This is a genomic window from Mycolicibacterium diernhoferi, from assembly GCF_019456655.1.
Taxonomy (GTDB): Bacteria; Actinomycetota; Actinomycetes; order Mycobacteriales; family Mycobacteriaceae; genus Mycobacterium; species Mycobacterium diernhoferi.
Window position 1 is genome coordinate 2,628,469 of sequence record NZ_CP080332.1, and the last position, 111,143, is coordinate 2,739,611.

Below are 111,143 nucleotides of genomic sequence, written 5' to 3' on the forward strand. Positions count from 1 at the left end.
GCACCTGCCAGCCGGGTTGTTCCTTCACGTAATTGCAGTGTTCGCAGCATCCCCGGCCGTTGCGGGCGCTGGTGGGACCCTGGCGGGTGTGCGGTCGGGCGTGGTCGATGTGGCGGATCGAGGCGTCGCAGTACGGGGTGCGACAGGTCCGGTCGCGTAGCCGGATGAACCGGGCCAGCCCGCGCGGGAACGCCCGGGAACGGGACTCCATCGCGATCAGTGCCCCGCTGTCCGGCGCGGCGTACAGCCGGCGCAGCGCGACCCGGCCCTGCTCGTCGATGGCGTCGCTGATCATCTGGCGGGCCACCTCGGCGGGGACGGGCCCGTAATCCTCGACGGTCGCGGCGGCGTCGGCACCGGCGAGTAGTGCTTCGTCGGAGAGGACCACGTTGACGGTCACTGGTACGGGCACGTCCGCCGGCCGGCCGGTCACCCGCTCGACCAAGGTGTCGGCCATCGTCTGCCCACGGGAACGGCCGTCGGGATTGATGTCGGCTTCGCGCTTCAGGCTCGCGTAGACCGAGACGCCCTGGGCCATCGGAAGCAGTGCGGTCACATAGGTCATGGACTCGGGTGCGGGACGGATGGACACGGTGCGATCCTGGGGCGCCTTCACCGCACGATCGACCACCGCCTGCGGATCCAGTTCGTAGGCAATGGACTTGGCGTCCGCGGCGATCCGTTTGTTCCCGAGGCCGTCGAGTGCGGCCGGATCGGCACAGAGCCGGTGATCCAAGCGGCGACGGTCTTCGACGGTCAGGCAGGCCGATTCGCGGACGATGATGGTGGCGCGCCACTCGGAGAGGACCCCGGCTTCCAGTGCGGCCAGGGTGTGCGGCATATCCTTGACCAGCGCCTTGGCGAAACCCAGGTGCTGATCACCCTTGGATGGCGAATCCCGGCGCGCCAGAGCGACTTCGGAGGCCATGCCGCGTCCGCGCCGGGCGGCCGGCACTCCGGACTCGGCCTCGATCTGCCGCCGGACGGCATCCCATTCGGCGGTCGCAAGGGCCTGTTGGGCGGCGGCGGCCGCCTTCTGCCGTTCGAGCTCGGCGATGCGATCCCGCAGCACCGCTTCGCGGGCGTGCAGGCCATCAGCCGTAGTATCGAACATGTGTTCGATACTACCTGAGATCGAGCCGGCTGGAAAGGGGTTGGCGACCGGCGCTACACGGCGCGGTGGAACATGGCGAAAAGCCTTTCCTCCCAATCCGTCCCGGATCTCCCGGTGCGGGCACGCTCGGCGATGTAGGCGCCGACGATGGCGTCGATCAGCGTCTCGGGATCGAGATCCGGCCGGATGTCGGAGTCGCTCTGCAGCTCTTCGATCACCGTCACGAGTGCCGCCCGTTGCACCACGAGCACCTCCCGGAACAGGGAGTTGAATTCCGGGTCCTCCTCGGTGAGTAGGGAGGCGAATCCGCCGAAGCCGATCCCGTCGCCGACCGCGGCGACCGCCTGGTTGATCACCCAGCGCAACCGCTCGGCCGTTTGCGTGCGCGGCGGGGCCGGCGTCGCTGCGACCAGTCGGGACAGTGCCGCTCGCAGCATGTCCCGGCGATCGCGGTGGCGGCGGTAGATCGTCGTCTTCGCGATCCCGGACTGCGCCTGCACGGCCTGCACGGTGACCGAACGCGGGCCGCTGGTGCGCAGGAGTTGGAGGGCGGATTCGGCGATGCGGTCCTCGACATTCGTTGCCGTTGTCAATCGTCTACCCCTCGCGTGTGATGCGCGCGACTGCGCCCCGGTCCATGGTGAGCTACAGTGTACGTATCGATACGCTGCGCGTAGCGTAGCGGCGTGGGGAAGGAGTCGAAGATGAAGAAGATGTCCGGTGGAACAGTCGTCTACCTCGGCTATGTGCTGATTCTGTTGGGGTTCGTGTCGCTGGGGGCGACCGTCGCCGCGCTGGCTTTCGGTAGCCCCTCCCTGGCGCTGGCCGCCGGTATCGCGCTCATCGTCGCGCTCGGCGCGGGCGTCGCCGTGATCCGGCGGGGCCTGCGGATCAAGGGGGGCATCTGGGCGAAGCCCGAGGCGGACGACCGCGTCGAGAGCTATCTGGCGACCTACCGCACGACTGCCGATGCCGTGGGCGATGAGCCTGCCGATGTCGTGAAGGTCCGCCGCGCGGCGTGACGTAGTGTCAATCCCCGGTGTGCCGGGAAGTCTGGTCGGCAACTGCTGAACGCCGACCAGAGGAGCCCGATGAACCGACCCCGCCTACTCTCGCTGGGCTCCTGGCCGGAGACGCGCCGGGTCACCGCGATCCTCCGCAAGGAGACCGTCGGCGGTGTCATCCTGCTGATCGCCGCCGCGGCGGCGATCGTCTGGGCCAATTCGCCGTGGGCCGACAGCTATTTCGCACTGCGGGATTTCACGATCGGCGGCGAACCGTTCGGCCTGCATCTGAGCCTCAGCATCGGGCACTGGGCCTCCGATGGCCTGCTCGCGGTGTTCTTCTTCGTGGTCGGCCTGGAGCTCAAACGGGAGTTCGTGGCCGGTGACCTGCGTGATCCCGGCCGGGCCGCGCTACCGATCGCCGCCGCGGTCGGAGGCATGGTGGTGCCGGCACTGATCTTCGTCGCGGTGGCCACCCGAGAGGGCGGCGACGCCGTACACGGCTGGGCGATCCCGACGGCCACCGATATCGCGTTCGCGGTGGCCGTGCTCGCGGTGATCTCCACGCATCTGCCCTCCGCACTGCGGATGTTCCTGCTCACCCTGGCGGTGGTGGACGATCTGCTGGCCATCACCGTCATCGCGATCTTCTACACCGACTCGCTCAACATCACCGCGCTGGCGCTGGCCGCGATCCCGCTGGTGATCTTCGCCGTCTGCGTGCAGCGCGGTGTGCAGGCCTGGTGGGTCCTGATCCCGCTGTCGATGGCGACCTGGGTACTCATGCACGAGTCCGGGGTGCATGCGACGGTCGCCGGCGTGTTGCTCGGCTTCATGGTTCCGGTGCGCAGAAAGGCGCAAAAGAAGGCTCGTGAGATCGAGGCCGGGATGGCCGAATACTTCGAGCACCGGTCGCGGCCCATCTCGGCGGGTGTCGCGATCCCGGTGTTCGCGTTCTTCGCCGCCGGGGTCAGCCTGGGCGGCTTCGGCGGGCTGGCCGGAGCGCTGGGGCATCCGATCACCCTGGGCATCGTGCTCGGACTGGTGCTGGGCAAACCGCTGGGGATCTTCCTCACCACCTGGACGCTGTCGAAGGTGACGCGGGCCGAACTGGACTCCTCGTTGCGCTGGGTGGACGTGCTCGGCGTCTCGATGCTGGCCGGCATCGGGTTCACCGTTTCGCTGCTGATCGGTGACCTCGCCTACAGCGACGCGGCCCGTGAGGAATTCGTCAAGGTCGGTGTCCTGACCGGTTCCGTGGTGGCCGCGACGCTGGCATCGGTGCTGTTGGCCACCAGAAACGCGGCATATCGCCGGATTCACGAAAACGAGACCGCGGACCAAGATCACGATGGTGTGCCCGACATCTACCAGGCTCGACAGGACTGATGGGTGTTACGTGGGTAAACTAACGGGATGCTTAAACAGATCCGCGGTCCCGCAGATCTGCAGCACCTGTCCCAGTCGCAGCTCGAAGAGTTGGCCGCTGAAATCCGTGAATTCCTCATTCACAAGGTTGCTGCAACCGGGGGACATCTGGGCCCGAATCTCGGCGTCGTCGAACTGACTCTGGCGCTGCACCGGGTTTTCGACTCGCCGCACGATCCGATCATCTTCGACACCGGACATCAGTCCTACGTGCACAAGATCCTGACCGGACGCGCCGCGGATTTCGACCAGCTGCGCATGAAGGACGGGCTGTCGGGCTACCCGGCGCGTGCCGAGAGCGACCACGACTGGGTCGAGTCCAGCCATGCCAGCACCGCGCTGTCCTATGCCGACGGCCTGGCCAAGGCCTTCGAACTGTCCGGCCACCGCAACCGGCACGTGGTCGCCGTGGTCGGCGACGGCGCGCTCACCGGCGGTATGTGCTGGGAGGCGCTCAACAACATCGCCGGCTCCAACCGGCCGGTCGTCATCGTGGTCAACGACAACGGCCGCAGTTATGCGCCGACGATCGGCGGGTTGGCCGATCACCTGGCCGCACTGCAGCTGCAGCCGGGCTACGAGAAGCTCCTGGAAAAGGGCCGTGATGTGGTGCGCGGTGTGCCCGTCATCGGCGAGATCTGCTACCAGTGCATGCACAGTGTCAAGGCCGGCCTCAAGGACGCCCTGCAGCCGCAGGCCATGTTCACCGATCTGGGCCTTAAGTACGTCGGCCCGATCGACGGTCATGATGAGCACGCCGTCGAGGCGGCCCTGCGGCACGCCCGTGGCTTCAACGCCCCGGTGATCGTCCACGTCGTCACCCGCAAGGGGATGGGCTACGCACCCGCCGAGGCCGACGAGGCCGAGCAGATGCACGCCTGCGGCGTCATCGACCCGCTCACCGGGCTGGCGACTTCGGAGTCCGCCCCCGGTTGGACCGGCACCTTCTCCGACGAGCTGATCAAGATCGCCACCCGCCGGCGCGACGTCGTCGCGATCACCGCGGCGATGCCGGGCCCGACCGGTCTGGCGGCGTTCGGCCAGCAGTTCCCGGATCGGCTCTTCGATGTCGGCATCGCCGAGCAGCATGCGATGACGTCGGCGGCCGGGCTGGCGATGGGTGGCATGCACCCGGTGGTCGCCATCTACTCGACGTTCCTCAACCGTGCGTTCGACCAGATGATGATGGACGTCGCCCTGCACCAGTTGCCGGTGACGATCGTGCTCGACCGCGCCGGTGTCACCGGTCCCGACGGCGCCAGCCATCACGGCGTCTGGGACCTGTCGATCCTGGGCGTCGTGCCCGGTATGCGGGTCGCCGCCCCGCGCGACGCCTCCCGGCTGCGTGAGGAGTTGGGCGAGGCGCTGGAGGTCAAGGACGGCCCGACGGCCATCAGGTTCCCGAAGGGTGCTGTCGGGGAGGATATTCCGGCGATCGAGCGTCGCAACGGGGTGGACATCCTGGCGAAGCCGGGGCCCGAGGCCTCCGAGGACGTCCTGCTGATCGCGGTCGGTTCGTTCGCACAGATGGGGCTGGACGTCGCGCAACGCCTGCAGCAGCACGGCATCGGTGTGACGGTCGTCGATCCGCGCTGGGTGTTGCCGGTGCCCGAGGCGCTGCACGCGCTGGCGTCCGCGCACAAGCTCGTCGTCACGCTGGAGGACAACGGCGTGCACGGCGGTATCGGATCCTCGGTGTCGGCCGCGTTGCGGGCCGCCGAGATCGATGTGCCGTGCCGTGATGTCGGTGTGCCGCAGGAGTTCCAGACCTATGCCTCGCGGGGCGAGGTGCTCACCGAGGTCGGATTGACCGATCGGCACATCTCCCGGCAGATCACCGGCTGGGTGTCGGCGCTGGCCTCCCCGATCGGCGATCAGGTCGGCCACCCGGTCGACTAGCTGGAATGCGAATCAGTCCGCCGATACCTGTTCTGCGGATGTTCGATGTCGGGCGCACGCTCGACTTCTATTGCGGCTACCTCGGTTTCGGCAAAGACTGGGAGCATCGGTTCGAGCCGGGGTTTCCGTTGTACGTGCAGGTGAGTCGGTCGGAGGCGACGATCCACCTCTCGGAGCACTACGGCGACGGCAGCCCCAACACGGTGCTGTGGATTCCGGTCGACGACGTCGACGCACTGCACGCCGAGCTGAGCGCGCAGCAGCACGGGTACTCGAATCCGGGTATCGAGCACGACGGCCCGGGCGGACGGTGCATGACGGTCATCGATCCCTCCGGCAATCACCTGCGGTTCAATCAGCCGGACTGATCCTCGGGGGGCTTCGGGGTCAGTGCCTCCGTCAGCACCGGCACGGTCAACTCGCGCTGCCAGGGCCGGGCCTTGGCAGCCGCCAGGAATTCGTCGACCGCCGAACGCACATCGGGCGTCGGCTGCCAGTCCCAGCACAGCCGGCGCACGGTGTCCGGCGTCAACAGATTCTCCGTGGGCACCGAAACCCGTTCGGACAAGGCCGACAGAGCGGTGCGCACAGCCTCCAGTCGTTCGGCGGCCTCGGGCTTGCGGCGAGACCACCGGGCGGGCGGCGGCGGGCCGTTCAACGGTTCCGATCCGGACGGCGGATTCGGATCCTGACGCGCCCGGGCCAACGCGTCCAGCCAGGCCTGAGCGCCGCGGCGCTGCCTGCTGCCGCCGAACACCGGTAGCGCGGTGAGCTTTTCGATCGTATCGGGATCTGCGGTGGCGGCATTGATGATCGCGGCGTCCGGAAGGATCCGGCCCGGTGCGATATCGCGACGCTGCGCGATCTGGTCGCGGGTGGTCCAGAGCTCGCGCACCGCGGCCAGCGCCCGCGGATCACGAACCTTGTGGATGCCTGAGGTGCGACGCCACTTGTCCCGACGGGTGACGGTCGGCTCCGACGTGCGCAGGAACTCGAATTCCTGTGCCGCCCAATCGGTCTTGCCCTGCTCCTCGAGGACGGCGGCGAGCGCCTCCCGGAGCTCCAGCAGCACCTCGACATCGAGCGCGGCGTAGTTCAGCCAGTCGGCCGGCAGCGGACGTTTGGACCAGTCGGCGGCGCCGTGCCCCTTCACCAGGCCCAGCCCCAACAGCCGGCGCACCATCTCGGCGAGATTGACCCGATCGAATCCGGCCAACCGGGCACCCAGTTCGGTGTCATACAGGCGCGGCGGGGTCATCCCCAGTTCGGCCAGGCAGGGCAGATCCTGGTCGGCGGCATGGAGCACCCACTCGTCGGCGCTGAGCACCTCGGCCAGCGGCGCCATCACCTTCAGCGGATCACCACCATGGTTCACCGGATCGATCAGCACCGTCCCGGCACCCGCGCGGCGGATCTGCACCAGGTAGGCGCGGTTGGAGTAGCGGAAGCCCGAGGCGCGCTCGGCGTCGATCGCAAACGGCCCGGACCCGCCGGCCAACAGCTCGGCCGCCCGGGCGATGTCGCTGGGGTAGAAGGCGACCGGTGGCACACCATCGGCAGGCGCCAGCAGGGGAGTCGGTTCCGGTTCGGGTGGGGTTCCGGATTCTTCGGGTTCGGTCATGTCAGGCGCGGGTGCGGGAACCCAGCGTGGTGACACCGGTGGGCGGGAGTCCGGCGGCGTGCTCGAGCACCTCGCAGAACGCCTGAACATGGGGACCCAACTCCAGGTCGGTCGCCGTCCATGAGGCGCGCAGTTCCAGCTGATGGGCACGGGGCGGGCCGGAGATGTCGCCGTAGCGCACCGACGTGGTGGCGGTGACGGTGCCGCCCAGGGCGGTGACGGCGTCCCCGTGCTGGGCCAGGGCCTCCTGCAGCCAGCTCCAGGCCACCTCGGGCAGCAGCGGGTCGACGGCCTCACTGGAGTCCAGGTCGGCCTGGATGTAGGCGACCAGGCGCATCGTTCCGTCCCAGGCCTCGGCGCCCTCGGGATCGTGCAGCAGGATCAGCCGGCCGAATGCGTCGCCCTCGGACCGTTCCGGCACGGCGGCGGCGTCCGGGTGGCGGACTTCGGCACCCAGCGCGTAGCTGAAGGGTGCCAGCCGCTGCGGCGGACGGATCGGCCCCAGCTCGATCTCCGGCCGAACAGTGGCGGCATTCATGGCAGCAACCGCAGTGCGGAACTGAGCCGGTTCGGCGGACGTCACAAATCTGGACGGTAGTCCGAAGTCGTCTCCGCCGTGCGCAGGCGCGCCGATCATCGGACACATGGCACGATGGGGCCCGATGAACACCCGTCGTGACCTGCCCGAGTCGCCGTATCTCGCCGCCGCCGCCGGCCGCACCCCGAACCGCACCCCGGTGTGGTTCATGCGCCAGGCTGGACGGTCGCTGCCCGAGTACCGCGTGCTGCGCGCCAACCACAAGATGCTGGAAGCCTGCTTCGACCCGGAGCTGGTCTGCGAGATCACCCTGCAGCCGGTGCGCAGGCACGGTGTCGACGCAGCCATTCTGTTCTCCGACATCGTGGTCCCGCTGAAGGCGGCCGGCGTCGCGCTGGACATCGTTCCCGACGTCGGGCCGGTCATCGAGCACCCGATCCGGTCCCGGTCCGATGTCGGCAGCCTGCCGCGGTTGGAACGCAGTCAGGTCGCCCCCGTCACCGACGCGGTGTCGCTGCTGGTGGCAGCCCTGGGCGAGGTCCCGCTGATCGGCTTCGCCGGCGCGCCGTTCACCCTGGCGTCCTACCTGGTGGAGGGCGGTCCCAGCCGTAACCACGAGAAGACCAAGGCGATGATGTTCGCCGAGACCGAGACCTGGCACGCGCTGATGACCGCGCTGACGGATCTGACCATCGACTTCCTGGAAGCGCAGCTCGACGCCGGCGTCGACGCCATCCAGTTGTTCGACTCGTGGGCCGGCACGCTGTCGCTGGCCGACTACCGCAGTCATGTGCTGCCGCACAGCTCGCGGATCTTCGCCGCACTCGCCGACCGGGGCGTGCCGATGACCCACTTCGGGGTCGGCACCGCCGAACTGCTCGGCGCGATGGCCGAGGCCGGCGCCACCATGGTCGGCGTGGACTGGCGCACCTCGTTGACGGCGGCCGCCGGCCGGGTGCCCGCAGGCATCGCGCTGCAGGGCAATCTCGACCCGGTCGTGCTGCTGGCGGGCTGGCCGGTGGTCGAGCGCGCGGCCCGCGCCGTCGTCGAGGACGGTCGCGCCGCCATCGCCGCGGGAGCCTCCGGCCATGTCTTCAACCTCGGACACGGTGTGCTGCCGGCCACCGATCCCGGGGTGGTGACCGATCTGGTGAGCCTGGTGCACTCATTGTGAGTTCCACCTACTGCGTTGTCGGGGGAGGCATTTCGGGCCTCACCGCGGCCTACCGGCTGCGCGTCGCGGCCGGGCCGGACGCCTCGATCACGCTGTTCGACCCCGCCGACCGGCTCGGCGGGGTACTGCGGACCGAGACGGTCGGCGGGATGTCGATGGACGTGGGCGCCGAGGCGTTCATCACCCGCCGCCCCGAGGTACCCGCGCTGCTGGCCGAACTCGGGCTCACCGGTCGGCAGGTTGCCAGCGCCGGAGCCCGGCCGCTGATCTACAGCCAGGGCAGGCTGCATCCGCTGCCCACCGGCACCCTGCAGGGCATCCCGGCGCACGCCGAGTCGGTCGCCGGGCTGGTGGACCCGCAGACGGTGGCCCAGATCGCCGACGAGGACCGGCGTGACTTCAGCTGGCGCCCCGGCGCGGACCCGTCGGTCGCCGACCTGGTCGGGGACCGGTTCGGTGCGCAGGTGGTGACCCGGTCGGTGGAACCGCTACTGACCGGGGTGTACGCCGGGTCGGCGGCCACCATCGGGGTGCGCTCGGCGCTGCCCGGGCTGGCGGCCGCGTTGGACCGCGGCGCGCGCAGCCTCACCGAAGCGGTGCGCAACGCGCTGCCGCCCCCACAGCCAGGCCCGGTCTTCGGTGCGCTGGACGGCGGCTACACCGTCCTGATCGAGGAACTGGCCCGGCGCGCGGGGATGCGCTGGGCGCAGGTCGGGATCAACGAGATGGTGCGCTCGGCGCACGGCTGGGAGCTCATCGACGACGAGGGTGAGCACTGGACCGCCGACGCGGTGGTGCTCGCCGTCCCGGCGCCGCGGCTGGCCCCGCTGGTCGAACCCGTCGCCCCGCGCAGTGCCGCGGCGGCCCGGCGTATCGGTGTGGCCTCCACGGCCCTGGTGGCACTCGCGCTGCCCGGCGGCACGCCGCTGCCGGACCAGTCCGGGGTGCTGGTCGCCACCGGAGAGCCGTTGCACACCAAGGCGATAACCCTGACCTCCCGCAAGTGGGGACGACGCGGCAACGTGGAGCTGGTGCGGTTGTCCTACGGGCGGTTCGGCGACAATCTGGCCCGCAGCATCGGGGATGACGAGCTGTTGAACTGGTCGCTGGAAGACCTGCAGAACGTGTTCGGCATCGCCGCCGACCCGGTGGACCACCGGGTGCAGCGCTGGATCGACGCGATGCCCCAGTACGGCCCCGGACACGGCGAGCTGGTCGCCGAACTGAGGGCCGGGCTGCCGCCAACCCTGGCCGTTGCAGGCGGCTACCTGGACGGGATCGGAGTCCCCGCCTGTGTGGGATCCGCCACCAGGGCGGCCGCGAAACTGACGACCTCCGGCGTGGCACGATAGGACTGACGCGCACGCAAGGAGCAAGAAGACATGGCCAAGCTCGACTACGACAAGCTCAACTCGATGACCAGGTACATGATGATCTCGGTCTTCGCGGTTCAGCCCGAGGCTCTCGACGCGGACCGGTCCGCGGTCATCGATGAGACCGCGACTTTCCTCAAACAGCAGGAGGACAACGGCGTCGTCGTCCGCGGCCTCTACGACGTCGCCGGCTTCCGTGCCGACGCCGACTTCATGATCTGGACACACGCCGAGCGGGTCGAGGACCTGCAGGCGACCTATTCGGCCTTCCGCCGGACCACGCTCGGCCTGGCCAGCGATCCGGTGTGGAGCGTGGTGGCGCTGCACCGGCCCGCAGAGTTCAACAAGAGCCACGTCCCCGCGTTCATCGCCGGCGAAGATCCGGGCGACTACGTGTGCGTGTATCCCTTTGTCCGGTCCCTGGATTGGTACCTGCTGCCCGACGACGAGCGCCGCAAGATGCTGGTCGATCACGGGATGGCCGGCCGCGAGTACCCGGACGTGCGGGCCAATACGGTGCCGGCGTTCGCGCTCGGTGACTACGAGTGGATCCTGGCGTTCGAGGGTCCGGATCTGGGTCGCATCGTCGAACTGATGTGGAAGTTGCGCTACACCGAGGCCCGCCGGCATGTCCGTGAGGAGACCCCCTTCTTCACCGGGCCCCGGGTCGGCGTCGAGCAGTTGCTGGCCAAGCTGCCCTAAAAGTCCCGCCAGAACCGACAACCGGTGCCGGAGGGTTTGCTAGCGTCTCAGGATGCCGAGAGTCGGCCGAGTGGGCACGGTGGTCACGGCTGCGATCCTGGCATTCTGCGTCTGGCTGCTCGGCGGATGGGGTTCGCAGGCGACCCGGATCGCCGTCGAGGACATCGGTTTCGTCGTTCTCGCACTGTTCGTCACCGGGTGCTGCGGCCACGCCGCGTGGCGGCAGCACGGCCGGCAGCGCACGGTGTGGATCTGGGTCACCATCGGCATGGTCGGCTACACGGCCGGATCGGTGATCTGGGCCTATCACGAATGGTGGCGCGGCGAGAATCCGTTCCCGACCACGGCCGACGCCGGCTATCTGATCCTGCCGGTCGCGGTCTGCGTCGCTTTGCTGCTGATGCCGGTCGGGACCTCGGGCTACACCCACACCCGGTTGGCGCTCGACGGGTTCATCGTGGCCGTCGCGTTCTTCCAGATCGGCTGGTGGACGCTGCTGGACCCGTTGCTCGACTCCGGTGGGGCCGGCAGGTTCGCGATCGGGGTCGCGCTGGCCTACCCGGTACTCGACCTCGGCGTGCTGACGGTGGCCCTGCTGGTGCTGGGGCGCGTCCAGCCCGCGCAGCATCGACCGCTGGCTCTGCTGGTCTGCGGCATGACGCTGATGGCGGTGGCCGATTGCGTGTTCGTGTACTCGAACATGCTGGATGACTTCACTGTCGTGAAGTACGGCAGTGTGGCCTGGGCGTCCGGGCTGCTGCTGATCGCATTCGCGGCGCTGAGTTCCGACGTGTCCCTGGATGATCACGCCGATGCTGAGCGGGAGATCTCCCCATTCGACATGTGGCTGCCGTATGTGCCGATCGTGCTGGCGATGGCCGCGGCGCTGGTGCGTTTCGCCGCCGCCCCCGAGCTGGCGCCCGCGCTCATCGCATCGGTGTTGCTGATCGTGCTGGTGCTGTTGCGTCAGTTCATCGTGGTGGGGGAGAACCGCCGCCTGCTCGTCGCCGTCGAGGCGCAGGCCATGACCGATCCGCTGACCGGCCTGGCCAACCGGGCCCTGTTCCAGGACAGGCTGGCGCACGCCATGGTGCTGCACCGGCGCGACCAACAGACGGTGTCGGTGCTGTCCCTGGATCTCGACGACTTCAAGCTCGTCAACGACGGTCTGGGCCATCCGGCCGGCGACCGGCTGTTGGTCCAGGCGGCCGAACGGATCCTGGGCTGTGCACGGTCCAGCGACACGGTCGCACGGCTCGGCGGCGACGAGTTCGTGGTGTTGATGGAGGGCGACCCCGACGAGTCGCGGGAGGTCATCCACGCGGTGTTGCGGGCCTTCGATGAACCGTTCCACGTCGATGGGCACGATCTGCTGCTCAGACCCAGCGCCGGCCTGGCGGTCGCCGCCGCAGAGGACTCGGAGCAGTCTCCAGAACGGCTGCTCAAGCAGGCCGATGTGGCGATGTACTCGGCGAAGCGGTCCCGGTCGCGTGGGTTGCACACCTACAGCCCGGGCGATATGCCGGACGTGGACGAGCGCGGCGGCGGCCACACCGCCCCGAATGCCGCGGTGCACGACAGCGCCGTGGCCTACCAATTGCTCGGCGAGTTGCGCCAGGCCATCGACAACCGGGCACTGACGCTGGCCTACCAGCCGAAGTTCGATCTGCACGACGACTCGATCACCGGCGTGGAGGCCCTGGTGCGCTGGCCGCACCCCGATCGGGGACTGTTGGGGCCGGATCAGTTCCTGCAGTTGGTCCGCGATCACGGACTGATGCGGCCGATCAACGAACTGGTACTCACCCAGGCGCTCAACCAGATCGCGCAGTGGCGGGATCTGGGTCTGGAGGTGGCGGTGGCGGTCAACGTGTTCGCGCCTTCGCTGAGTGACCTGACGTTGCCGGCGGGGGTCGAGCAGGAACTGAGCAGGTGTGGTCTGCCGTGCGAGCTCCTGACCGTGGAGATCACCGAGGATCTGCTGCTGGGCAACCACGAACACACCCACGCGGTGATCGACCGGCTGCGCGAGCGCGGGGTCCGGGTGGCGATCGACGACTTCGGCAGCGGCTATTCGGCGCTGTCCTACCTACGGGAACTGCACGTCGATGAGCTGAAGCTGGACCGCGGGTTCGTCACCGCGGTGCTGGATGACCGGCGCGCGGCGGCGATCGTCCGTGCCGTCATCGACCTGGCCCGTGAACTCGGCCTGACCACCGTTGCCGAGGGGGTGGAGAACGTCGAAACCGCAACGCTGCTAAAGGATTACGGCTGCCAGGTGGCGCAGGGCTATCTCTACAGCCCGCCGCTGTCGCCGGCGGACATGCTCAGTCTGCTGAGGTCGCGCCGGCCGGCACCAGGCGCAACGATATCGAGTTGATGCAGTAGCGCTGATCGGTGGGCGTCGGGTAGCCCTCGCCCTCGAAGACGTGGCCGAGGTGGCTGTGGCAGTTGGCGCAGATGACCTCGACACGGCTCATGCCCAGCGAATCGTCGCGTCGCAGGATCACCGCATCCGAATCGGCCGGGTCGTAGAAAGACGGCCAGCCGCAGTGGGATTCGAACTTCTCGGTGCTGCGGAACAGCTCGGACCCGCAGGCCCGGCATTCGTAGACCCCGGCGGTCTTGGTGTCGGTGTACTCGCCGGTGAACGGCCGCTCGGTGCCGGCCCGGCGCAGCACCTGGTACTCGGCGGGATTGAGCTTCTCGCGCCACTGATCGTCGGTCAGCTCAAGCTTGGGACCCGGGATTGTCATGATTCAACGCTAGCGCGCCGACGCTCATCCGTCATCCATGGCGGATCGATACCGGAATCCAGCCGGCCCTCGGACTTGGCATCCAGGTAGCGGAAGTACAGCACGCAGAACACCACGATCAACAGCAGCGACCAGCCGTAGGTGATCTTCATGTACTCCAGGAAGCGCCCGGTGGTCGGCCAGTGCACCAGCAGCCAGCGGTCCATCGTCATAAACCCGTAGACCGCCAGCCAGGCCGGCCAGTTGTGCAACACCGAGTTCCGCAGCACCACCGTCATCAGGAACGGGAACAGCATCGTCGAGTAGTAGCCCTGGCCCAGCGAGAGCACCAGGAACGAGGCGGTCAGCAGCACACCCGAGGAGGTCAGCAGCCAGAACCGCGGGTCGCGCTCGCGGTAGTACTTGTAGAGCAGGTAGAGGCTGCCGGCCGCCAGCAGCAGGAAGACGATGCGCAGCGACAGGATGAGCCACATCGGCAGGCCGTAGTAGATCCCGTTGCCCAGGATCGAGGAGTTGAAGTAGTCGCGGGTCTCCAGGATGTAGGGGACCGTGCGGTACACGAAGTTCATCGGGTCCGAAACCAAAGGCCACGCGGCGACGTTGAACACCAGCGGCACACCGAAAGCGGTGACCAGCGTGTAGAACTGGCGATTGAGCACCGGCAGCAACAACAGCGGCGCCAGCGACGGTTTGACCACCAGCGTCAGCCCGATGGCCGCGCCGGCCAACAGTTCGGCGTTTCGTCCGCCCTTGAGCAGGTACCGGAAGAACAGCACCGCACCCAGCAGCATGCAGCCGTTGATGTTGGTGAACACCAGTGTGTTGGTGACGGATTCGGTGCAGAACATGGCCAGCACCAGCGCCGGAGCGGCCACCGAGGACAACGTGTAATCGAAAATCCGCAGCAGCAGGTATGCCGCGATGAGGAAGGCCAGCACGTTGAACGTGATGTACCAGTAGCGCGCCGCGTCGACCGGCAGGTACCCGAACGGGGCCAGCAGCAGGGTGCCGCCGGGTGGGTACAGGTAGTGCGGGTCGACGTGGTCGAAGTTCTCGTTGTAGATGTCCCAGCCCAGTTTGAAATTGATCACCGCGCGGTAGACCGGGCCGAAATCGTCGGTGATGTAGCCATTGGTGCCCAGCACATAGCTGCGGTGGATCACCGACATGATGGCGAACGGCCACAGGATGGACCGCAGAATCGTTGCGGTGCTGGGCGGTGTGGTGCTGGGGCGGAATGCGTTCAGCACACCGGAGGGCAGGAACGACACCAGCGCACCGTACACCGCAGCCGTCGGTGGCCCGCTCAGGCGGGGCAGAACGTGTCGGTCTCGGGCAGTTTGCCGCTCTCCAGGTAACCCAGAACCGGTGGCAGTGCACACGGCGAGTAGATGCTGGCGCCGTGGCCGATGCCCTGCCAGATCACCCGCTTGCTGTTGGCGCCGGCGTTGATGATGGTGGCGGCCACCGCGGCCACCCCTTCGTTACCGACGATGGGGTCGTTCTGCACGCCGAGCAGCATCACCGGGATCTTGAGGTCCTTGGGATCCTGCGGCGCGGTGCCGCTGGGCCAGCTCAGGCAGTTGACCATCCGCAGCGCACCCACGGTGCCGAACTGCGGGTACAGCCGGTCCCAGGCGACGACGAGTTCACGCACCCGGTCCGGGGTGGGGCGGTTCAGGGCATCGCTGCACCCGTTGACGAACTGGCCGTCGGTCTGGCGGGTCCGCTCGGCCCGGGCGATCAACTCGGACATCGCGCCGGTGTCGCCGGCGCGGGCGGAGGCGATCGCGCCGGCCAGCGCGTTGGAGGCCGTCACCCGGTCGCCGCGCGGGAAGGCCAGCGCGGTGGTGATGGCGTCGGCGACCGCGGCCACCGAGGCGCCGTTGGGGCCGTCGCCGTTGCGGGCCGCGGTCAGCAGCGCGTCCACGGCGGCCTTGGGGTCGGGGCCCAGCGGGCAGTTGGTGGCCGCGCACTGCGCGGTGAAGGCATCGAGCGCGGCCTGCTGTCCCTTGACCTTCTGTTCGGTGGCGGACTCCGCGCCGACGGCCAGCGGCAGCGGGGAGTCCAGCACCAGCCGGGACACCTTGTCCGGATGGGAACCGGCGTAGGCCAGCGCCACTTGGGCGCCGTTGCCGATTCCCCACAGCGCGAGTGTCGGCACGTCCCAGGTGCTGCGCAGGCGTTCGATGTCCTCGGCGGCGTGGGCGTTGTCGTAGGCCGAGTCGCCCGGGGCGATGGTGTCGGTGCACGTGGTGGTCGCGGTCTGCACGACCGCGCCGAGCTTGGCCACCGGGTCGTCACCGGGCTCGAACTGGGTCTGGTCGATCATCTCCTGCCGGTCGAACAGGTCGCGGCAGTCGATGTCCTCGGACATCCCGGTGCCGCGGCGGTCCACCGCGACGATGGGATTCGTCTTGAGGATGTCGGCACCGGCGCGGGACAGCCATACCGGCAGTTGTGCCGAGGACGGCAGATCTGTTCCGGTGGTCATCACCACCGGTCCGGCGCCGGCCGGGGTGTCCGCCGAGGTGGCCCGCACCACGCCGATGGTGATGGAGCCGTTGGCGCCCTTGATCGAATCCAGGTCGGCGTCATACGTCGCGCAGTCCAGGGTGATGCCGGACGGCACGGGCACCGCGGCGTCGGCGGACACCCGCCCGGTGCAGTCCTGCCAGGACAGGTCGTTCTTGGGGGCCTCCACCGCCGGCGGCCCGTCGGCGACGCTGGTTTCCGGTGGCGCGCCCTGTGGTCCGGCGCCGGCGTCGGTGGCGAACCGCGGGTTGGCGGCCAGCAGTGGGGCGCACGAGGTCAGCAGCAGCGTGACCGACGACAAGGCCAGCGTCTGGCCCCAACGAACTCGCATGCCGACCACACTAGCGATCAACCGCGCTGTTCTCGGCGGCTGTAGCGCGTGTACAGGTAGCCGTCGTCGTCGCTGAGCACGTGGCGGCGCTGTAGGCGGGTGATCAGCTCGGGGTGTCCGTCGGAGATCCGGGTGGATCCGCCGCCGACGACGGTGGGTGCGATCGTCAGGCACAGGTCGTCGAGCAGGTCCGCGGCGATGAACGCGCCGAGCAGACTGGGGCCGCCCTCGGTGAGCACCCGGGTCAGGTCCAGATCCGCCAGCGTGCGCAACAGCACGGTCAGATCGACGCTGCCGCTGTCGGCGGCCGAGCAGTCGTACACCTCCGCGAGGCCGGCGAACCGGGCCCGCGCATCGGCGATGGTGTCGTGGACGGTCAGCAGCAGCGGCGGCACCTCGGTCTGGGTGAACACCGGTAGGTCGTGATCGAGATCCCCCGAGCGGGTGACGATGGCGATCGGCGGTACCTCGCCCTGCCCGCGGCCGTGCCGGCGCTGGCGCTGGGCCACGCCGAGTTGGGCACCGGAGTAGGTCTCGACGCGCACTGTGCCGGCACCGACCACCACCACATCGGCCAGCTCCCGCAGCAGCCGGAACACGGCCCGATCCCCGGGGCCGCCCAGGGCGCCGGAGCGACCCTCGGTGGAGGCGGCGCCGTCGAGGCTGCTGATGAAATTGGCCCGCACCCAGCAGGTGCCCAGGTCTTCCGGGTAGGCGTAGAGCTGCTCGAGCTCGCCGTCACCGGCGACGGAGACCGGTCCGAGTGCTGTGAGTTCCGTCCCAGCGGCGCTATCCGGCATGGGGATCATTGCAGCACGTCGATAGGGTGCACGACATGCAAAGTGCGGGTGAGGTCGCGGGTCTGACGGATCGGCACCCCAGAGTTACCCCCGAGCGGCTGGTCGCCCAGCTGGTGCCGCCGCCCACGTTCGCCGACGTCAGCTTCGACAGCTACCGGCCCGATCCGGCCGAGCCGTCTCAGGCTGCGGCCGTGGGGCACTGCCGGCGGTTCTGCGAGCAGGCCGCCGAGCGTCGAGCCGGGAAGAAGAAGCTGTTCGGTAAGCGCGAGGTACTGCCCGGGGTGGGTATCTACCTTGACGGCGGGTTCGGCGTCGGCAAGACCCACCTGCTCGCGTCGACGTACTACACGCTCTCGGGCGGGGAGGCCAAGACCGCGTTCGCGACGTTCGGTGAGCTGACCCAGTTGGCCGGCGTGTTCGGGTTCACCGAGTGCATCGATCTGCTGGCCGACTACACGGTGCTGTGCATCGACGAATTCGAGCTCGACGATCCGGGCAACACCACGTTGATCTCCCGGCTGCTCTCGGCGCTGGTGGAGCGCGGGGTGTCCATCGCGGCCACCTCGAACACGCTGCCCGAGCAGCTCGGTGAGGGCCGCTTCGCCGCGCAGGATTTCATGCGCGAGATCCACACGCTGTCCGCGATCTTCACGACCATCCGGATCGAGGGCCCGGACTACCGGCACCGCGGGTTGCCGCCGGCGCCCGAGCCGTTGACCGACGAGCAGGTCCGCGCCGCGGCCGCCGCGAAACCCGGTGCCACCCTGGACGACTTCGACGCGCTGTGCGCGCACTTGGCGACCATGCACCCGTCGCGCTATCACGCGCTGATCGACGATGTCACCGAGGTGTTCATCACCGGGGTGCACCCGATCGACGACCAGAGCGTGGCGCTGCGGCTGGTCGCCCTGACCGACCGGCTGTATGACGCGGGCATCCCGGTGCTGGCCTCGGGCGCCAAGCTGGACACCATCTTCAGCGATGAGATGGTCGCCGGCGGGTTCCGCAAGAAGTACCTGCGGGCCACCTCCCGGTTGCTGGCCCTGACGGCGGCCGCGCAGAGCAACTAGCGGGCGCGGACCATCACGTAGTCGTTCTCGATCCCGGCGCCGAGCCGGAAGGTCTTGGTGCCGTTGATCCGGAACCCGAACTTGGTGTAGAAGCGTTGCGCGCGTTCGTTTTCCTGGTTCACGCCCAGCCACACGCAGGCCGCGCCGGACTGCGCGCCGCGTTCCAGAGCCTCGGTCATCAGCGCTGCGGATACCCCGGTGCCGTGCACATCGGGCAGCGCGTACATCTTGGAGATTTCCAGGGCCGGGCGCAGTGGTACCGCCTGCTGCACATCCGCGTCATCGGGCACACCGTGAATCAGCATGGCGTAGCCCAGGATTCGGTCGTCGTCGCGGGCCACCAGGACGATCCGGTCCGGGTCGGCGAGGTAGCCGGCGAACTTGTCCGCCGAGAGGTTCTCCGCGATGAACGCGGCCGCATCGGCCGGGCTGACGCTGGGCGGGCAGGCCAGCGGGAAGGTGGCTGCGGCGACGGCGGCGAGTTCGGTCAGGTCGTCGGGGCCGGGTTCCTCGATGCGCACCCGGTCAGGGTAGCGGGGTGCCCGGTTGCCAGATGTTCCACTGCGCCAGGTGAGTTCCGGTCTGCGGGTTGAGCATCACCACGTTGGTGACCAGTGCGCGGTAGACGTCCCAGTAGACGCCGCCGGTGACCGTCGATCCGGGGGGCGCGTTGAGCAGTACCTTCTCCAACGCGTCGGGAGCGTCGGTGTGCTTGGAGGCGTACGCGTCGGCGTACGGGGTCACCCCGCTGAAGGTGGTGGCCAGGGCCAGCTTGTACGGGTTGGGCGCGGAGATGACGTGCACCGTCACATTGGCGCGCCACGGGCCGCCCTGCGCGCGCCAGCGCGGGGAGCCGTTCCAGCCCCAGCCCGGGGGGACCTCGGCGGGCAGGACGTCGTGCACGGTGACGTCGGCGACGAAGTCCCCGAACTCCACCCGCAACGTCTCACCGAGGTTGCCGATCGGGGTCACGGCTGCCGCGGCCGGTGGCGCGATGCCGATCGCCACCGCGGCCGTCAGGCTCGTCAGGAGAACCGCGAACCAGGATCGCGTCTTTGCCAATCGCATGCATCGCATGATGGCACATGGTTACCCGACCCAGGGTCCCTGTCCGCCGATCGAGTCGATACGGATCCGGGTGAGGTAGCCCTCGGGTGCGTCCTTGGGCGGAAAGTACTCGTCGGAGCCGAGCAACGCGGTGGCCAGATCCCTGAGCAGCGCGGGCGCGCCGCCCTCGACGATGCGGGCGGTGCCGGTGACCGAGAGGTACTGCCGCTGCTGCCCGGGACGGCTGGGCGCGAGGATGGTCGCGGCGACGCGCGGGTCGCGGCGGATGTTGCGCACCTTGCGATAGGTGTCGGACAGATGCGCGGAGACGAGTTCGTCGCCCTCGGGTGTGGACTGCAACGCCACCCACACCAACGTGGCGTGCGGGCTGCCGTCGGCGTTGACCGTGACCAAGGTGGCATCGGCGCCGGCGCCGATGAGTTCGCGCGCTGCCTCGTTGAGCTCCATGCGGTGTTCTACAGCGGCGGGTCCGGATTCATTCCCGCCGGATTCGCGTTCCCGGGATGGAGGCGAGCATCTCGATGAGCGAGGCGATGACGCGCGCCTTGTCGATGCCCAGACTGTGCAGGGGGCCGTTCCCGTCTTCGGACTCCAATAGTGCCAGCAGGATGTGCTCGGTGCCGATGTAGTTGTGGCCCAACCGAAGTGCCTCCCGGAAGGTCAGCTCCAGAACCTTCTTGGCCGGCCCGTTGAAGGGCACCAGGTCCAGTTCCTGCCCGGTCGAGGGCGGCAGCGTGATCGCCGCGCGGAGCTGGTCGGGTTCGGCGCCGTGGGCTCTCAGCAGCGCGACGGCCAGCGAGTCGGTGTCGCCCAACAGACCCAGGATCAGGTGTTCGGGGGCGATCTCGGCGTTACCGGCGTCCCGGGCCGCGGTCTGGGCGGCGACGACGGCGGTGCGGGCGCGTGGGGTGAACCGGGCGAAGCCCTCGTTGGGGTCGATGCCGGCGGCGTCGGCCTTGGGTACGAAGCGTTTCTGGGCGGCCTGTTTGGTGACGCCCATGCTGGTGCCGATGTCGGTCCAGGAGGCGCCGGAGCGGCGGGCCTGGTCGACGAAGTGGCCGATCAGGTGATCGGCGACCTCGCCGAGGTGCTCGGCCGCCAGGACGGCGTCGGAGAGCTGGTCCAGGGCATCGGTGTGCCCGGTCTTGATCGCGTGGATCAGGGTGTCCAGGCTGACGGACTCGGTCATGCGTCAACCGTAGGTTGACTTTATCGGTGCGTCAACCCTGGGTTGACTGCGGGTAGCCGCGCCGCACCGTTCGGTCGAGGATGCCCAGGGTCGCCCGCAGCGCGCTTTCCGGAATCACCGGGAAGATGCCCGCCGCCCGCCACTTGTCACCGATGGCCGACCAGTCGTAGAACGAGGTCACCACCGTTGCCTCGGCGGCCGGTTCCAGCCGGTAGCCGTAGACGTGGCCGATCTGCGGGTCGATGTTGCCGAGGATGGTCCAGGCGATCAGGCGGTCCTGCTCGTATTCGGTGATGTCGACCGTCACGTCGTATCGGCCCATCGGAAAGTCGTTCAGCGCTTCACGGTCCATGTGCACGACGAAGCGGTCGCCCACCTTGCGTGCCGGTTCGCCGGTGGCGGCCTGCAGCATTCCGGAGGCGTCGATGGCCACGTGTCCCTGCGGGTCGGTCAGTACCGCGAAGATGTCGGCGGCCGGGGCGGCGATGGTGCGCTGCACTTCGATGCGGTCGGTCATCGACGCGGCTCCTCAGTGGTCGGTGGGTGCGGACTTGCGCGCGATCAGATACCCCTGCGGGGTCGATTCAACACCGTCGCCCTCGGGCGCGCGGACGAGTTGGGCAATGACCGGTAGCCCCGCATTCTGCAGTAGTTCGGCGATGGTTTCGGGGTGGCGGCGGTGGAACATCAGATCGACCGACTCGCCGAACGCCTCGGTCAGGTGCCGGGGGCGGTCGCCGATCTGGAAGGCGAGCAGGGCCACGCCGCCGGGGACGAGGACCCGGTGGAATTCGGCGAACACGGCCGGCAGGACGTCGTCGGGAACGTGGATCACCGAGTACCAGGCACACAGGCCGCCGACGCCGGCGTCGGGCACATCGAGATCGGTCATCGACCCGACGGTGAAGCCGATGTCCGGGTGCAGTCGGCGGGCGTGCGCAACCATGTTCGGCGACAGGTCGATTCCCGACACGTCGGCGCCGTGCGCGCGCAGGATCGCGGTGGCCGCGCCGGTGCCGCAGCCGACGTCGATCACGCGGTGCCCGGCCGGCACCAGTTCGGTGAAGGCCCGCAGCATCGCGTGGTCAAGCGGTTTGCCGTCCAGGTGCTGCTGGAATGCCGCGACATACCCGGTGGCGGTGCGGTCGTAGCCGTCGCGGGTGCGGTCCAGAAACGAGGTTTCACACATCGCCCCCGAGGCTACTGTCGCAGGTATGCGTATCGCCGTGCTGATCATCGGAATCGTCGTCGCCCTGTTCGGGACGTTGTTCGCGCTGCAGGGGTTCGGCGCGGTCGGCGGCAGCCCGATGAGCAACACCACCACCTGGTCGGTGCTCGGCCCGATCATCGCGCTGATCGGGATCGGGATCGCCGGGTACGCGTGGCGGTTGAAGACCTAGCTTTTGACTCATCCCGGCCGCCGTGTAACGTGGCCGGGGTGAACATCCGTGTGTGCGCCGGCTATTGGCGCTTTATCGAGGCTCCGGGCGGAGCCGATAAAGCGCAGCACTAAGCGACGCATCCACCCGGAGCCCAGGCAGTGACCCTCGCGGTCGCTGCCTTTCGTCATTAAAGGGCGCCCGGGAATGTGGCTCAGGTGCCCACCACCAGGAAGGTACCTCCCATGAATCTGGCGCAAACCGCCACCGCACCTGCGACGTCGGACCGTCGGATACGCAGCTTCAGCGAGATCCCCAGCCCGCACGATGTGCTCACCGAGTTCCCGCTGGGGGCGCGCCGCGCCGAGCGGGTCGCGCGTGACCGCGACGAGATCGCCGAGATCCTGGCCGGCCGCGACGATCGGCTGTTGGTGGTCGTCGGACCGTGTTCGGTGCACGACCCGTCCGCCGCGCTGGACTACGCCAGCCGCCTGGTCAAGATCGCCGACGAGCTCGGGGACAGCCTCAAGATCGTGATGCGGGTCTACTTCGAGAAGCCGCGCACCACCATCGGCTGGAAGGGCCTGATCAACGATCCGGGCATGGACGGCACCTTCGATGTGGCGCGGGGCCTGCGCACCGCGCGGCAACTGCTGCTCGACATCATCGACATCGGCCTGCCGGTCGGCTGCGAGTTCCTCGAACCCACCAGCCCGCAGTACATCGCCGACGCCGTGGCCTGGGGTGCCATCGGCGCCCGCACCACCGAATCCCAGGTGCACCGCCAGCTGGCATCCGGACTGTCGATGCCGGTCGGCTTCAAGAACGGCACCGACGGCAATATCCAGGTCGCCGTGGACGGTGTCAAAGCCGCTGCCGCGCAGCACGTCTTCTTCGGAATGGACGATATGGGCCGCGGTGCCCTGGTGACCACCGAGGGCAACGAGGACTGCCACGTCATCCTGCGCGGCGGCACCGCCGGACCCAACTTCGACGCCGACGCCGTGCAGGTCACCGCGGACAAGCTGGTCGCCGCCGGACTGCCGGGCCGGGTCGTGATCGACTGCAGCCACGCCAATTCCGGCAAGGACCACATCCGCCAGGCCGGGGTCGCCGCCGAGGTGGCCCAACTGGTCCGCGACGGGCTGCCGGTCAGCGGGGTGATGCTGGAGAGCTTCCTGGTCGCCGGCGCCCAGGCGCCCGAAGCGCGGCCGCTCACCTACGGTCAGTCGGTCACCGACAAGTGCATGGATTGGGCGGCAACCGATCTGGTGCTGCGTGAGCTCGCCGCGCGCTGACGGGTAGGGCCACGATCAGGGGGACCCAATCTGGGCATCCCGCTGAGCTCCTGCGTGCTGGGCGGCATCACCGAGGTGTCGGCTCTGGGCCCGCGCCACTAGCATTCGGCCATGGCCAAACTCGAACTGTCCCGCGAACTGTCACTCAGCCCGCAGACAGCGTGGGATCACGCGTCGAATCTCGGTGAGCTGGGGGACTGGATGGTGATGCACGAGGGTTGGCGTAGCGACATTCCCGATGAGCTGACCGTGGGCACCACGCTGATCGGGGTGGCGGGGGCCAAGGGCATGCGTAATCGCGTCACCTGGGCGGTTCGCCGGATGGACCCGCCGCATCTGCTGGAGGTCACCGGTAAGGGCGTGGGCGGCACGAAGTACGGGATGACGCTGAAGGTGAAGCCGACCGGATCGGGTTGCACCTTCTACGTCACGCTCGAGTTGGGCGGCCCGCCGCTGTTCGGCCCGATCGGGTCGGTTGCGGCCCGCGCCGTCAAGGGCGACATCGAGCGTTCGATCGAGAGGTTCGAAACGCTGTACGCCTGATCAGCGTAGCGTTGTGGTTGTCAGCCGTCTTTTCCGCACGCGACCATATGGAGCGTGTCCTCGCTGATGTGAATATCGGCCCTCTCGCGGCCGAGATAGGAGCGTCGTCATGACGCCTCAGCAGACACGGAAAACCGATCAGGACACCACGGTGCCGGCGCATACACCGCGGCTGCGGCTGAAAGCCAAGGCCGCCCAAAGCGGATTCGTCGACGGAGCATGGTGGCCGCGCACCGATGACCTTGCCGCCGAACTGCCGGATCTACTCGCTGTGCTGTCGGTGCGTCTGGGCCGTATCGACCGCGTGTTGTACCGGCTGGGTGCCTGGGCTGCGGCGCCCCGCAAGCTCAGCACCGGGGGCCGCGTGGTGCATCTGGACGGATACCGACTTCAGCCGCTCAACACCGTTGAAGTTGTCGGCCTCGACGACAAACACAACCGGGTCACCCTTCTGGTGATTCCGCCTCACACCGAGGCCGGCGACGCGCATAGCGCCATGATGACCGCGGCCGAGGCCGGCAACGCCGCCACTGTTGACGGGCTGCTCACGATCAGTCCAGATGACCGCGACCGGCGTATCCGGGCCTCCGGTGCTGAACAACGCTGGGAAGCAGAGGGCGGAACACCGGCGCCCGTACTGACGTGAGTATCAGCGTGCCCAGGTTGGCTGCCCCGCGCCGATGCGCACGGCCGGTGCGGGTGCTGCTGGCAGAGCAGCTGGACGGCGACGTCGACGGAGTCTGGTGGCCGGTTTCGGAATCGCTGGCGGATGAACTCGTCGAACTCGTCGTGGTTTTACAGCAGCGGCTGGGTGGGATCGTCGATATCCGGCTGAACTGGTCCGAATCCGACATCCAACTCGATTTGGGGACCATGGCCGTGGGTGGTTCCCGACGGCCGGTCAGCGCCCGACTCGGCGGCCGCCCCCGCCTGGTCAAGATCATCGGCTGCGACGACAGCGCCACGCTATTGGTGGTGCCGCCCAGAACGTCGCCGGCATTGGGGGCTCTGGTGATGCGGTGCGCCGCGGCGATGCCGGTCGATGACGAATGTCGGCAGACCACGGTGTTCGATACCGCCCGCCGAGTCCTTGATGCGGCCGTCCTCGAATCGGGCCGCTGGGCTCCGGTGATGCGCGACGGCCCCGAAGCGGTTGGAAATCAACGGCTCACGCGAACCGGTGCCCGGTAGCGTGCGTTGACTCGTCGGTAGGGGACAGGAGAGGTCAGATGGTGATGCTGCGTTCTTTGTTCCGGCGCTTTCTCTCGGCGGGAGAACCGGCGGCCAGTCGCGCCGCCGAGGATCGCCGGACCACCGACGGGATTCGTCGCCGCGCCCGATTCGTGGACTGTTGCCGGGACAACCGGCTGTCACACCAACGCCGGTGCGATCGGCACCGGTGACGGTTTCCCATCGCCACGGTTCGAACATATGATCGAACAATGGGTGAGCTGCAGGGCCTGGGGCATGGCGGGCAGCCCGTGCGTGAGGTGTTCCGCCGGGTGGATCCACCGCGCGCCGTGCTCGTGGACCTGGCCGCCCTCTTTCCACGCCAGCCGCACTGTCGGTGGGGTCGCTATCACCCGTTCGGCCTGCAGATGCACAGGGTGGTCGAGGGGCAGCTGAGCTGCTGGGGGCTCTGCGAGCAGGGCGCCTGGTGGGGGCTGGTCACCTATTCGATCGTCTTTGGAGCATCCGAAAGACCTGTGACGCACTGGATTCCGGCGTGGATGCTGACGGTGCGGGAATGAGTCGTCGCGGGCCGGGCGTCGCGGGACTACTGTCCCGGCTATGACGGAGCCGTCGAACGACGAGCCGACCGGCTATCTGGCCGATGCCGGGGCGCCCACGGAACTGGCCGGTGTCGCGGATGCCGACACTCGGGCGGCTCACGCCTGGGCGTTCGATGATGAGCCAGAGCCCGGGCCAGGGCCGGCGCGACAACGGTTCACGCCCGGACTGGTCACGGCATTGGTGGTCGCCGCGGCGGTGGTGGCGATCGCCGCCGCCGCGGGCGTCGCCGTGTGGTTCCTGCGCGATGCGCCGGTGGCCGATCCGGCCCCGCGGCCCGACCTGCTCAACGGCGTGTACCGCGTCGAATATCACTGGGATCAGGCCACTTATCGAGATGTCGGCGGGACCACGAACTGGGGTGACGGAGCCGATTCCAGGCCGTCTCAGGACTGGTTGATGCTGACGTCGACGTGTACCGACCGGGATTGCATCGCGACCGGGGAGGTGTTGGGTCAGGGTGGGGTGCGGGTGCCTGGCGCCCGGCGGTTGACGTTCAAACTGACCAACGGCCTCTGGCAGGACATCGCGCCGGCGCGCGTGAAGTCGACGTGCACCTATGGCGACGGATCCATCGCCGGCGAGTCTTGGACGACCGTGACACTCGGCTTCACGCCGCGCCCGGACGGGTCGTTCACCGGTGCGCTCACCACGGTGGTGGACACCAACGAGTGTGGAGACCAGGGCAACACAGTCGTGACCCCGTTGACGGCTCGGAAGGTGGGGGAATGAAGGCCGGCCGGGGCTGAGCTGCGCTCGTTCTTGATGCCCGGGTACAACAAAGGCCCGGTCGAAACCGGGCCTCAGTGTGAAACGTGGTGCGCGATACTGGGATTGAACCAGTGACCTCTTCCGTGTCAGGGAAGCGCTCTCCCGCTGAGCTAATCGCGCCGGGGTCGAAACTTTGGAGGTGGAGACGGGAATCGAACCCGTGTGCACGGCTTTGCAGGCCGTTGCCTCACCACTCGGCCACTCCACCGTAGGGGTTGATGCCCACTGAACCTTCGAGCGGATGACGGGATTCGAACCCGCGACCCTCACCTTGGCAAGGTGATGCGCTACCAACTGCGCTACATCCGCGTGCCTCGGGTGAGATCGTCACCCGGTGCGATCAGGAACATTAGTCCACCGGTGCGACGAACTACAAATCACCTGGAACATCGGGGCCACCGAACCTAAAACCGCTGGTAAACCCGTCGTGAAAACCTCTCGCGCGATGAAGGGGCCGTGGCCAGAGTTGCGATCGGGACAGGTGATGCTTATCTCAGCGTTGTCGCATGGGCTCTCGGCGCGTCACGGGGCAACCCGCAGCACCATCCGGTAGCGGGCCCGTCCGCTGTCCATCGCCGCGTAGGCCTCCGCGGCCTGGGCCAGCGGCAGCTCCTGTATCCGCGCTCGCACGCCGGACTGCACCGCGAACTTCATGGTGTCCTCGACGTCGCGAGCGGTCCCCGACGGGTGCCCGGTGACGCTCAGGCCGGGCGTGATCAGCTGCAGCGGGCTGATCGGCAGGGGATCGGGCGTCACGCCCACCACGATCAGCTCACCGCGCGGCAGCAGTCCGCCCACGGTGTCGCCCATGGCCTGCGAGTTGGCCGCGGTCGCCAGCACCACCGACACGCCACCGAGCGCCTGCAGCGCCGCCCCGACGTCGCCGGCAGTCGAGTCGACGTAGTGGTGCGCCCCGAGATCGAGGGCGTCCTGCGCCTTGTCCGCCCCGCGGGCGATGGCCACGGTCTCGAACCCCATCGCGCGGGCGAACTGCACGCCCAGGTGTCCCAGCCCGCCGATGCCGAGCACCGCCACCCGGTCACCCGGTCACCCGGTTTGGCCTTGGTCTCGCGCAGTCCGTGGAACACCGTGACCCCCGCGCAACTCATCGGGGCGGCCTCCATGAACGACAGTTCATCGGGAATGCGGGCCAGCGCATTGGCCGGCACCGTCACCGACTCGGCGTACCCGCCCGGGTAGTGCCAGCTCGGGATCTGGCCGTTGGCGCAGTGGATGAAGTCACCCTGGTGACACGGCACGCAGCGTCCGCAGTGCCCGCCGAACCAGCCGACGGCCACCCGGTCACCGACCGCGTAATCCTGCACGCCCTCGCCGACCTCGGCGATGGTGCCGGCGATCTCGTGCCCGGGGGTCAGCGGCCAGGACAGGCCCGGGAAGGCGCCGTTGACGAAGGCGTGGTCGGTGCCGCACACCCCGCAGGCCGCCACGGCGATGCGGACGTGGTCACGGCCCGGTGGGGTGGTGTCGACCTCGGTGAGCTCCAGGGCGGCGCCGGCCGATGCGACATGGACTGCGTGATGACGTGCCATTTTCATCCTCGGGATCGATGCTCGGGTTGATGTCTCATGTGTACTCGCGCATGCGTCCGGCGGCAGCGGAGTTGGCCGAGATTGGCGCCACCGTGACCAGGCGATTCCAGCTGGCCGCCAACAGCGTGCTAGTCTTCCTCCTCGTTCCCCGGTCTCGTAGCTCAGGGGGAGAGCGTCCGCCTCACACGCGGAAGGTCACTGGTTCGATCCCAGTCGGGACCACAACAAAAGCCGCCCACCCGGGCGGTTTTTTTGTGCCCGTTACGCGCCCCTCAAACCTAAAGCCTTGAGGTATTGACGGCCTGGTCGCGGCCTGTGCCCGGTGGTGCTCAAAGCGGCCCCGGAAACCGCCCTGGACGCTCTGGTGTTCGCCGAGGCGGCCGATGAGGCGGGACTGCCGCCCACACTCCACCAGCGCCGCGATGGGGGCGAACAGTCCTGCGGTCCACCACAGCGGGTGGACGTCGCCGATGATCGCCAAAGCGTCTGAGCCCATGCTCATCTGGGCGATCAGCCGGACCAGTTCGCCGGGGTAGTGCAGCACCGCGGCACGGATCGGGGTGCGGGTCTGGAATGGCCTGCACGCCCACCGCGGTGGCGATGATGTTGATCACGAACGTGCCATGAAGGTATAGACGACGGTCTCGTTGACGGCGTCGCCGACGCCGGCCGGCCCGCCCTGCACGGTGATGCCGACGTAAGGCTGTTAACGCACTTAGCGGCCTACTCGGCCGCCCACTGCTTGGCTTGCTCCAGCTCGTCGAGGCCGAACACCGCCAACTCGCCGGGCACCATCCACCCCAGCGCGTGCATGGTGTGGTGGACCCACTCCTTGTCGGAGACCACCGCGATCCGTTTGAACGCGGAGTGATGCGCCAGCAGCGTGCCGAAGCCCATCTTCAGATCTGCGGACAGCCCGCCCGGGCCGAAGCCCTGGTAGTCCGGGGCGATGATCTCCACGATCCTGATGTCGCCGGACTGCCCGAGTTTCTCCATCGTCGGCTTGAACGCGCGGAAATCCTCACCGCTGATCCGCCCGGAGGCGCGGATGCCGGTCACGCCGGCCGGCATATCCGTCAGTACCTCGATCATCGCCAGTCTCCTTCGCGCCGGGTCAGTGCGCGGGCGTGCTGCGCTCCGGCATCGCGGCCACCAACGGGGTGTCGACCCCCACCCGGCCGACTCCGCGCGCACCGCCGGGGGAGCCCAGCGGTGCGTCGCGGCCGGGCAACACCGTCAGGAAGAACGCCGCGTTGTCGGCCAGGTGTGCCGATTCCTCCGCGGACAGATCGGTCTCGTACTCGATCGCATCCAGACGGCAGGCGATCTTGCAGGCGCCGCAATCGACGCACTCGTCCGGATTGATGTAGAGCGTGCGCCCGCCTTCGTAGATGCAGTCCGCGGGGCACTCGGCCACACAGGACTTGTCCATCACGTCAACGCAGGCCGAGGTGATCACGTAGGTCATGACCTGACCTTAGAAAACCTGCCCCCACCTGCACCGGAGTCCAAAGCCATCAGCACATGGGACTTTGGTCCCTGCGTGTCGCCTCGACAGGTGCGGCGACGGGCTGGTCATCGGAGGAACCGCTCGGAGTAGCCCCCGAATCGCGCCCGGACCGCGTCGGGATCCAGCCCGAACATCTCCGGTGAGGTGGCCACCCGGCCCAGCCGCCCACGCCGGTGTGCGGCGAGGTAGTCGGTGATCGCGCCGCGCGCGGCGTCGTCGAACGGTTCGCCGGCCAGCGCGTACAGCCGTTCGGCGGTGCCCACCTCGTCGGTCAGGAAGTCCTCGAACCGGATGTCCACCGACCGTTCGGGGCCGATGACGTGACGGTCGCGCACACACCCCTCGAGCAACTGGCCCAGCCGGTCCACCCACCGGTTGGCGATGCGGGACACATCGACGGTGTCGCGGTGCATCCGCTCGCTGTAGGCGATCATCGCGATCATCGACAGCGCCACCGGCACCGGATCGCGATGGGTGAATGCCACCACCACGCCGGGAAACACCTTGTCCAGCACCGGAAGCTGGCCCAGGTGCTGCGGGGATTTGAGCACCCAGCGCCGTCCGCCGCGCAGGAACTGCAACGCCTTGAGCTGGATGGCCAGATACTCGTACGACGGCGTCTGATCCCGGGACCAATAGAAGTCGCTCCAGCGCGGGACGTCGGCCAGCGTGTCCATCAGCATGGTGGAGAAGTCGTTGGCCAGCAGCTGGATCTCTTCGTGGGCGTGCTCGGTGGTCATCTCGTGCATCAACGCGAAATGCGGCATCAGGATGTTCATCACCTGGACGGCGACATCCATCCGCGTGATGCGCGGATCCGGCTGCAGGCCCACTTCGATGGGCAGCGGGAATGGTTCGACCGACTCCCAGTACGGCAGGCTGCGGAAGGTGGGGGCGGCGGCCAGCAGGTTGTGCAGATGTGTGGTGCCCGACCGGGGGAGACCGGCGATCACCACCGGAGCCAGTAGCTCGATGTCGTGGATCTCGGGGTGCCGCTTGAGCAGGTCGGTGAGCAGCAGCCGGTTCTTCAACCACTGCACCAGCTGGGAACCGAAGTTGACGATTCCCGGCCCGTGCATGTCGATCTCGCGCAGTCCGGCGACGTAGAGCTCGAGGCGCTCCCGGTAGTCGTCGGCCCCGAAATCGTCCAGGCCGGTATCGGCGCGGGCACGCTCGTGCAGCACGTCGGCGTCGAGCGGGAAGTCGGCGGCGACGGTGGCCATCATCTCCCGGATCGCCTGGGCCTCCGCGCTGTACCGCGGGGTGGCCAGGTCGTCGAGGTGGATGACATCGGCTGTGGTCTCGGTCACAGCACTTATGTTACTGTCAGTTTCGTAATGGCGACGGAAATTGGGCGACCCCGTAACCGGGGCATCGACGAGGCGGTGCTGCGCGCGACCGTCGAGTTGCTCGGCCAGGTCCCGTACGCCGAGTTGTCCGTCGACGCCATCGCCGCGCGAGCCGCCACCTCCAAGCCGGCCATCTACCGGCGCTGGCCGAGCAAGGCCGCGTTGGTGCACGAGGCCGTCTTCCCGCTCGACGCCACCACCGAATTGGTGTTCACCGGAACGCTTCTCGGTGACATCGCGGCGATGGTGCGGCGTACGGTCGTGGTGTTCAGCACCCCGGCCGCGCGGGCCGCGCTGCCCGGTCTGGTCGGTGAGATGGCCGCAAACCCGGCGCTGCACACCGCCCTGCTGCAGCGGTTCTCCGGCATCCTCGAGCGCGGGCTCGGCGACTATCTGGCGGCCGCGGTGCAACGCGGTGAGGTGCGCGCCGGCGTCACCGCCGCCGACCTCGCCGAATCCATCGCCGGCATCACATTTCTCGCGCTGCTCAGCCGCGGCGTACCCGATGAGGCCTGGATCGACCGCACCGCCACGCTCATCACGAAAGGAATCAGCGCATGACCCACGAATCCAGGGCGGCCTGGCGCGAATTGCTCGACACCCTGCGCGACCTGGACCGCTCATTCCTGGAGGGGGACAAGGCCGTCACCGACGACCGGCACGTCGCCGACGGCTACCGGATGCTGGCGACCACCCTCGGTGTCGCGCTGGACACCTACCTGTTCGCCGACCCGAGCCGACCGCAGTGGCTGGAGGTGAACTCACCGTGGCGCCCGGACCGGCGTTGGGGCGGGGACAATACCGACGCCATCTACTACATGTGCCCGGTCGATCCGGAGCGTCGCTACCGGATCAGCGGCAATCGCGGTGACAGCGTGTACTTCTCGGTCACCGCCTACAACGAGCCGTCGCCCGGCGCCTGGTCGGACCGGATCGTGGCATTGTTCCGTGACGACGAGCTGGACTTCGACGCCGACGGCAACTTCACCCTGGACTTCGGGCCGGTCCCGGATGCCGCGGTGCTGATGACCCGCGACTACCAGGCCGACCCGCACACCGGGAAACGCGTGACATGGCAGATCGAGGCATTGGAGGAGCCCGCACCGTTCCGGCACGGCGACGACGAGACCGCGGCGGCGCTGCGGGCGAGCGCGGCATGGCTGCGTACCATGTTCGCCATCGTGCCGCTGGCGGTCGGGGTGCGCAACGACGACGCCCACAACCTTGGCCACGAAACCAACATGGCGGCAAACGATTTCGCTGCCCCGTACCAGGTGCCGGACTTCAACTTCGGCTGGTCGGCCCGGGACGCCTGCTACTCCTACGGCAGCTTCGACCTGGCCGAGGACGAGGCGCTGGTGATCACCCACCGACCGCCGGCCTGTCGGTTCTGGAATCTGGTGGTGTGGAACCAGTTCATGGCCGTCCCCGGGGTACGGGACGCCCGCAGCTCCGTCAACGGGCACACCGCGGTGCCCAACAGCGACGGGACGGTGACGGTGGTGCTGTCCCGCGGTATGACCAAGCACCCCAATTCGCTGACCACCCTGGACTACCCGCGCGGCAACCTGGCGTTCCGCTGGTTCCTCGCCGACCAGGTACCCGAACAGCCACGGGTCCAGCTGGTCAAGATCGCCGACGCCCCGGATCGGGTGAGCTAGGGCGTAACCCGTTCGGTGGCCGCCGCCAACCCGAGATGCTCGCGCAGCGTGGTCCCGGTGTACTCGGCGCGGAACACCCCGCGCTCCTGCAGCAGTGGCACCACCTTGTCGACGAACGGGTCCAGCCCGGCCGGCGTGACGTGCGGGACCAGGATGAAGCCGTCGCTGGCATCGGCCTGCACCAGGGTGTTGATCTGCTCGGCCACCGTCGACGGCGACCCGATGAAGTTCTGGCGGCCGGTGACCTCGATGATGAGTTCACGGGTGGAGAGCTTTTCGGCTTCGGCCTTGGCGCGCCACTCGTTGGCCACCGCCACCGGATCCCGGTGCATGCGCACGCTGGCCCGGCCGCGGGCGATGGTGTTCTCCCCGACGATGGGATCCACCGTGGGCAGCGGTCCGTCCGGATCGTGGTCGGACAGGTCGCGGTTCCACAATTGTTCCAGGAACTTGATCGCGGTGGCCGGGGACACCTGGGCCAGCCGGACCTGGTGTGCGATGTCGGCGGCCTCGGCGTCGGTGTCGCCGAGCACGAAGGTCGCAGCGGGCAGGATGAGCAGCTCCTCGGGTCGGCGGCCGTACTTGTCCAACCGGCCCTTCACATCGGCGTAGAACGCCTGCCCCTCGGCCAGGGTGCCGTGCCGGGAGAAGATGGCATCGGCGGCGCGGGCGGCGAATTCGCGGCCGTGATCGGAGTCCCCGGCCTGGAAGATGACCGGGCGCCCCTGCGGGCTGCGCGGCACGTCGAGCCGCCCGCTGATGTCGAAATGCTCGTCGCGGTAGGAGAATTGGCCCGGGCTGCCGGTGGTGAGGAACTGTCCGGACTCCTTGTCGGCCACGATCTCATCGCCGGACCACGAATCGAACAGGGTGTGCGCGGCGGCCAGGAAGCTCTCGGCCCGGCTGTAGCGCTGGTCCTCGGCGAGGAACCCGCCGCGGCGGAAGTTCTCTCCGGTGAACGCATCCCAGGAGGTGACGACGTTCCAGGCGGCCCGTCCGTCGGACAGGTGATCCAGCGACGCGAACTGGCGGGCCACCTCGTAAGGTTCGTTGAAGGTGGAGTTGATGGTGCCGGTCAATCCGAGCCGCTCGGTGACCGCGGCCAGTGCGGCCAGCACCGTGAAGGTGTCCGGGCGGCCGACCACGTCCAGGTCGTAGATCCGCCCGCCTTGTTCGCGCAACCGCAGCCCCTCGGCCAGGAACAAGAAGTCGAACTTGCCGCGTTCGGCGGTCTGCGCAAAATGCACGAACGAGGCGAAATCGATGTGGCTGCCCGACGCCGGATCGCTCCAGACGGTGGTGTTGTTGACGCCGGGGAAGTGCGCGGCGAGGTGAATCTGCTTGACGGGCTTGCTCATGAGTTCACATACCGGTTGGCGGGGCGGGACAGGCCGAACAGTCCGCGCAGGGTGGATTGCTGATACTCGGTGCGGAAGACACCGCGGCGCTGCAGTTCGGGGACCAGACCGTCGGTGATCTGCGCCAGATCGTGCGGGACGGTGGCCGGCCGCAGCCGGAAGCCGTCCGCGCCGGCGGTCTGCCAGTGCGTCAGCAGGTCGGCCAGCCCGGCCGGGGTGCCGACGAAAACCTCGGCGTCACTGATGTATTCGCGGCCGAGCAGGGTGTCCAGCTGGGCGCGGTGTGCCGCAGCGGACGCCGCGGTGTCGCCGAGGAAGACCACCAGGTCGACGATGATCTGCACGCGGGGAGCCCCGGCCGGGCGCAGCGCCGCGATGGTGTCGGTGATCGTCGCGATGTCGTGCGCGCTGCGCGGGGTGATGAATCCGAGATCCGCACCGGCGGCGATCAGCCGGTAGGCCGGATCACCATGGCCCAGCGCCGCGACCAGCGGCTGGCCCTGCGGCGGACGCGGGGTGATCGACGGGCCCTTCACCGAGAACCAGCGTCCCTCGAAATCGATGTAGTGCAGCCTGTCCCGGTCGACGAACCGGCCGGTGGCCGCATCACGGATCTCGGCGTCGTCCTCCCAGCTGTCCCACAGCCGGCGCAGCACCTCGACGTAGTCGGCGGCCTCGGCCATCGGGTCGTCGGCGACGGGGCGCCCGAAATGCCCCGTCGATTCCGGGTTCGACGACACCTGCACCCGCACCCCGGCGCGCCCGGAGCTCACGAAGTCCAGTGTCGCGATGGCCTTGGACAGATGGAACGGTTCGGTGTGGGTCGTGATCGCGGTGGGGATCAGACCGATGTGCCGGGTGCGCGGCGCCACCCGGGCGGCGATCTGCACTGCGTCCAGGCGACCGCGGACCCGGTCGGTGCGGGCATCGGCACGCCACGGATGGTCGGACTGCAGCGCCAGCCCGTCCTCGATGGTGACGAAGTCCAGCAGGCCCCGTTCGGCGGTGACCGTCAGATCGGTCCAGTAGGCGGCGGTCAGCAGGTCCTCGGGCCGGGCATCGGACTGCCGCCACGAGGACGGATGCCAGCCGGCGCCGTCCAGCGCCACGCCGAGGTGAAGCTGTGTCGACACGTCCGGGGGAACAGCCACGGGATACTCCTCGTAGGGGCGACCGATCAGGTCAGGGCGGCCAGTGCCTTCTCCGGCTCGTAACCGGTGAAGCCGTCGAGGGTGCCGTTGCGCAGCCGGTTCACCCATGCGGGATCTGCCAGCAGCGCACGGCCCAGAGCGGCGATATCGAACTCGCCGGCGTCGAAGTGTGCGACCAGGCGATCGGCGGACTCGGGCTCGATCACCTGACCTGGTGTCTCGCTTCGGAACTGGGTCTGTAGCCCCACCGAACCGACTGCGATGACCGGCGATCCGGTCACCTTCTTGGTCCAGCCTGCCAAGCTCAGTTCACTGTCCGCTCCGGGGAACGCGGGCACGTAGTGCCTGCGGGTCGACGGGTGGAAGACGTCCACACCGGCAGCGACCAGCGGGGCCAGCAGATCTTTGAGCTGATCGGGATCGTCGGCGATGGACGCCGCGTAGTCGGTGCCCTTCCACTGTGAGAAGCGGAAGATGATCGGATAATCCTGGCCCACCGCAGCACGCACCGCTGCGATTACTTCGCCGGGAAAGCGAGTTCTCGCCGCCAGTGACCCGCCGTACTCGTCGGTCCTCAGATTTGTTTTCTCCCAGAGGAATTCGTCAAGAAGGTAACCGTGCGCACCGTGCAGCTCGACCGCGTCGAAGCCGAGTTCGCGCGCGGAGGCGGCGGCGTCGGCGAAGTGTTCGGCCACCTGGCCCAGCTCATCGCGTTCCAGCGCTCGGCCTTTCGGTTTGCCGAGGCCGTCGATCCCGGATGGGCTGACCGTGACCACACCGTCGGAGTCGTTGCGTTCGGCACCCTGATGCCACAGTTGCGCGGCGATCGTCGAGCCCTCCTGGTGTACCGCGTCGACGACGCGTGTCCAGCCGGCCAGCACGTCATCGCCCGCAATGGTCGGAATCGACGCCGGATAGCCCGCTGCGGGGTCGGCCAGCCTGACCCCTTCGGTGATGATGAGACCGACACCACCGGCGGCGCGCCTGCGGTAGTACTCCGCGACATCAACGCCGGGGACTCCACCGGGTGAGGCCTGACGGGTCATCGGCGCCATCGCGAAGCGGTTGGGCACCGTGAGCGAGCGAACGGTCAGCGGTCGGAAGAGGTCTTCGATGGACACGGATCAATACAACCCGAAGGCCGGTCAGAAAAATCCCGATGTCGGACAGTGGATGTACCGTTGTCACCATGTTCGAAAGTTTGTTCGAGATCAATCCTGGGGCTTCCGAGGAGGAGCTCCGGATTCTGGTCGAGCGCTGCGAACAGTTGAAGTCTCAGGCTGCGGCGGTGCAGGCCCGGGCGACCGCGTTGTGGGCCGAGAAGCGGGCCTGCGCTGAACGCGAGCGTGGAGTCTCTCGAGCGCGGCGGGGGAAGGGCTTGGTCACCGAGATCGCACTGGCCCGCCATGACGGTCCGGTCAAAGGCAACACCCATCTCGGGGTGGCCAACGCCTTGGTGCATGAGATGCCGCACACCCTGGCCGCATTGGAGTCCGGCGTGCTGTCCGAGTATCGGGCCACGCTGATCGTGCGGGAGTCGGCCTGCCTGAGCGTGAGAGACCGCCGCACGTTGGATGCAGAATTATGCGCCGAGTCGTCCCGTTTGGTCGGCTGGGGCAATAGCCGAATCGAAGCCGAAGCCAAGAAGATCACCGCCCGCCTGGACGCCGCTGCGGTGGTGGAGCGCAACAACAAAGCCGCCGCCAGTCGCTGTGTCACGACCCGTCCGGCACCCAACGGCATGGTCTATGTGACCTTCCTGATGCCACTAGCACAGGGCGTCGGCATGTACGCCGCACTCAAGCGGGAGGCCGACGTGACCGGCGACGGACGTTCCCGGGGCCAGGTGATGACCGACATCGCCTACGAACGCGTCACCGGCCGATCCGTTGCCGAACCCGTCTCCATGGCGCTGAACGTGGTGATGTCTGACATCACCCTCTTCGGAGGCGATGACTGTCCCGGCGCCATCGCCGGCTACGGGCCGGTCCCCGCGAACATCGTTCGGCACCTGCTCGACGCAGCGATCGCCGACGAGAACGCCAAGACCACCCTGCGCCGGTTATACCGGCATCCCACCAGCGGGCAGTTGGTGGCGATGGAGTCCCGGGCCCGAACTTTTCCGAAAGGCCTCGCAAACTTCATCGGGCTGCGGGACCAAACGTGTCGTACCCCGTACTGCAATGCCCCGATCCGCCATCGCGACCACGCCACACCGGACCGTGGCGGTGGAAAAACCAACGCCGACAACGGACTCGGGCTCTGCGAAGCCTGCAATTACGCCAAAGAAGCCGAAGGTTGGACGGTCACCACCAGCGACCACGACGGGGTTCACACCGCGCTGTTCGTCACACCCACCCACGCGCGGTACTACTCGATCGCCCCGCCGGCGCCGGGTTCACCCATCACCCGGCGCAGTATCACCGAAGACCAGATCAGCATCGACCTGGCCACCTTCAGGGCTGCCTAGAGAGCCGACGCCGCTTAGTGTGCCAGCAACAGGATGAGTTGCAGTTGCAGCTCGCCGCACAGGAAGCCGAGGGCGGAGCCCAGCACCACGATGATCCATTCGTCGTCCTTGAACGCCGGCCGCAGCAGATTCTCATACGACGCCGAATCCAGTTCGTCCATCTTGGAGACCATCACGTTCTCCAGGTCGAGTCGGCCGGCCGCGTACTCCTCGATGTAGGAGGAGGTCTCCGGCAGCTTCTCGATGATCGAGTTCGCGATCTGGACCTTCATCTCCTGGTACTGGCGACCGCCCAGGACGTTGATGACCCGGCCCGCGAAGCCCATCTGGTCGTCGATGGTGCGGCCGATCTCGGCCTGGATGATGTCGAAGAACTTGTCCGACATCGGGCCGGTGAGCAGGCTCTCCATGATGGCCTTCGGGGTGAAGATCTCCCGTGCCATCAGCGCGGCGTACCCGCGGATGACCTCCTTGCGGTGCGCCTGGAACACCCCCTGCCACTTGATGCCGAGGAAGATGTTCTTGCGCTCCAGCGGCCGGAAGATCATCTGCAGGGCCACCCAGTCGGTGAGGCCACCGGTGATCAGACCGAACAGCGGCAACGCCAGATGCCAACCGGTGACGCCGAAGACCAGCATCTGGACCAGGCCGATGATGAACCCGAAGTACAGGCCGGACTTGATCAGGAATTTGAACGCCGGCCGGCCGATGTCCTGGAACACCGCGTTGAGAGTGTGCTTGTCGCGGACCAGGTTGGTCACGACCATGTGCTTGATGTCGAAGATCTGGTCGACCTGCCCGCGGAACTCCTCGAACATGCCGCGCGCCGCCGTCGGGATGCGGCCCTCGACGTTGTCGATGATCAGCTTCTTCACCGGGTCGGGGGTGGCCCGCCACACCTGCGGCTGGAACGCCATCATGATGGTGTCGACGAGTTCCTCGGACGCCTCGCGCAGCGGTCCGCCGAGTTCCTTCACCAGCTCGTCCGGGTCGATCTTGTCGAACAGTTCCTCTGGCTTCAGAATGCCCGAGGTCAACGAATCGACCGCCACCGCAGCCATTTTCGGTGCCCGCTTGGGGATCTGCCCCTGCCAGCCAAGGTAGGGCTTGATGCCCTTGAACTCGACGGGATGGAACATCATCTTCAGCGCGAGGATCTTGGTGATCCAGCCGACGAAGGCCGCCCCGAACGGGATGGTGATGTACACCCACAGTGGGTAGGAGAAGGCGTTCTCCCAGAACTCGTTCACTTGGCCGCCTCCCATAGTTCTTGCCCGAGGTCACTGATGCGCACGGTGCGCCGGACGACCCGTGCCGCCCGGACGCCGCGGCGCGCGGTGGCCAGTGCGATGTTCACCACCGAGTCGGTCAGCAACATCTCGTACTCGTCGTACATGGATGTGGCCTCCGGCCCGATCCGGACCAGGCCCAGCCGGAGCATCCTGGTCAGATACAGCGGGGTGTAGCGGGGCAGGGACACTCCCGCCGACCGGCCCACCGTGGAGGCGTTCTTCAGCGCGTATGCGGACGCCCCGCCGGCTCCCGGTTCGGCGACGTGGATGACGGGGTAGGCAGACCCGTCGGACAGCGCGGCCAGAATCCGCGCCTCGTCGGGCACCAGCGATCCCAGCAGATCCAGGTACAGCGCGTCGCGGCTCCTGTCGGGACTCGAGTACATCGACCGGTCGAGCAGGGTGCGCAGCAGCTGATTCGGTGACGCTGCCTGCTCATCATCGTCTGCGGTCACCGCAGCGGGCGGGTCCAGATCGGTCAGGTGCTTGCGCATCACCCGCACCACGGCGCGCTCGGCGTCGGCCAGCAGGGGTAGCACGTCAGCGGCGAGCGGCGCCCGCTTGGCGACGCCGCCGAGAAGGGTCAACCCCCCGCCGATCAAACCCTCCAGATCCACGCGGCCCCTCGGTGTTCGGTCAGCAACTATTGCTAGCACCCTAGTGGTCGGCGGTTGCAGGCCCGCAACAATCCCCGGTAAACGACGATCTGTGCGCATTGCGCACGGCTTTTCTCACATCCGTCGGCTGATCGGCCGACAGTGATGTGGCGGCCGGATGCGATTTCAGCAACGTCATGACCGGCACCGGCAAACTGGCATTTCGTTGCCCGCGTCACAGTGGGCCGGGGCGCGCAACGACGCAGACGCTGGGCGTCATTGCCCGGCGTCTGCGCGGCTGTCGTGAATCGCCGGGCTGAACCCCTCGTGTCGGCCGGGCGTCCTGCTCGAATACCCGGCCGTTGCGGGGCACAAACGTCAGTCGAGACGTTCCCAGGTCCAGCCCGAGATGGCCGGATCGTCCTCGCCGTGCTCACGGGTGTACCGGCGGGCCGACAGTCGGGCGTCGATCATCTCCTGTCGCAGGCCCGCGACATTGCTGCCCAGCCCCGGCACCCGGTCGATGACATCGATGACCAGATGGAACCGGTCCAGGTCGTTGAGCATGACCATGTCGAAAGGTGTGGTGGTGGTGCCGCGTTCCTTGAATCCGCGGACATGCAGCTGACTGTGGTTGACATGCCGGTAGGCCAGCCGATGGATCAGCCACGGATAGCCGTGGTAGGCGAAGATGATCGGTGTGTCGGTGGTGAACAGCGCGTCGAACTCGTAATCGGTCATCCCGTGCGGATGCTCGGACTGCGGCTGCAGGCGCATGATGTCGACCACGTTGACCACCCGGACCGCCAGCCCGGGCAGCCTGCGCCGCAGGATATCCGCTGCGGCAAGGGTTTCCAGTGTCGGAATGTCCCCGGCACAGGCCAGCACCACATCGGGTGCCTGGCTGCCCTGCTCGGAGCCGGCCCATTCCCAGATACCCGCGCCCCGCGCGCAGTGCGCGATCGCCTCGTCCATGCTCAGGTAATTCAGCGCGGGCTGCTTACCGGCGACGATCACGTTGATGTACTGCCTGCTGCGCAGGCAGTGGTCGGCCACCGACAACAGACTGTTGGCGTCCGGCGGCAGGTACACCCGCACCACCTCGGGCCGCTTGTTGGCGATGTGGTCGATGAATCCGGGATCCTGGTGGGAGGCCCCGTTGTGGTCCTGGCGCCAGACATGGGATGTCAGAAGGTAATTCAGTGAGGCGATGGGGCGGCGCCAGGGCAGCTCATTGGTGGTCGCCAACCACTTCGCGTGTTGATTGGCCATCGAGTCGACGACGTGGACGAATGCCTCGTAACAGCTGAAGAACCCGTGCCGCCCGGTCAGCAGATAGCCTTCCAGCCAGCCCTGGCACAGATGCTCGGACAACACCTCCATCACCCGGCCGTCCGGGGACAGGTGCTCGTCATCCGCGGACAGTTCGGCTTCCCAGACCTTGTCGGTGGCGTCGTACACCGCCGAGAGCCGGTTGGATGCCGTCTCGTCGGGCCCCATCAGCCGGAAATTGTCGGTGTTGCGGGCGATGACATCACGCAGGAAGGTGCCCAGCACCCTGGTGGCCTCACTGATACCGACTGCCGGCTCGTCGACCTCGACGGCGTAGTCGGCGATCGGCGGCAGATCCAGTTCCCGCAGCACCAGCCCCCCATTCGCGTGCGGGTTGGCGCTCATCCGGCGATCGCCCCGGGGCGCCAGCGCCCGCAGGTCGGGACGCAACGCCCCGGCGTCGTCGAACAGTTCCTCGGGCCGGTAGCTCTCCATCCATTCCCGAAGCTGGCCGAGATGCTCGCTGTTGGTGCGGGTTTCGGACAGCGGGACCTGATGGGATCGCCAGGTTCCCTCGACCTTCTTGCCGTCCACCTCGCGCGGGCCGGTCCAGCCCTTGGGAGTGCGCAGGATGATCATCGGCCACAGCGGCCGGCCGGTCTGGCCGTCCACCCGGGCCGCCCGCTGGATCGCGCCGATCTGGTCGAACGCGTCATCGAGGGCGGTGGCCAGCAGGCGGTGCACGGTGACCGGGTCGTCACCGGCGACGGTGATCGGCACATACCCGTAGCCCCGCATCAGCGCGTCCAGCTCGTCTGCCGGAATGCGGGCCAGCACCGTCGGATTGGCGATCTTGTAACCGTTGAGATGCAGAATCGGCAGCACCGCGCCGTCGCGCACGGGATCGAGGAACTTGTTGGAATGCCAGCTGGCGGCCAGCGGGCCGGTCTCGGCCTCACCGTCCCCGATGACGGCGGCCACCACCAGGTCCGGATTGTCGAACGCGGCGCCGTAGGCGTGCACCAGCGCGTAGCCGAGTTCGCCGCCCTCATGGATGGAGCCCGGGGTCTCCGGCGCGACGTGGCTGGGGATACCACCCGGGAAGGAGAACTGGCGGAACAGCTTGCGCAGCCCCTCGGCGTCCTGACCGATCCCGGTGTACACCTCCGAGTAGGTGCCCTCCAGATAGGCGTTGGCCACCAGGCCGGGGCCGCCGTGGCCGGGACCGGTGATGTAGATGACGTCGGCATTGCGCTGCCGGATCACCCGGTTCAGATGCGTGTAGAGCAGGTTGAGCCCGGGCGTGGTGCCCCAGTGGCCCAGCAGTCGGGGTTTGACGTGCTCGGCGGTCAGCGGTCGACGCAGCAGCGGATTGTCCAGCAGATAGATCTGCCCGACCGACAGATAGTTCGCCGCCCGCCAGTATGCGTCGAGTTGGGCGACCTCGTCGTCGGAAAGCGTCACAGCTGTCGTCGATGTTTCCATGGTTACCCCTCTACCCATTATTCAAAGACTGCACCTTCACGGGCCGAACTCCCCAGATTTCGTCGCAGTATTCTTCGATCGCGCGATCGGAGGAGAATTTGCCGCTGCGGGCGGCGTTGAGGATGGACATCCGCGACCAGGCGTCGCGGTCCTGCCAGGCGGCACTCACCCGATCCTGGCACTGCACGTAGGACGCGTAGTCCGCGAGCACCAGGAACGGGTCATGGTGGATCAGGTTGTCGATCAACGGGCGGAACACCTCGGTGTCACCGTGTGAGAAGTGCCCGCCGGCAATCAGATCCAGCACCGCGCGCAGCTCCGGGTTCTCGGTGACGACGGACGCCGGGCGGTAACCGTCGCGCTTGAGCGCCTCGACCTCGTCCACGGTGAGCCCGAACAGGAAGAAGTTCTCCGCACCGGCCTCCTCGCGGATCTCCACGTTGGCGCCGTCCAGGGTGCCGATGGTCAGGGCGCCGTTCATCATGAACTTCATGTTCCCGGTGCCGGAGGCCTCCTTGCCGGCGGTCGAGATATGCTCGGAGAGGTTGGCGGCGGGGTAGATCAGGTGCGCATTCTGCACGTTGAAATTCGGCAGGAACACCACCTTCATCAGGCCGTTGACCTCGGGGTCGAAGTTGACCATCGCCCCGACCGCGGTGATCAGCTTGATGATGCGCTTGGCCAGGAAGTAGCCGGGCGCGGCCTTGCCGCCGAAGATGTAGGCCCGCGGCGCCATGTCGATCCCGGGATCGTTCTTGATCCGCAGGTACTGGGTGACGATGTTGAGTACGTTGAGGTGCTGGCGTTTGTATTCGTGGATCCGCTTGACCTGGATGTCGAACAACCAGCTCGGGTCCAGGACCACGCCGGTCTCGTCGCGCACGAAGTCGGCCAGCCGCGCCTTGTTGGCCCGCTTCACCGCTCGCCATTCCTGGCGGAACCCGTCGTCGTCGATGAACGCCTCCAGCCCGCGCAGCCGGCCGAGGTGGGTGAGCCAGCCGTCGCCGACGGTACGGTCCAGTAGCCGGCGCAGACCCGGATTGGACAGCGCCACGAACCGGCGCGGTGTCACACCGTTGGTCTTGTTCGAGAACCGTTCCGGCCACATCTCGTAGAAGTCCTTCAGCACGCTGTCCTTCAGCAGCTCCGAGTGCAGCGCGGCCACACCGTTGATCGCGTGGCTGCCGACGGTGGCCAGGTGCGCCATCCGCACGGTTTTGCCGCCGTTCTCGCCGATCAGCGACATCCGCCGGACCCGGTCCTCGTCGCCCGGGAACTTGGCCCGCACCTCGTCGAGGAAGCGGCTGTTGATCTCGTAGATGATCTCCAGGTGCCGGGGCAGGCTCTGGCCGAACATCTCCAGCGGCCACTTCTCCAGCGCTTCGGGCAGCAGGGTGTGGTTGGTGTAGCCGAAGGTGGCCACCGTGATGTCCCAGGCGTGCTCCCAGTCCAGGCGCCGTTCGTCGACCAGCAGCCGCATGAGTTCGGCGACGCCGATCGAGGGGTGAGTGTCGTTGAGCTGGATGGCGAATCGCTCGGGCAGATCGTAGACGGACAAATCGGCAAGGTCATCCAGGATGTGCAGCACATGCTGCAGCGAACAGGACACGAAGAAGAACTGCTGCAGCAACCGCAGTCTCTTGCCCGCCTCGGGTTCGTCGTTGGGGTAGAGCACCTTGGTCACGGTCTCTGAGGTGACCTCCTCCTCGACCGCCTTGTAGTAGTCGCCGGTATGGAACGCTTCCAGCGCGAAGGACTGCACGGCGCGGGCACTCCACAGGGTGAGCGTGTTGCAGGTCTTGACGCCGTAGCCCTGGATCGGGGTGTCATAGGCGACTCCCTGGATGACGCGCTGCGGGATCCAGCGCACCCGGTGCACGCCGGCGTCGTCGGCGTAGCGTTCGGTGTGTCCGCCCCACAGCACCGGGTAGTGCACGTCGGGTTTGGCGATCTCCCATGGATTTCCGTTCAGCAGCCAGTTGTCGGTCTTCTCGACCTGCCAGCCGTCGTGGATCTCCTGGTCGAAGATGCCGAACTCGTAGCGGATTCCGTAGCCGATGGCCGGCCGTTCCAGGGTGGCCAGGGAATCCAGGTAGCAGGCCGCCAGCCGGCCCAGCCCACCGTTGCCCAGGCCGGGTTCCTCCTCGCAGGCCAGCACCTCGTCGATGTCCTGTCCCAGCTCGGCCAGCGCCGCGCGGGCGGCGTCCTCGATGCCCAGGTTGAGCAGGTTGGCCCCCAGTTGCGGCCCCATCAGGAATTCCGCGGACAGATAACAGGTGACCTTGCTGCCCCGGTCCAGGGATGTCTGGGTGGAGTCAGTCCGGTTGTCCTGCATACGGTCCCGCACCGCCAGCGCCAACGCCCGGTAGTAGTGCTCGGGGCGCAGGGCCGCGGCGGGCCGGCCGACCGTGTAGCGGATGTGGTCGATGATGGCCCGGCGCAACGCGTCCGCGGACAGACCGGTGCGGGTGCGTTCGACGGCCGGGATGTTCGCAACAAGATCGGTCATGGGCGCAAGTCTGTCAGGGGTTCGCGCAGATCGCGCGCGCAGATGAGCGTCGGTCCGGTGAACGGATGTGAGACGCTGCCGGGATGCCCGGTGTCCCCGAACTCGTCGACGTCCTCCCGCAGCACCGCTTCGACGATGCGGCCCTGACCCGTTATCTGGGCGGTCACGGCATCGAAGGTCCGTTGCTGATCCGGCAGTTCCAGGGCGGTCAGAGCAACCCGACCTATCATTTACAAAGCCCGACAGGAGAATTCGTCCTGCGCAAAAAGCCGCCCGGTACGTTGCTGCCGAGGGCGCACGATGTGGGCCGGGAATACCGGGTGATGTCCGCGCTGGCCGACAGTGATGTGCCGGTGCCGCGGATGCGCACCATGTGCGAGGACGAGTCGGTGCTCGGTACGCCGTTCTTCGTCATGGATCACGTACCGGGCAGGATCTTCCCCGACCGGGTGCTGCGCGAGGGGACACCCGAGGACCGGGCCGCGGTGTACCGGGACATGGCCCGGGTGCTCGCGCGTCTGCACAAGGTGGACTGGCGGGCCGCCGGCCTCTCCGATTTCGGGCGGCCCGACGGCTACCTGGCCCGTCAGGTGGCGCTGTGGACCCGGCAGTGGGAGGCCGCCAAGGTCGAGGAATGCGCCGATATGGACCGGCTGGCCGCCTGGTTGCCCCGACATCTGCCGGCCGGGGACGAGGCGTGCATCGCCCACGGGGACTACCGGCTGGGCAACGTGCTGCTGCATCCCACCGAACCGCGCATCGTGGCGGTGCTGGACTGGGAGCTGTCCACGATCGGCCACCCACTGGCGGATCTGGGGTACGCGGCGATGACCTACCACCTGCCCGGGGAGGCCGACCCGTTGATGGGCGTGGCCGGTGAGGACCTGAGCGGCACAGGCATCCCCGACGAGGCCGAGTTCGTCGCCGAGTATTGCCGGGAAGCGGGCCGGGAGACGCCCGATGAGCTGGTCAGCTTCGTGGTGTTCTCGATGTTCCGGTTGGCGTCCATCGTGGCCGGGGTGTGGCGGCGGGGTCTGGACGGTAATGCCGCCGACGCCCGCGCGGGCACCGATCTGTTCCGGGACCGGTACCGCGGTCTGGCCGAGCGAGCCTGGGAGCTGGCCGGCGGGCTGTGAGATTCGACCATGTGGTAGTAAAGTTCTGGCCTGATGAGAATCGGATTCTCCAGAAAGGATAGGCTCCTCTCATGGATGTTCGGCTGACCAGTGAGCAGCAACAACTGCGGGACGCGGCCGCCAAGCTCGCCGATGATCTCGGCCCCGGAGCGGTGGGCGAGCTCGACGACGGCGACCGGGTGGCCCGGCTGGAGAAGACCGTCGCGGCCACCGGTTGGCGTTCCCTGCGCTCCGACGGCGCGACCGGTGTCGAGGTCGCCCTGGTCGCCGAGGAGTTCGGGCGCGGGCTGGTCGACGTGCCGTTTCTCGGCCCGGTGCTGGCCGACGATCTCGGGCACTCCGACGCCACCATCGTGACCCGCGGCATCGCCCCCGATGCCCGGGGGTTGCGCCGCGGTGTCTGGCTCGACGGTGGCAGTGTCACCGTCGCCGACCTGGGTGATGCCACCCCCGGTGTCGACCTGACGCGATGGGCCGCACCGGTATCTGGCGACGCCGCCGTGGTGGGGGAGGTGGATCCACAGCGGGCACAGGCTCTGGCGCTGGTGGTGACCGCCGCCGACATCCTGGGCGCGGCCCGTGGGGCATTCGACCTGGCCTGCGACTACGCCAAGGTGCGCGAGCAGTACGGCAAGGCCATCGGTTCCTACCAGGCCATCGCGCACATGCTCGCCGAGAGTCTGGTGCTCATCGAGGGATCGATCAGCATCCTGCGGTACGCCGCATGGGCCGTCGACGAGGAGGAGTCCGGCGTCGCGGCCGAAGCCGCCCGCGTCGCCAAGGTCTACTGCGCGAAATCCGCGCACACCATCTGTGAGACGTCCATTCAGGTGCACGGCGGTATCGGCAACACCTGGGAGTGCGCGGCGCACGTCTACCTGCGCCGGGTATTGGTGTCCACCGGCTTGTGGCCGGTGTCGTTGAAGGAGATCTCCGTTGGACTTTCGTGACTCCGAAGCCGAACTGGCGTTCCGGCAGCGGCTGCGGGCCTGGCTGGCCGAGCAGGCCCCGAACTTCCCGAAATCCACCGAGGAGTACTGGGCTCGGCAAGGGGAGTGGCACCAATCCCTGCATGCTGCAGGGTTTTTCGGAGCAACCTGGCCCAAGGAGTTCGGTGGGCTGGAACTGCCGCCGGTCTACGACGTGATCGTCGACGAGGAACTGGCCCGCGCCGGCGCCCCGCCGCGGCCCAGTCTGGGCTACCTGGTGACCGGATTGGGCCGGCACGCGAGCAAGGAACTGCAGCAGCGCTTCCTGCCCGGCATGATCGACGGCACCGAGCGCTGGTGCCAGGGCTTCTCCGAACCGGGCGCCGGCTCGGATCTCGCGTCGCTGACCACCACCGCCACCCTCGACGGCGATGAGTACGTGATCAACGGCCACAAGATCTGGACCAGCTACTCCGACGTCGCCGACTGGTGCCTGCTGCTGGCCCGCACCGACAAGGATGTGAAGCGGCACAAGGGCATTTCGGCCTTCCTGGTCAACATGCACCAGCCCGGCATCGAACAGCGCCCGCTGAAGATGATCAACGGCGTGAGCAACGAGTTCGGCCAGGTGCTGTTCGACGGCGCCCGGGTACCCGCCAGTCAGATGGTCGGCAATCCCGGGGACGGTTGGGCGCTGGCGATGACCGTCGTCGGCCACGAACGCGAGCCCTCCACCCTCGGCTACGCCGCCCGCTACGAGAAGACCGTCAACCAGCTCGCCCGCCGTGGGGAGTCCAGCGACGAACTGGCCTGGGCCACCGTGCAGGTGCAGGTCCTGCGCCAGCACGTGCGCCGACGGCTCTCCGAGCAACTGGACGGCATCTCGCACGGACCGGAGGGTTCGATCGACAAGCTGTTGATGACCTGGGTGGAACAATCCGTCGGGCATGCGGTGCTGGCCCAGACCGGGACCTCCGACCTCGACCTGTTCAACACCTATCTCTACAGCCGCTCGCAGAGCGTCATGGGCGGCACCTCGCAGATCCAGAAGAACATCATTGCCGGCCGAATCTTGAGAATGGCGGTTTGACATGTACGACATGCCCGAGGAAATCCAGGTCGAGGCCGACGGCCCACTGCGCATCATCACGCTGAACCGGCCCGAGGAACTCAACGCCGTCAACGACGATCTGCACGTCGGGCTGGCCCGGCTGTGGAACCGGCTCAGCCAGGACCGGACCGCCCGTGCAGCGGTGATCACCGGTGCGGGCAAGGCGTTTTCGGCCGGCGGCGACTTCAACTACATCCAGCAGATCAGCCAGGACGCGGACCTGCGGGCCAAGACCATCGCCGACGGCCGCGAGATCGTGATCGGGATGGCGCGCTGCCGGATCCCGGTGATCGCGGCGGTCAACGGACCCGCAGTCGGGCTGGGCTGCAGCGTGGTGGCACTCTCCGACATCGTCTACATGGCGGAGAAGGCCTTCCTGTCCGACCCGCATGTGCAGGTGGGTCTGGTCGCCGCCGACGGCGGCCCGCTGGTGTGGCCGATGCAGATGAGCATCCTGCAGGCCAAGGAGTACGCGCTCACCGGTGCGCGGATCCCGGCCGCCAAGGCAGTCGAACTCGGCCTGGCCAACCACGTCGTGGCCGACCCGCTGGCCGAGGCGATCACCGCCGCCAAGAAGATCCTCGAGCTGCCGCAGAAGGCCGTCGAATCCACCAAGCGGATCCTGAACATCCAGCTCGAGCAGCAGGTGATGATGACGCTCGATTACGCCACCACCGCAGAGGAACTCACCTTCGGCACCGACGATCTCAAGAACAACGTCGCCAAGCTGTTGCAGGGCAACAAGTAGGCGACTCAGGCCAGCCGACTGGCCGGCACATCATCGGTGCCGGCCAGGAAATCCCGCACGTGGGTGAAACCGTCCAGTCGCCACGCGCTGAAGGCCCAGATCGCGGCGATGCCCGGCAGTGGACCGAAGGCGGCCCACCAGCGGGCGTGCGCCGGCAGCACATCGGCGATCACCTGGGCGCGCGGCACACCGTCCACGGACGCCGGTAACCACTCGTTGAGCAGGATGGTCAACAGTCGCACCGTCTCGAACGGGCCGATGACCGACGCCAAAGACCAACTGGTACAGGCGATCACCAGCGCCCAGGGCCAGGCCAGCATCAGCGACTGATCGTCGACGATGTCGGCCGCACAGCGCACCGACTCGGCGATGAAGGCCAGCCCGAGCACGGCCAACAACACGCCGACCTGTGCGGCGAGCAGATCGTCGAGCACCGAATTGGCCAGCTCGTCGGTACTGCGGGTGGGCAGTCCGATCGCCAGCGAGACCAGCCCGGCCACCAGGGCCAGCAGGGTGATGTGTGAGGTCCAATCGCTGACCCGGCTGAACGACGCGCTGAGCGTGCGGATCACCAGGTGCGAGGACGCGGCCGGGCCGGTGCGGTAGAGCAGCATCACCACCAGCGCGGAGATCACCACCGACGTCAGCCAGGCCACCACCGCGGTGCAGATGATCACCAGGGCCACCGAGCCGACCAGCGGGACCAGCAGGGAGTCGGTGTCCGCGCTGCTGCGGATGACGATCAGCGGCACCACACCGACGCTGAGCACACCGATCAGCCCGACCAGCAGGGGCAGCGTGAACACGGTGATGGCGCCGGGATCCAGATCGGGGTCGCGCTGCCGGATCGCATCCACCTCGGCGGCGAGCACCGACCGGGCCCTGCACAACGAATACCGCGCGGGCACCGGCTATACCGCCTTCAGGTAGCGCCGGGTGATCAGCCGCTGGGCGAGCCCGGTGACCGGGCCGCCGAGCCTGCTCCACCACGTCGCGTGCCGGGCGAAGGCCGTCACCTCGGCATGCACGGAGCCGTCGGCCGGGTCGTAGCGCACCGCGAACAGTTCCTCACCGGACTCCGGATGTCCCGGCAGAGTGCCGTAGGCGAAGCCGCGCCGGTTGGCCTCGTCGAGCAGGTAGACCACCCGGCACGGGGCGTGCAGCCCCCAGAAGCCGACGGTCACTTCGGTTCCGGCGGCCGCGGTGTCCGCGCCGGCCCGCACCAGCACCCCCGCGCCGCGTTGCATTCCCCAATGCAGGACCGCGTCGGCGGCCTCCTGGAAACGGGCCCGGCCGTGGCCGATCACCGCGTGGGCGTGTACATGCTGATAACCCTCGGGCAGCGGGCCCCGCGTCGCGCCCACTTCCGGATAGGTGAGATCCACCCCGTCACTATGGCACTGCCGGGCCTGGTCATTCACCGACCGCGCTGCGAAACCTGTCCCGGTACGCGCGCGGGCTGACACCCAGGTGTGCGACGAACACCCGGCGCAGGGTTTCCGCGCTGCCGAAACCGGCGATATGGGCGGCGTCGGTGACGCTGTGCCCGCGGTCGAGCGCGCCGCGGGCGGCATCGATGCGCACCGATTCGACGTATCGCGCCGGGGTGGTGTCCAACTCGGCCCGGAACAACCGGGTCAGCTGCCGGGTACTCATCGAGGCCAGTGCGGCAAGGCTTTTCACGCTGTGATCGGCCGCGGGATCCGCGGCGACCGCGGTCAGCACGGCACGCAGGGTGGAGTTCGCCGGGGGATCGCTGTCCAGCAGGGTGGAGAACTGTGATTGCCCGCCCGCGCGCTTGAGATACACCACCAGCGACCGCGCCACCGTGCGCACCAGTTCGGCGCCGTGGTCCTGCTCGACCAGGGCGAGCGCGAGATCGATGCCGGCGGTCACGCCCGCCGAGGTGTAGATGTCGCCGTCGCGGACGAAGATCGCGTCCGGCTGGACCTCGATGTCGGGGTAGGCGTCGGCGAGCAGCCGCACGTGCCGCCAGTGCGTGGTGGCGCGCCGGCCCTGCAACAGCCCGGCTCGGGCCAGGATGAAGGCTCCGGTGCAGATCGAGGCGGTGCGCCGGGCCCGGCGGCGCAGCGTGGTCACCGCCTCGACCAGCGCCGGGTCGATCGGCGTGCCCACCAGCCTGTCGCCGCCGGCCACCAGCGCGGTGTCCGCGGCCTCGACCGCGTCGATCCGGTCGGTCACCGCCAGCCGGGTGCCGATCGAGGTGAGCACGTCGGCGCCGTCGACCGAGGCGTAGCGCAGCCGGTAGTCCGCCCCGAACCGGTTCGCCTCGGCGAAGACCTCCGCCGGGCCGGCCACGTCGAGCAGTTTCACACCGTCGAACACGGTGATGACGATCTCGGGCACCCTGCCATTGTGTCGCAATCTGTGGGAAAGATGGCAGATCTGCCATGAGTGCCCGAACCGGTCCCGGTCCAGACTCGAACTCAGAGGTTCGAGAACCTCACGACCACAAGGAGATCGAAATGACAAGCACCACTGACGAGATCATCGCCGGCGTCGTCGTCCCGGCCACCGGACTGGTGCGCGATGTCACCGAGTTCATCCGCGACACCGAGGACGATCTGCTCTACCACCACTCCCGGCGGGTGTACCTGTTCGGCTCACTGCACGCTCAGCGGTTGGGGCGCACCCCGGACCCCGAGTTGCTCTACACCGGTGCGATGTTCCACGACATCGGCCTGACGGCCGGCTACCGCGACTCGCAACTGCGCTTCGAGGTCGACGGCGCCAACGCGGCGCGGGACTTCCTGCTGGAGCGCGGGGTCGACGGGACCGGGGCGGGACTGGTCTGGCTGGGTATCGCCCTGCACACCACGCCGGGTGTGCCGGAGTTCCTGGCCCCGGAGGTCGCCTTCGTCACCGCCGGGGTGGAGACCGATGTGCTCGGCATCGGTCGTGAGGCGTTGTCCGCCGAGCAGATCGTCGCGGTGACCGCGGCCCATCCCCGGCCGGACTTCAAGAACCGGATCCTGCACGCGTTCACCGAGGGCAACCTGCACCGCCCGGCGAGCACCTTCGGCAACGTCAACGCCGACGTGCTGGCGCACTACGCGCCCGGCTTCGCGCGCACCGACTTCGTCGACGTGATCAGGGGTAGTAGCTGGCCGGAGTGAGTACGGCGCCGCCGTGCAATACCGTTGCTGGGGTGACGACCGGCGTAGCGCACTCAGGGGGCGGGTTCAATCCGCCGGATCCCACCGACCGTGGCGGTCCCGACTACGGGCGCTTCATCGAGGCGGTCCGGACACTGCAGGACCACGCTCGCGCCGCGGACGCCCCCGATGAGGTGATCACCGAGGCCGCCGGTCTGATCGAGAAGGTGTCGGCGTTGCTGGCCCCGTACGAGGCCGACGAATGGCACTCGCCGTCCGGTCGGCGCCTCGATCTGCCCAACCGGGGAAACATCAGTTCGGTGCCGCTGCGGGTGCACGCCACCGAGGACGGCCGGGTCGACGGGACCGTGCGCTTCCGCCGGTACCACCTGGGCCGCAACGGCGCCGTGCACGGCGGGATGCTCGGACTGTTGTTCGACTCGCTGCTGGGGTACACCACCGCCGTGCTGACCCAGAGTCCGTACCAGCGCACCGCGCACCTGGGCATCGACTACCGCAAGATCGTGCCGATCAACAAGGAACTGCAGGTCGACGCCGGTATCGATCGGATCGAGGGGCGCAAGATCAACGTGTCCGGCCGGATCCTCGACGATGGCGAGGTGCTCACCGAGGGCGATGCGCTGTTCATCCGGTTGAAGCCGGGGCAGCCGTGAGCGAGCCGGATCGCGAGGACCGTCGCATGACCTTCCGCGAGAAGGTGCAGGCGGACCGCGCGCTGACACCCGGGCAGCGCAGGCGGGCCTGGGCGCGGTGGCGCGACAAGATCCGGGACCACCCGGTGATCGACTTCGGTTACCGGATCACCGTCGGCGTCATCGGCTCGATCGTGCTGGTCGTCGGGATCATCGCCATCCCGTACCCCGGACCGGGCTGGGCGATCGTCTTCCTGGGCCTGGCCATCCTGGCCACCGAATTCCGTCTGGCGCAGGTGGCGCTGCACTGGGTGCGGGTGCGCTACGACAAGGCGATGGCCTGGTTCGCCCGCCAGCACATCGCCCTGCAGGCGCTGGGAGCGCTGTTCACCACGGCGGTGGTGCTCGGCACGCTGTGGCTGTTCGGGGCGGTCGGTCTGGCCGCGGGGTGGCTCGGTATCGATTGGCCCTGGCTGAAGAGTCCGATCGGTATCGGGTCCTAGCAGGTACGCGCCGACAACCCCGATAGCATGGGCCCGATCGTTTTATTGCCTGCACCGTAGGAGACACCCCGATGACCGCCGCAGCCAGTTCCGCCCCCGCAGCCCTGCTCAGGGTCGCTGCCGGGACCACCGCAGGGGCTGCGGTGCGCGCGGCGGGGCTACCCGAGCGCGGCGCCCCGGACGCCATCGTGGTGGTGCGCGACGCCGACGGCCGGCTGCGTGACCTGAGCTGGACCCCCGACGTCGATGCCGAGGTCGAAGCCGTCGCCGCCGACACCGAGGACGGCCGCAGCGTCATCCGGCACTCCTGCGCCCATGTGCTGGCCCAGGCCGTGCAGGAGCTGTTCCCGCAGGCCAAGCTCGGCATCGGCCCGCCGATCACCGACGGCTTCTACTACGACTTCGATGTCGCCGATCCGTTCACCCCGGAGGACCTGGCGAAGCTCGAGAAGCGGATGGCCAAGATCGTCAAGGACGGTCAGCTGTTCTCCCGCCGGGTGTACGAGTCCAAAGAGCAGGCGCGCCAAGAACTTGCCGGTGAGCCGTACAAGCTCGAACTGGTCGACGACAAGTCGGGCGACCCGGATGTGATGGAGGTCGGCGGGGACGAGCTGACCGCCTACGACAACCTGAATCCGCGCACCAAGGAGCGGATCTGGGGCGATCTGTGCCGCGGACCGCACATCCCGACCACCCGGTTCATCCCGGCATTCAAGCTGACCCGCAGCAGCGCGGCCTACTGGCGCGGCAACCAGAACAACGCCAGCCTGCAGCGGGTGTACGGCACCGCGTGGGAGTCCCAGGAGGCACTGGACCGTCACCTCGAGCTGATCGAGGAGGCGCAGCGTCGCGACCACCGCAAGCTGGGTGTGGAACTGGACCTGTTCAGCTTCCCCGACGAACTCGGATCCGGTCTGCCGGTGTTCCACCCCAAGGGCGGCATCATCCGCAAGGAACTGGAGGACTACTCGCGCGGTAAGCACGAGCAGGCCGGTTATCAGTTCGTCAACACCCCGCACATCACGAAGGAACATCTCTACATCACGTCGGGGCACCTGGAGTGGTACGCCGACGGCATGTTCCCGCCGATGCACATCGATGCCGAGTACGACGAGAACGGCGAGGTGCGCAAGCCCGGCCAGGACTACTACCTGAAGCCGATGAACTGCCCGATGCACCACCTGATCTACCGGTCCCGTGGTCGGTCTTACCGCGAACTTCCGTTGCGGCTCTTCGAATTCGGGTCGGTGTATCGGTACGAGAAGTCCGGTGTGGTGCACGGGCTGACCCGGGTGCGCGGCATGACCCAGGACGATGCGCACATCTACACCACCCGCGAGCAGATGCGCGAGGAACTCACCTCGCTGCTGCAGTTCGTGCTCGACCTGCTGTCCGACTACGGCCTCGACGACTTCTACCTGGAACTGTCCACCAAGGACCCGGAGAAGTACGTCGGCTCCGATGAGGTGTGGGAGGAGGCCACCGCGACCCTGCGCGAGGTGGCCGAGGCCTCCGGGCTGGACCTGGTGCCGGACCCGGGTGGCGCGGCCTTCTACGGTCCGAAGATCTCGGTGCAGGTCAAGGACGCGCTGGGCCGCAACTGGCAGATGTCGACGATCCAGCTCGACTTCAACATGCCGGACCGGTTCGAACTGGAGTACACCGCCGCCGATGGCACCCGTCAGCGGCCGGTGCTGATCCACCGGGCGCTGTTCGGCTCCATCGAACGGTTCTTCGGGGTGCTCACCGAGCACTACGCGGGCGCGTTCCCAGCCTGGCTGGCCCCGGTGCAGGTGGTCGGTGTGCCGGTCGCCGACGCGCACGTGCCTTACCTGGATGACGTTGCTGCGCAACTACGTTCACGTGGTGTGCGGATCGAGGTGGACCGCAGCGACGACCGGATGGCCAAGAAGATCGTCAACCACACCAACCAGAGGGTGCCGTTCATGCTGCTCGCGGGCGACAAGGACGTCGAGGCCGGAGCCGTGTCCTTCCGGTTCGGGGACCGCAGCCAGGTCAACGCGGTGCCGCGGGAGGCGGCCGTCGACGCCATCGTGGATTGGATCGCCCGCCGGGTGAACACCACTCCCACCGCGGAACTGTTCGAGTCCGGTATCGAGGGGGCAGGAGCCTGACAACGTGACCGATCGGGACTCCAGGGATGACGCCATCGTCGACCGGGGCGTCGGCGAACCCGACCACCTGCAGCGGCTGTGGACTCCGCACCGGATGAGTTATATCGCCGAGTCGCCGATGAAGAAGGGGGCGGGCTCGGCGCAGTCCAAGGAGCCGTTCACCGACATCCCGGCGATGTCGGATGAGGACGGCCTGGTGGTGGCGCGCGGCGAGCTGGTCTACGCCGTGCTGAACCTCTACCCGTACAACCCGGGCCATCTCATGGTGGTGCCCTACCGGCGGGTGTCCGAACTCGAGGACCTGACCGTCGAGGAGACCGCGGAGCTGATGGCCTTCGCCCAGCAGGCGATTCGGGTGATCAAGGCGGTGTCGCATCCGCACGGGTTCAACGTCGGCCTCAACCTGGGCACCTCGGCGGGCGGTTCGCTGGCCGAGCATCTGCACATGCACGTCGTCCCGCGCTGGGGTGGGGACGCCAACTTCATCACCATCATCGGCGGGTCCAAGGTGATCCCGCAGCTGCTCGGGGAGACCCGGAAGCTGTTGGCCGCCGAGTGGGCAAAGCAGGCGGCACAACAGGAAATCGCCCCGTGAGCAACTTCTACCTGATGACCCGCGCCGCGTACGCCAAGGTGTCGGGACCGGTGGCCAGGGCGGCGCTGCGGGCCGGCCTGACCCCGGACAGCATCACCATCCTGGGCACCGCGGGCTCGGTGGTGGCCGCCCTCACGCTGTACCCGATCGGGCAGTTGTGGTGGGGGTCGGTCGCCGTCTTCTTCTTCGTGCTCGCCGACATGCTCGACGGGGCGATGGCGCGCGAGCGTGGCGGCGGGACCCGCTTCGGCGCGGTGCTGGACGCCACCTGCGACCGGCTCGGCGACGGCGCGATCTTCTGCGGGCTGGCCTGGTGGGCCGCGTTCGGCGCGCACAACACCGCGCTGGTGGTCGCCATCCTGATCTGCCTGGTCACCTCGCAGGTGATCTCCTACATCAAGGCCCGGGCCGAGGCCAGCGGGCTGCGCGGGGACGGCGGCATCATCGAACGTCCCGAGCGGCTGGTGATCGCGCTGTCCGGGGCCGGGCTGTCCGGCGCCTTCGGGTGGGCGCTGCTGCTCGACATCGCGATGTGGGGCCTGGCGGCGGCCAGCGTGGTGACGCTGGCGCAGCGGCTGCACGCCGTGCGCACCTCGGCCGGCGCGATGGATCCGCTGCCGGCTCCAGCACCTCCGCCGGAAGGAAATCCCACGTGAGCACACCCACCTCGGGGCTGTCGAATGTCGGCGGCCTCCGTGTCCCGCTGGGCGGGCAGCTCTCGGATCTCGGTTATGCGACGGGCTGGCGGTTGGTTCGGGCGATGCCGGAGTTCGCCGCCCGCAACGTGTTCGACGCCGGGGCGCTGTATGCCGCGCGCGGCGGCGGGCCCGCGCAGCTGCGCAAGAATCTGAGCCGGGTGATCGGTGTGCCACCGGCGCAGGTGCCCGACCACCTGATCCGTGCCTCGCTGGCGTCCTACGGCCGGTACTGGCGGGAGGCGTTCCGGCTGCCCTCGATGAACCACGCCGCGGTGACGGCGTCGGTCCAGGAGGTGGTCGAGGGTGATCAGCACATCCGCGAGGCACTCGAGCAAGGCCGCGGCGCGGTGATGGCGCTGCCGCACAGCGGTAACTGGGACATCTCAGGGGTGTGGCTGGTCAACACCTTCGGGCAGTTCGCCACGGTGGCCGAGCGGCTCAAACCGGAGTCGCTGTACAACCGGTTCGTGGCGTACCGGGAGAGCCTGGGATTCGAGGTGCTGCCGCTGACCGGCGGCCCGCGTCCCCCCTCGGAGGTCCTCGTCGAGCGGTTACAGGACAACGGTCTGGTGTGTCTGATGGCCGACCGCGACCTGACCCGCTCCGGGGTGCCGGTCGACTTCTTCGGTGAGCAGACCCGGCTGCCCTCGGGCCCGGCCAAGCTGGCCGTGCAGACCGGTGGGGCCTTGATCCCGGCGCATACCTGGTTCACCGAGGACGGCTGGGGGCTGCGGCTGCACCCGCCGGTGGACACCTCCTCCGGCGACATCGGTGCGATCACCCAGGTGCTGGCCGACCACTTCGCCGCCGGGATCGCCGAGTACCCGGCGGACTGGCACATGCTGCAACCGCAGTGGATCGCCGATCTGTCCGTTGAGCGCCGCGCCCGCCTCGAAGGCAGCTAGGAGCGCCGATGCGCATCGGGATGGTGTGCCCGTACTCGTTCGATGTGCACGGCGGCGTGCAGGCACACGTACTGCAGTTGGCCGAGGTGTTCCGGGCGGACGGCCACTACGTCAGTGTGCTGGCGCCCGCGTCCCCGCATGTGACGCTGCCTGACTACGTGGTCTCCGGTGGTAAGGCCGTGCCGATCCCGTACAACGGCTCGGTCGCCCGGCTGCGCTTCGGGCCCGCCACCCATCGCAAGGTCAAGAAGTGGCTCCTCGACGGGGATTTCGATGTGCTGCACCTGCACGAGCCGAACGCGCCGAGTGTGTCCATGCTGGCGTTGATGATCGCCGAGGGGCCGATCGTGGCGACGTTTCACACCTCGACCACGAAATCGTTGACGCTGAGCGTGTTCCAGGGGATGCTGCGCCCGCTGCACGAGAAGATCGTGGGCCGCATCGCGGTGTCGGATCTGGCGCGGCGCTGGCAGATGGAGGCGCTCGGTTCGGACGCCGTGGAAATCCCCAACGGGGTGTCGGTGTCCGACTTCGCCTCGGCGCCGATGCTGGACGGGTATCCGCGTCCGGGCCGGTCGGTGCTCTTCCTCGGACGGTTCGACGAACCGCGCAAGGGGATGTCGGTGCTGCTCGGTGCGTTGCCGCGGCTGGTCGGTGAATTCCCCGACCTCGAGGTGCTGGTGGTCGGCCGTGGGGACGAGGAGGAACTGTCCGAGCACGCCGGGCAGTGCGCGGCGAACCTGCGTTTCCTCGGCGCCGTGGACGACGCCACCAAGGCCTCGGCGCTGCGCAGCGTGGACGTCTACTGCGCGCCCAACACCGGCGGGGAGAGCTTCGGCATCGTTCTGGTGGAGGCGATGGCCGCCGGTACGGCGGTGGTGGCCAGCGACCTGGACGCCTTCCGGCGCGTTCTCGAAGAGGGCGAGGCCGGCCGGCTGGTACCGGTCGACGACGCAGATGCGTTGGCCGACAGTCTGATCGAACTGCTGCGTGACGACGATGCGCGGCAGCGCTATGTCGCCGCCGCGTCCGAGGCGGTGCGCCGCTACGACTGGTCGGTGGTGGCCGGCGAGATCATGCGGGTGTACGAGACGGTCAGCGGTGTGGGTGCCAAGGTCCAGGTGAGTTCGTGAACGTCATCCTGATCGTCGTCCTGGTCCTGGTCGGCGTCGTGCTGCTGCTGACCGCCAGCTGGGCCTATCTCACCGCCAACCGGCTGGACCGGCTGCACGTGCGCTACGACCTGTCCTGGCACGCGCTCGACGCCGCGCTGGCCCGTCGTGCGGTGGTGGCGCGGGCGGTCGCCGTGGACGCGTACGGCAGCGGTCCGGAGGGCAGACGGCTGGCCGCGCTGGCCGCCGCCGCCGAACGAGCCGCTCGACCGGTCCGCGAGGGCGCCGAGAACGACCTGTCCGCGGCGTTGGAGATGGTCGACCCGGCCGCACTGCCGACCGCGCTGGTGGCCGAACTGGCCGACGCCGAGGCGCGGGTGTTGCTGGCCCGCCGCTTCCACAACGACGCCGTCCGCGACACCCTGTCGCTGCGTGAACGCCCGATGGTGCGGTTGCTGCATCTGGGCGGCACCGCGGCACTGCCCGGCTACTTCGAGATCGCCGAGCGGGCCGGCATGCCGGGCGGCCCGGTCAGCCGCCGGGTCTCGGCGCGCATCGCGCTGCTCGATGAGCAGGGCCGAATCCTGTTGTTCTGCGGTTCGGACCCGGCCGTGGCGGGCGACGGCTCCGCACCGCGCTGGTGGTTCACCGTCGGCGGTGCGGCTCAGCCGGGGGAGTCGTTGGCGCAGACCGCGGTGCGGGAACTGGCCGAGGAGACCGGGCTGGGGGTTACGGCCGAGGAGATGATCGGCCCGGTGTGGCGGCGTGAGGCGGTCATCGACTTCAACGGCTCGGTGATGCGCAGCGAGGAGTTCTTCTTCGTGCACCGCACCCGCGCTTTCGAACCCCTTACCACTGGGCATTCCGCCCTCGAACGCAGCTACATTCACGGCCATCGATGGTGCGATGCGACAATGGTCCGCGAGCTGGTCGCGACAGGTGAACCGGTCTACCCGGTACAACTCGCCGAGCTGCTGGCCGAGGCGAACCGGCTGGCCGACGGATCCGGCCGAGAACCCGGCGGTCGAGACGAGTCGCAGCCCCGCCCCATCCGGTGAGGCTACGAAATCAATCGATTTGGCAGCAGCTTTAGACTGGATCAGTAGTGGACCGGAGGAGATAGTTATGGATACCGCAGCGCAGAACGGTAGTCAGACCGGTACGGCGCGGGTGAAGCGCGGTATGGCCGAAATGCTCAAGGGCGGCGTCATCATGGATGTCGTCACCCCGGAGCAGGCCCGGATCGCCGAGGCCGCCGGTGCGGTCGCGGTGATGGCGCTGGAGCGGGTACCCGCCGACATCCGCGCCCAGGGCGGGGTGTCGCGGATGAGCGATCCGGACATGATCGAGGGCATCATCGCCGCGGTCACCATTCCGGTGATGGCCAAGGTCCGGATCGGGCATTTCGTCGAGGCGCAGATCCTGCAGTCCCTCGGGGTGGATTACATCGACGAGTCCGAGGTGCTGACCCCGGCCGACTACACCAACCACATCGACAAGTGGCGCTTCACCGTGCCGTTCGTGTGCGGTGCGACCAATCTGGGTGAGGCGCTGCGCCGGATCACCGAGGGCGCGGCGATGATTCGTTCCAAGGGTGAGGCCGGTACCGGGGACGTGTCGAACGCGACCACGCACATGCGCCAGATCGGTGGGGAGATCCGTCGGCTGACCTCGCTGAGCGAGGACGAGTTGTTCGTCGCCGCCAAGGAACTGCAGGCCCCGTACGAGTTGGTGGCCGAGGTGGCCCGGGCCGGCAAGCTGCCGGTCACGCTGTTCACCGCCGGCGGCATCGCGACCCCGGCCGATGCGGCGATGATGATGCAACTCGGCGCCGAGGGTGTGTTCGTCGGGTCGGGCATCTTCAAGTCCGGCGATCCGGCGGCGCGTGCCGCGGCGATCGTGAAGGCCACCACCTTCTACGACGATCCCGACGTGCTGGCCAAGGTGTCGCGCGGACTCGGTGAGGCGATGGTCGGCATCAACGTCGAGGACATCGCGGCACCGCACCGCCTGGCCGAACGCGGCTGGTAACTCGCCGATGAGCGCTCGCGCGAAGAGCAGACAGCCCTAGTATGGCGATCGAGGAGATCCTCGACCTCGAGCAGCTGGAGGTCAACATCTACCGCGGGCGCGTGTTCAGCCCCGAATCCGGTTTCCTGCAGCGCACTTTCGGCGGGCATGTGGCCGGGCAGTCGTTGGTGTCGGCGGTGCGCACGGTGGAACCGCAGTTCCAGGTGCACTCGCTGCACGGGTACTTCCTGCGCCCCGGCGATGCCCGGGCGCCCGCGGTGTACACCGTGGAGCGCATCCGGGACGGCGGCTCGTTCTGCACCCGCCGGGTCAGCGCCATCCAGCACGGCGAGACGATCTTCTCGATGTCGGCGTCCTTCCAGACCGACCAGAGCGGTATCGAACACCAGGACGCCATGCCGGTGGCCCCGCCGCCCGACGACCTGCCCGGATTCCGGTCCGGCGGAGCATTCGACGACGCCGGGTTCGCCCAGTTCGCCGAATGGGATGTCTGCATCGTCCCGCGCGATCAGCTGCAGCTGGTGCCCGGCAAGGCATCCCAGCAGCAGGTCTGGTTCCGGCACCGTGACCCGCTGCCCGACGATCCGGTGCTGCACATCTGCGCGCTGGCCTACCTGAGCGATCTGACGCTGCTGGGGTCGGCCTCGGTCACCCATCCCGACGAGCGCAAGCACCTGATGGTCGCCTCGCTGGATCATGCGATGTGGTTCATGCGCCCGTTCCGGGCCGACGAATGGCTGCTCTATGACCAGTCCTCGCCGTCGGCGTGCGGTGGGCGGGCGCTGTGCGAGGGCAAGCTGTACAACGCCTATGGAGAGATGGTCGCCTCGGTGATGCAGGAGGGGCTCACCCGCTACCAGCGCGACTTCACCCCGACGCCCAAGTGAGCGCCCGGGTGGGGGTGCTCGCCCTGCAGGGCGACACCCGGGAACATCTGGCGGCGCTGACCGAGGCGGGCGCGCAGGCCTGCACGGTCCGGCGGTTACATGAGTTGGAATCCGTTGACGCACTGGTCATCCCGGGTGGTGAATCGACCGCGATGAGCCACCTGCTGCGGGAATTCGACCTGCTCGAGCCGCTGCGGGCCCGGTTGCGTGACGGTATGCCCGCCTACGGGTCCTGCGCCGGGATGATCCTGCTGGCCACGGATATCCAGGACGCCGGAGTGCCCGGACGCGAGGCGCTGCCGCTGGGCGGAATCGATATGACGGTGCGCCGCAACGCCTTCGGGCGCCAGGTGGATTCCTTCGAGGAGGACCTGCAGTTCGCCGGGATCGACGGCCCGGTGCACGCGGTGTTCATCCGGGCGCCCTGGGTGGAGCGGGTCGGCCCCGAGGTGGAGGTGCTGGCCACCGCGGCCGGGCACCCGGTGGCGGTCCGGCAGGGCCGGATGCTGGCCACCTCGTTTCATCCGGAGATGACCGGGGATCGCCGGGTGCATGCGATGTTCGTCGACTCGCTGTCCTGACGTCACGCCCCGCGCGGCGAGCGCAACCCGAGTGTGCGCCGGCCCGCGGTGACCAGTTCGTCCTGCAGCCTGGCGAGGTCGTCGCCGGCCTCGGGGTAGTCCACGCCGACGGCCGCGGCGATGCCGGCCATCACGACGGCCGCCTTGACCTGTCCGGCCATGCCCGGTTCGACGCCGGCGAGTAGCGCCAGCTGGCGTTGCACGACCGCGCTCCAGTCGGGCCGGCTGCGCAGGAAGTCACCGACGCCCGGATCCCCGGTGAGCACCGGAATCAGGGTGCGCTGCGCCACGGCCAGCGCGACGAATCCGGTCAGCATGGCATCGGCCTGCGCGCGGGAGCCCCGTGCCGACTCGGCGGCGGCCACCAGCTTCTCCAGCTCGCCCATGACCGGCTCCAGGATGGCTTCGAGTAGCTCGTCGCGGGTCCGGAAGTGATGGTAGATGGCGGATTTCGTGAGCCCGAGTTCGTCGGAGATCATCTGCAGGGAGGTGCCCGCGACGCTGTGCCGGCGGAACGACTCGACGGCGGTGGCCATGAGTCGCTGCCGGGTGCTCGGGGCGGGCGCGCTCACAGCGCCACCACAGATGTAGTGCTGCTAACAGTTCTCTGCGCGCTGACCATTCGTACAGTATAGAGCTGTACGATTGGTCTGTAACTGGCTGTACGTTTGGTCAGGTTTCAGTCCAACCCGAGGAGAGCCCCTTGACCGCTGCGGACGTGCTTGACGGCGTCGACTTCTTCCAAGATCCGGCGTTGGTCGCCGATCCCTACGAGTTGTACCGACGCATGCGCTCCGTCAGTCCCGTGCTGCGCGAACCAACCCAGGGCGTCTACATCGTGACCGGCTACGAGGAGGCCCAGGCGATCCTCGGCGATCACGAGAGGTTCTCGTCCTGCACCAGCGTGACCGGACCCTTCCCGGGATTTCCGGTTCCGCTGGAGGGGCGCGACGAGGCCGAGGTGCGGGCTCTGATCGACAAGCATCGTGACGAACTGCCGTTCAGTGACCAGCTGCCGACCTTCGACCCGCCGACGCACACCGCGCACCGGGCGCTGCTGTCCCGACTGATCACCCCCAAACGCCTGAAGGAGAACGAAGAGTTCCTGTGGCGACTGGCCGACCAGGTGCTCGCGCCCTATCTGGCCCAGGGCGGCGGCGAATTCATCCGCGAGGTGGCCAACCCGGTGGCCCTGCTGGTCATCGCCGATCTGCTGGGCGTCCCGGAGGGGGACCGTGCCGAGCTCACCGAGCGACTGGTCGGGGACAGCTCGCTCGGCAGCACCGAAGGTGAGGAAATGGCGCACGCGCCACTGGAATACCTCTACCACCGCTTCGCCGAGTACATCTCGGACCGGCGTGCCAACCCGCGCGCCGACGTGCTGACCGATATGGCGGAGGCGACGTTCCCGGACGGATCGACCCCGGAGGTCATCGATGTGGTGCGGGTGGCCGCCAACCTGTTCTCGGCCGGACAGGAAACCACGGTTCGACTGCTGTCCTCGGCGCTGATGGTGCTGGCCGAGCGTCCCGACCTGCAGGACCGGTTGCGCGCCCATCCCGAGCAGATTCCCGGCTTCATCGAGGAGGCGCTGCGCTTCGAGAGCCCGATCCGCGGGGACTTCCGGCTGGCCCGGGCCACCACCGAGGTCGGTGGGGTCACCATCGGGGCCGGTGCCACGGTGATGGTGAACCTCGGTGCCGCCAACCGGGATCCGCGCCAGTTCGAGGACCCGGACACCTTCGACCTCGACCGGCCCAATGCCCGCCGGCACATCGCGTTCGGGCGCGGGATCCACAGCTGTATCGGGGCGCCGCTGGCGCGCGCGGAAGGGCGGGTCGTCATCGAGCGGCTACTCCGCGGCGCCGCTGGTATCCGCATCGACGAGCGTCGCCACGGTGCCCCCGACGCGCGCAGCTATGACTACGTACCGACCTTCATCCTGCGTGGTCTGACCGAACTGCACCTACAGGTCGACCCCGCCGGGCCCGCATCATGATCGCCACCGTCGACGACGACGCCTGCGCCGGCCACGGCGTGTGTGTCGCGCTCTGTCCCGAGGTGTTCACCCTGACCGACGACGGTTACGCGCAGGCCGTCGGCACCGAGGTGCCCGCCCAATTCCACGAGGTGGTCACCGAGGCCGCCGCCAGCTGCCCGGAACGGGCCATCCACCTGAAAGAGGAATCATGACAACCGATTTCGCCCGCAAAGACCGCACCGCCTTCGACCTGTCCGGCAAGGTGGTGGTCGTCGTCGGCGGCGGGCAGATGCCGGGCGACACCGTCGGCAACGGCCGGGCCACCGCGCTGCTGGCCGCCCGGCACGGCGCCGAGGTGGTCGCCGTCGACCTGAATCTGGCTTCCGCGCAGGAGACGGTGGATCTGATCGCCGCCGACGGTGGCAAGGCCTACGCCGTGCACGCCGATGTCTCGAAAAAGGAAGATTGCCAACGCATCTTCGACGAGGTGATGGAACGCAGCGGACGAGTGGACGGCATGGTCTACAGCGTGGCGGTGAATCCGCCGTTCGACTTCGAGAACAACTCGATGGAGACCGAGGCCTTCAACTACGGCATCAACGTCAACATGCTCGGCGCCTACTACTGCAATCTCTACGCCGCGGCCTGTATGGAGAAGAATCCGGGTCCCAGCACCGGCAGCATCGTCAACTTCTCCTCGATCGCCAGCCTGAAGAACGAGATCGGGCTGAACATCGGGATCATGCCCTACGCCCTGGGCAAGTGCGGGCTGAACTACATCACCGAACTCACCGCGGTGCAGTTCGCCGCGGCCGGGGTGCGGGCCAACACGCTGATGCTGGGCCCCATCGACTCCACGCTGGGCAACCACGATTCCCAGGAGCTGTTCGGGCACACCCCCGAAGAGGTCGACGAGGTCTACAGCGAGGTCGTCAAACTCAAGATGGGCCGGGCCAGCACCTGGGAGACGGCCTACGCCGCGCTGTACCTGCTGGCCGACGAATCGCGGTTCATGACCGGCCAGCAGATCCGCCTGGACGGGGGAGCGGCGCTGGTGCGCTGAACCCGGTCAGCGGATCGGCAGGCCGGTGATGGCGCGACTCATCACCAGGCGCTGGATCTCGCTGGTGCCCTCGAAGATGGTGAAGATCTTCGCATCGCGGTGCATCCGCTCGACCGGGTAGTCGCGGGTGTAGCCGTTGCCGCCGAGGATCTGGATGGCCTCGTCGGTGACGTAGACCGCGGTCTCGCTGGCCACCAGCTTGGCCATCGACCCCTCGGCGTTCTCGAAGGCCTTGCCGTTGCGGGCCATCCAGGCCGCCCGGTACACCAGCAGGCGGGCGGCGTCGATGCGGGCGTTCATATCGGCGAGCTTGAACGCCACCGCCTGGAAGTCGCCGATCTTGCGGCCGAACTGCTCACGCTCGCGGGCGTAGTCCAGCGCGTACTCGTAGGCGGCCCGGGCCACCCCGACCGCCATCGCGCCGACGCTGGGGCGGGTGCGCTCGAAGGTGGCCATCGCGGCCTGTCCCGCGGTCCGCTTACCCTCGCGCGCTTTGGCGATCCGCGCGTCGAACTTGTCCTTGCCGCCGACGATGAGCCGACCCGGGATGCGGACCTCGTCGAGCACCACCTCGGCGGTGTGTGAGGCCCGGATGCCGTGCTTGCGGAACTTCTGGCCCTGGCTGAACCCGGGGGTGTGGGGCGGGATGATGAAGGAGGCCTGCCCGCGGCTGCCCAGTTCCGGGTACACCGAGGCGACGACGATGTGCACCTCGGCGATACCGCCGTTGGTCGCCCAGGTCTTGGTGCCGTTCAGCACCCATTCGTCGGTGGCCTCGTCGTAGCGGGCCCGGGTCAGGATGGAACCGACATCGGAGCCGGCGCCGGGCTCCGACGAACAGAAGGCCGCGACCTTGGGGTCATCGACGGTGCCGAACATCTGCGGCAGCCATTCCCCGATCTGCTCGGGGGTGCCGCTGCCGGCCAGCGAGGCTGCCGCCAGCCCGGTGCCCAGGATGGACAGCGCGATGCCGGCGTCGCCCCAGAACAGCTCCTCGAAGACGGTGACCATGCCCAGGCCGGTCGGCTCGGCGGCCTGTTCGGCGAACATTTCCATCGAGTAGAGGCCGATCTTGGCGGCCTCGGCGATGATCGGCCAGGGGGTCTCTTCACGCTCGTCCCACTCGGCCGCGGCGGGGCGCACGACATCGGCGGCAAACTCGTGGACCCACTTTTGCACGTCGCGCAGGTCCGAGGGCAACTCCAGGGAGAAGGTCATACCGCCTATCTTACTCTGGAGTAAGTTGATCGGCCAGATGGGCGCTTTCTGCCCCCGAGCACGGTTTCGGTGCAGGGTGTACCCGTAGACTGGGCAACCGACGAATGACGGAGAAAGAGGGCGGAATCTGAATGAGCGGCCATTCCAAGTGGGCAACTACAAAGCACAAGAAGGCCGTCGTCGACGCCAAGCGCGGCAAGATGTTCGCCAAGCTCATCAAGAACATCGAGGTCGCGGCGCGTACCGGCGGTGGTGACCCGTCCGGTAACCCGACGCTGTACGACGCGATCCAGAAGGCCAAGAAGTCGTCGGTGCCCAACGACAACATCGAGCGGGCCCGTAAGCGTGGCGGTGGCGAAGAGGCCGGCGGCGCCGACTGGCAGAACATCACCTACGAGGGCTACGGGCCCAATGGCGTTGCGGTGCTTATCGAATGCCTCACCGACAACCGCAACCGCGCCGCCGGCGAGGTGCGCGTCGCGATGACCCGCAACGGCGGCAACATGGCCGACCCGGGATCGGTGGCCTACCTGTTCTCCCGCAAGGGTGTGATCACCCTGGACAAGAACGGGCTGACCGAGGACGACGTGCTGGGTGCGGTGCTGGAGGCCGGCGCCGAGGAGATCAACGACCTGGGCGAGGGCTTCGAGATCATCTGCGAGCCCACCGACCTGGTCGCGGTGCGGACCGCGCTGCAGGACGCCGGTATCGACTACGACTCGGCCGAATCCGGCTTCCAGCCGTCGGTCTCGGTGCCCGTCGACCTGGAGGGCGCCCGCAAGGTGCTCAAGCTGATCGACGCGCTGGAGGACAGCGACGACGTGCAAGAGGTCTACACCAACATCGACATCCCGGACGACGTCGCGGCCCAGCTCGACGAGGACTGATCCGGCCGGGCCCGGGCGGCCCGCCGGTAGTGCAGGGGTGACATCCCGACCTCGCGCTTGAAGGCATTGGAGAATGCGCTCTCGGCGGCGTAACCGAGCTCGTAGGCCAGTGCCCCGACCGTCATGTCCGCGTCCCGCAGGGCACGCTGCGCCAGCAGTATCCGCCAGCTGCTCAGGTACGTCATCGGTGGAACACCGGCGGCCGCGCGGAACCGCTCGGCGAACGAGGTCCTCGACATCGCCGCGATCCGCGCCAGTTCGGTCAACTGCCACGGCCTCCCGGGATCGGCGTGCATGGCGGCGGCTGCCGGTCGCAGCTGTTCGTCGGTGAGCAGCCCCAGCAGACCCGGCGGTACCGAATCGGCCCGGTCGAGGTGTGTGCGCAGCACCGCAAGCACCAGCAGTTGAGCGAGTTGCGCGACGGCGAAGTCGCTGCCGATCCGGTCTGCGGTCATCTCCCGATATATGCGCGACGCCAGGTCGTGCAGCTCGGATGCGTCGGCGGCGGTGGCACGCACGTGCAACGCCGGCGGCAGCGCGGTACGCAGCAGTTGGCGGCCCACCTCGTTGACGCCGATGTGCCCGCCCAGCATCACGTCCTGCTCGCCGTCGCCGACCCGTACCAGCGGTTCGATCGCGCTCAGTTCGAACGCGACCGGGACAGCTCCGTCCGGGACGTTCGACAGGGTCACCCGCCGGCGGTGGTTGAGGATCACGACGTCACCGGCCGTGGCGTGCACCGGGGTGACGCCGTCGGGTTGCACCCGGACTCGGCCGCGCACCACGGCGATGAACTTCAGCGGCTCGGCGATGTCGGCGCTGGTGGTCCATGCGCCGGCAGCCGCCAACCCACCCGAGACCACGCCGCGCGCCTCGACGAGGCGTAACACCGCCGAGAGGGGATCGCGGGCGAGTTCCGGACGATCACGCATGCGCTGCGGACTCATGATGATGAGAAGCCCGGCCGGCCGGACGTTATTCCGGGTATGACGAACAGACAACACCCTCTCGGTTCGGGTTTCACCGCAGCGTCGACGGCCACCGATGTACTGGCCGGCATCGACCTTGCCGGACGGCAGATCGTCGTGACCGCCGGGCACGTCGGGCTCGGGCTCGAGACCACGCGGGCACTGAGTCGGGCCGGCGCGTCGGTGGTGATCGGTGCGCGCTCGCCGGGACGCGCGGCGGCCGCGGTGGCGGATCTGCCCGGTGTCGAGGCGCGCCCGCTCGACCTCCTCGACCCGCGGTCCGTCGATGCCTTCGCCGAGGCGTACCTCGATACGGGCCGACCGCTGCATGCGTTGATCAACAACGCCGGGATCATGGGTGGGCCGCTGGTCCGCGACGGCCGCGGATATGAGGCACAGTTCGCCACCAATCATCTCGGTCACTTCCGGCTGACCGATGGACTGCTGCCCGCGTTGCGGGCGGCGTCCGGCGCGCGGGTCGTGGAAGTCTCGTCGTGGGGCCATCACCTATCGGACATCCGTTGGGGCGATCCACATTTCGAAGATGGCGCCTATGACGGCATGGTGGCCTACGGTCAGTCCAAGACGGCCAATGTGTTGTTCGCCGTCGAATTGGACCGGCGCTGGTCCAACGACGGCATCCGCGGCTACGCACTGCACCCCGGCGGCATCATCGACACCAACCTCGCACCGTCGATCACCGACGAACAGTGGCAGCTGATGGGGTTGATCGACGAGCACGGCAAAGTGGTCAACGACCCGGACCGTGACCTCAAGACCCCGATGCAGGGCGCTTCCACCAGCGTGTGGGCCGCGACCAGCCCGCTGCTCGACGGCATCGGCGGAGTGTTCCTGCAGAACAACGACATCGCGCCGCTGGAGGACATCGACGCGCCCCTGAGCATCGACTTCGGGTCGGGTCCGCTCCAGACCAGCGTGGGGGTCACCCGATATGCGGTCGACCCGGAATCCGCGCAGCGGCTGTGGGACCTCAGTGAGAAGTAGTCGACCGGCTAGAGTGCCGCGCTGATCGGGGTGTCACCGCTGATCAGCTCGAAGGTCCGGCCCGCGGTGGCGGGGGAGTCCAGCACCGCGAGCAGCACCGCGGCGACGTCGGCGCGCGGGATGGTCCCGCGCCCGGTGGATTCGGCGATCCGAACCCGCCCGGTACCGGGCTCGTCGGTCAGCCCGCCGGGCCGCACAATTGTCGTCTGCAGCCCGGCGCGGGCCCGGACGTCGGCGTCGGCCTCGGATTTGGCCCGCATGTAGACGCGGAACACCTCGTCGTAGCCGTCGTCGAGGCTGCGGTCGTCGGCCGAGAGCGCGGACACCATGACATAGCGCCGCACGCCCGCGGACTCGGCTGCGTCGGCGAGCAGGATCGCGGCATCGCGGTCCACCGTCTGCTTTCGGGCCACCCCGCTGCCCGGCCCGGCCCCGGCGGCGAACACCACCGCGTCGGCGCCGCGCACCGCCTCGGCGACCTGCTCGACCGAGCTGTGCTCCAGGTCGAGGACCACCGCCTGGGCGCCGGCGGCCTCCAGATCGCCGACCTGCGTTGGATTTCGGATCAGTCCGACCGCGGTGTCACCGCGGTCCGCCAACAGCCGCTCCAGCAGCAGCGCGATCTTGCCATGTCCACCCGCAATGACGACTCTCATCAATTCAGCCTACGGACCATCGGAGATGGGGATCTGAGCGTGTCCCTGTCGAGTTGTGTCGGCCCTGGCAGCTACGCTATCGAACACGTGTTCTTATCTGAAGGGGCTGGCGTGCGGATTATGGGAGTCGATCCCGGGTTGACGCGCTGCGGGTTGTCGGTGGTCGAAAGCGGCCGCGGGCGGCATGTCACCGCGCTCGACGTCGACGTCGTACGGACGCCGGCGGACGCTCCGCTGCAGATGCGGCTGCTGACCATCAGCGACACCGTCGAGCACTGGATGGACACTCACGTCCCGGACGTGATCGCCATCGAGCGGGTGTTCGCCAACCAGAACGCCAACACCGCGATGGGTACCGCCCAGGCGGGTGGGGTGATCGCGCTGGCCGCGGCCCGCCGCAACATCGACGTGTTCTTCCATACCCCGTCGGAGGTCAAGGCCGCGGTGACCGGGAACGGCCGGGCCGACAAGGCTCAGATCACCACCATGGTCACCAAAATCCTCGGCCTGCAACAGAAGCCGACTCCCGCGGACGCCGCAGACGCGCTCGCGCTGGCGATCTGCCACTGCTGGCGGGCCCCGATGATCGCCCGGATGGCCGAGGCCGAGGCCAAGGCCGAGGCGCAGAAGAAGCTCTACCAGGCCAAGCTGAAGGCGGCCCGCGCATGATCGCCTCGGTACGCGGCGAGATCATCGACATCGCCCTCGACCACGCCGTCGTGGAGGCCGCCGGTGTCGGCTACAAGGTGATGGCCACCCCGACGACGCTGTCCACGCTGCGGCGCGGGGAAGAGGCCCGGCTGATCACCGCGATGATCGTGCGCGAGGACTCGATGACGCTGTACGGCTTCGCCGACGGTGAATCCCGAGACCTGTTCAACACGTTGCTGGGTGTCTCGGGGGTCGGCCCGAAGATCGCGCTGGCCACGCTGGCGGTGTACGACGCCACCTCGCTGCGGCAGGCACTGGCCGACGGGGACATCACAGCCCTGACCCGGGTGCCCGGAATCGGCAAACGGGGCGCCGAGCGGATGGTGCTGGAACTGCGCGACAAGATCGGTGCGGTGGCCGGTGCCGGTGGGGTGGTCGGCGCCAGTGGGCACGCCGTGCGGATCCCCGTCGTGGAAGCGCTTGTCGGCCTGGGGTTCGCGGCCAAACAGGCCGAGGAGGCCACCGACAAGGTGCTGGCCGACGACCCGAATGCCACCACCTCCAGTGCGCTGCGGGCGGCGCTGTCCATGCTCGGTAAGAAGTAGCCATGGGTCGTTTCGAAGGCGATGAACCCGAGGATCGGGAGGTCACGCCGGCGCTGACGGTCGGCGAAGGCGACATCGATGCCAGCCTGCGGCCGCGCTCCCTGCAGGAGTTCATCGGTCAGCACCGGGTGCGTGAGCAGTTGCAACTGGTCCTCGAAGGCGCCAAGAACCGTGGCGGCACACCGGATCACATCCTGCTGTCCGGCCCGCCCGGGCTGGGCAAGACCTCGCTGGCGATGATCATCGCCGCGGAACTGAGTTCCGCGCTGCGGGTCACCTCCGGTCCGGCGCTGGAGCGGGCCGGCGATCTCGCGGCGATGCTGTCGAATCTGGTCGAGGGCGATGTGCTGTTCATCGACGAGATCCATCGCATCGCCCGGCCCGCCGAGGAGATGCTCTACCTGGCGATGGAGGACTTCCGGGTCGACGTGGTGGTCGGCAAGGGGCCCGGGGCGACGTCGATCCCGCTGGACGTCGCACCGTTCACCCTGGTGGGTGCCACCACCCGGTCCGGCGCGCTGACCGGCCCGCTGCGCGACCGGTTCGGTTTCACCGCCCACATGGACTTCTACGAACCGGCCGACCTGGAACGGGTGCTGGCGCGGTCGGCCGGGATCCTCGGCATCGAACTCGAGGCCACCGCCGGCGCGGAGGTCGCCCGCCGGTCGCGCGGCACCCCGCGGATCGCCAACCGGTTGCTGCGCCGGGTCCGCGATTACGCCGAGGTGCGCGCCGACGGTGTGATCACCCGGGACATCGCCAAGGCCGCCCTGGAGGTCTACGACGTCGACGAACTCGGGTTGGACCGGCTGGACCGCGCGGTGCTGTCCGCCCTGACCCGGAGCTTCGGCGGCGGGCCGGTGGGGGTGTCGACGCTGGCCGTCGCGGTGGGGGAGGAAGCCACCACTGTCGAAGAGGTCTGTGAACCCTTCCTGGTGCGCGCCGGGATGATCGCCCGCACGCCGCGCGGCCGGGTCGCCACACCACAGGCGTGGACGCATCTGGGCTTGCAGCCACCGGCCGGCGGGTTCGGCCAAACCGGGCTGTTTGAATAATCGATACCCCGGCTGGGTAATCCCTCGGTTATGACCGAGGAGGCCACCATGAGCGAGACACGCGAGCGACGTACCGGCGGCAGGCTGCACATGCCCCGCAGCCGCGGTGCCCTGAGTGGGCTGCTGCTGATCCTGGCCGGCGTCTGGGGTGCATTCATCCCGTTCGTCGGGCCCTACTTCGACTTCGCCTTCACCCCGGATTCGCCGTGGGCCTGGACCACGGGCCGCGGGTGGCTGGAGGTGCTACCGGGTGCGGTGACCGTCGTGGGTGGTCTGCTGCTTCTGGGGTCGCGTAACCGCGCGACGGCCATGCTGGGCGGCTGGCTGGCCGTGGTGGCCGGCGCATGGTTCGTCGTCGGGCGCGCACTGGCCGGGCCCATGGCCCTGGGGAATGCGGGCAGCCCGGTGGCCGTCACCGAGACCAAGCAGGTGATGCTGGAACTGGCGTACTTCTCCGGTCTCGGCGCGCTGATCGTCTTTCTGGGCGCTGCGGCGGTCGGACGGTTGTCGGTGCGCAGCGTCCGCGACGTCCGGCAGGCCGAAACGGTCGGCACCCGGCCGGTGGACACCGCGGAACAGCCCGTCGCGGCCACATCGGAGCCGGTGCCCATGCGAGATCAGAAAACCGAGGTCATCGGGCCCACCGCGGATGCCCAGCACCGGCGGCGTGGCTGGCGGCTCGGGCGGTTCGCACACCGCTAGACGACCTCCTCGGGTCGCTCGGCGGGCAGATCCCACGCGTGGCACACCCGGTTGCCGCCGGCGCGCTTCGCGGCGTACATCGCCTGATCGGCCGCGCAGAGCAGCTCGTCGAGCGCGTCCTGGTTCGCCGGGTGCCCGGACGCGGATGCGGTACCGACACTCGCGGTGACGGCGTACGGAAGGCTCTCGATCGCTGTGCGCACCCGGTCGGCGAGATGACGCAGCTGGTTGTCGCTCATCCGGGCGGCGATACAGAATTCCTCGCCGCCGATGCGGGCCACGACGACATCGGTGCCCGCGACCCGGCGCAGCGCCGTGGCGACCGCCGTCAGCACCCGGTCGCCGGCGGCGTGCCCCTGGGTGTCGTTGACCTGTTTGAACTCGTCGAGATCGACCATCACCACGCCGAAGGTTTCGCGACCGCGGACCGGACGCGTGGCGCGATCCCCGACGGCCCGGTGCAGCCCGCGGCGGTTGTGCAGCCCGGTCAGCGCGTCCAGATCCGAGTTCACCGCGTCGGCGCCCAACAGCTGAACCAGCACCTGCCCGACCATCGGCACGGTCAGGATGCTGACCAGAACCAGCAGCGTCTCGCTGACGGCGAGGACGGGATCGCCGTCGACGGCCGCCCGCAGGCCGCACAGCATGGTGGTGCTCACGGCGATGCCGAGCACGAGCGTCAGGAACGGGCTGGTGTGGGTGAACGCCACCAATCCGGCGATCACCACGAACACGACACAAGCGGTCAGGCCGTGCTGCGGCTGCATGGCGATCAGACAGGCGGCGGACACGCTCAGCGCCGAAAGCACCGCCAAAGCCCGGGAACTGCGCCGCGACGGCCAGCGGGTCAGCCAGACGAACGTCATGGTCCAGCACAACGCGGTTGCCGGCACGGCGACGGCGGCCTTGACGGCGAACGGGGCCGTCGCGGGGCTCCAGAGCAGCAGGATGGGCACGAATCCCAGCACCGTCACCGAGATCGCCATGATGACCTGTAGTGGCCAACGCAGATGCTGGGACTCCAGATACTCGGAGAGCCACTCGTAGCGGTCGGGCTGCTGCCACCACCGGCGGATCGTTTCCATCGCATCAGCTCGTTCGAAAGATCAGGGTCACACGGGTTGGCAACACTGTACGGGGTCAGAGGCAGTAGTAGAGGTGGCCGCCCGGCTGGGCAGCAAACTAAGGTGGCCGAAGTTCGGTTTCCGATGAAAACGGGGTGTGGCCATGTCGCTGATCGACACCGAGTTGGGCCGGTTACACGTCCAGGTTCACGGTGCCGGACCTCCGCTGGTGCTGTGGCACAGCCTGTTCCTCGATTCGCGTTCGTGGTGCGGTATGGCCGAAGAACTTGCCGCCAGCCGTTCGGTCGTCGTCATCGACGGGCCGTCGCACGGCCGCAGCGAACCGATCGCCCGGGACTTCACCTTCGGTGACTGTGTCACCGCCGCGGAACGGGTGCTCGACTCCCTCGCGCTGGCCGGGCCGGTGGACTGGGTGGGCAATGCCTGGGGTGGGCACGTCGGCATCCAGTTCGCGCTGCGACGGCCCGAACGGGTACGGACGCTGACCACGATCGGGACTCCGGCGCATGGGTTGCGAGCGGTCGAGCGCTGGACGAAGGCCTGGCCGCTGGTGCAGCTCTACAGGATCGCGGGGCCGAATTCGCTGCTGATGAAACCACTTTCGGACGCCCTCGTCGGTGCCGAAGCGCAGTCGGCGGTGCCCGAACTGGCGGCGACGGTGATGAGCGCCTTCACCGACGCCGACCGTGTGGCGATGTTCCACGCCATCAGATCGATGATGCTGAACCGACCGGACATGAGTGCCGACATGCGTCGACTCGCCGTCCCCACGCTGTTGATCGCGGGGCGCGACGACACCACCGGATGGCAACCCGCCGATGCCCACGAGGTGGCCGACACGATGACCGATGCGACCGTGACGGCCGCACCGGGCTCGGGTCACTCCTCGCCGCTGCTGCTCGCGCGCGATGCCGTCACCGCTGCGGTGCAGGAATTCACCCGCTACCCGGTGTAGACCATCACGTGCTTGATCCGGGTGTAGTCCTCGAGCCCGTACATCGACAGGTCCTTGCCGTGGCCGGAGGACTTGAAGCCGCCGTGCGGCATCTCGGCGACGAGCGGGATGTGGGTGTTGATCCACACGCAGCCGAAGTCCAGCGCATTGGACATCCGGATGGCCCGGGAGACGTCCTTGGTCCAGACCGAGGAGGCCAGCCCGTATTCGACGCCGTTGGCCCACTTCAGGGCCTGTTCCTCGCCATCGAAGGACTGGACCGTGATGACCGGCCCGAAGATCTCGTTCTGCACCATCCGGTCGTCCTGGCGCAGTCCGCCGACCACGGTGGGCTCCACGTAGAAACCCTTGTCGCCCTGCCGAGTTCCGCCGGCGGCGACGGTGGCGTGGGCGGGCACATCCTCGAAGAAGCTCAGCACCCGTTCCATCTGGTTGACGTTGTTGACCGGCGGCACCCAGGCATCCTCGTCGCCGGCGGGCCGTCCGAAGGTGGTGGTCGCGGCCTTCGCCTGCTCGGCGAGCGCGGCGGTCAGGTCTGCGACGATCGAGGCCGGGGCGAGCACCCGGGTGGCCGCGGTGCAGTCCTGCCCGGCGTTGAAGTAGCCGGCCGTCGCGATGCCCTCGGCCGCGGCGGCGATATCGGCGTCCTCGAACACGATCACCGGGGCCTTACCGCCCAGTTCCAGGTGCGTGCGCTTGAGGTTGCCGCCGGCGCTCACGGCGACCGCGCGCCCGGCGGCCACCGATCCGGTGATGGAGACCATCTCCGGGGTCGGGTGGGCCACCACCGCCGCGCCGGTGACCCGGTCCCCGGTGACGACGTTGAGCACGCCCGGCGGGAAATGCCGGCCGGCGATCTCGGCGAGCATCACGGTGCTCACCGGGGTGGTGTCGCTGGGCTTGAGGACGACGGTGTTGCCCGCCGCGATGGCCGGGCAGAACTTCCAGATCGCCATCATCATCGGGTAGTTCCACGGCGCCACCTGACCGATCACGCCGACCGGTTCGCGGCGGATCCAGGAGGTGTGGTTCTCCATGTACTCGCCGGCGGATTTACCCTCCAGCACCCGGGCCGCGCCGGCGAAGAACCGGATCTGGTCGAGCATCGGCGGGATCTCTTCGGCGGCGGTGACGTGGTTGGGCTTACCGGTGTTGCGGCCCTCGGCCTCGATCAGCGCCTGCGCATTCTTTTCCACATCATCGGCGAAGTCGAGCAGCGCCTTCTGCCGGTGCGAGGGTGTGGTGCGCTTCCAGTCCTTGAACGCGGTGGCCGCGGCGGCGTAGGCGCGGTCGACGTCGGCCTCGTTGGACACCGGTGCGGTGCCGTACTGCTCACCGGTGGACGGGTCGATCAGCGGCATGGTCGCACCGCTGTCGGAGCCGGTGAGTTCGCCGCCGATGAAGTTCTGCACTGTGGTCATGTGTTGCGGGCTCCTTATAGCTAGGCGGGAAGGTCGGCGAGGGCGGTGGCCAGGATGTCGAGCGCCTCGTTGAGCAGGTCGTCACCGATGGCCAGGGGCGGCAGGAAGCGCAGCACGTTTCCGTATGTGCCACAGGACAACACGATGACGCCGTGGGCGTGCGCCGCGGCGCACAGCGCCTTGGTCAGCTCCGCATCGGGCTCGGTGGTGCCGGGTTTGACGAGTTCGACCGCGATCATCGCGCCGCGGCCGCGGACATCGCCGATCCGGTCGTCGTCGGCCTGCATCTGGTTCAGCCGGGACATCATCAGAGTCTCGATCTGCCGGGCACGCTCGACGAGTCCGTCGGCCTCGATGGTTTCGATGGTGGCCAGCGCGGCGGCGCAGGCCACCGGGTTGCCGCCGTAGGTTCCGCCCAGCCCGGACACGTGCGGGGCGTCCATGATGTCGGCGCGCCCGGTCACCGCCGACAACGGCAGGCCGTCGGCGATGCCCTTGGCGGTGACGATCAGGTCGGGCTCGATGCCTTCGTGCTCGCAGGCGAACATGGCGCCGGTGCGGGCGAAACCGGTCTGCACCTCGTCGGCGATGAACACCACGTTGTTGTCCCGGCACCAGTCCAGCAGCGCGCGCAGGAATCCCGGAGCGGGCACGATGAACCCGCCTTCACCCTGTATCGGTTCGATGATGACGGCCGCCAGGTTGTCCGCGCCCACCTGCTTGTCGATGACGTTGATGGCCCGCTTGGCCGCCACCTCGCCGTCGGTGGCCAGTTCCTTGCCGAATTCGGCGTCGCGGAACGGATAGGACAGCGGCGCCCGGTAGATCTCCGGTGCGAACGGGCCGAAACCGTGCTTGTAGGGCATCGATTTCGCGGTCAACGCCATCGTCAGGTTGGTGCGCCCGTGATACGCGTGGTCGAAGGACACCACGGCCTGCTTGCGGGTGTAGGCGCGGGCGATCTTGACCGCGTTCTCGACTGCTTCGGAGCCGGAGTTGAACAGCGCCGACCGCTTTTCCGCACTGCCCGGCGTCAGCCGGTTGAGCTGCTCGGCCACCGCGACATAACCCTCGTAGGGCGTGACCATGAAGCAGGTGTGGGTGAAGTCGGCGGCCTGGGCGGCCACCGCCTCGACCACCTTGGGGGAGGCGTTGCCGATGGTGGTGACGGCGATACCCGAACCCAGGTCGATCAGCCGGTTGCCGTCCACGTCCTCGACGATGCCGCCCCCGGCGCGGGCGGCGTACACGGGCATGGTGGTACCCACGCCACGAGCCACCGCGTCGTTCTTGCGGCTGATCAGGGCCGATGACCTCGGTCCCGGGATGGCGGTGGCTAGATGGCGGGTCTGTTCGACGGCAGTCACGGCTGACTCCTGCTCGGGGTGTGGCACGCGCAACTCCAACCCTAATCCGCCGACAGCGAATGCGGGTGAAAACGGCAGCTGATGCGAGTCCGACCTTCGGATTACGTGGATTCCATTGAATTGTGACACGAATTCAGTTGGGAAGGGGTGGGATGGTTGAGGAGTTACACCGCGTCGCGGTCAGGTCCCGCCCGCCGGAGCGGAGCAGGGCTAATGGCACACTGGTGCCCGTACCCGCTGAACAACCGCGAAGGACCGCTGTTTCATGGATCTCGTTGTATTCCTGCCCCTGATCATCATCATGGGCGCTTTCATGTTCTTCGCGTCGCGCCGGCAGAAGAAGGCCATGCAGGCCACCATCGATCTGCACGAGTCGTTGACCGTGGGGGACCGCGTGCACACCACCTCGGGACTGCAGGCCACCGTCGCCGGCATCACCGATGACTACGTCGACCTGGAGATCGCGCCCGGCGTGGTCACCACCTGGATGAAGCTGGCGATCCGGGACCGCATCGAGGCCGCCGATGACGAGTTCGAGGACGATGACGCCGACGGCACATATGAGGAAGAGTCCGGCGCCGTCGAACTGGACAAGAACTCGACCCCCAAGACTGACGGCAACTGATTCAGTTTCAGCGCGTACCCTCCCGGTAGCGCTATCCAGTTCAGTAATCCCCGTCCCTGATCGCTTCAAGGAGACCCAAGAACCGTGGCTTCGTCTTCGGCGCCGGTCCACCCTGCCCGCTACCTGTCGCTCTTTTTGGCCCTCCTCATCGGCGTCTACCTGCTGGTCTTCCTGACCGGTGACAAGAAGGCCGAACCCAAGCTGGGCATCGACCTGCAGGGCGGCACCCGTGTCACGCTGACCGCACGCACCCCGGACGGCTCCCGTCCGACCCGGGAATCGCTGATGCAGGCCCAGGAGATCATCAGCTCCCGCGTCGACGGGCTCGGCGTGTCCGGCTCGGAAGTCATCATCGATGGCGACAACCTGGTGATCACGGTCCCCGGGGACGACGGCTCCGAGGCGCGCAGCCTCGGACAGACCGCGCGGCTCTACATCCGCCCGGTCATTCACGCCATGCCGGCGCAGGCCCTGGATCCCGAACAGGCGGCACCGGAGGGCGCGCCACCGCTGGGTGACACCGGATTGCCGGCCCTGGCACCCGCGGAGCCCGAGGCTCCCGTCCGCACCCCGGGCGGGCCGGCAGGCACCGGCGCGCCGGCCGCACCGCCGGCGCAGCCCCGGCCGTACCCGCTGGAGCCTGCCCCGTCGCCGTCGCCGTCGCCGTCACCGGCACCGGCGCCCGCGCCCGCGCCCGGCGGACAGGACGAGAAGGCCGATCTCGCCCAGCGCATCGCCGATGAGAAGCAGTTGCGCCAGAGCACCGATCAGAGCATCCAGCTGCTGGCCCTGCAGTTCCAGGCCACCCGCTGCGACGAAGACGATGTGCTCGCCGGCAACGACGATCCCAATCTGCCGTTGGTGACGTGCTCGGTCGACCACAACACCGTGTACCTGCTGGACAAGTCGATCATGAGCGGCGAGGAGATCAAGACCGCCGGGTCCGGGCTGGACCAGCAGCGCGGCGACTACGTCGTCGACGTCGAGTTCAAGAGCACCGGCTCCAAGATCTGGGCCGACTTCACCGCCGCCAACGTCGGCACCCAGACCGCGTTCACCCTCGACTCCCAGGTGGTCAGCGCCCCCGAGATCCAGGAGGCGATCCCTGGCGGACGCACCCAGATCACCGGGCAGTTCACCGACGCGACGGCCCGGGAACTGGCCAACGTGCTCAAGTACGGTTCGCTGCCGCTGTCCTTCGAGTCCTCTGAGGCCGAGACGGTCTCGGCCACCCTGGGTCTGACCTCGCTCAAGGCCGGGTTGATCGCCGGTGCCGTCGGCTTGGCGCTGGTGTTGCTCTATTCACTGCTGTACTACCGCGTGCTCGGCCTGCTGACCGCACTGTCGCTGATCCTGGCCGGTGCCATGGTGTACGCGCTGCTGGTGCTGTTGGGCAGATACATCAACTACACGCTGGACCTGGCGGGTATCGCCGGTCTGATCATCGGTATCGGCACCACCGCCGACTCGTTCGTGGTGTTCTTCGAACGCATCAAGGACGAGATCCGCGAGGGTCGCTCGTTCCGTTCGGCGGTGCCGCGCGGTTGGGCCCGTGCCCGCAAGACGATCCTGTCCGGCAACGCCGTGACCTTCCTCGCCGCCGCGGTGCTCTACTTCCTGGCGGTCGGGCAGGTCAAGGGCTTCGCCTTCACCCTGGGTCTGACCACGATCCTGGACGTGCTGGTGGTGTTCCTGGTGACCTGGCCGCTGGTGTACCTGTGCTCCAAGTCCGCGACGCTGGCCAAGCCGGCGTTCAACGGTCTCGGGGCGGTTCAGCAGATCGCCCGCGAACGGCGCACGGTGTCCACGACGGGACGGGGTTAATCAGATGTCGGCCAAGCATTCGACAGAGAGCGCCACCGTGGCGGCGCCGGCCCCGGCAGCACAGCACGGGTTCTTCGTCCGCCTCTACACCGGCACCGGTGCGTTCGAGGTCATCGGTAAGCGCAAGCTCTGGTACGGCGTCAGCGGCGCCATCGTGGCCATCTCGCTGCTCGCCATGCTGGTGCGTGGCTTCACCTTCGGCATCGACTTCGAGGGCGGCACCAAGGTCTCGATGCCGGTGGACGGCGCCAAGGGGCAGGCCACCACCGAACAGGTCGAGACCGTGTTCGGCGACGCGTTGGGCAAACCGCCGGAGACCGTGGTCATCGTGGGCAACGGCCCGTCGGCCACGGTGCAGATCCGCACCGAGACGCTGACGAACGAGCAGACCGAGAAGCTGCGTGTCGCGCTGTTCGACGCGTTCGAGCCCAAGGGCGCCGACGGCCAGCCGAGCAAGCTCGCCATCAGCGACTCGGCGGTGTCCTCGACGTGGGGCGGCCAGATCACCCAGAAGGCGCTCATCGCGCTCGTGGTGTTCCTGGTGCTCGTCTCCATCTACATCACGGTGCGTTACGAGCGGTACATGGCCATGGCGGCGCTGGCCGCGATGTTCTTCGACCTGATCGTCACCGCGGGCGTCTATGCGCTGGTCGGTTTCGAGGTCACCCCGGCCACCGTGATCGGTCTGCTCACCATCCTGGGCTTCTCCATCTACGACACCGTCATCGTGTTCGACAAGGTGGAGGAGAACACCGCGGGCTTCGAGCACACCACCCGGCGTACCTTCGCCGAGCAGGCCAACCTGGCGGTCAACCAGACCTTCATGCGTTCGATCAACACCAGCCTCATCTCGGCGCTGCCGATCATCGCGTTGATGGTGATCGCGGTGTGGCTGCTGGGCGTGGGCACGCTGCAGGACCTGGCGTTGGTGCAGTTGGTCGGCGTTCTGGTCGGTACCTACTCCTCGATCTACTTCGCCACCCCCTTGCTGGTGAGCCTGCGGGAGCGCACCGAGCTGGTGAGCAAGCACACCAAGCGGGTGCTGCGCCGCCGCGCCGCTGCCGCGGCCAAGACCGGATCGGACGCCGAACCCGACGACACCGACACCGTCGACGCCGACGAGGATGTCGCCGGCGCCGCGGCCGAGGTCCCGGTGAGCACGGCGGCACCCGCGGGTCCGGCGCCGGACAAGCCGGCGCCCGGGGCGCGCCCCATCCGGCCCAACCGACCGTCGGGCAAACGGCGGCCGTAGTGCCGAGCGTGCGAGGCGCCCGCAGCACTGCGTCCGTAGCGGCCAGCGTGTCGCTGTCGGCGGCGCTGGTCCTGGCGGGCTGCTCGGCAGGATCGGACAACGTCGTCGACTATGCGGTCGACGGCACACTGATCACCTACAACACCAACTCGGTGGCCGGTGCCGCCTCCGGCGGGCCGCAGGCCTTCGCCCGGGTGCTCACCGGGTTCACCTACCGCGGCCCGGACGGCCAGATCGTCAGCGACCGCGACTACGGCACGGTCTCGGTGGTCGGTCGCGCCCCGCTGGTGCTCGACTACGAGATCAACGCCGACGCCGTCTACTCCGACGGCAAACCGATCACCTGCGATGACATGGTGCTGACCTGGGCGGCGCAGTCCGGGCGGTTCCCGGCCTTCGACGCGGCCAGCAGCGCGGGGTACCGCGACATCGCCACCGTCGACTGCGTTCCGGGGCAGAAGAAGGCGCGGGTGTCCTTCGCGCCGGACCGCGGCGTGGTGGACTACGGCCAGCTGTTCGGGGCGACCTCGCTGATGCCGTCCCATGTGCTCGCCGACGAACTGGACCTCGGCGAGGGCGGTGTCACCGCCGCGATCCAGACCAGCGATGTGGGCAACCTGGAACGCATCGCGCGGGCCTGGAACTCCAGCTGGGAGCTGAATCCCGACACCGACACCAAGCGGCTGCCGTCCTCCGGCCCCTACAAGGTCGATTCGGTGACCGAGGACGGTGCGGTGGTCCTGGTGGCCAACGACAAGTGGTGGGGCGCCAAACCGCTGGCGTCGCGGGTGACGGTGTGGGCCCGCGGGGCCGATATCCAGGACCGGGTCAACGACGGTTCCTTCGATGTCGTGGACATCGCGACCGGGTCCTCGGGCACGCTCAACCTGCCGGCCGGTTACTCCCGTACCGATACCCCGTCGGCGGGGATCGAGCAGCTGATCTATGCCGCGCAGGGACCGATGGCCGCGCAGCCGGCCCGCCGCGCCCTGTCGCTGTGCACCCCACGGGACACCATCGCCCGCAATGCGCAGGTGCCGGTGGCCAACGCCCGGCTCAGCCCGACCGCCGAGGACGCCCTGTCGGCCGCCGAAAGCGCCGGGGAAGCGGGGCAGTTCACCGTCGCCGACGTCGACGGCGCCCGCGCGGCACTGGAGAACCGGCCGTTGACCGTCCGGATCGGCTATCAGAGCCCGAACCCCAGGCTGGCCGCCACTGTCGGGGCCATCGCCCAGGCGTGCGAGCCCGCGGGGATCACCGTGACCGAGGCGGCCGGCGAGGACGTCGGCCCGCTCAGTCTGCGCGACAACACGATCGACGTGCTGATCGCCAGCACCGGCGGTGCCCCGGGCAGCGGCTCGACCGGTTCGGCGGCGCTGGACGCCTACGATCTGCACACCGGCAACGGCAACAATCTGTCCGGCTACAGCAATGAGCGCATCGACGGCATCATCGACGCCCTCGCGGTGACCGCGGACCCCAAGGAGCTGGCCCGGTTGCTGGCGGAGAGCGGGCCGATTCTGTGGGCCGACGTCCCGACGTTGCCGCTGTACCGCCAGCAGCGCACCTTGTTGACCTCCAAGCGGGTGACCGCGGTGAGCAGTAACCCGACACGATGGGGAGCAGGATGGAACATGGACCGTTGGACACTGTCGTGATGCCGGGTCTGTCGTGAGCGCTCGCGCCGAGGCCGCCAGGCTGATCAACGCACTGACCCGGCACGTGGACGACTTCCCGATCCTCGGGGTCGGCTTCAAGGATCTGACCCCGGTGCTCGCCGACCCGCGCGGCTTGGCGGTCGTCACCGACGCGCTGGCCGAGGAGGCCGACGGTGTCGATCTGGTCGCCGGTCTGGATGCGCGGGGTTTTCTGCTCGGCGCCGCGGTGGCACTGAAGCTGGGCACCGGTGTGCTGGCCGTGCGTAAGGGCGGCAAGCTGCCGCCCCCGGTGCATGCCGTGCAGTACGAGCTGGAATACGGTTCGGCGACGCTGGAGATCCCGGCCGACGGAATTGATCTGGTCGACCGCAGCGTTCTGGTGATCGATGATGTGCTGGCGACCGGCGGCACGCTGTCCGCGGCGGCGCAGTTGCTCGGCAAGGCCGGTGCCCAGGTCGTGGGTGCGGCGGTGGTTCTGGAGCTGCTCGAGCTGAACGGCCGCGCCGCGGTACAACCACTGCAGGTCACCAGCCTGATCACCAGCTGAGGGGGATATCCTCGAAGTCCGAAGGCTAGGAGGTGGGCATGGCAGACGAATCCGGCAGTGGTCAGGTCGTCGCGTCCCCGAGCACGGGCGAGAACGCAGCGCCGGACACCTCGAAGACCAGCGCGTCGCGCCGGGTCCGGGCCAGGCTGGCCCGACGGATGACCTCCCAGCGCAGCCTGGTCAACCCGGTTCTCGAGCCGCTGGTCGCCGTGCACCGGCAGTTCCATCCGAAGGCCGATCTGGCCATCCTGCAGCGCGCCTACGATGTCGCCGAGCAGCGGCACGCCGACCAGTTGCGCCGCTCCGGGGACCCCTACATCACCCACCCACTGGCGGTGGCGAACATCCTGGCCGAGCTCGGCATGGACACCACTACGCTGGTGGCGGCGCTGCTGCACGACACCGTCGAGGACACCGGCTACTCGCTGGAGGCGCTGACCGAGGACTTCGGCAGCGAGGTCGGGCATCTGGTCGACGGCGTCACCAAGCTGGACAAGGTCGCGCTCGGCAGCGCCGCCGAGGGCGAGACCATCCGTAAGATGATCATCGCGATGGCCCGCGACCCGCGGGTGCTGGTGATCAAGGTCGCCGACCGGTTGCACAACATGCGCACCATGCGGTTCCTGCCGCCGGAGAAACAGGCCCGCAAGGCCCGCGAGACGCTGGAAGTCATTGCGCCGCTGGCGCACCGGCTCGGCATGGCGACGGTGAAATGGGAGCTGGAGGATCTGTCGTTCGCGATCCTGCACCCCAAGCGCTACGAGGAGATCGTGCGACTGGTGGCCGACCGGGCCCCGTCGCGGGACACCTACCTGGCCCGGGTGCGGGCCGAGATCGGTTCCTCGCTGGCGGCGATGAAGATCAACGCCTCGGTGGAGGGCCGGCCCAAGCATTACTGGTCGATCTATCAGAAGATGATCGTCAAGGGCCGCGACTTCGACGACATCCACGACCTGGTCGGTGTCCGGATCCTGTGCCACGACATGCGGGACTGTTACGCCGCGGTGGGCGTCGTGCATTCGTTGTGGCAGCCGATGGCGGGCCGGTTCAAGGACTACATCGCTCAGCCGCGCTACGGGGTGTACCAGTCGTTGCACACCACGGTGATCGGGCCGGAAGGCAAGCCGCTGGAGGTGCAGATCCGCACCAACGAGATGCACGACACCGCCGAGTTCGGTATCGCGGCGCACTGGCGGTACAAGGAAGCCAAGGGCCGCAACGGGCTACCGGCGGGGCACACCTCTGCCGAGATCGACGAGATGGCCTGGATGCGTCAACTCCTCGACTGGCAGCGGGAAGCCGCCGACCCCGGGGAGTTCCTGGAGTCGCTGCGTTACGACCTTGCGGTGCAGGAGATCTTCGTCTTCACGCCCAAGGGCGATGTCGTCACCCTGCCGACCGGATCCACCCCGGTGGACTTCGCCTACGCGGTGCACACCGAGGTCGGGCACCGCTGTATCGGGGCCCGGGTCAACCACCGCCTGGTGGCGCTTGAGCGCAAGCTCGAAAACGGGGACCAGGTCGAGGTTTTCACCTCGAAGGCCGCCAACGCCGGACCGTCGCGCGACTGGCAGACCTTCGTGGTATCGCCGCGCGCGAAGGCCAAGATCCGGCAGTGGTTCGCCAAGGAACGCCGCGAAGAGGCACTGGAGGCCGGCAAGGACGCCATCGTCCGGGAGGTGCGTCGCGGCGGGCTTCCGTTGCAGCGGTTGATGAACGCCGAGTCCATCACCGCACTGGCGCGTGAACTGCACTACGCCGACGTGTCCGCCCTCTACACCGCGGTCGGTGAGGGGCACACCTCGGCCCGGCACGTCGTGCAGCGGCTGCTGGCCCAACTCGGCGGGGACGAAGAGGCCGAAGACGAGATCGCCGAGCGGTCCACCCCGGCGACGATGCCGGTGCGCCAACGCACGAATGACGATGTCGGCGTGTCGGTTCCGGGTGCGGTCGGGGTGCTGACCAAGCTGGCCAAGTGCTGCACCCCGGTGCCCGGTGACGCGATCATGGGGTTCGTCACGCGCGGCGGCGGTGTCAGCGTGCACCGTACCGATTGCACGAATGCGGAGTCCCTGCAGGAACAGTCCGAACGGATCATCGAGGTGCACTGGGCGCCGTCCCCGTCGTCGGTGTTCCTGGTGGCGATCCAGGTGGAGGCGTTGGACCGGCACCGGTTGCTCTCCGATGTCACCCGGGTGCTCGCCGACGAGAAGGTGAACATCCTGTCGGCCTCGGTGACCACGTCCAACGACCGGGTCGCGATCAGCCGGTTCACCTTCGAGATGGGCGACCCGAAGCACCTCGGTCATGTGCTCAACGTGGTGCGCAACGTGGAGGGCGTGTACGACGTGTACCGGGTGACGTCCGCGGCGTAGCCGCCCGAGCCCGGGTGGGATAATTCGCCAATGCGTAAAGCGTTCCTGGTCGCCGTCGCGGCGCTTGCCCTGTCCGTCGCCGGATGCGGATCCACCATCAAGCCCGAAGGCGCCGCCCAGGCGGTCACCGATCTGGTGTCCAAGGAGACCGGGTTCACCCCGACCGACACCACCTGCCCGAGCGGGATCAAGGCCGAGATCGGTGCCGAATTCGACTGCAAGTTCACCGGTCCGGACGGCAACTACGTCGCGCACGTACGGGTGGTCAAGGTCAACGGCGAGGATCTGGACTTCTACATTCAGTCCCAGCTGGAGGGCTGAACCGCTGCCGAGCCGACCGCCCGGACGAAGTTGTCGGCGAATAGTCGCGGCACCACATGGCCGAGCAGCGACCGCACGGCCGGGCTGTCCGGGCGGGCCAGGGCGCGATGGCCTCCAGGGTGGTTGCCGCCAAACCATTTTCGTCGATCAGCGCGGCCGCCGCGTGCGTATCATCGGCTGCGGTGCGCTCCCGAACCAGGAAACCGGAGGTATTCATGACGTCCACTGAATCGACCACCTGCGCGATCGTCGGGGGCGGGCCGGCGGGAATGGTGCTGGGGCTGTTGCTGGCCCGGGCCGGGGTCGAGGTGACCGTGTTCGAGAAGCACCCGGATTTCTTCCGGGACTTCCGCGGCGACACCGTGCACCCGGTGACGTTGACCCTGCTCGAAGACCTCGGTCTGCACCCGAAGTTCGCGGCCCTGCCGCACAGCGAGATCGAGAAGGCCGAGTTCGAACTCGGGGGACGCATGGTGACCGCCGCGGATTTCCGGCGCCTCAACGTGCCCCACCCGATGCTCGCGCTGGTGCCGCAATGGGATCTGCTCAACCTGCTGGCCGAGGCGGGCAAGGAGGAACCCAGCTTCACGCTGCGGATGAACACGCCCGTCACCGGCCTGCTGCGCGAGGGGGAGGTGGTCACCGGGGTGCGCTATCAGGGCGAGGACGGGCCCGCGGAGTTGCGTGCCGACCTCACCGTGGCGTGTGACGGGCGGACCTCGACACTGCGGGCCGCGGCCGGTCTGATCCCGAAGGAGTTCCCGGTACCCTTCGACGTCGGGTGGTTCCGGCTCGATGCCGTCACGACAATCAAATACCAACTGACGCCCCGTATTTCGGATGACCTCGCGCTGGTGTTGATCCCACGCGAGGGCTACTTCCAGGCCGGTTGCTTCCTACCGAAGGGCGGCGAGGGGCAACTGCACGCACGTGGCCTGGACACCTTCCGTACCCGGGTCGCCGAACTCGTGCCGGAGGCCACGGTGGGGTCCTTGACGTCCTGGGATGCCGTCAAGGTGCTCGATGTGAAGGTGAACCGGCTGTCCACCTGGCACCGGCCCGGACTGCTGTGCATCGGCGATGCCGCGCATGCGATGTCCCCGGTCGGCGGCGTCGGGATCAACCTCGCGGTCGCCGACGCGGTGGCCGCGGCGGGCATCCTCGCGCAGCCGCTGCTGGACCGCGACATCACCGAGGCCGAGCTGGCGGCCGTGCAGAAGCGCCGGGAACTGCCGGCCGTCATCACCCAGAGCGTGCAACGCCTCGCCCATCGGGCGATGCGGCGGGTACTGCTCGGCGGCCGGGTAATGACCCCGCCGCGGTGGCTGGCCGCCGCCGCGGGGGCGCTGCTGGACCGGGTCCCGGCGCTCGCCGTGATCCCGGCCTACGCCATCGGTGTCGGTGTGCGGCCCGAGCGCGCACCGGACTTCGCGCGCCGGCCGGCCCCGGTGGTGGATCGCTAGCGGCTAGCGCACCCGCACCGATCTGATGGTGACCGGCTCGGCCGGCTCACCGTCGTCGCTGCCGTCCTGTACACCGCTGTCGGCGATCCGGTCCAGCACCCTCAGCCCGGCGGCGTCGATGGTGCCGAAAACCGTGTAGGTGGGCGGTAACCGGGAGTCCTCGTAGACCAGGAAGAACTGGCTGCCGTTGGTGCCCGGGCCGGCGTTGGCCATCGCCAGGGTGCCGCGCGGGTAGAGCACCGGACTCTTCATTGCGGGATCGGTCAGCCGGTACTGGTTGGTCGGGTACTCGTTCGGGAACTGGTAGCCCGGCCCGCCCTTGCCGGTGCCCGACGGGTCACCGCACTGCAGCACCCCGAGGTCGGAGCCGGTGCTGAGCCGGTGACATCCGGTGGCGTCGAAGAAGCCCTGCGCGGCCAGGCTGGCGAAGTTGTTCACCGTGCACGGCGCCTGCGCATTGTTCAACTCCAGCCCGATGACACCGCGGTCGGTGACGATCTCGGCGTCGATGGTCGCCGGTGTGGTGGGCACCTTGCCCATCCGGGGCGGCTTCACCGGCTTGGCGGCCTTCTCCGGGGTGCTCAGGTACTGGCAGTTGGAGCCCAGGGTGGCCGGCGGCTTGAACGTCGGCAGTTCGGGCGTCACCCCGCCGGGCTGGGCGGTGTAGCCCGGCCGGGACGGGGGCAGCTGGCGGACCTCCTCGACGATCGCGCGGGTCAGCACGAACGTGAAGATCAGCACCAGGGTGCCCAGCACGGTGAGCAGGTACCCGATGACCAGGCCGGCGATCGCCAGCCCGCGACCGTCCTCACCGGAGCGCTTGATCTGGTACAGCGAGATGTGTCCGAACACGACGCCCAGCGGCGCGATCAGGAAGGCACAGATCAGCGACGCGATGGCCAGCGGGTTGGTGGGCCTGGCCGGGGGCGGATAGCCGTAGGGGTAACCCGGCGGGTAGTACCCGTAGGGCGGGACGCTCATCGACTCAGTCCAGCTGGATCTGCTTCACCAGCACCTTGGTGGCCGGGGGACCGTCCTGGCCACCACCCTGCACACCGGCGCCGGCGATCTTGTCCAGCGTCGCCAGACCGGTGTCGTCGATGGTGCCGAACACGGTGTAGTTGGGCGGCAGCTGCGAATCCCGGTACACCAGGAAGAACTGGCTGCCGTTGGTGCCGGGGCCGGCGTTGGCCATGGCCACGGTGCCGCGCGGGTACACCACCGGCTGCTGCAGCGCCGGGTTGTCCGGCTGGTACTGGTTGGTCGGGTACTCGTTGGCGAACTGGTAGCCCGGGCCGCCGGTGCCCTTGCCGGTCGGGTCACCACACTGCAGGACCGACAGGCTCTCGCTGGTGGTGAGCCGGTGGCATTCGGTGTCGTTGAAGTAACCCTGCCCGGCCAGGCTGGCGAAGCTGTTGGTGGTGCACGGCGCCTTCGCGTTGTCCAGCATCAGACCGAGGTTGCCCTGATCGGTCTCCATGCTGACGCTGATCTCGGCCTCGTCCATCGGGATCTTGCCGGTGCGCGGCGGGTTGACCTTCTTGCTGGCCTGGCCCGCGGCCGGGTACTGGCAGTCCGAGCCGAGCCCGGCCGGCGCCACGAACTCGGGCAGCCTGCCGTCGGCGGCGGGCTGCTCCGCGCCGGGCTCGGCGCTGGTCGTGGTGGACGCCAGTGCGGTGTCCGTGGAGTCCTTCTTGGTGACGATGACCGTGGTCACCACGGCCGCGACGACCACGAGGACGCCGACGACCGAGGCGATGATCGTGATCAGACGCTGCCGCTTGGCGCGCTCGGCTCGGCGTTCCAGCTGCCGGTCGAGCTTGCGTTTGGCTGCTGCGCGTCGCTGTTCGTTGGTCGGCACCGCCGCTGTCCTCCTCAGATCTGCGCAGCATCGGCCGCGCGTTCGCGTCGGCAACGAGTGTGCCAGGCCCAACTGAGTACAAGGCGTGCGACCCGCGGGTCCAGAACCGGTCGTGGGAAACTTGACCGGTGTTGATCACCGGATTCCCGGCGGGGGTGCTGGCGTGCAACTGCTACGTGCTGGCACCACGGGCAGGGGCCGACGCCGTCATCGTCGACCCCGGGCAGTCGGCGTTCGGCCGGTTGCGGGCGCTTCTCGACGAACACCGGCTGACCCCGGCCGGGGTGCTGCTCACACACGGCCACCTCGACCACATGTGGTCGGCGCAGAAGGTGGCCGACACCTATGGCTGCCCGGTGTACATCCATCCGCAGGACCGGCTGATGCTCACCGACCCGATCAAGGGCATCGGGCCTTCTGGGGTGTGGGCGGGGCTCGGGCGCCTTGCTCTGGCTCCGTTGTTCCGGGAGCCGCGCCAGGTCGTCGAGCTGGAGCAGGACGGCCAGCTGCTGGACGTCGGCGTCCCGGTGGTCGTCGACCACACGCCGGGGCACACGCTGGGGTCGGTCTGCTTCCGGGTCCCCGGCGGGCCGGGGGCCGGTATGGCCCTCACCGGCGACACCCTGTTCAAGGGGTCGGTGGGCCGCACCGACCTGTTCGGTGGCAGCGGCCGGGATCTGATGAACTCGATCGTGACAAAACTGTTGGTGCTCGGCGACGACACCGTGGTCCTGCCGGGCCACGGTGAGAAAACCACCATCGGCGTCGAACGCCGCACCAACCCGTTCCTCGAAGGACTGACATTGTGAGTGGATACCGTGGCTGAATCCTTCAAGGCGCCCAAGGGCGTGCCGGACTACTTCCCGCCGGATTCCGCGGCGTTCGTCGCGGTGCGCGACGGCCTGCTGGGTGCGGCCCGGCGCGCGGGCTACGGCGATGTCGAACTGCCGATCTTCGAGGACACCGCGCTGTTCGCGCGTGGGGTCGGCGAGTCCACCGACGTGGTCAGCAAGGAGATGTACACCTTCGCCGACCGCGGTGAGCGTTCGGTCACGCTGCGTCCGGAGGGCACCGCCGGCGTGATGCGTGCGGTGATCGAACACGGGCTCGATCGCGGGCAGCTGCCGGTCAAGCTCTGCTATGCGGGCCCGTTCTTCCGCTACGAACGCCCGCAGGCCGGCCGCTACCGCCAGCTGCAGCAGGTCGGTGTGGAGGCCATCGGGGTGGATGACCCCGCGCTGGACGCCGAGGTGATCGCCGTCGCCGACGCCGGCTTCCGGTCGCTGGGCCTGGACGGTTTCCGGTTGGAGATCACCTCCCTCGGTGATGACACCTGCCGCCCGCAGTACCGGGAGTTGTTGCAGGAGTTCCTGTTCAAGCTCGACCTCGACGAAGAGACCCGGCGCCGCGCGGAGATCAACCCGCTGCGGGTGCTCGACGACAAGCGGCCCGCGGTGCGGGAGATGACCGCCGATGCGCCGCTGATGCTCGATCACCTCTCCGATGTGGCCAAGGCGCATTTCGACACCGTGCTGGCCCACCTGGACGCGCTCAAGGTGCCCTATGTGGTCAACCCGCGGATGGTGCGTGGGCTGGACTACTACACCAAGACGACGTTCGAATTCGTGCACGACGGCCTCGGCGCGCAGTCCGGCATCGGCGGGGGCGGTCGCTATGACGGGCTGATGAGTCAGCTCGGCGGCCAGGACCTGTCGGGCATCGGATTCGGGCTCGGCGTGGACCGCACACTGCTGGCGCTGCGGGCCGAGGGTAAGGCCGTGGGCCCGACGAACCGGGTGGACGTGTACGGCGTGCCGCTGGGGGAGTCGGCCAAGCTGGAACTGGCCAAGCTGGCAACGGCCCTGCGCGCCAACGGTGTCCGGGTGGACCTGGCCTACGGCGATCGCAGCCTGAAGGCATCGATGCGCGGCGCGGACCGGTCCGGGGCGTCGCTGGCGCTGGTGGCCGGTGACCGTGATGTGGACGCGGGCACCGTCGGCGTCAAGAACCTCGGCACCGGTGAACAGGTCGACGTCGCGATCGATGCCGTAGTCGCCGAGGTGCTGTCCCGGCTCGCCTGACCGGTCAGGAGGTGGTCTCGCCGAACACGGCGGTGGACAGCACCGCGTCCATCCCGTGGATGCGTCCGCCGAACGGGTTGCCGCGCTTGAGCACATAGGTGCCGTCGGGGGTGATGGCCACCAGTTTCGGCGCACTGGAGCCGATCTGCACCCGTCGTTCGAAGCGCACCTGTTCGAGTTGGCCGACGACCTCTCCGCCGCGGTCGCGGTAGGTGCCGTCCTTGCGGTCGAACACGGCCACCGGTACGAAGTCGCTCAGCGGTGCGGACCGGATCCGGCGCAGGGAGCGCAGTGTGTAGAGCAGTGCGGCGGCCGCGGCCAGACCGACGGCCAAGATCACCAACCCCAGCAGCAGCGGTGGGTTGTCGTCGGCGCTGCGGACCGACATCGCGATGGACACGATGCCGAACCCGCCGAACACGACGGTGAAGATCAGCAGTACGGAGGCGGTGACCTGGGTGAGCCCACTGCCGCGGTCGATCACCATGATGTGCGGTCCGTCCTCGGCGACCACCAGACCGCCCTGTTCGGCGATGACCCGTGGCTGTCCCGGTGACGTCATGACAACACTCTAGGGTCGGGGCCATGCGAGTTCTGGTTCAACGGGTGAAGTCTGCGCGGGTCGTGGTCGACGGCGAGACGGTGGGGGAGATCGGCGGGCCCGGTCAGGGGTTGTTGGCGCTGGTCGGCATCACCCACACCGACGACGCCGGGCTCGCCGCGAAGATGGCCGAAAAGCTGTGGCGGTTGCGGATTCTGGATGACGAGTTGGCCGCCGCCGACACCGGCGCACCGATCCTGGTGGTCAGTCAGTTCACCCTGTACGCAAACACCGTCAAGGGCCGGCGCCCGTCCTGGAACGCCGCCGCACCCCGTCCGGTCGCCGAACCCTTGGTCAACGCGTTCGCCGATGCACTCCGCGCGCTCGGCGCGCCGGTGGCCACCGGCGTGTTCGGGGCGGACATGGCCGTCGAACTCGTCAACGACGGGCCGGTGACGTTGATGCTGGAACTCTAGATCGCCATCGCGGCGCGTACCTCGGCCTCGGACGCCGATCCGCCGGTACCGCTGGAGGTGACCCGGCCGGCCTCCAGGATGTAGTAGCGCTGCGAGGATTCCAGCGCGAAGCCGATGTGCTGTTCGACCAGCAGCACGCCGAGATCACCGCGGGCGGTCAACGCGGTGATCGCCTCCTCGATCTCGGCCACCACCGACGGCTGGATGCCCTCGGTGGGTTCGTCGAGAATCAGGCACTTCGGGGTGGTGATCAGGGCCCGGGCGATGGCCAGCTGCTGGCGCTGACCGCCGGACAGCAGGCCGGCGCGGCGGGTCAGCAACTCCTTGAGTGCGGGGAACAGGTCGAGCTGCTCATCGATCAGCTTCTTACCGTTCTTGCGGCCGTCGGCGACCACCTGCAGGTTCTCCGCGGTGGTGAGCTGACCGAACGACTGCTGCCCCTGCGGTACATAGGCCAGGCCGCGGGCCACCCGGGCGCTCGGGCGCAGTTTGGTGATGTCCTCGCCGTCGAAAAGTACCTTGCCCGCAGTGCATTTCAGCAGTCCCACCGCGGCCCGCAACAACGTGGTCTTACCGGCGCCGTTGTGACCCATCACGGCGGCCACCCCGTCCGAGGGCACCTCGAGATCGACCCCGTGGATGACCTCGGAGCGGCCGTAACCGGTCCGGACGTCGATGAGTTCGAGCATCAGGACTCCTCTTCCATGATTCCGGCCGCCGCGGTGCCGAGGTAGACCTCCTGCACCCGGGGGTTGGCCTGCACCTCGGCCACCGATCCCTCCGCGATGACCTGGCCCCGGGCCAGCACGGTCACCGAGGTGGCGAACGCCCGCATGAAGTCCATGTCGTGTTCGACGACCACCACGGTGCGTTCACCGCCGATGCGGCGCAGCAGGCTTCCGGTCTCCTCGCGCTCTTCGTGGCTCATCCCGGCGACCGGTTCGTCGAGCAGCAGCACCTCGGCGTTCTGCACCAGCAGCATGCCGATCTCCAGCCACTGCTTCTGGCCGTGGGCCAGCACTCCGGCGGGCTTGTCGGCCAGCGCGGTCAGACCCGTTGTCTCCAGGGCCTCCTCGATCGCGGGCAGGATGCCGGAGCGGCGCCGCAGCAGGGTCCACGGGGACCGCCCGGCACCCGCCGCGATGTCCAGGTTCTGCAGCACGGTGAGTTGTTCGAACACCGTCGCGGTCTGGAACGTGCGGCCCACGCCGCGGCGGGCGATCTGATGCACCTTCTTGCCCAGCAGTTCCTGACCGGACTTGCTGACCGAACCGGTGGCCGGCACCAGGCCGGTGATCGCATCGATCACGGTGGTCTTACCGGCCCCGTTGGGGCCGATGAGGAACCGTAGATCGCCCTGGAACAGGGTCAGATCCACATTGCTGACGGCCTTGAATCCATCGAAATCGACTGTCAGTCCTCGTACTTCGAGGTACTGGGTGCTCATGCCGACGTTGCCGCCGGCCGCGGGTTCGGGGTGGGTCTCGGTCTGGAGTTCGGTCATGCGTTGGCTCCGGCCTTCTCGGATTCCGGGTCGGGGTCGGGCTGGGAGGCCGGCTCGTCGGCCTCCGGTGCGCGCTTCTTGCGGCGCCGCAGGAACACTCCCAGGCCGGCCAGGCCGGCCGGGAAGAACCCGACCACCACGATGAACAACAGGCCCTGGGCGTAGGTCCACTCCGACGGGAAGCGTTCGGAGAGCAGGGTCTGCGCCCAGGCCACACCGATCGCGCCGAGGACCGGACCGAGCAGGGTGGTGCGCCCGCCGATGGCCACCCCGATCAGGAACGCGATCGAGGGCAGAATCCCCACCTGTGACGGTGCGATGAACCCGACGATCGGGGCGAACAGCGCGCCGGCGATGCTGGCGAACAGCGCGGCCACCACGTAGGCGACCACCTTGATGTTGGCCGGGTCGTACCCCAGGAAGCGCACCCGCTCCTCACCGTCGCGCACCGCGACGAGCAGTTCCCCGTAGCGGCTCTGCATCAACTGACGCGCGACCGCCACCGATGCCAGCAGCACGGCGGCAGCGATGAAGTACAGCATCTGCTTGTTGACCGGGTCCTTGAGGGAGAACCCGAAGAACGTCCGGAAGTTGGTGAGCCCGTTGCTGCCGCCGATGCTGGTCTGGCCGATCAACAGGATGGCCAGCGCGGCGGCCAGGGCCTGCGACAGGATCGCGAAATAGGCGCCCTTGACCCGGCGCTTGAACACACCGAATCCGAGCAGCGCCGCGATGCCGGTGGGCACCACCACGATGGCCACCAACGTGACCACCGGTGAGGCGAACGGTTGCCAGTACCCGGGCAGTTCGCGGACACCGGCGATCTGCATGAAGTCCGGTACGGCCTGATCGGTCAGCGCCGCATCGGAGATCTTCAGGTGCATACCCATGATGTAGCCGCCGAGCCCGAAGAAGACGCCCTGGCCCAGCACCAGCATTCCGCCGCGGCCCCAAGCCAATCCGATGCCGACCGCGACGATGGCGAAGCACAGGAACTTGGCGAACAGACCGAGCCGGAAGTCGGACAGGACGGTGGGCGCGAGGCCGAACAGGACGACGGCGCCGACGCCGAAGCCGGCCCACGTCTGCCAGCGGCCGATGAGTTGCTTCACACCAGACTCCTTGTCCGAACCGTGAACAGGCCCTGCGGGCGTACCTGCAGGAAGAACACGATGATCACGAACAGAATCACCTTGGCCAGCGATGCCGTGGTGCTGTACTCGATGAACGAGTTCAAGAACCCGAGCCCGAGCGCGGCGATGACGGTGCCCTTGATCTGTCCGAGACCGCCGACGACCACCACCAGGAACGCGTCGATCAGATAACTCTGGCCGGTGGTGGGGCTGGTCGAGCCGATCAGCGTCAAGGCCACACCGGCGACCCCGGCCAGGCCGGAGCCGATGAAGAACGTGGTGATGTCGGTGCGCCGCGACGAAATCCCGCTGGTTTCGGCCAGATCCCGGTTCTGCACCACCGCGCGGATGCGCCGGCCCATCGGGCTGGCCTTGAGTGCGGTCGCCAGAGCTACCACCGCCACCGCGGCCAGCACCAGGATGAAGATGCGGGTCTTGGGAACCACCGCGCCGAGGATCTCCACACCACCGGAGAGCCATTCCGGCGCGACGACGTTGACCGCGGGTGCGCCGAAGATGTCGCGGGCGATCTGTTGCAGGATCAGCCCGACGCCGAAGGTGACCAACAGGGTGTCCAGCGGGCGGTCGTACATCCGCTGGATCAGCGTGACCTCCAACAGCACACCCATGGCGCCGCCGACGAGGAAACCGACCACCAGTGAGATCAGCAGGGACGCACCGGAACTCGAGATCACCTGCTGCACCACGTAGGCGGTGTAGCAGCCGGCCATGATGAACTCGCCGTGCGCCATGTTGATCACGCCCATCTGACCGAAGGTCAGCGACAGGCCGAGTGCAGCCAGCAACAGGATTGAGCCGAGGCTCAATCCCGTTGCCAGCTGTCCGATCAGGACATCCATCTGCTAGCCCGAGAGCCCTGCGGCCCACGGGTAGGACTTCAGGTACGGGTCCGGCTCGATCGGGCCGGGGGACTCCCACACCGTGTAGATCAGGCCGTCGGGCTTGATCTCACCGATCCGTGCGGTCTTGGTGATGTGGTTGTTCTCGCCGTCGATGGTGACCTTGCCCTCGGGGGCGTCGAAGCTGACGCCGCCGGCGTTGTCCTGGATGGCCTTCACGTCGAACGAGCCGGCCTTCTCGACGGTGTTCTTCCACAGGTAGACCGACACGTAGGCGGCTTCCATCGGGTCCGAGGTGGGCTTGTTCGCGCCGTAGGCCTTCTTGTACGCGGCCACGAACGCGTTGTTCACCGGGGTGTCGATGGTCTGGTAGTAGTTCCACGCGGTCAACTGATCGGTGATGTTCTGCACACCGATGCCGCCGACCTCTTCCTCGGCGATGGACACCGAGACCACCGGCATCGTCTGCGGGGTCAGGCCCACGTTCTTGTACTCGCGGAAGAACGCCACGTTGGAGTCGCCGTTGAGGGTGTTGAACACTGCGTCGGCGCCGGCGGTGCGGACCTTGTTGACGATGGTGGAGAAGTCGGTCGAGCCCAGCGGGGTGTAGTCCTCGCCCTTGATCTCGATACCGTTGGCCTCCGCATAGGCCTTGATGATGCGGTTGGCGGTCTGGGGGAAGACGTAGTCGCTACCCACCAGGTACAGCGATTTGGTGCCCTTCTCCTTCAGATAGTCCAGGGCGGGCACGATCTGCTGGTTGGTGGTGGCGCCGGTGTAGAAGATGTTCGGGCTGGACTCCAGGCCCTCGTATTGCACCGGGTAGTAGAGCAGCGAGTTGTTGCTCTCGAAGACCGGCAGCATGGCCTTGCGGCTCGACGACGTCCAGCCGCCGAAAACTGCTGCGACACAGTCACTGCTGATGAGTTTCTCGGCCTTCTCCGCGAAGACGGTGGGCTCGGACGCGCCGTCCTCGCCGATGATCTGGATCTGCTTGTCCAGCACGCCACCGGCGGCATTGATCTCCTCGACGGCGAGCTTGATGGCGTCGCGCACGGTGACTTCGGAGATGGCCATGGTGCCCGACAGGGAGTTCAGCGAGCCGACCTTGATGGTGTCACCGGAGGTGTCGACGCACGATTCGGCGGCGGCCGCCTCGGTATCGCCGGCCTTGCTGCCGCAGGCGGAGACCAGCATCGAGGCGGTGACCACGACACTCCCCGCTATCAGTACTGATCGGCTGAACATCGGTCGGGGGAGTCTCATCTGGTGCCTTTCCTTCGATTTCGGTGCATCGTCAGAACTTTCGGAACCCGAGTGGGTGTCGAATCGGCACGTTAGGACGCCTAGGTTTCTATGAAATTTCTCAATGTGACGAACAAATTAACCTGTTGCTAGCAGCGCATTCGCCGGTGATTCGGGCACGTATGGCCCGCTGTGGGCCCGGTCCGCCGCGGTGCTGACGCGGACGGTGTAACGATCCGGTAGCCTCCGGCGATGTGATGGGCATGCGAAAAGCAACGAGCAAGGTCGGGGTACGTGTTGGAGCCGCTGCGGGTGCGACGGCGCTGCTGGCCGGCGCATTGACGTTCGGTGCGGCCACTGCCAACGCCGAGCCGGAGCCGGCCGGTGAGCTGGTCCGTTACACGCTGACCTCGGGCGCTCCCTACCAGTTCCAGGTGTTCTATCTGACGGCCCAGCCGCCCAGCATGGAGGCCTACAACGACGATGCCTACGCATACGCGAAGCGCGAGACGATCACCGTCGGCCCCGGGGCGCCGTGGGTCTTCGAGACGACCTTGGCCGACCCGCAGTGGGGAATCCTCCAGGTGAGCAGCACCACCAAGGGTGGCGTCGGCGCGCCGAACGCGCATTGCGAGATCCTCGCGGGCGACCAGGTCATCGCCGCGGCGGACAACCCGTACAGCCCGGTGTGCCAGGGCACCCAGTGGTAGCCGGCGCCTGACCAGGACCGCTTGACAAAGCCTATCGAACAGTTGTTCGATAGGCGTCATGCGATGGGACGGGCAGAGTGTGCGTGCGGACGACGGCGCGCTGCCGGGTCTGGCGCGCCTCGGCCTCGTCCGCAGCGTGCGCACGCCGGAGTTCGATGGGATCACGTTCCACGAGACCCTGTGCAAATCCGCGCTGAACAAGGTGCCCAACGCAGCCATGCTGCCGTTTCGGTACACGGTGAACGGCTACCGCGGGTGTTCGCATGCCTGCCGGTATTGCTTCGCCCGGCCCACCCATGAGTATCTGGACTTCGACCCCGGCGCCGACTTCGACACCCAGGTCGTGGTGAAAACCAATGTGGCCGAGGTACTTTCCCGGGAACTGAGCCGTCGTTCGTGGACCCGGGAGACGGTGGCGCTCGGCACCAACACCGACCCGTACCAGCGCGCCGAGGGGCGCTATCGGCTGATGCCGGGCATCCTGACCGCGCTCGCCGCATCGGGGACGCCGTACTCGATCCTGACCAAGGGCACGCTGCTGCGCCGCGATCTTCCGATGATCGCCGAGGCCGCCCAGCACGGCGCCGGGGCGAGTGTGTCCATCTCGCTGGCGGTGGCCGATCCGGAGCTGCAACGCGAACTCGAACCCGGCACGCCCTCGCCGCAGGCCCGGCTGGCGCTGATCTCGGCGATCCGCGAGGCCGGCCTGGACTGCCACGTGATGGTCGCCCCGGTGTTGCCGGGGCTGACCGACTCGCCCGACCATCTCGAGGCGCTGCTGGGCCAGATCGCCGAGGCCGGGGCCACCGGCGCGACGGTGTTCGGGCTACACCTGCGCGGATCGACGCGGGGCTGGTTCATGCAGTGGCTGCAGCGCGCGCACCCCGAACTCGTCTTCCAGTACCGCAGTTTGTACCGGCGCGGAGCGTATCTGCCGCCGGAGTACCGCGCTGAGCTGCGTGCCCGGGTGGCACCGTTGCTCGCGCGGTACCGATTGACTGGGCAGCCGCCCATGGCGCGCGCCGGTGCCGTTTCCTCCGAAGTCGCGGCACCGGCGCACCCCACCTTGTTCTGAACGGATGCGCGGCGATCAACGCAGCCCGCGCAGGACCGCGGCCGCCACCGGGCTCGGGTTCGCGGCCTCCAGGTCGAGTTCGCCGGTGGGCTCCAGCGGAGGCTGCGCCATGAAACGGGGCACGGTGCCCCGGTGCGCGGTGCCGGTGTGCACGACGAACGGGTGGCACAGATAGACGTCCCCGATCCGCCCGGTGGCCGAGACGACCGGACAGTCCTGGGTGGCCGATACCGCGTTCTCGCACAGCGACATCCAGTCGGCCCCCTCGGCGCCGTACCCGGCAAGCACCGGCGGCACCGCCAGATGTGAACCCACCCGGATCGCCGTGGGCGCGTCGTCGGGTCCCACATCGGAGAACAGGAACAACAGCGACAATGCCCGGCCCCGTGACCGCAGACTCACCCGCATGCCGTCCTCGGAGTAGAACGAGGCCTCGACGTGCCAACCCGCCTCCCGCGGCGGTTCGGTGCTGGGGAAGCGCAGCGGGAAGGTGCCCAGTCCGAGCCGGGGGCGCCAGCGGCCCGGACCGACCAGTGCGTCGTACGCGTCGGTGAGGGTCTTGGTGCCGGCGGCCGCAGTGAACTCACGGGTGGACATGGCGGGGACCCGAACCAACGGCTCGGTCCAGGTCGACCGGTCGGCGGGGTCCTGGCCGATGGCGTCCCAGAGCTGTTCCTGACAGTGCAGGCCGAGATCGCGATCGAAGGCGGACTCGATCTTGAGAAAGCCCTCGTCGATGAAACGGTCCACGTCGAGCACCTCACCATCATGTTGACGGTCGCCGACCCGGGCAACCGAATATCCGCCGTGTAGCGCCGTAGCCTTGACCCCGTGACTCGACACACCGCGCGGCGGCCGGACCGGCGCACTGTCGCGACGACAGCGACGATCCTGGAGGCCGCGCAACTGCTGTTCACCGAGCGGGGATTCCATGCGGTCACCATGGACGCCATCGCGGCCGAGGCCGACGTCGCGGTCGGGTCGATCTACCACCACTTCGGCAACAAGGACAGCCTCTACCTCGCGCTTGTCGAACGCGCGCTGGAACTCAACGAGCAGGTGATGGCGCAGGCGTATGGCGGCGGCCGGACCCCGGTGCAGGAGCTGGTCGCCGCGAGCGACGCGTACTGCCGGTTCAGCCTGGAATACCCCGGTCATTTCCGGATGATCGCGCTGCGCGCGGTCGCCATGCCGCCGGGGGATCTCGCCGGTGAAGTGGAACAGCGGATCGCCGACAAGGTGGAGACTCTCGTCGGTCAGGTGGCCGATGCGCTGCGCCGCGCGCACGATGCCGGCGAGATCGACTGTCCGGATCCCGGTCGCACCTCGGTGTTCCTCTGGTCTGCCTGGAACGGGGTGCTCTCGGCGCGCTGGCGGCCGGACCGCCTGGCGCTCGACGGGGCCGAGTTGGCCCGCGTGCTCGAGATCGGCCGGGACATCGTGATGCGTGGCCTCCGGGTCGCATAATTTTCTTGTAGTAGCGTTCAATTTTGTAGTAGCGTTCAAAACATGGTGCTGGCGGCTGCGGTGCAATTGGATGCGGTGCTCGGTGACGTCGCGGCGAATCTCGCCGCCTGCGAACGGCTCGCCGACGAGGCGGGTGCTGTCGGCGCGAAAATCATTGCGCTGCCGGAGTTCTTCACCACCGGCATCGGGTTCCTCGACACGTTGGTGGACGCGGCAGTTCCGCCCGATGGCCCGGCCACCGCGCTGCTCACCGAGCTGGCCCACCGGCACGGCGCGCTGGTCGGCGGCTCGTTCCTGTGCCGCGACGACGACGGGCACATCCGCAATGCCTACCTGCTGGCCGATCCGAGCGGCATCGTCGGCCGGCACGACAAGGACCTACCCACCATGTGGGAGAACGCCTTCTATGTCGGCGGCAACGACGACGGGGTACTGACCGCAGGTACGCATCAGGTCGGCGCCGCGGTGTGCTGGGAATTGATGCGCACCCAGACGGTCCGCCGGCTCGCCGGGCGCGTCGATCTGGCCATGACCGGATCGGGGTGGTGGTCGATACCGCAATGGCATCCCCGGCGCCTCTTCGCACGGCTCGAAGCGCGCAACGCGGCGACCGCACGCCGGGCCGCCGCGGATTTCGCCCGCTACATCGGTGCGCCGGTGGCCCACGCCGCCCACTCCGGTGCGCTGGCCTGCCCGATGCCCTTGCTGCCCTTGGGCTATCGCGGCCACTTCGAGGGCGGCGCCATGATCGTCGATGCCGATGGCACGGTGATCGCCGAGCGGACCTATGCCGACGGTGAAGGCATCGTGGTGGGGGAGATCGAACTCGGCCGACGCAACCCGTCCGCTACCGCGGGCACGGGATTCTGGCTGCACCGGCGCGGTGCGCTACCCGCGGCGGTCTGGCACTACCAGCGCTGGCATGGCCGCCGCTGGTACCGGCGGAATGCGGTCCGGCCATGAGTGTGCTTGTCCGCGTAGGTCTTTTCGAACTGGCCTTCGGTGCGCTGCTCGGCTGGGCGATGGTGGGCAACCTGGCCGCACCGCAGCTGATGGAGCGGCTCGGGATCGTCAGCCCGCGTCGCATCCTGCAGGCCCACCTCGACTACGTGATGATGGGCCTCATCCTCATCGCCGTCGGGCTGGCGCTACCGGGACTGGCCACCTGGATCGCGGTGCTCGTGATCGTGGGCACGCTGCTGAACCCGACGCTGTTCCTGCCGCTGGCCTTCAACGAGAAGCTGGCGAAAACCCTTGCGTTCCAGGGCGTGAGCTTCGTGTCCTTCCTGGCCGTCAGTGTCGGGCTGGTCGCCGCGGCGTGCAGCGCGCTGTAGTTCAGCTCTTGTTGCGCTTGACCTGATTGAACGGCACCCCGCGGTCGGCAGCCGCCTCGCGGGGGAAGCCGAGCACCCGTTCACTGATCACGTTGCGCGCCATCTCCGAGCTGCCGCCGCCCAGCGAGCCGGTCTGCCGGGACAGGTAGCGCACACCGATCTCCAGCAGGCCGTCACCATCGTCGATCACACCGGCGGTCCCGGCGATGGCCAGCGCGGTGTCCACCTCCAGCTCGGTGGTCTCGGCGTGGAACAACCGGATCAGCGTGCCGGCGTTCGGCGGCAGTGACCCGTCGGCGATGGACCGGGACACATGCTCGATCAGCTGCTCCTTGACGATCCGGCGCGCGTACGCCCGTCCGGCGAGGTCCTGCACCCGCGGATCGGTGTCCTGGCCGGTGGCGATGGCCAGACCGACGTGATCCGGCGGCATCTCGCTGGCGTTCTCGGCGCCGGTGCCGCTGGCGAACTCGGATCCGCCGCCGACCGCGCGCCGCTCATGGTGCAGTTGGCGCGATGCCACCGTCCAGCCGTCGTTGACCGCGCCGACCACGGCGTCGTCACCGAGTTCGAGACCGTCGAAGAACTCCTCGCAGAACTCCTCGTTGCCGTTGACCTCCTTGATCCGGCGCATGGTGATGCCCGGGGCGGCCAGCGGCACCAGGAACATGGTGAGGCCCTCGTGCTTGGGCACGGTCCAGTCGGTGCGGGCCAGCATCAGGCCGTAGTCGGCGGCGAAGGCGCTGGTGCTCCAGGTCTTGGCGCCGTTGATGATCCACTTGTCGCCGACCTTCTCGGCCCGGGTGATCACCCCGGCCAGGTCGGATCCGCCGCTGGGCTCGGAGAGCAACTGGCACAGGATCTCATCGCCGCGGATGGCCGCCGAGATCCGCTCGCGCTTCTGCTCCTCGCTGCCCACATCCAGGATCGTCGCCCCGCAGATGGTGAACGACGGGGTGTTCAGGATCAGCGGCATCTCATAGCTGCGGCACTCGGCGTTGAACGCCTTCTGATAGGCCAGATCCAGTCCGAGACCACCGTATTCGCGCGGGAAGCAGATCCCGGCGAAACCACCCTCGTACAGTTTCTTCTGCAATTCCTTGGCGCGATCCCAGGACTGCTGCTCGGCGCGCACCATGAACGGCGGATCGTCCGGGTCGATCGGCGGCATGTTCTGCGCCAGCCAGGCCCGGGCCCGGGCGGCGAAATCGGCGACCGGCTCGTCGGTGCCGGTGGCGATGGCGGTGTCGGTCATGCGGGAACCTTCCGGCTCAGTTCGAAGATGACGCGGTGGTGGTCCTCGGGGGAGCCGAACATCGCCCGGTTGAGCGCGGCGCGGCGCAGATACAGGTGCAGATCGTGTTCCCAGGTCACCCCGATACCGCCGTGCAGCTGGACGCAGTCCTGCAGCATCACCGGGGCACGTTCTCCGACATAGGCTTTCGCGACACTGACCAGCTTGCGGGCCTCGGGGGAGCGTCGGCCGACCGCCTCGGCTGCACCGGCGGTGGTGCCTCGGGCGGCCTCGAACCACATCTTCATATCGGCGACGCGATGTTTGAGCGCCTGATAGGAGGCCAGCGGGCGACCGAAGCTGTGCCGGTCGAACAGCCACTGGTTGGTCATCGACAGCACCGCGTCGAGAATGCCGACGGTCTCGGCGCACTGCAGCACCAGCGCCACCTGGCGCTGACGCTCGATCACCTCGGGGGTCTGCTCGGCCGAGCCCAGCACGGACTCGGCGCCGACCTGGACGCCGTCGAAACGCACCCGGGCGTAACGGCGCACCATGTCCAGGGAGCGCTGCGCCTCGACGCTGACCCCGGCGGTGTCGGTCGGTACCACGAACTGGCGTACCGCACCGTCGGCCACAGCGGTCACCAGCAGGATGTCGGCCGAGTCGCCGGCCTCGACCCGGTCCTTGACTCCGTCGAGCCGGTAGCCGCTGTCGGTCGCGGTGGCGGTGAGTTGCGGGGTCAGCGGGGCCCAGGGCCGGCCCGGCTCGTAGACCGCCCAACTGGCCACCGCCTCACCGGATACCAGGGATTCGATCGTCGCTTCGTGGCCCTCCGGTGCCTCGACCAGCCCGGCCAGCGCGACGCTGACCGGGTGTAGCGGCCCGGGTGCGACGGAGCGGCCGGCCTGCTCGGCGAGCAGTGCCAGATCGGAGACGCCGTCCCCGGAGACGCTGCCGCCGCCGAGATCCTCGGGCACCAGCAGGCTGGCCCAGCCCAGCTCGGCCGCGCGCTGCCACCATCGGGCATCGAAAGAGGCACCGGTGTCGTGCATTTCGCGCACCCGGGTCAAAGGTGCTTCCTTCTCCAGGAAGGCCTGGGCGGTGGAGGCGAACAGCATCTGTTCGGGGTTGGCGGCGGCGGTCATAGTGATCTCCTGATCACGCGAAGGTCATGGCGGGTACGTCGGGTTTGTGCACGATCTGGTTGGGCACCTTGAACAGGTCGACCAGGTTGCCGCCCATCACCTTTCGCACGCCGTCGGCATCGAGTCCGTGCTGCTCCAGATCGTCGACCAGATTGATCGGATCGGCCAGACCCTCCGGGTGCGGCCAGTCCGAGCCGAAGATGATCCGGTCGATGCCGCACAGGTCGGCCATCTCCTTGAAGTTGTCCTCCCAGAACGGGGCGACGTAGACGCCCCGCTTGAACGCCTGGATCGGGTCTTCGGGGAACTCGCCGGGCATCTTGGAGTAGACATCGGCGAACTGGTGGAACAGGTAGGGCACCCAGGAGGCGCCGTTCTCCACCGACAGGATGCGCAGGTCCGGGTTGCGGGTGAGCGCACCGTGGCAGACCAGCGCGGCCATGGTGTCCTCGATGGGGCGCTTGCCCATCGCCACCATCCGGAAGGCGGTGGGCTTGAACGGCAGGTACTCGTCGGCGGGTTCCCAGTCGTTGAGGTACTGGGCGTAGCCGCTGTCGGAGGCGTGCATGCAGACGGGGATGCCCGCCTGCACGCAGGCCCGCCAGAACGGGTCGAACTCCTCCAGGCCCATCGACCGGGTGCCGCGGTAGCCGGGCACCGGGGCGGGGCGCACCAGCACCGTCTTCGCGCCGCGCGCCAGGCACCATTCGAGTTCTTCGAGCGCCCGGTCCACGTTGGGCAGGGTGATCACCGGGGTGGAGAAGATCCGGTCTTCGTAGTTGAACTGCCAGGTCTCGTACATCCACTGGTTCAGCGCGTGGATGATGTCGTGGATCAGGTCCGGATCGTCCTTGAGGCGCTCCTCCACCAGGCTGGCCAGGGTCGGGAACATGATCGTGTAATCGAGGCCCAGGCTGTCCATCACCTCCAGGCGCGCTTCCGGATTGCGGAAGGCCGGAATGGCTTTCATGGGCTTACCCATCACCTCGCGGTAGCTCTTGCCGCCGCTGCCGTGCCGGAAGTACTCCTCCTGCGCGCCCGGACGGGCGACGACTTCGAAGGTCGGATTGGGGATGTAGTCGCTGATGTGATTGCGGACCATGATCTTGGTCCGGCCGCGTACATCGATGTAGTCGATGACGCCTTTCCGGTGCTCCGGGAGGAACTGCGTCAACGCCTCTTTGGGCTCATAGAAGTGGTTGTCGGCGTCGAACACCGGATACGACAACGTCCGTGATGGCATTTCCGTCTCCTGAAAGGCTGATTTCCGTGGAGTGGTAATGACGTTACCACGACCGATGGATCGGGTGACCGGGGTCGCGCAGCAGGCTGCGGACGCAGAATTCGTAGATGTGGGTGCCCTCGACCGGCGTGCCGTTGAGTTCGGCGCCGAGCGCCCGCAGGCGCAGGGCGCCGAGCACGGTCTGCATGATCAGCGCTGCGGCGGTGTCGGTCTCGGCCTCCGACGCCTCCCGGAAGACGCCCTCGGCGATACCGGTGGTGATGATGTCGACGATCAGTTCGTGCAAGGGGGACAGCACCCGGGCGTACTCGCGGGGCAGCGTCTCGGCCAGGTGGTCGTTGTAGAACGTCAGCCCACGGTTGATGCTGTCCTGCTTGGTCGAGGCTGCCGGCGCGCTGATCCGCTCGACCAGGGTCCGCAGCGCGGTGACGGCGTCGAGGCCCTGCACGTCGGCGCGCCACCGCGCCGACGACTCGGTCATGATCTTGTCGACGAGCGCCAGCAGCAACTCGTCCTTGGTCGAGTAGTGCTGGTAGAAGGACCGCAGAGAGGTCTTGGACCGTTCCACCACCGCGAGCACGGTGAAGTCGGCGCGGCCCGTCTCGCCGAGGATCTCCAGCGCCGACTTCATGAACCGGGCGGGCCGTGACGCGGCCTCCTCGGCGCGCGACGTCGATTTGGTCATCTGTCGACTCCTCGCGAGCGGAACCATTGTGCAACCGATGAGAATGACGTTACCGTTTCCGGAGAGCCGCTAGGAAGGGACAGTATGACGACTTCGGAGACGACTTCGGACCAGGCGCAGGACCAGGTGCTGTGGACGCTGGAGGGGCTGCTCGAGCTCTTCGAGTCGCAGCCCGATGGGGAGAACCGGTTCATCGCGCAGACCGGACTCGCCGGAGCCGATGATCGCCAGGTGGTGGAGGGCACGCAGGTTCTGGCGCAGGCCATCGTGGCGGTGGCCAAGCGCTTTCCGGACAAGTCGGTGCGCTCGGCCCATGCCGTCTTCGCCCGGGTCGTGCTGGTCGGCCCGCCGGTGGAACTCGACATCGACGTGGTGTCCGAGGGGCGCTCCACGGCCACCGCGGTGGTGACGGCCTCGCAGAACGGCAAGCGCTGCATCACCGTCACGGTGCTGGCCGACGTGCCCTCCGAAGACGTCATCCGCCACCATCTGCCCCGGGCCGACGTGGTGGCCCCGGCCGACGCGCAGCGCCCGATCATGGAGATGACCGGGCGTCAGGTCCGCCTCGTCGACGTGGTCGACGTCAACAGCCCCGACGAAGTCGGCCCGCCGGAGATCCATGCGTGGCTACACTATGACCCGATCCCGGCTCGGGATGATCTTGCCAAGGCCCTGATCGCGTATTTCACTGGACACCTGGGGATTTCGACGACCATGCGCGCACACGAAGGTATCGGTACGGCCCAAGCCCATCTCACCGTCTCGACCGCCCCGATGACCGTCTCGGTGAGCTTCCACGAGCCCGTGCAGTGGAACGGCTGGCTGCTCTACGGGCATGAGAGCACGCAGGTCGGCGCCGGAATGTCCTATGTGCGGGGCACCGTGCACACCGAGGAGGGTGAACTGCTCGCCTCGTTCGGTCAGGACGGGCTGATCCGCCCGTTGCGCACCACCGACACCGATATCAAGCACCAGTCGCGGCTCTGAGGGTTACATCGCGCCGGGGGCGGGTTACATCGCGCCAGGGGCGAAGGTGTCGCACTTGTTCGGATCGCCGGTCTGGTAGCCGACGGTGAACCACTTCTGCCGTTGCTCGGATGACCCGTGCGTCCAGGACTCCGGGTTCACCCGGCCGGTGGCCTGCTTCTGGATGCGATCGTCACCGACGGAGGCCGCGGCCGACAGGGCGTCGGCGATGTCCTTGTCGCTCAACGGCTCCAGGAACGGAACGCCGGTGCTCTCCTGCTTGGTGATGGCCGCGTAGTGCGCCCACACCCCGGCGTAGCAGTCGGCCTGCAGCTCGGTGCGCACCCCGCCACCCTTGGGGCCCTGCGGATCCTGCTGTGCGCGTCCGAGCACGCCGAGCAGGTTCTGTACGTGGTGGCCGAACTCGTGGGCGACGACGTACTCCTGGGCCAACGGCCCACCGCTGGAACCGAATTGGTCGCGTAGCAGATCGAAGAAGTCGGTGTCGAAGTAGGCGGTGCGGTCGGCCGGGCAGTAGAACGGACCCACCGCGCTGTCAGCCCGGCCGCAGCCGGTGTCCACCTGACCGGTGAACAACCGCACCTGCGGGCGCTGGTAGCCCTGCAGCTGCTGCGCCCATACGGCGTCGACCGAATTACCGGTGGCGACCACCCGGCACTGCACGATCTCGTTGGCATCCGTGCCGGTCTTGCACTGGCTCAGATCGAAGCCGGGATCCGAATAGCCCTCGCTGGCATAGTCGCCGCCTTGGGTCTGCGGCATCACGCTGCCCGGATCCACACCGAGGAACAGGGCCACCACGATGAGCAACAGGCCGCCGACCCCGCCGCCGACCGCGATCCGTCGTCCGCCTCCGCCGCGACCGCCGCTGCTCGACGTGGTGCTCGTGTCGATCTGCATACCCTCGTTGAAGGTCATCGTCCCCACCAACTCCATCTGTCGGGCACTGTCTGGCGGTTCAGCCGGGGTTCAGCTTTCCACACTACGATTCGGGCGTGGCTCCAGTCGCCGAACTGTCGACGATCGTGACGACGTCGCACGGCCGCCTCCGCGGCACCGCCGAGGGCGGGGTGCGGGTCTGGCGCGGCGTCGCCTACGCCGAGCAACCCGTCGGGGATCTGCGCTTCCGGGCGCCCCGGCCCTTGCAGGCCTGGACCGGGGTGCGCGATGCGACCGACCACGGTCCGCTGCCGCCGCAGGGCCGCTCCTTCGTGGGCGGCGGGCGGGACGACCCCAAGATGCGCGACGAGGCCTGCCTGACCGTCACCGTCTGGTCCCCGGACGTGTCCGGCTCGCTGCCGGTGATGGTGTGGATCCCCGGGGGTGCCTTCGTCTACGGCGCGGGGCAGCTGCAGCTCTACAACGGCTCGCGGCTGGCCGCCAACGGCAACGTCGTCGTGGTCAACGTCACCTACCGGCTGGGGGTCTTCGGCGGGTTCGAACTCGGCGACCTCGGCGCCGGTTTCGACGACAACCTCTGCCTGCGCGACCAACTCGCCGCGCTGCGCTGGATCCGGGAGAACATCGCCGCGTTCGGCGGCGATCCGGAGCAGGTGACGGTGTTCGGGGAGTCGGCGGGGGCGACGTCGGTGCTGGCGCTGCTGGCCAGCCCGGCCGCCGAGGGCCTGTTCGGGCGGGCCATCGCGCAGAGCCCGGCATTGCCGCTGATCGCCGATCGGGAGACCCGGGCGCGTCAGTCCCGGGCGTTCCTGGCCGAACTCGGTGTCGAGGCCGACGAGGTCAGGGCGCTGCCGCAACGCCGGCTGCGCCGGGCGGCCGGCCAGATCCAGTTGGAGAGCGCGGCCCAGACCCCGGTGCTGGCCTACGGGCTGACCCACGGCGTCGATCTGCTCCCGGAGCACCCGATCGACGCGGCGCGGTCGGGCCGGGTGGCGCCGGTCCCGTTGATCATCGGCACCAACAGTCACGAGGCGTCGATGTTCGCGTGGGGAAAACCGCCGATGCTGCCCACCACCGCCGCCGGCGTGGACGGGTTCTTCGCCCGCGTCGCACCTGATGCCCGGGACCGGGTACTGGCCGCCTATCCCGGGTTTCCGCGCCGGAGCGCGCTGGTCGACTTCGGCTCCGACGCCATGTTCGGCGCACCCACCTGGGCGTTCATCGATGCCTACAGCGTCGACGCGCCCACCCACGTGTACCGCTTCGACCACACCACCTGGACGTTGAAGGCGCTGGGTCTGGGCGCGACGCACGGCAGCGAGATCGTGCACATCCAGCACAGCTACAGCTCGTACCTGGGGCGCAGGCTGCACCCGCTGGGCCGCCGCGTCCAACCCTCGGTGGGCAGGCGGATGCAGCGGACCTGGCTGGACTTCGCCACCGACGGCCGCAGCGTCTGGCCGCGCTATGACGCCGAGCACCGCCGCACCCTGGTGATCCGCTCGACCCGCGATGTCACCGTGCCGGACCCGGACGGCATCCGGCGCGCGGCCTGGGCGGGGGTGTACTGAGTCAGCGGTAACGCTGGTCGGTGTAGCGGCGCAGGTTGTGCAGGAAACGCTGGAACATCCACGCCATCACCGGCTTGCCCACCCGCATGCCCAGCCGGGCGGCGCCGCCGCCCGGTTTCATCGCCATCACCCAGGTCAGGTGGCAGCCCTGCTCGGTGGGCACGATCCAGTAGTCCTCGGCGAACGCCGCGATGCTGGTGGTCGACGCCTCGTTGAATCGAAAGGCCATGTGGCTGTGCGGCTCCCAGGCCAGGAACTCCTCGTCCCCGACGATGCCGCCGCGCATGTGCACAGTGCGGGTGGTGCCGACGTCATAGGGCTGCGGACTGGTCCAGGTCACCTTGGTGATGACGGCGGCCCACTGCGGCCAGGACTGCGCGTCGGAGAGCACCTCGAACAGCTGCTCGGGACTGATCGCCAACTCGACGGTGCTGACGAAGCGGAACGGGGCATCGGAGATGAAGTCCAGGTCCACGCGCTCGCAGGGGTACATGGTCGGCACCCGCCGACCATATATGCCGCCGCACCCTGCGGGTGGACCCACTCTCTAGACTGAACAATCGTCCCGACAGTTCTTCACGAGGAGTTTTTGTGCTGCGCACCCATGCCGCCGGTTCGTTGCGGTCCACCGACGCCGGTCAGACGGTGACCCTGGCGGGTTGGGTGGCGCGCCGGCGCGACCACGGTGGCGTCATCTTCATCGACCTGCGGGACTCCTCGGGCACCTCCCAGGTGGTGTTCCGCGATGCGGCCGTGCTGGAGCAGGCCCACCGGCTGCGCGCCGAGTTCTGCGTGGCGATCACCGGTGTCGTCGAGGTGCGCCCGGAGGGCAACGCCAACGCCGAGATCGCCACCGGCGAGATCGAGGTCAATGCCACCGAGCTGACCGTGCTGGGCGAGAGCGCACCCCTGCCGTTCCAGCTGGACGAGACCGCCGGCGAGGAAGCCCGGCTCAAGTACCGCTACCTGGATCTGCGCCGCGAAGGGCCCGGCCACGCAATCCGGTTGCGCTCCAAGGTGAATGCGGCCGCCCGCGGGGTGCTCGCCGAGCACGACTTCGTGGAGATCGAGACCCCGACGCTGACCCGGTCGACGCCCGAGGGCGCCCGCGACTTCCTGGTGCCCGCCCGGCTGCAGCCCGGCTCCTTCTACGCGCTGCCGCAGAGCCCGCAGCTGTTCAAGCAGCTGCTGATGGTCGCCGGCATGGAGCGCTACTACCAGATCGCCCGGTGCTACCGGGACGAGGACTTCCGCGCCGACCGCCAGCCCGAGTTCACCCAGCTCGACATGGAGATGAGCTTCGTCGACGCCGACGACGTCATCGCCATCTCGGAAGAGGTGCTCCGGGCCGTATGGTCGACGATCGGCTACGACCTCCCCACTCCGTTGCCGCGGATCAGCTACGCCGACGCGATGCGCCGGTTCGGTTCGGACAAGCCCGATCTGCGGTTCGGCGTGGAACTTGTGGAGTGCACCGAATACTTCTCCGACACCACCTTCCGGGTGTTCCAGGCGCCCTACGTCGGCGCCGTGGTGATGGCCGGCGGGGCGTCGCAGCCCCGGCGCACGCTGGACGGTTGGCAGGAGTTCGCCAAGCAGCGTGGGCACAAGGGCCTGGCGTACGTGCTGGTCGGCGAGGACGGTGAGCTGAGCGGCCCGGTCGCCAAGAACCTCACC

The 111,143-nt window shown here is 68.2% G+C and carries 115 protein-coding genes, 4 tRNA genes and 2 pseudogenes (2 of these 121 only partly in view); 66 read left to right on the top strand and 55 right to left on the bottom strand.

Going from position 1 to position 111,143, the window contains the following annotated elements; translation table 11 throughout:
• Positions 1-1,114, bottom strand: the 5' portion of a protein-coding gene (locus tag K0O62_RS12470; RefSeq protein ID WP_073857502.1) for an HNH endonuclease. 149 nt of this gene lie to the left of the window's left edge; the window shows 1,114 of its 1,263 coding nt (coding positions 1-1,114); its start codon is at positions 1,112-1,114; its stop codon lies beyond the left edge, outside the window.
• A 53-nt stretch (positions 1,115-1,167) separates the two neighbouring features.
• Entirely contained in the window at positions 1,168-1,707 is a 540-nt protein-coding gene (locus K0O62_RS12475) for a TetR/AcrR family transcriptional regulator (RefSeq protein WP_073857503.1), read from the bottom strand.
• A 111-nt stretch (positions 1,708-1,818) separates the two neighbouring features.
• Here K0O62_RS12475 and K0O62_RS12480 point away from each other — a divergent pair, with 111 nt between their 5' ends.
• The 4 genes from K0O62_RS12480 (at position 1,819) to K0O62_RS12495 (ending at position 5,813) form a co-directional block, all read left to right on the top strand.
• On the top strand, positions 1,819-2,136 hold the full coding sequence (locus K0O62_RS12480; RefSeq protein ID WP_131817418.1) for a hypothetical protein: 318 nt from the start codon (positions 1,819-1,821) through the stop codon (positions 2,134-2,136).
• A 69-nt stretch (positions 2,137-2,205) separates the two neighbouring features.
• Positions 2,206-3,507, top strand: coding sequence for a Na+/H+ antiporter NhaA (gene nhaA, locus K0O62_RS12485; protein WP_073857505.1), 1,302 nt, complete (start codon positions 2,206-2,208; stop codon positions 3,505-3,507).
• Positions 3,508-3,534: 27 nt separating this feature from the next.
• Entirely contained in the window at positions 3,535-5,445 is a 1,911-nt protein-coding gene (dxs, locus tag K0O62_RS12490) for a 1-deoxy-D-xylulose-5-phosphate synthase (protein ID WP_073857506.1), read from the top strand.
• Between the two features lie 5 nt (positions 5,446-5,450).
• Positions 5,451-5,813 (top strand): glyoxalase superfamily protein, encoded by a 363-nt coding sequence (locus K0O62_RS12495; RefSeq protein ID WP_073857507.1) that lies wholly within the window; start codon positions 5,451-5,453, stop codon positions 5,811-5,813.
• Here K0O62_RS12495 and K0O62_RS12500 read toward each other — a convergent pair.
• Positions 5,801-7,066 carry an HRDC domain-containing protein gene (locus K0O62_RS12500; RefSeq protein WP_073857508.1) on the bottom strand — a complete coding sequence of 422 codons (1,266 nt, stop codon included), beginning with the start codon at positions 7,064-7,066 and terminating at the stop codon, positions 5,801-5,803. The two genes, K0O62_RS12495 and K0O62_RS12500, sit on opposite strands and share 13 nt — an antisense overlap.
• 1 nt (position 7,067) lies before the next feature.
• Positions 7,068-7,703 (bottom strand): DUF3000 domain-containing protein, encoded by a 636-nt coding sequence (locus K0O62_RS12505; protein ID WP_205870642.1) that lies wholly within the window; start codon positions 7,701-7,703, stop codon positions 7,068-7,070.
• Positions 7,704-7,728: 25 nt separating this feature from the next.
• Here K0O62_RS12505 and hemE point away from each other — a divergent pair, with 25 nt between their 5' ends.
• From hemE to K0O62_RS12525, 4 genes are read left to right on the top strand one after another with little or no spacing between them, the layout of a single operon-like run.
• Entirely contained in the window at positions 7,729-8,778 is a 1,050-nt protein-coding gene (hemE, locus tag K0O62_RS12510; RefSeq protein WP_073857510.1) for a uroporphyrinogen decarboxylase, read from the top strand.
• A complete protein-coding gene (locus K0O62_RS12515; RefSeq protein WP_073857511.1) occupies positions 8,775-10,130 on the top strand; it encodes a protoporphyrinogen oxidase in 1,356 nt (451 codons plus the stop codon). Before hemE ends, K0O62_RS12515 begins: the two co-directional genes overlap by 4 nt.
• Before the next feature lie 30 nt (positions 10,131-10,160).
• Entirely contained in the window at positions 10,161-10,853 is a 693-nt protein-coding gene (gene hemQ, locus K0O62_RS12520) for a hydrogen peroxide-dependent heme synthase (RefSeq protein WP_073857512.1), read from the top strand.
• A 52-nt stretch (positions 10,854-10,905) separates the two neighbouring features.
• Positions 10,906-13,233, top strand: a complete 2,328-nt coding sequence (locus K0O62_RS12525) for a putative bifunctional diguanylate cyclase/phosphodiesterase (RefSeq protein ID WP_073857513.1) — start codon at positions 10,906-10,908, stop codon at positions 13,231-13,233.
• Here the strand turns inward: K0O62_RS12525 and msrB are convergent.
• The 4 genes from msrB to K0O62_RS12545 are packed head-to-tail and all read right to left on the bottom strand — an operon-like array spanning position 13,181 to position 17,275.
• Positions 13,181-13,609: a peptide-methionine (R)-S-oxide reductase MsrB gene (gene msrB, locus K0O62_RS12530; protein ID WP_073857514.1), complete on the bottom strand. Its 429-nt coding sequence runs from the start codon at positions 13,607-13,609 to the stop codon at positions 13,181-13,183. The two genes, K0O62_RS12525 and msrB, sit on opposite strands and share 53 nt — an antisense overlap.
• Complete coding sequence (aftC, locus tag K0O62_RS12535; RefSeq protein WP_073857515.1) at positions 13,606-14,895, bottom strand: arabinofuranan 3-O-arabinosyltransferase; 1,290 nt, start codon at positions 14,893-14,895, stop codon at positions 13,606-13,608. The genes msrB and aftC overlap by 4 nt, the downstream gene beginning before the upstream one ends.
• A gap of 20 nt (positions 14,896-14,915) precedes the next feature.
• Positions 14,916-16,475, bottom strand: a complete 1,560-nt coding sequence (locus tag K0O62_RS12540; protein WP_073857586.1) for an alpha/beta hydrolase — start codon at positions 16,473-16,475, stop codon at positions 14,916-14,918.
• 17 nt (positions 16,476-16,492) lie between these two features.
• Positions 16,493-17,275, bottom strand: coding sequence for a pyrimidine reductase family protein (locus K0O62_RS12545; RefSeq protein WP_073857588.1), 783 nt, complete (start codon positions 17,273-17,275; stop codon positions 16,493-16,495).
• A gap of 35 nt (positions 17,276-17,310) precedes the next feature.
• Between K0O62_RS12545 and zapE the strand changes: the two genes are divergently transcribed.
• Positions 17,311-18,345 carry a cell division protein ZapE gene (gene zapE, locus K0O62_RS12550; protein WP_073857516.1) on the top strand — a complete coding sequence of 345 codons (1,035 nt, stop codon included), beginning with the start codon at positions 17,311-17,313 and terminating at the stop codon, positions 18,343-18,345.
• Here zapE and K0O62_RS12555 read toward each other — a convergent pair.
• The 6 genes from K0O62_RS12555 to K0O62_RS12580 are packed head-to-tail and all read right to left on the bottom strand — an operon-like array spanning position 18,342 to position 21,791.
• The gene (locus K0O62_RS12555) at positions 18,342-18,860 is read right to left on the bottom strand and encodes a GNAT family N-acetyltransferase (RefSeq protein ID WP_372512895.1); all 519 of its coding nucleotides are present in this window, start codon (positions 18,858-18,860) and stop codon (positions 18,342-18,344) included. The genes zapE and K0O62_RS12555 overlap by 4 nt on opposite strands.
• A 10-nt stretch (positions 18,861-18,870) precedes the next feature.
• A complete protein-coding gene (locus K0O62_RS12560) occupies positions 18,871-19,413 on the bottom strand; it encodes a hypothetical protein (RefSeq protein ID WP_073857518.1) in 543 nt (180 codons plus the stop codon).
• Between the two features lie 21 nt (positions 19,414-19,434).
• The gene (locus K0O62_RS12565; protein ID WP_073857519.1) at positions 19,435-19,860 is read right to left on the bottom strand and encodes a PPOX class F420-dependent oxidoreductase; all 426 of its coding nucleotides are present in this window, start codon (positions 19,858-19,860) and stop codon (positions 19,435-19,437) included.
• Between the two features lie 28 nt (positions 19,861-19,888).
• Positions 19,889-20,602, bottom strand: coding sequence for a Clp protease N-terminal domain-containing protein (locus tag K0O62_RS12570; RefSeq protein WP_073857520.1), 714 nt, complete (start codon positions 20,600-20,602; stop codon positions 19,889-19,891).
• 31 nt (positions 20,603-20,633) lie between these two features.
• A complete protein-coding gene (locus tag K0O62_RS12575) occupies positions 20,634-21,119 on the bottom strand; it encodes an SRPBCC family protein (RefSeq protein WP_073857521.1) in 486 nt (161 codons plus the stop codon).
• A gap of 12 nt (positions 21,120-21,131) precedes the next feature.
• Positions 21,132-21,791 carry a class I SAM-dependent DNA methyltransferase gene (locus K0O62_RS12580; protein ID WP_073857522.1) on the bottom strand — a complete coding sequence of 220 codons (660 nt, stop codon included), beginning with the start codon at positions 21,789-21,791 and terminating at the stop codon, positions 21,132-21,134.
• A gap of 25 nt (positions 21,792-21,816) precedes the next feature.
• On the opposite strand from K0O62_RS12580, the gene K0O62_RS12585 reads away from it, so the two are divergent.
• From K0O62_RS12585 to K0O62_RS12615, 7 genes are all read left to right on the top strand, one after another.
• On the top strand, positions 21,817-22,002 hold the full coding sequence (locus tag K0O62_RS12585; RefSeq protein ID WP_073857523.1) for a hypothetical protein: 186 nt from the start codon (positions 21,817-21,819) through the stop codon (positions 22,000-22,002).
• A 224-nt stretch (positions 22,003-22,226) separates the two neighbouring features.
• On the top strand, positions 22,227-23,279 hold the full coding sequence (locus tag K0O62_RS12590) for a 3-deoxy-7-phosphoheptulonate synthase (RefSeq protein WP_073857524.1): 1,053 nt from the start codon (positions 22,227-22,229) through the stop codon (positions 23,277-23,279).
• A 111-nt stretch (positions 23,280-23,390) separates the two neighbouring features.
• On the top strand, positions 23,391-23,822 hold the full coding sequence (locus tag K0O62_RS12595; RefSeq protein ID WP_073857525.1) for a type II toxin-antitoxin system Rv0910 family toxin: 432 nt from the start codon (positions 23,391-23,393) through the stop codon (positions 23,820-23,822).
• A gap of 109 nt (positions 23,823-23,931) precedes the next feature.
• Positions 23,932-24,468, top strand: a complete 537-nt coding sequence (locus tag K0O62_RS12600; protein ID WP_073857526.1) for a DUF5994 family protein — start codon at positions 23,932-23,934, stop codon at positions 24,466-24,468.
• A 47-nt stretch (positions 24,469-24,515) separates the two neighbouring features.
• Positions 24,516-25,013: a DUF5994 family protein gene (locus K0O62_RS12605; protein WP_073857527.1), complete on the top strand. Its 498-nt coding sequence runs from the start codon at positions 24,516-24,518 to the stop codon at positions 25,011-25,013.
• A 251-nt stretch (positions 25,014-25,264) separates the two neighbouring features.
• A complete protein-coding gene (locus K0O62_RS12610) occupies positions 25,265-25,573 on the top strand; it encodes a hypothetical protein (protein ID WP_073857528.1) in 309 nt (102 codons plus the stop codon).
• A gap of 40 nt (positions 25,574-25,613) precedes the next feature.
• A complete protein-coding gene (locus K0O62_RS12615; RefSeq protein ID WP_073857529.1) occupies positions 25,614-26,345 on the top strand; it encodes an Rv2253/PknI dimerization domain-containing protein in 732 nt (243 codons plus the stop codon).
• An 84-nt stretch (positions 26,346-26,429) separates the two neighbouring features.
• Here K0O62_RS12615 and K0O62_RS12620 read toward each other — a convergent pair.
• The 4 genes and pseudogenes from K0O62_RS12620 to K0O62_RS12635 form a co-directional block, all read right to left on the bottom strand.
• A tRNA-Val gene (locus K0O62_RS12620) sits at positions 26,430-26,504 on the bottom strand.
• Between the two features lie 14 nt (positions 26,505-26,518).
• Positions 26,519-26,592, bottom strand: a tRNA-Cys gene (locus K0O62_RS12625).
• A gap of 28 nt (positions 26,593-26,620) precedes the next feature.
• A tRNA-Gly gene (locus K0O62_RS12630) sits at positions 26,621-26,693 on the bottom strand.
• Between the two features lie 213 nt (positions 26,694-26,906).
• A pseudogene (locus K0O62_RS12635) lies at positions 26,907-27,934 on the bottom strand (alcohol dehydrogenase catalytic domain-containing protein).
• Between the two features lie 150 nt (positions 27,935-28,084).
• On the opposite strand from K0O62_RS12635, the gene K0O62_RS12640 reads away from it, so the two are divergent.
• Both K0O62_RS12640 and K0O62_RS12645 read left to right on the top strand, forming a co-directional pair.
• Positions 28,085-28,156: transfer RNA gene (locus K0O62_RS12640), tRNA-Val, on the top strand.
• A gap of 100 nt (positions 28,157-28,256) precedes the next feature.
• Positions 28,257-28,424 (top strand): hypothetical protein, encoded by a 168-nt coding sequence (locus K0O62_RS12645; RefSeq protein ID WP_165637005.1) that lies wholly within the window; start codon positions 28,257-28,259, stop codon positions 28,422-28,424.
• An 88-nt stretch (positions 28,425-28,512) separates the two neighbouring features.
• On the opposite strand, the pseudogene K0O62_RS28640 reads toward K0O62_RS12645, so the two are convergent.
• From K0O62_RS28640 to K0O62_RS12660, 4 genes and pseudogenes are all read right to left on the bottom strand, one after another.
• Positions 28,513-28,634, bottom strand: a pseudogene (locus K0O62_RS28640) (ABC transporter permease); the annotation flags it as partial.
• Between the two features lie 23 nt (positions 28,635-28,657).
• On the bottom strand, positions 28,658-29,026 hold the full coding sequence (locus K0O62_RS12650; RefSeq protein ID WP_073857530.1) for a SpoIIAA family protein: 369 nt from the start codon (positions 29,024-29,026) through the stop codon (positions 28,658-28,660).
• A 22-nt stretch (positions 29,027-29,048) separates the two neighbouring features.
• The gene (gene fdxA, locus K0O62_RS12655; RefSeq protein ID WP_073857531.1) at positions 29,049-29,402 is read right to left on the bottom strand and encodes a ferredoxin; all 354 of its coding nucleotides are present in this window, start codon (positions 29,400-29,402) and stop codon (positions 29,049-29,051) included.
• A 107-nt stretch (positions 29,403-29,509) separates the two neighbouring features.
• Positions 29,510-30,670, bottom strand: coding sequence for a sulfotransferase family protein (locus K0O62_RS12660; protein WP_234800176.1), 1,161 nt, complete (start codon positions 30,668-30,670; stop codon positions 29,510-29,512).
• Between the two features lie 111 nt (positions 30,671-30,781).
• Here K0O62_RS12660 and K0O62_RS12665 point away from each other — a divergent pair, with 111 nt between their 5' ends.
• A complete protein-coding gene (locus K0O62_RS12665) occupies positions 30,782-31,354 on the top strand; it encodes a TetR/AcrR family transcriptional regulator (protein WP_073857533.1) in 573 nt (190 codons plus the stop codon).
• Positions 31,351-32,454, top strand: coding sequence for a DUF1214 domain-containing protein (locus K0O62_RS12670; RefSeq protein WP_073857534.1), 1,104 nt, complete (start codon positions 31,351-31,353; stop codon positions 32,452-32,454). The genes K0O62_RS12665 and K0O62_RS12670 overlap by 4 nt, the downstream gene beginning before the upstream one ends.
• Here the strand turns inward: K0O62_RS12670 and K0O62_RS12675 are convergent.
• From K0O62_RS12675 to K0O62_RS12685, 3 genes are read right to left on the bottom strand one after another with little or no spacing between them, the layout of a single operon-like run.
• Positions 32,451-33,812, bottom strand: a complete 1,362-nt coding sequence (locus tag K0O62_RS12675) for an NtaA/DmoA family FMN-dependent monooxygenase (protein ID WP_073857535.1) — start codon at positions 33,810-33,812, stop codon at positions 32,451-32,453. The genes K0O62_RS12670 and K0O62_RS12675 overlap by 4 nt on opposite strands.
• Positions 33,809-34,963: an LLM class flavin-dependent oxidoreductase gene (locus K0O62_RS12680; RefSeq protein WP_308214478.1), complete on the bottom strand. Its 1,155-nt coding sequence runs from the start codon at positions 34,961-34,963 to the stop codon at positions 33,809-33,811. Before K0O62_RS12680 ends, K0O62_RS12675 begins: the two co-directional genes overlap by 4 nt.
• A 26-nt stretch (positions 34,964-34,989) precedes the next feature.
• Positions 34,990-36,084: an NADH:flavin oxidoreductase gene (locus tag K0O62_RS12685; protein WP_073857536.1), complete on the bottom strand. Its 1,095-nt coding sequence runs from the start codon at positions 36,082-36,084 to the stop codon at positions 34,990-34,992.
• Positions 36,085-36,152: 68 nt separating this feature from the next.
• Here K0O62_RS12685 and K0O62_RS12690 point away from each other — a divergent pair, with 68 nt between their 5' ends.
• Entirely contained in the window at positions 36,153-37,433 is a 1,281-nt protein-coding gene (locus tag K0O62_RS12690) for an HNH endonuclease (protein WP_073857537.1), read from the top strand.
• A 14-nt stretch (positions 37,434-37,447) separates the two neighbouring features.
• On the opposite strand, the gene K0O62_RS12695 is transcribed toward K0O62_RS12690, so the two are convergent.
• The 5 genes from K0O62_RS12695 to K0O62_RS28645 all read right to left on the bottom strand — a co-directional run bounded on the left by K0O62_RS12695 (position 37,448) and on the right by K0O62_RS28645 (position 44,817).
• On the bottom strand, positions 37,448-38,683 hold the full coding sequence (locus K0O62_RS12695) for a DUF445 domain-containing protein (RefSeq protein ID WP_079244099.1): 1,236 nt from the start codon (positions 38,681-38,683) through the stop codon (positions 37,448-37,450).
• Positions 38,680-39,342, bottom strand: coding sequence for an Abi-alpha family protein (locus K0O62_RS12700; protein ID WP_073857539.1), 663 nt, complete (start codon positions 39,340-39,342; stop codon positions 38,680-38,682). Before K0O62_RS12700 ends, K0O62_RS12695 begins: the two co-directional genes overlap by 4 nt.
• A gap of 357 nt (positions 39,343-39,699) precedes the next feature.
• Positions 39,700-42,078, bottom strand: coding sequence for a phosphoketolase family protein (locus K0O62_RS12705; RefSeq protein WP_073857540.1), 2,379 nt, complete (start codon positions 42,076-42,078; stop codon positions 39,700-39,702).
• A gap of 10 nt (positions 42,079-42,088) precedes the next feature.
• Complete coding sequence (locus K0O62_RS12710; protein ID WP_073857541.1) at positions 42,089-44,587, bottom strand: glycogen/starch/alpha-glucan phosphorylase; 2,499 nt, start codon at positions 44,585-44,587, stop codon at positions 42,089-42,091.
• Positions 44,584-44,817, bottom strand: a complete 234-nt coding sequence (locus K0O62_RS28645) for a hypothetical protein (protein ID WP_245006553.1) — start codon at positions 44,815-44,817, stop codon at positions 44,584-44,586. The genes K0O62_RS12710 and K0O62_RS28645 overlap by 4 nt, the downstream gene beginning before the upstream one ends.
• On the opposite strand from K0O62_RS28645, the gene K0O62_RS12715 reads away from it, so the two are divergent.
• The 4 genes from K0O62_RS12715 to K0O62_RS12730 all read left to right on the top strand — a co-directional run bounded on the left by K0O62_RS12715 (position 44,770) and on the right by K0O62_RS12730 (position 48,511).
• A complete protein-coding gene (locus K0O62_RS12715) occupies positions 44,770-45,723 on the top strand; it encodes a phosphotransferase family protein (RefSeq protein WP_245006548.1) in 954 nt (317 codons plus the stop codon). The genes K0O62_RS28645 and K0O62_RS12715 overlap by 48 nt on opposite strands.
• Positions 45,724-45,794: 71 nt before the next feature.
• A complete protein-coding gene (locus tag K0O62_RS12720; RefSeq protein WP_073857543.1) occupies positions 45,795-46,673 on the top strand; it encodes an acyl-CoA dehydrogenase family protein in 879 nt (292 codons plus the stop codon).
• Positions 46,660-47,742: an acyl-CoA dehydrogenase family protein gene (locus K0O62_RS12725; protein ID WP_073857544.1), complete on the top strand. Its 1,083-nt coding sequence runs from the start codon at positions 46,660-46,662 to the stop codon at positions 47,740-47,742. The genes K0O62_RS12720 and K0O62_RS12725 overlap by 14 nt, the downstream gene beginning before the upstream one ends.
• A 1-nt stretch (position 47,743) precedes the next feature.
• On the top strand, positions 47,744-48,511 hold the full coding sequence (locus K0O62_RS12730; protein ID WP_073857545.1) for an enoyl-CoA hydratase/isomerase family protein: 768 nt from the start codon (positions 47,744-47,746) through the stop codon (positions 48,509-48,511).
• 5 nt (positions 48,512-48,516) lie between these two features.
• Here the strand turns inward: K0O62_RS12730 and K0O62_RS12735 are convergent, their stop codons facing one another.
• Genes K0O62_RS12735 through K0O62_RS12745 form a run of 3 tightly spaced genes read right to left on the bottom strand, consistent with a single transcriptional unit; the run spans position 48,517 to position 50,878 of the window.
• Positions 48,517-49,419 (bottom strand): hypothetical protein, encoded by a 903-nt coding sequence (locus K0O62_RS12735; RefSeq protein WP_073857546.1) that lies wholly within the window; start codon positions 49,417-49,419, stop codon positions 48,517-48,519.
• Positions 49,420-49,422: 3 nt separating this feature from the next.
• Complete coding sequence (locus K0O62_RS12740) at positions 49,423-49,896, bottom strand: DUF1990 domain-containing protein (RefSeq protein WP_073857547.1); 474 nt, start codon at positions 49,894-49,896, stop codon at positions 49,423-49,425.
• 28 nt (positions 49,897-49,924) lie between these two features.
• The gene (locus K0O62_RS12745; RefSeq protein WP_073857548.1) at positions 49,925-50,878 is read right to left on the bottom strand and encodes a GlxA family transcriptional regulator; all 954 of its coding nucleotides are present in this window, start codon (positions 50,876-50,878) and stop codon (positions 49,925-49,927) included.
• A gap of 119 nt (positions 50,879-50,997) precedes the next feature.
• Here K0O62_RS12745 and K0O62_RS12750 point away from each other — a divergent pair, with 119 nt between their 5' ends.
• The 12 genes from K0O62_RS12750 to pdxT all read left to right on the top strand — a co-directional run bounded on the left by K0O62_RS12750 (position 50,998) and on the right by pdxT (position 61,727).
• Entirely contained in the window at positions 50,998-51,648 is a 651-nt protein-coding gene (locus tag K0O62_RS12750; protein WP_073857549.1) for an HD domain-containing protein, read from the top strand.
• 32 nt (positions 51,649-51,680) lie between these two features.
• On the top strand, positions 51,681-52,301 hold the full coding sequence (locus K0O62_RS12755; RefSeq protein WP_073857550.1) for a PaaI family thioesterase: 621 nt from the start codon (positions 51,681-51,683) through the stop codon (positions 52,299-52,301).
• 26 nt (positions 52,302-52,327) lie between these two features.
• Complete coding sequence (locus K0O62_RS12760) at positions 52,328-52,783, top strand: TIGR02611 family protein (protein WP_079244102.1); 456 nt, start codon at positions 52,328-52,330, stop codon at positions 52,781-52,783.
• Between the two features lie 71 nt (positions 52,784-52,854).
• Positions 52,855-54,918, top strand: coding sequence for a threonine--tRNA ligase (gene thrS, locus K0O62_RS12765; protein WP_073857551.1), 2,064 nt, complete (start codon positions 52,855-52,857; stop codon positions 54,916-54,918).
• Between the two features lie 4 nt (positions 54,919-54,922).
• Entirely contained in the window at positions 54,923-55,513 is a 591-nt protein-coding gene (locus tag K0O62_RS12770) for an ATP adenylyltransferase (protein WP_073857552.1), read from the top strand.
• Positions 55,510-56,169, top strand: a complete 660-nt coding sequence (gene pgsA, locus K0O62_RS12775) for a phosphatidylinositol phosphate synthase (RefSeq protein WP_073857553.1) — start codon at positions 55,510-55,512, stop codon at positions 56,167-56,169. Before K0O62_RS12770 ends, pgsA begins: the two co-directional genes overlap by 4 nt.
• Complete coding sequence (locus K0O62_RS12780; RefSeq protein ID WP_097933657.1) at positions 56,166-57,116, top strand: phosphatidylinositol mannoside acyltransferase; 951 nt, start codon at positions 56,166-56,168, stop codon at positions 57,114-57,116. The genes pgsA and K0O62_RS12780 overlap by 4 nt, the downstream gene beginning before the upstream one ends.
• 8 nt (positions 57,117-57,124) lie before the next feature.
• Positions 57,125-58,249, top strand: a complete 1,125-nt coding sequence (locus K0O62_RS12785) for a glycosyltransferase family 4 protein (RefSeq protein ID WP_073857554.1) — start codon at positions 57,125-57,127, stop codon at positions 58,247-58,249.
• The gene (locus K0O62_RS12790) at positions 58,246-59,286 is read left to right on the top strand and encodes an NUDIX hydrolase (protein ID WP_073857555.1); all 1,041 of its coding nucleotides are present in this window, start codon (positions 58,246-58,248) and stop codon (positions 59,284-59,286) included. The genes K0O62_RS12785 and K0O62_RS12790 overlap by 4 nt, the downstream gene beginning before the upstream one ends.
• A gap of 67 nt (positions 59,287-59,353) precedes the next feature.
• Positions 59,354-60,259, top strand: coding sequence for a pyridoxal 5'-phosphate synthase lyase subunit PdxS (pdxS, locus tag K0O62_RS12795; protein WP_097933659.1), 906 nt, complete (start codon positions 59,354-59,356; stop codon positions 60,257-60,259).
• A 41-nt stretch (positions 60,260-60,300) separates the two neighbouring features.
• The gene (tesB, locus tag K0O62_RS12800) at positions 60,301-61,146 is read left to right on the top strand and encodes an acyl-CoA thioesterase II (RefSeq protein ID WP_073854458.1); all 846 of its coding nucleotides are present in this window, start codon (positions 60,301-60,303) and stop codon (positions 61,144-61,146) included.
• Positions 61,143-61,727 (top strand): pyridoxal 5'-phosphate synthase glutaminase subunit PdxT, encoded by a 585-nt coding sequence (pdxT, locus tag K0O62_RS12805; protein ID WP_073854460.1) that lies wholly within the window; start codon positions 61,143-61,145, stop codon positions 61,725-61,727. The genes tesB and pdxT overlap by 4 nt, the downstream gene beginning before the upstream one ends.
• A gap of 2 nt (positions 61,728-61,729) precedes the next feature.
• On the opposite strand, the gene K0O62_RS12810 is transcribed toward pdxT, so the two are convergent.
• Entirely contained in the window at positions 61,730-62,263 is a 534-nt protein-coding gene (locus K0O62_RS12810) for a TetR/AcrR family transcriptional regulator (protein WP_073854462.1), read from the bottom strand.
• Between the two features lie 167 nt (positions 62,264-62,430).
• Here K0O62_RS12810 and K0O62_RS12815 point away from each other — a divergent pair, with 167 nt between their 5' ends.
• From K0O62_RS12815 to K0O62_RS12825, 3 genes are read left to right on the top strand one after another with little or no spacing between them, the layout of a single operon-like run.
• The gene (locus K0O62_RS12815) at positions 62,431-63,726 is read left to right on the top strand and encodes a cytochrome P450 (protein ID WP_234799976.1); all 1,296 of its coding nucleotides are present in this window, start codon (positions 62,431-62,433) and stop codon (positions 63,724-63,726) included.
• A complete protein-coding gene (locus K0O62_RS12820; RefSeq protein WP_073854464.1) occupies positions 63,723-63,920 on the top strand; it encodes a ferredoxin in 198 nt (65 codons plus the stop codon). The genes K0O62_RS12815 and K0O62_RS12820 overlap by 4 nt, the downstream gene beginning before the upstream one ends.
• Entirely contained in the window at positions 63,917-64,771 is an 855-nt protein-coding gene (locus K0O62_RS12825) for an SDR family NAD(P)-dependent oxidoreductase (protein WP_073854466.1), read from the top strand. Before K0O62_RS12820 ends, K0O62_RS12825 begins: the two co-directional genes overlap by 4 nt.
• A 6-nt stretch (positions 64,772-64,777) precedes the next feature.
• On the opposite strand, the gene K0O62_RS12830 is transcribed toward K0O62_RS12825, so the two are convergent.
• Positions 64,778-65,989: an acyl-CoA dehydrogenase family protein gene (locus K0O62_RS12830; protein ID WP_073854468.1), complete on the bottom strand. Its 1,212-nt coding sequence runs from the start codon at positions 65,987-65,989 to the stop codon at positions 64,778-64,780.
• Between the two features lie 131 nt (positions 65,990-66,120).
• On the opposite strand from K0O62_RS12830, the gene K0O62_RS12835 reads away from it, so the two are divergent.
• Positions 66,121-66,876, top strand: a complete 756-nt coding sequence (locus tag K0O62_RS12835; protein ID WP_073854470.1) for a YebC/PmpR family DNA-binding transcriptional regulator — start codon at positions 66,121-66,123, stop codon at positions 66,874-66,876.
• Here the strand turns inward: K0O62_RS12835 and K0O62_RS12840 are convergent.
• A complete protein-coding gene (locus tag K0O62_RS12840) occupies positions 66,822-67,808 on the bottom strand; it encodes an AraC family transcriptional regulator (RefSeq protein ID WP_073855270.1) in 987 nt (328 codons plus the stop codon). The genes K0O62_RS12835 and K0O62_RS12840 overlap by 55 nt on opposite strands.
• A 54-nt stretch (positions 67,809-67,862) precedes the next feature.
• Between K0O62_RS12840 and K0O62_RS12845 the strand changes: the two genes are divergently transcribed.
• Positions 67,863-68,849: an SDR family NAD(P)-dependent oxidoreductase gene (locus K0O62_RS12845; RefSeq protein ID WP_073854472.1), complete on the top strand. Its 987-nt coding sequence runs from the start codon at positions 67,863-67,865 to the stop codon at positions 68,847-68,849.
• Positions 68,850-68,857: 8 nt separating this feature from the next.
• Here the strand turns inward: K0O62_RS12845 and K0O62_RS12850 are convergent, their stop codons facing one another.
• Positions 68,858-69,505 (bottom strand): SDR family oxidoreductase, encoded by a 648-nt coding sequence (locus K0O62_RS12850; RefSeq protein ID WP_073854474.1) that lies wholly within the window; start codon positions 69,503-69,505, stop codon positions 68,858-68,860.
• Positions 69,506-69,616: 111 nt separating this feature from the next.
• On the opposite strand from K0O62_RS12850, the gene ruvC reads away from it, so the two are divergent.
• From ruvC to K0O62_RS12870, 4 genes are read left to right on the top strand one after another with little or no spacing between them, the layout of a single operon-like run.
• Positions 69,617-70,174 (top strand): crossover junction endodeoxyribonuclease RuvC, encoded by a 558-nt coding sequence (ruvC, locus tag K0O62_RS12855; protein ID WP_073854476.1) that lies wholly within the window; start codon positions 69,617-69,619, stop codon positions 70,172-70,174.
• The gene (ruvA, locus tag K0O62_RS12860; RefSeq protein WP_073854478.1) at positions 70,171-70,761 is read left to right on the top strand and encodes a Holliday junction branch migration protein RuvA; all 591 of its coding nucleotides are present in this window, start codon (positions 70,171-70,173) and stop codon (positions 70,759-70,761) included. Before ruvC ends, ruvA begins: the two co-directional genes overlap by 4 nt.
• 2 nt (positions 70,762-70,763) lie before the next feature.
• Positions 70,764-71,816, top strand: coding sequence for a Holliday junction branch migration DNA helicase RuvB (ruvB, locus tag K0O62_RS12865; RefSeq protein WP_073854480.1), 1,053 nt, complete (start codon positions 70,764-70,766; stop codon positions 71,814-71,816).
• Positions 71,817-71,864: 48 nt separating this feature from the next.
• Positions 71,865-72,518 carry a hypothetical protein gene (locus tag K0O62_RS12870; RefSeq protein WP_073855271.1) on the top strand — a complete coding sequence of 218 codons (654 nt, stop codon included), beginning with the start codon at positions 71,865-71,867 and terminating at the stop codon, positions 72,516-72,518.
• Here K0O62_RS12870 and K0O62_RS12875 read toward each other — a convergent pair.
• Positions 72,515-73,603 (bottom strand): GGDEF domain-containing protein, encoded by a 1,089-nt coding sequence (locus K0O62_RS12875; RefSeq protein ID WP_073854482.1) that lies wholly within the window; start codon positions 73,601-73,603, stop codon positions 72,515-72,517. The genes K0O62_RS12870 and K0O62_RS12875 overlap by 4 nt on opposite strands.
• A gap of 142 nt (positions 73,604-73,745) precedes the next feature.
• Here K0O62_RS12875 and K0O62_RS12880 point away from each other — a divergent pair, with 142 nt between their 5' ends.
• Positions 73,746-74,558 carry an alpha/beta fold hydrolase gene (locus K0O62_RS12880; protein ID WP_073854484.1) on the top strand — a complete coding sequence of 271 codons (813 nt, stop codon included), beginning with the start codon at positions 73,746-73,748 and terminating at the stop codon, positions 74,556-74,558.
• On the opposite strand, the gene K0O62_RS12885 is transcribed toward K0O62_RS12880, so the two are convergent.
• Entirely contained in the window at positions 74,546-75,979 is a 1,434-nt protein-coding gene (locus K0O62_RS12885) for an aminobutyraldehyde dehydrogenase (RefSeq protein ID WP_073854486.1), read from the bottom strand. The two genes, K0O62_RS12880 and K0O62_RS12885, sit on opposite strands and share 13 nt — an antisense overlap.
• 20 nt (positions 75,980-75,999) lie before the next feature.
• Positions 76,000-77,346 carry a 4-aminobutyrate--2-oxoglutarate transaminase gene (gabT, locus tag K0O62_RS12890; protein ID WP_073854488.1) on the bottom strand — a complete coding sequence of 449 codons (1,347 nt, stop codon included), beginning with the start codon at positions 77,344-77,346 and terminating at the stop codon, positions 76,000-76,002.
• Positions 77,347-77,611: 265 nt separating this feature from the next.
• Between gabT and yajC the strand changes: the two genes are divergently transcribed.
• The 8 genes from yajC (at position 77,612) to K0O62_RS12930 (ending at position 87,411) form a co-directional block, all read left to right on the top strand.
• Complete coding sequence (yajC, locus tag K0O62_RS12895) at positions 77,612-77,971, top strand: preprotein translocase subunit YajC (protein ID WP_073854490.1); 360 nt, start codon at positions 77,612-77,614, stop codon at positions 77,969-77,971.
• Between the two features lie 84 nt (positions 77,972-78,055).
• Positions 78,056-79,795, top strand: a complete 1,740-nt coding sequence (gene secD / locus K0O62_RS12900; protein WP_073854492.1) for a protein translocase subunit SecD — start codon at positions 78,056-78,058, stop codon at positions 79,793-79,795.
• Positions 79,796-79,799: 4 nt separating this feature from the next.
• Entirely contained in the window at positions 79,800-81,047 is a 1,248-nt protein-coding gene (gene secF / locus K0O62_RS12905; RefSeq protein ID WP_073854494.1) for a protein translocase subunit SecF, read from the top strand.
• 47 nt (positions 81,048-81,094) lie between these two features.
• Positions 81,095-82,705, top strand: a complete 1,611-nt coding sequence (locus tag K0O62_RS12910; RefSeq protein ID WP_234799977.1) for an ABC transporter substrate-binding protein — start codon at positions 81,095-81,097, stop codon at positions 82,703-82,705.
• A 13-nt stretch (positions 82,706-82,718) separates the two neighbouring features.
• The gene (locus K0O62_RS12915; RefSeq protein ID WP_073854498.1) at positions 82,719-83,252 is read left to right on the top strand and encodes an adenine phosphoribosyltransferase; all 534 of its coding nucleotides are present in this window, start codon (positions 82,719-82,721) and stop codon (positions 83,250-83,252) included.
• Between the two features lie 38 nt (positions 83,253-83,290).
• Positions 83,291-85,627: a RelA/SpoT family protein gene (locus tag K0O62_RS12920; RefSeq protein WP_073854500.1), complete on the top strand. Its 2,337-nt coding sequence runs from the start codon at positions 83,291-83,293 to the stop codon at positions 85,625-85,627.
• 30 nt (positions 85,628-85,657) lie between these two features.
• Positions 85,658-85,948: a DUF4333 domain-containing protein gene (locus K0O62_RS12925; RefSeq protein ID WP_073854502.1), complete on the top strand. Its 291-nt coding sequence runs from the start codon at positions 85,658-85,660 to the stop codon at positions 85,946-85,948.
• 215 nt (positions 85,949-86,163) lie between these two features.
• Complete coding sequence (locus K0O62_RS12930) at positions 86,164-87,411, top strand: FAD-dependent oxidoreductase (protein ID WP_073854504.1); 1,248 nt, start codon at positions 86,164-86,166, stop codon at positions 87,409-87,411.
• Between the two features lie 3 nt (positions 87,412-87,414).
• Here the strand turns inward: K0O62_RS12930 and K0O62_RS12935 are convergent, their stop codons facing one another.
• Positions 87,415-88,392 carry a peptidylprolyl isomerase gene (locus K0O62_RS12935; protein WP_073854506.1) on the bottom strand — a complete coding sequence of 326 codons (978 nt, stop codon included), beginning with the start codon at positions 88,390-88,392 and terminating at the stop codon, positions 87,415-87,417.
• A 4-nt stretch (positions 88,393-88,396) separates the two neighbouring features.
• The gene (locus K0O62_RS12940) at positions 88,397-89,272 is read right to left on the bottom strand and encodes a peptidylprolyl isomerase (RefSeq protein ID WP_073854508.1); all 876 of its coding nucleotides are present in this window, start codon (positions 89,270-89,272) and stop codon (positions 88,397-88,399) included.
• 128 nt (positions 89,273-89,400) lie between these two features.
• Between K0O62_RS12940 and K0O62_RS12945 the strand changes: the two genes are divergently transcribed.
• On the top strand, positions 89,401-90,081 hold the full coding sequence (locus K0O62_RS12945) for an MBL fold metallo-hydrolase (protein WP_073854510.1): 681 nt from the start codon (positions 89,401-89,403) through the stop codon (positions 90,079-90,081).
• 9 nt (positions 90,082-90,090) lie between these two features.
• Entirely contained in the window at positions 90,091-91,353 is a 1,263-nt protein-coding gene (gene hisS / locus K0O62_RS12950) for a histidine--tRNA ligase (RefSeq protein WP_073855272.1), read from the top strand.
• Positions 91,354-91,357: 4 nt separating this feature from the next.
• Here hisS and K0O62_RS28650 read toward each other — a convergent pair whose 3' ends face one another.
• Positions 91,358-91,915 carry a hypothetical protein gene (locus K0O62_RS28650; RefSeq protein ID WP_234799978.1) on the bottom strand — a complete coding sequence of 186 codons (558 nt, stop codon included), beginning with the start codon at positions 91,913-91,915 and terminating at the stop codon, positions 91,358-91,360.
• A gap of 23 nt (positions 91,916-91,938) precedes the next feature.
• Between K0O62_RS28650 and dtd the strand changes: the two genes are divergently transcribed.
• On the top strand, positions 91,939-92,370 hold the full coding sequence (dtd, locus tag K0O62_RS12960) for a D-aminoacyl-tRNA deacylase (protein WP_073854512.1): 432 nt from the start codon (positions 91,939-91,941) through the stop codon (positions 92,368-92,370).
• Here dtd and urtE read toward each other — a convergent pair.
• From urtE to urtA, 5 genes are read right to left on the bottom strand one after another with little or no spacing between them, the layout of a single operon-like run.
• A complete protein-coding gene (gene urtE, locus K0O62_RS12965) occupies positions 92,367-93,059 on the bottom strand; it encodes an urea ABC transporter ATP-binding subunit UrtE (RefSeq protein WP_073854514.1) in 693 nt (230 codons plus the stop codon). The two genes, dtd and urtE, sit on opposite strands and share 4 nt — an antisense overlap.
• Positions 93,059-93,874: an urea ABC transporter ATP-binding protein UrtD gene (urtD, locus tag K0O62_RS12970; protein WP_073854516.1), complete on the bottom strand. Its 816-nt coding sequence runs from the start codon at positions 93,872-93,874 to the stop codon at positions 93,059-93,061. Before urtD ends, urtE begins: the two co-directional genes overlap by 1 nt.
• On the bottom strand, positions 93,871-94,986 hold the full coding sequence (gene urtC, locus K0O62_RS12975; protein WP_073854518.1) for an urea ABC transporter permease subunit UrtC: 1,116 nt from the start codon (positions 94,984-94,986) through the stop codon (positions 93,871-93,873). The genes urtD and urtC overlap by 4 nt, the downstream gene beginning before the upstream one ends.
• Positions 94,983-95,867 carry an urea ABC transporter permease subunit UrtB gene (urtB, locus tag K0O62_RS12980; protein WP_073854520.1) on the bottom strand — a complete coding sequence of 295 codons (885 nt, stop codon included), beginning with the start codon at positions 95,865-95,867 and terminating at the stop codon, positions 94,983-94,985. The genes urtC and urtB overlap by 4 nt, the downstream gene beginning before the upstream one ends.
• A gap of 3 nt (positions 95,868-95,870) precedes the next feature.
• Complete coding sequence (gene urtA / locus K0O62_RS12985) at positions 95,871-97,133, bottom strand: urea ABC transporter substrate-binding protein (RefSeq protein ID WP_073854522.1); 1,263 nt, start codon at positions 97,131-97,133, stop codon at positions 95,871-95,873.
• Positions 97,134-97,375: 242 nt separating this feature from the next.
• On the opposite strand from urtA, the gene K0O62_RS12990 reads away from it, so the two are divergent.
• Positions 97,376-97,822, top strand: a complete 447-nt coding sequence (locus K0O62_RS12990) for an Rv2576c family protein (RefSeq protein ID WP_073855274.1) — start codon at positions 97,376-97,378, stop codon at positions 97,820-97,822.
• 58 nt (positions 97,823-97,880) lie between these two features.
• Entirely contained in the window at positions 97,881-98,897 is a 1,017-nt protein-coding gene (locus K0O62_RS12995; RefSeq protein WP_073854524.1) for an Rv2578c family radical SAM protein, read from the top strand.
• 15 nt (positions 98,898-98,912) lie between these two features.
• Here the strand turns inward: K0O62_RS12995 and K0O62_RS13000 are convergent, their stop codons facing one another.
• Positions 98,913-99,647: a phytanoyl-CoA dioxygenase family protein gene (locus tag K0O62_RS13000; RefSeq protein WP_234799979.1), complete on the bottom strand. Its 735-nt coding sequence runs from the start codon at positions 99,645-99,647 to the stop codon at positions 98,913-98,915.
• Between the two features lie 81 nt (positions 99,648-99,728).
• On the opposite strand from K0O62_RS13000, the gene K0O62_RS13005 reads away from it, so the two are divergent.
• Genes K0O62_RS13005 through K0O62_RS13015 form a run of 3 tightly spaced genes read left to right on the top strand, consistent with a single transcriptional unit; the run spans position 99,729 to position 101,698 of the window.
• Positions 99,729-100,364, top strand: a complete 636-nt coding sequence (locus K0O62_RS13005) for a TetR/AcrR family transcriptional regulator (protein ID WP_073854528.1) — start codon at positions 99,729-99,731, stop codon at positions 100,362-100,364.
• A gap of 42 nt (positions 100,365-100,406) precedes the next feature.
• On the top strand, positions 100,407-101,327 hold the full coding sequence (locus K0O62_RS13010; RefSeq protein WP_073854530.1) for a carbon-nitrogen hydrolase family protein: 921 nt from the start codon (positions 100,407-100,409) through the stop codon (positions 101,325-101,327).
• Positions 101,324-101,698 (top strand): hypothetical protein, encoded by a 375-nt coding sequence (locus tag K0O62_RS13015; protein ID WP_073854532.1) that lies wholly within the window; start codon positions 101,324-101,326, stop codon positions 101,696-101,698. The genes K0O62_RS13010 and K0O62_RS13015 overlap by 4 nt, the downstream gene beginning before the upstream one ends.
• 1 nt (position 101,699) lies before the next feature.
• Here K0O62_RS13015 and K0O62_RS13020 read toward each other — a convergent pair whose 3' ends face one another.
• From K0O62_RS13020 to K0O62_RS13035, 4 genes are read right to left on the bottom strand one after another with little or no spacing between them, the layout of a single operon-like run.
• Entirely contained in the window at positions 101,700-102,953 is a 1,254-nt protein-coding gene (locus K0O62_RS13020; RefSeq protein WP_073854534.1) for an acyl-CoA dehydrogenase family protein, read from the bottom strand.
• Entirely contained in the window at positions 102,950-104,080 is a 1,131-nt protein-coding gene (locus K0O62_RS13025; RefSeq protein ID WP_073854536.1) for an acyl-CoA dehydrogenase family protein, read from the bottom strand. The genes K0O62_RS13020 and K0O62_RS13025 overlap by 4 nt, the downstream gene beginning before the upstream one ends.
• A 13-nt stretch (positions 104,081-104,093) precedes the next feature.
• On the bottom strand, positions 104,094-105,323 hold the full coding sequence (locus tag K0O62_RS13030; RefSeq protein ID WP_073854538.1) for an amidohydrolase family protein: 1,230 nt from the start codon (positions 105,321-105,323) through the stop codon (positions 104,094-104,096).
• Between the two features lie 43 nt (positions 105,324-105,366).
• Positions 105,367-106,008, bottom strand: a complete 642-nt coding sequence (locus K0O62_RS13035) for a TetR/AcrR family transcriptional regulator (protein ID WP_079244103.1) — start codon at positions 106,006-106,008, stop codon at positions 105,367-105,369.
• A gap of 84 nt (positions 106,009-106,092) precedes the next feature.
• Between K0O62_RS13035 and K0O62_RS13040 the strand changes: the two genes are divergently transcribed.
• A complete protein-coding gene (locus K0O62_RS13040) occupies positions 106,093-106,995 on the top strand; it encodes an acyl-CoA thioesterase (RefSeq protein WP_073854542.1) in 903 nt (300 codons plus the stop codon).
• A 24-nt stretch (positions 106,996-107,019) separates the two neighbouring features.
• On the opposite strand, the gene ypfJ is transcribed toward K0O62_RS13040, so the two are convergent.
• Positions 107,020-107,913, bottom strand: a complete 894-nt coding sequence (gene ypfJ / locus K0O62_RS13045) for a KPN_02809 family neutral zinc metallopeptidase (RefSeq protein WP_073855275.1) — start codon at positions 107,911-107,913, stop codon at positions 107,020-107,022.
• A gap of 77 nt (positions 107,914-107,990) precedes the next feature.
• Here ypfJ and K0O62_RS13050 point away from each other — a divergent pair, with 77 nt between their 5' ends.
• Positions 107,991-109,466 (top strand): carboxylesterase/lipase family protein, encoded by a 1,476-nt coding sequence (locus K0O62_RS13050; protein WP_073854544.1) that lies wholly within the window; start codon positions 107,991-107,993, stop codon positions 109,464-109,466.
• Between the two features lies 1 nt (position 109,467).
• Here K0O62_RS13050 and K0O62_RS13055 read toward each other — a convergent pair whose 3' ends face one another.
• On the bottom strand, positions 109,468-109,959 hold the full coding sequence (locus K0O62_RS13055; RefSeq protein WP_073854546.1) for an SRPBCC family protein: 492 nt from the start codon (positions 109,957-109,959) through the stop codon (positions 109,468-109,470).
• Between the two features lie 98 nt (positions 109,960-110,057).
• On the opposite strand from K0O62_RS13055, the gene aspS reads away from it, so the two are divergent.
• Positions 110,058-111,143, top strand: partial view of an aspartate--tRNA ligase gene (gene aspS / locus K0O62_RS13060; protein WP_073854548.1) — the 5' portion only. It continues 690 nt past the right edge of the window; 1,086 of the gene's 1,776 nt are visible here — the first part of the coding sequence; it begins with the start codon at positions 110,058-110,060; the stop codon falls past the right edge of the window.

Excerpts from the sequence above, each read along its gene's own strand:
- K0O62_RS12670 (WP_073857534.1), top strand. The coding sequence starts at position 31,351 with ATGACCCACGAATCCAGGGCGGCCTGGCGCGAATTGCTCGACACCCTG.
- K0O62_RS12990 (WP_073855274.1), top strand. The coding sequence starts at position 97,376 with ATGCGAAAAGCAACGAGCAAGGTCGGGGTACGTGTTGGAGCCGCTGCG.
- K0O62_RS12585 (WP_073857523.1), top strand. The coding sequence starts at position 21,817 with ATGCGTATCGCCGTGCTGATCATCGGAATCGTCGTCGCCCTGTTCGGG.
- K0O62_RS12525 (WP_073857513.1), top strand. The coding sequence starts at position 10,906 with ATGCCGAGAGTCGGCCGAGTGGGCACGGTGGTCACGGCTGCGATCCTG.
- msrB (WP_073857514.1), bottom strand. The coding sequence starts at position 13,609 with ATGACAATCCCGGGTCCCAAGCTTGAGCTGACCGACGATCAGTGGCGC.
- nhaA (WP_073857505.1), top strand. The coding sequence starts at position 2,206 with ATGAACCGACCCCGCCTACTCTCGCTGGGCTCCTGGCCGGAGACGCGC.
- ruvB (WP_073854480.1), top strand. The coding sequence starts at position 70,764 with ATGGGTCGTTTCGAAGGCGATGAACCCGAGGATCGGGAGGTCACGCCG.
- ypfJ (WP_073855275.1), bottom strand. The coding sequence starts at position 107,913 with ATGACCTTCAACGAGGGTATGCAGATCGACACGAGCACCACGTCGAGC.
- K0O62_RS12935 (WP_073854506.1), bottom strand. The coding sequence starts at position 88,392 with ATGAGCGTCCCGCCCTACGGGTACTACCCGCCGGGTTACCCCTACGGC.
- zapE (WP_073857516.1), top strand. The coding sequence starts at position 17,311 with ATGCAAAGTGCGGGTGAGGTCGCGGGTCTGACGGATCGGCACCCCAGA.
- K0O62_RS12875 (WP_073854482.1), bottom strand. The coding sequence starts at position 73,603 with ATGGAAACGATCCGCCGGTGGTGGCAGCAGCCCGACCGCTACGAGTGG.
- K0O62_RS12600 (WP_073857526.1), top strand. The coding sequence starts at position 23,932 with ATGACGCCTCAGCAGACACGGAAAACCGATCAGGACACCACGGTGCCG.
- K0O62_RS12810 (WP_073854462.1), bottom strand. The coding sequence starts at position 62,263 with ATGGCCACCGCCGTCGAGTCGTTCCGCCGGCACAGCGTCGCGGGCACC.
- K0O62_RS12675 (WP_073857535.1), bottom strand. The coding sequence starts at position 33,812 with ATGAGCAAGCCCGTCAAGCAGATTCACCTCGCCGCGCACTTCCCCGGC.
- K0O62_RS12570 (WP_073857520.1), bottom strand. The coding sequence starts at position 20,602 with ATGACCGAGTCCGTCAGCCTGGACACCCTGATCCACGCGATCAAGACC.
- K0O62_RS12845 (WP_073854472.1), top strand. The coding sequence starts at position 67,863 with ATGACGAACAGACAACACCCTCTCGGTTCGGGTTTCACCGCAGCGTCG.
- K0O62_RS12540 (WP_073857586.1), bottom strand. The coding sequence starts at position 16,475 with ATGCGAGTTCGTTGGGGCCAGACGCTGGCCTTGTCGTCGGTCACGCTG.
- K0O62_RS12575 (WP_073857521.1), bottom strand. The coding sequence starts at position 21,119 with ATGACCGACCGCATCGAAGTGCAGCGCACCATCGCCGCCCCGGCCGCC.
- K0O62_RS12870 (WP_073855271.1), top strand. The coding sequence starts at position 71,865 with ATGAGCGAGACACGCGAGCGACGTACCGGCGGCAGGCTGCACATGCCC.
- K0O62_RS12565 (WP_073857519.1), bottom strand. The coding sequence starts at position 19,860 with ATGGAGCTCAACGAGGCAGCGCGCGAACTCATCGGCGCCGGCGCCGAT.
- thrS (WP_073857551.1), top strand. The coding sequence starts at position 52,855 with ATGACCGCCGCAGCCAGTTCCGCCCCCGCAGCCCTGCTCAGGGTCGCT.
- K0O62_RS12760 (WP_079244102.1), top strand. The coding sequence starts at position 52,328 with ATGACCTTCCGCGAGAAGGTGCAGGCGGACCGCGCGCTGACACCCGGG.
- dtd (WP_073854512.1), top strand. The coding sequence starts at position 91,939 with ATGCGAGTTCTGGTTCAACGGGTGAAGTCTGCGCGGGTCGTGGTCGAC.
- K0O62_RS12615 (WP_073857529.1), top strand. The coding sequence starts at position 25,614 with ATGACGGAGCCGTCGAACGACGAGCCGACCGGCTATCTGGCCGATGCC.
- urtD (WP_073854516.1), bottom strand. The coding sequence starts at position 93,874 with ATGACCGAACTCCAGACCGAGACCCACCCCGAACCCGCGGCCGGCGGC.
- K0O62_RS12920 (WP_073854500.1), top strand. The coding sequence starts at position 83,291 with ATGGCAGACGAATCCGGCAGTGGTCAGGTCGTCGCGTCCCCGAGCACG.
- yajC (WP_073854490.1), top strand. The coding sequence starts at position 77,612 with ATGGATCTCGTTGTATTCCTGCCCCTGATCATCATCATGGGCGCTTTC.
- K0O62_RS12500 (WP_073857508.1), bottom strand. The coding sequence starts at position 7,066 with ATGACCGAACCCGAAGAATCCGGAACCCCACCCGAACCGGAACCGACT.
- K0O62_RS12880 (WP_073854484.1), top strand. The coding sequence starts at position 73,746 with ATGTCGCTGATCGACACCGAGTTGGGCCGGTTACACGTCCAGGTTCAC.
- K0O62_RS13035 (WP_079244103.1), bottom strand. The coding sequence starts at position 106,008 with ATGACCAAATCGACGTCGCGCGCCGAGGAGGCCGCGTCACGGCCCGCC.
- fdxA (WP_073857531.1), bottom strand. The coding sequence starts at position 29,402 with ATGACCTACGTGATCACCTCGGCCTGCGTTGACGTGATGGACAAGTCC.
- K0O62_RS28650 (WP_234799978.1), bottom strand. The coding sequence starts at position 91,915 with ATGACGTCACCGGGACAGCCACGGGTCATCGCCGAACAGGGCGGTCTG.
- K0O62_RS12710 (WP_073857541.1), bottom strand. The coding sequence starts at position 44,587 with ATGACCGATCTTGTTGCGAACATCCCGGCCGTCGAACGCACCCGCACC.
- K0O62_RS12705 (WP_073857540.1), bottom strand. The coding sequence starts at position 42,078 with ATGGAAACATCGACGACAGCTGTGACGCTTTCCGACGACGAGGTCGCC.
- K0O62_RS12750 (WP_073857549.1), top strand. The coding sequence starts at position 50,998 with ATGACAAGCACCACTGACGAGATCATCGCCGGCGTCGTCGTCCCGGCC.
- K0O62_RS13010 (WP_073854530.1), top strand. The coding sequence starts at position 100,407 with ATGGTGCTGGCGGCTGCGGTGCAATTGGATGCGGTGCTCGGTGACGTC.
- K0O62_RS12785 (WP_073857554.1), top strand. The coding sequence starts at position 57,125 with ATGCGCATCGGGATGGTGTGCCCGTACTCGTTCGATGTGCACGGCGGC.
- K0O62_RS12925 (WP_073854502.1), top strand. The coding sequence starts at position 85,658 with ATGCGTAAAGCGTTCCTGGTCGCCGTCGCGGCGCTTGCCCTGTCCGTC.
- ruvA (WP_073854478.1), top strand. The coding sequence starts at position 70,171 with ATGATCGCCTCGGTACGCGGCGAGATCATCGACATCGCCCTCGACCAC.
- K0O62_RS13015 (WP_073854532.1), top strand. The coding sequence starts at position 101,324 with ATGAGTGTGCTTGTCCGCGTAGGTCTTTTCGAACTGGCCTTCGGTGCG.
- K0O62_RS13030 (WP_073854538.1), bottom strand. The coding sequence starts at position 105,323 with ATGCCATCACGGACGTTGTCGTATCCGGTGTTCGACGCCGACAACCAC.
- tesB (WP_073854458.1), top strand. The coding sequence starts at position 60,301 with ATGGCGATCGAGGAGATCCTCGACCTCGAGCAGCTGGAGGTCAACATC.
- K0O62_RS12505 (WP_205870642.1), bottom strand. The coding sequence starts at position 7,703 with ATGATCGGCGCGCCTGCGCACGGCGGAGACGACTTCGGACTACCGTCC.
- K0O62_RS28645 (WP_245006553.1), bottom strand. The coding sequence starts at position 44,817 with ATGATAGGTCGGGTTGCTCTGACCGCCCTGGAACTGCCGGATCAGCAA.
- hemE (WP_073857510.1), top strand. The coding sequence starts at position 7,729 with ATGAACACCCGTCGTGACCTGCCCGAGTCGCCGTATCTCGCCGCCGCC.
- hemQ (WP_073857512.1), top strand. The coding sequence starts at position 10,161 with ATGGCCAAGCTCGACTACGACAAGCTCAACTCGATGACCAGGTACATG.
- K0O62_RS12545 (WP_073857588.1), bottom strand. The coding sequence starts at position 17,275 with ATGCCGGATAGCGCCGCTGGGACGGAACTCACAGCACTCGGACCGGTC.
- K0O62_RS13020 (WP_073854534.1), bottom strand. The coding sequence starts at position 102,953 with ATGACCGACACCGCCATCGCCACCGGCACCGACGAGCCGGTCGCCGAT.
- K0O62_RS13040 (WP_073854542.1), top strand. The coding sequence starts at position 106,093 with ATGACGACTTCGGAGACGACTTCGGACCAGGCGCAGGACCAGGTGCTG.
- K0O62_RS12850 (WP_073854474.1), bottom strand. The coding sequence starts at position 69,505 with ATGAGAGTCGTCATTGCGGGTGGACATGGCAAGATCGCGCTGCTGCTG.
- K0O62_RS13025 (WP_073854536.1), bottom strand. The coding sequence starts at position 104,080 with ATGACCGCCGCCGCCAACCCCGAACAGATGCTGTTCGCCTCCACCGCC.
- K0O62_RS12995 (WP_073854524.1), top strand. The coding sequence starts at position 97,881 with ATGCGATGGGACGGGCAGAGTGTGCGTGCGGACGACGGCGCGCTGCCG.
- K0O62_RS12840 (WP_073855270.1), bottom strand. The coding sequence starts at position 67,808 with ATGCGTGATCGTCCGGAACTCGCCCGCGATCCCCTCTCGGCGGTGTTA.
- K0O62_RS12820 (WP_073854464.1), top strand. The coding sequence starts at position 63,723 with ATGATCGCCACCGTCGACGACGACGCCTGCGCCGGCCACGGCGTGTGT.
- urtB (WP_073854520.1), bottom strand. The coding sequence starts at position 95,867 with ATGGATGTCCTGATCGGACAGCTGGCAACGGGATTGAGCCTCGGCTCA.
- K0O62_RS12930 (WP_073854504.1), top strand. The coding sequence starts at position 86,164 with ATGACGTCCACTGAATCGACCACCTGCGCGATCGTCGGGGGCGGGCCG.
- K0O62_RS12595 (WP_073857525.1), top strand. The coding sequence starts at position 23,391 with ATGGCCAAACTCGAACTGTCCCGCGAACTGTCACTCAGCCCGCAGACA.
- K0O62_RS12610 (WP_073857528.1), top strand. The coding sequence starts at position 25,265 with ATGGGTGAGCTGCAGGGCCTGGGGCATGGCGGGCAGCCCGTGCGTGAG.
- K0O62_RS12690 (WP_073857537.1), top strand. The coding sequence starts at position 36,153 with ATGTTCGAAAGTTTGTTCGAGATCAATCCTGGGGCTTCCGAGGAGGAG.
- urtA (WP_073854522.1), bottom strand. The coding sequence starts at position 97,133 with ATGAGACTCCCCCGACCGATGTTCAGCCGATCAGTACTGATAGCGGGG.
- K0O62_RS12730 (WP_073857545.1), top strand. The coding sequence starts at position 47,744 with ATGTACGACATGCCCGAGGAAATCCAGGTCGAGGCCGACGGCCCACTG.
- K0O62_RS12580 (WP_073857522.1), bottom strand. The coding sequence starts at position 21,791 with ATGTGTGAAACCTCGTTTCTGGACCGCACCCGCGACGGCTACGACCGC.
- K0O62_RS12660 (WP_234800176.1), bottom strand. The coding sequence starts at position 30,670 with ATGATGGCCACCGTCGCCGCCGACTTCCCGCTCGACGCCGACGTGCTG.
- K0O62_RS12835 (WP_073854470.1), top strand. The coding sequence starts at position 66,121 with ATGAGCGGCCATTCCAAGTGGGCAACTACAAAGCACAAGAAGGCCGTC.
- K0O62_RS12650 (WP_073857530.1), bottom strand. The coding sequence starts at position 29,026 with ATGATCGAGGTACTGACGGATATGCCGGCCGGCGTGACCGGCATCCGC.
- K0O62_RS12825 (WP_073854466.1), top strand. The coding sequence starts at position 63,917 with ATGACAACCGATTTCGCCCGCAAAGACCGCACCGCCTTCGACCTGTCC.
- K0O62_RS12720 (WP_073857543.1), top strand. The coding sequence starts at position 45,795 with ATGGATGTTCGGCTGACCAGTGAGCAGCAACAACTGCGGGACGCGGCC.
- K0O62_RS12590 (WP_073857524.1), top strand. The coding sequence starts at position 22,227 with ATGAATCTGGCGCAAACCGCCACCGCACCTGCGACGTCGGACCGTCGG.
- K0O62_RS12495 (WP_073857507.1), top strand. The coding sequence starts at position 5,451 with ATGCGAATCAGTCCGCCGATACCTGTTCTGCGGATGTTCGATGTCGGG.
- K0O62_RS12885 (WP_073854486.1), bottom strand. The coding sequence starts at position 75,979 with ATGACCACAGTGCAGAACTTCATCGGCGGCGAACTCACCGGCTCCGAC.
- dxs (WP_073857506.1), top strand. The coding sequence starts at position 3,535 with ATGCTTAAACAGATCCGCGGTCCCGCAGATCTGCAGCACCTGTCCCAG.
- K0O62_RS13055 (WP_073854546.1), bottom strand. The coding sequence starts at position 109,959 with ATGTACCCCTGCGAGCGCGTGGACCTGGACTTCATCTCCGATGCCCCG.
- K0O62_RS12830 (WP_073854468.1), bottom strand. The coding sequence starts at position 65,989 with ATGACCTTCTCCCTGGAGTTGCCCTCGGACCTGCGCGACGTGCAAAAG.
- secF (WP_073854494.1), top strand. The coding sequence starts at position 79,800 with ATGTCGGCCAAGCATTCGACAGAGAGCGCCACCGTGGCGGCGCCGGCC.
- urtE (WP_073854514.1), bottom strand. The coding sequence starts at position 93,059 with ATGCTCGAACTCATCGACGTCCGGACCGGTTACGGCCGCTCCGAGGTC.
- K0O62_RS12560 (WP_073857518.1), bottom strand. The coding sequence starts at position 19,413 with ATGCGATTGGCAAAGACGCGATCCTGGTTCGCGGTTCTCCTGACGAGC.
- K0O62_RS12480 (WP_131817418.1), top strand. The coding sequence starts at position 1,819 with ATGAAGAAGATGTCCGGTGGAACAGTCGTCTACCTCGGCTATGTGCTG.
- pdxS (WP_097933659.1), top strand. The coding sequence starts at position 59,354 with ATGGATACCGCAGCGCAGAACGGTAGTCAGACCGGTACGGCGCGGGTG.
- K0O62_RS12665 (WP_073857533.1), top strand. The coding sequence starts at position 30,782 with ATGGCGACGGAAATTGGGCGACCCCGTAACCGGGGCATCGACGAGGCG.